Genomic DNA, 113,445 nt, shown 5'->3' with positions numbered 1-113,445 from the left:
CTTCGCGCCAAGCGTCGCGTTGTTGCTGATCTTGCTCAGCCTGTTCGGGTGGATGGGCTTGGCCGACTACGTGCGCGCCGAGTTCCTGCGCAACCGCCAGATGGACTACGTGCGCGCCGCCCGCGCCTTGGGTGTCGGCAACCTGCAGATCATGTGGCGCCACATCCTGCCCAACAGCATGGTGCCGGTCGTTACCTTCCTGCCGTTTCGCATGAGCGCGGCCATCCTGGCGTTGACCTCGCTCGACTTTCTTGGGCTTGGCGTGCCGCCGGGCACGCCGTCGCTCGGCGAACTGCTGAGCCAGGGCAAGGCCAACATCGATGCCTGGTGGATTTCGCTTTCCACTTTCGGGGTGCTGGTCGTCACGCTGATGCTGCTGACCTTCATGGGCGACGCGCTGCGCGATGCGCTCGATCCACGAAAGGCCGACAAATGAGCGAAATGCCCCATCAGCCGCTGCTCGACGTAAAAGGCCTGCGCGTCGCCTTCGGTGGCAAGAGCGTGGTGCACGGCGTCGACTTCCGCATCGCCGCGGGCGAAAAGCTCGCACTTGTCGGCGAATCGGGCTCGGGCAAGACAGTCACGGCCCTGTCGCTGCTGCGGCTGGCGCAGAACGCCGAAGTGACCGGCTCCGCCAAGCTGTCCGACGCGCGGGGCGGCGCGAATGCGCGCGATCTGTTGTCGATTCCGGAGGGGGAGTTGCGCGGCATTCGCGGCAAGGAGATCGCGATGATCTTCCAGGAGCCGATGACGGCGCTCAATGCGCTCTACAGCGTGGGCGACCAGATTGCCGAGGTGCTCGAACTGCACGAAGGGCTTTCCGCGCGGGACGCGCAGGCGGCTACCGTCCAGCTGCTTGCCGACACCGGAATTCCCGAGCCGGAGCGCCGGGCGAGGTCGTTTCCGCACCAGCTTTCGGGCGGCCAGCGCCAGCGCGCCATGATCGCGATGGCGCTCGCCTGCAAGCCGCGCCTGCTGCTGGCGGACGAGCCGACCACCGCGCTCGACGTCACGGTGCGGGCGCAAATCCTCGAATTGCTTGCCGACCTTCAGCGCAAGCACGGCATGGCCGTGCTGTTGATCACGCACGACCTCAATCTGGTGCGCCGGTTTGCCGACCGCGTCGCCGTGATGGAAAACGGCCATATCGTCGAGCATGGCGCTGTCGGCACCGTGTTCGAAGCGCCGCAGCATGCCTACACGCGCAAGCTGATCGACAGCCATCCGGAGCGCGACGTCTCCGCGGTGACCGTGGGCGCGGATGCGAAGCCGGTGCTCGAGGCCAAGGGCCTGCGAGTGAGCTATCCGGTGTCCAGGCCGGGCATTGCGGGCTGGTTCCGCAAGGGTGAATTCATCGCGGTGGAGAACGCCGATTTCCGCATCGCGCCGGGCGAAACACTGGGCGTGGTTGGCGAATCCGGTTCGGGTAAATCCACGCTGGCGCTGGCCGCGCTCGGCCTGTTGAAGTACGGCGGCGCGCTGAAGGTGGACGGCAAGGGGTGGGCGGTCGACCAGGCGTCGGACCTGGCTCTGCGCCGGGTCATGCAGGTGGTTTTCCAGGACCCGTTTTCTTCGCTCTCGCCCCGCATGACGGTTGAGCAGATCGTAGGGGAGGGGCTGCGCGTGCACGCACCCGAACTGGGCACGGTGCAGCGGCGGGCGCGAGCTCTTGCAGCATTGGCCGACGTGGGGCTGAGCGAGGCGCAGTTTCCGTCGTTGCTCGACCGCTATCCGCACGAGTTTTCGGGCGGACAGCGCCAGCGGCTCGCAATTGCGCGCGCATTGATCGTAGATCCGCAACTGCTGGTGCTCGACGAGCCGACCAGCGCGCTCGACGTCACGATCCAGAAGCAGGTGCTGGGTTTGCTCCAGCGCCTTCAGCGCGAGCGGGGCCTGAGCTATTTGCTCATCACGCACGACGTCGAGGTGATCCGCGCCATGGCGCACCAGGTCATCGTGATGAAGGACGGTGCCATCCTCGAAGGCGGCCCGGTCGGGCGCGTGCTCGATGCACCCGAGCACCCCTATACAAAGAAACTGGTGGCTGCGGCGCTGCTGGAATAACAACGGAACTGAAGAAAAATGTCGGGAGTCGGACAAAACCGGCGCGGTGCCTGGCGCGCCGCGCTGGCCTGCATGGTCACTTTGGCTGTGGCCATGGGTCTGGGGCGATTCGCCTTCACGCCCATGCTGCCGATCATGCTGCACGAGGGAAAGCTGCAGCTCGAGGCCGGAGGCGTGCTGGCTTCACTCAATTACCTGGGTTACTTTTTGGGCGCGGTCAGTTGCGCGGCCATCGGCATCAAGGCCAAGAGCATGGTGCGCGGCGGCTTGGCCGCTACGGCCGTCTTGCTGGTCGGCATGGGCGTGCTTCACAGCTTCACCAGCTGGGGCATCCTGCGCGCGGCAGCCGGCGTGATGAGCGCCTGGGTTTTCGTCTTTGCATCTGGGTGGGGCCTCCGGCGATTGGCCGAAACCAATTCCCCGGCACTGGCTGGCGTGATCTACACGGGGCCGGGCATCGGCATCGCCATGACCGGCCTGCTCGGCGGCGCATTGGGCGGCTGGGGCTCGGAAGCAGGGTGGATCGGTCTGGGCGTGCTCGCGCTGGTGCTTGTGGCGCTGATCTGGCGGATTTTTGATGACGGCGACCTGCCCGCCGCCAGCGGTTCCACGGCGGCACCTCCTGCGGCAGCCGGGCCGGCTGCCTCGGCGTCGGCGCGCAGCGACGCGATCTGGCTGGTTGCGCTGTACGGCCTGGCCGGCTTCGGCTACATCATCACCGCCACGTTCCTGCCGGTGATCGCCCGCCAGGCCCTGCCGGGCTCGCCCTGGCCCGACTTCTTCTGGCCGCTGTTCGGGCTGGCCATCATTCCAGGCGCGCTGATCGGCGCCCGCGCGCCCATCCACTGGGACAACCGGTTGCTTCTGGCCGTGGCCTATGCGCTGCAGGCGCTGGGCGTGGTGCTGTCGGTCGCATGGCCGACGATCACGGGCTTTGCCCTTGGGAGCCTGCTGCTCGGCATGCCGTTCACGGCCATCACGCTTTTTGCCATGCGAGATGCCCGCCGCTTGCGGGGCAATGCCGCTGCCGGGCTGATCGGCTACGCGACGGCTTCCTATGGGGTGGGGCAGATCATCGGGCCGCTGTTTGCGGCGCCTTTGGCTCAGCGAACCGGCTCTTTTCAGCTGCCGCTGCTGGTGGCGGCAGCTGCGCTGGCGCTTGGCTCGGTGCTGTTTGCACTGGTCTGGTCCAGATCCCGGCGCCGGCAGGCGTTTTGAGCCGCTCCCGCCGCTTCATTTATCACAGGAATAGCATATAATTCGAGGCTCACGACCAAACGGGCGGGTACCAACCGCCCGTTTTTTTTGGCCTATGCATTTTCAATGCGTGGCATCCGTGGCGGGCGGTTGGCGCGTACAAGCATTTCGCACAGGCATTTTTACAAGGCGTTTTCAAACACGTGGCATTGCAGCAGATTGTGGAACAAACCGTAGCCGGACTTGGCTACGACCTGGTCGAGATCGAACGCTCGGCCGGGGGATTGCTGCGCGTGACGATTGATTTGCCCTGGACGGCCCCCACATCGGAAGCTGTGGCTGCCGGTATTCCCGAGCCTTTCGTGACCGTCGAAGATTGCGAAAAGGTCACGCGGCAGCTGCAATTTGCGCTCGAGGTCGATGGTGTCGATTACAAGCGGCTCGAGGTTTCCTCGCCGGGTATTGACCGTCCGCTGCGCAATGAGCAGGATTTCGAGCGTTTCGTGGGCGAGGTGATCGACATCACGCTCAAGGCGCCGATGGGTGCCGCGGCGGCGGGGCAGGTGTCTGCCACCCGCAAGAAGTTTCGCGGCACGCTCGAGCGCGCTGAAAAGGCGGAGGGGGCCGACGGAGCCCCGGGCTGGCAAATCGTCTGGAGCGATGCGCCCGAGCCCAAGCCGGGTCAAAAAGTGAGCAAGAAGCGCGCGCCTGCAAAGTTGCATGCGCTCGGCTTCGTGCTGGACGAGCTGCGCGATGCGCGGCTCGCGCCAATTGTGGATTTCAAGGGCCGCAGGGCCAAAACCCAACCGGGTTTTTCGGATATTGACGACGGAACGAATGTTCCGGACTGACCAGAGGAGTGGTGGCATGAATCGCGAAATGTTGATGTTGGTGGATGCGATCTCGCGCGAGAAGAACGTCGAGCGCGACGTGGTTTTCGGCGCAGTCGAGTCCGCACTGGCGCAGGCCACCAAGAAGCTCCATCAGGGCGACGTGGACATCCGCGTCTCGGTCGACCGCGACAGCGGCGACTATGAAACCTTCCGCCGCTGGCACGTCGTTCCGGACGAGGCCGGCCTGCAGCTGCCCGACCAGGAGATCCTCCTGTTCGAAGCCCGGGAAGAAATGCCCGACATCGAGGTCGACGAATACATCGAGGAAGCGGTTGAATCCGTGCCCATCGGCCGTATCGGCGCGATGGCGGCCAAGCAGGTCATCCTGCAGAAGATCCGCGACGCCGAGCGCGAGATGCTGCTCAACGACTTCATGTCGCGCGGCGACAAGATCTTTGTGGGCACCGTCAAGCGCCTGGACAAGGGCGACATCATCGTGGAGGCTGGCCGCGTCGAAGGGCGCCTGCGCCGCAGCGAGATGATCTCCAAGGAAAACCTGCGCAACGGCGACCGCGTGCGGGCCATGATCATGGAGGTCGACCTGACGCTGCGCGGCGCGCCGATCATCCTGTCGCGCTCGGCGCCCGAGTTCATGATCGAGCTGTTCCGCCAGGAAGTGCCCGAAATCGAACAAGGCCTGCTCGAAATCAAGAGCTGCGCCCGCGACCCGGGTTCGCGCGCCAAGATCGCCGTGCTCTCGCATGACAAGCGTGTCGACCCGATCGGCACCTGTGTCGGCGTGCGCGGCACGCGTGTCAACGCCGTCACCAACGAGCTCGCCGGCGAGCGCGTCGATATCGTGCTGTGGAGCGAAGACCCGGCCCAGTTCGTGATCGGTGCCCTGGCTCCGGCCAACGTGTCGTCGATCGTGGTCGATGAGGAAAAGCACGCCATGGACGTGGTGGTCGACGAGGAAAACCTCGCCATCGCCATCGGCCGCGGCGGCCAGAACGTGCGCCTGGCTTCCGACCTCACCGGCTGGAAGATCAACATCATGGACGCCAACGAGTCTGCGCAGAAGCAGGCCGTCGAGACCGATGCCAGCCGCAAGCTCTTCATGGAAAAGCTCGACGTCGACGAGGAAATCGCCGACATCCTGATCTCCGAAGGCTTCAACAGCCTCGAGGAAGTGGCCTATGTGCCGATCTCCGAAATGCTGGAGATCGAAGCTTTCGACGAAGACACCATCAACGAGCTGCGCACGCGCGCCAAGGATGCGCTGTTGACCATGGAAATCGCCAAGGAAGAGGGCGTCGAGACCGTCTCGCAGAATCTGCGCGACCTCGAAGGCCTCGACCCCGAGCTGATTCCCAAGCTGGCCGAGGCGGGTGTGCACACCCGCGACGACCTCGCCGACCTCGCGGTCGATGAACTCACCGAGATCACCGGCCACAGCGCCGATGACGCCAAAGCCCTCATCTTGAAAGCCCGCGAACATTGGTTCGCCGGCCAAGAGTGACGGTCATGGAGGCACGAAACCAATATGTCCAGTACCACTGTCGCCGAGTTCGCGAACGAGCTCAAGAAGACTCCCGAAACCTTGCTTGACCAGCTCAAGAGCGCAGGCGTGCCCAAAGCGGCACCCACCGATGCACTCACCGAGGCTGACAAGCAGCGCCTGCTCGGCTTTCTCAAAGCCAGCCACGGCACCGCCGAGCCCGAGCGCAAGAAGATCACGCTGACGAAAAAGTCGACCAGCGAGATCAAGCAGGCCGACGCCACCGGCCGCGCCCGCACCATCCAGGTCGAAGTGCGCAAGAAGCGCACCTTCATCCAGCGCGACGACGGCCACCCCGCCGTGCCCGAGGCGCAACCCGTGGCCGAAGCGTCCGCCGCGGCACCCGCCGCACCCCGCATCGACGAGGCCGAACTGGCCCGCCGCGAGGAAGAGGCGCGCCGCCAGGCCGAGCTGATCCGCCGCCAGGAAGAAGAGCTGGCCGAGAAGCGCCGCCTGCGCGAAGAAGCCGAAGCCCGCGAACGCGAACAGGCGGAAAAGGCCGAGCGCGCCGAACAGGCCGAGCAGGAAGCCGCCCGCATCGCCGCCGAGAAGAAGGCCGCTGCCGAAGCCGCCGCCGCGCCCGCCAAGGAAGCGGCCAAGCCTGTGGCAGCACCTGCTGCCGCCGCAGCCGCTGCCGCGGAGCAGCAAGCCGCAGACACCAAGCTGGCCGCCCAGACCGCCGCCACGCAAGCCAAGGAAGACGCGAAGGCCAAAGCCGCCGCTGAATCGAAGGCCCGTGCCGACGAGGAAGCCGCCCGCGCCAAGGACCTCGATGAGCGTCGCCGCAAGGCACTCGCCGAAGCCGAAGCCATTCGCGCGATGATGAACGCACCGGCCCGCGTGCTGGTGCCGCACAAGGCGCCCGAGAAGCCGCAGCCCGAAAAGGCCGCGGTCAAGGGCACGCTGCACAAGCCGGCCGCGCCCGCGGCTCGCCCCGGAGCGCCTGCCGCAGCCGGCGCTCCCGCAGCGCCTGGCGCCGCCGGTGCCGGCAAGGAAGTCAAGTCGGCCAAGCTCTCGTCGAGCTGGGCTGGCGATCCTGCCAAGAAGAAGGAAATCAAGACCCGCGGCGATGCCAGCGGTGGTGTCGGCCGCGGCAACTGGCGCGGAGGCCCGCGTGGCCGCCGTGGCAGCAACGACCGTGGAGGCCACGAAGAGCATGTGCAGGCCGCGCCGGTCGAGGCACGCATTCTTGAAGTGCACGTGCCCGAAACCATCACGGTGGCCGAGCTCGCGCACAAGATGGCCGTCAAGGCGCAGGAAGTCATCAAGCAGCTCATGAAGCTGGGCCAGATGGCGACCATCAACCAGTCGCTCGACCAGGACACCGCCATGATCCTGGTGGAGGAAATGGGCCACAACGCGGTCGTTGCCGCGCTGGACGACCCGGAGGCCTTCACCGACGAGGACGTGGGCGCGCAAACCGCCGAAGCCCTGCCGCGCGCACCGGTCGTGACCGTCATGGGCCACGTCGACCACGGCAAGACCTCGTTGCTGGACTACATCCGCCGTGCCAAGGTTGCCGCGGGCGAAGCCGGCGGCATTACGCAGCACATTGGTGCGTACCACGTGCAAACCGAACGCGGCATGGTGTCGTTCCTCGACACCCCGGGTCACGAGGCCTTCACGGCCATGCGTGCCCGCGGTGCGCAGGCCACCGACATCGTCATCCTGGTGGTGGCGGCCGACGACGGCGTCATGCCGCAGACCAAGGAAGCCATCAAGCACGCGAAAGCTGCTGGTGTGCCGATCGTGGTTGCCATCAACAAGATCGACAAGCCCGACGCCAGCCCGGACCGCGTGAAGCAGGAACTGGTGGCCGAGGAAGTCGTGCCTGAAGAATACGGCGGCGACGTGCCGTTCGTGCCGGTGTCCGCCAAGACGGGCCAGGGCATCGACGACCTGCTCGAACAGGTGCTGCTGCAGGCCGAAGTGCTGGAACTCAAGGCGCCGGTGGATGCCGCCGCCAAGGGCCTGGTCATCGAGGCTCAGCTCGACAAGGGCCGCGGCCCGGTCGCGACCGTGCTGGTTCAGTCCGGCACGCTCAAGACCGGCGACGTGGTGCTGGCCGGCTCGACCTATGGTCGCGTGCGCGCCATGCTCGACGAAGACGGCCGGACCATCAAGACCGCGGGTCCGTCGATTCCGGTCGAGATCCAGGGCCTGACCGAAGTGCCGCAAGCGGGCGACGAGTTCATGGTGATGAGCGACGAGCGCCGTGCGCGCGAAATCGCGACCTACCGTGCCGGCAAGTTCCGCAACACCAAGCTGGCGAAGGCTCAGGCTGCGAACCTGCAGAACATGTTCACCGACCTTTCGGCCGGCGAAGTGCAGACGCTGCGCATCATCATCAAGGCCGACGTTCAGGGCTCGCAGGAAGCACTGGCCCAGTCGCTGCTCAAGCTGGCGAACGAAGAGGTCAAGGTGCAGATCGTGTACGCCGGCGTCGGCGGCATCAGCGAAAGCGACATCAACCTCGCCATCGCCTCCAAGGCCATCGTGATCGGCTTCAACGTGCGTGCCGATGCCGGTGCGCGCAAGCTGGCCGAAGGCAATGGCGTGCAGCTGAACTACTACAGCATCATTTACGACGCTGTGGACGAGATCAAGGTTGCGATGTCGGGCATGCTGGCACCGGAGCGCCGCGAGGAAATCATCGGCTCGGCCGAGATCCGCACGGTGTTCGTGGCCTCGAAGATCGGTACGGTCGCGGGTTCGTACATCACCTCGGGTTCGGTCAACCGCAGTGCGCATTTCCGCCTGCTGCGCGACAACGTGGTGATCTACACCGGCGAGGTCGACTCGATCAAGCGCATGAAGGACGATGTTCGCGAAGTCCGCGAAGGCTTCGAGTGCGGTATCAAGCTCAAGAACTACAACGACATCAAAGAGGGCGATCAGCTCGAATTCTTCGAAATCAAGGAGATCGCTCGTACGCTGTAAGGCGCACGAGAGGCATCGATCATGTCGCGACTCACGCAACTATGGCGCCAGCAGAAGGGCCTCGTGCTCTTCATCGGCCTCATGCTCGTGTTCCGTTCGGCTGCGGCCGACTGGAACTACGTGCCGTCGTCCTCGATGAATCCCACGCTGTGGGCCGGGGATCGGGTTGTGGTCAACAAGCTGGCTTATAGCCTCCGGGTTCCGTTCACGCTGCACCAGGTGGTGCGCTGGAGCGAGCCCGCGCGCGGCGATGTCATCACCTTCGATTCTCCGGCCGACGGGGTGAACCTGATCAAGCGGGTGGTTGCGCGTGGTGGCGACACGGTGTCGATGTGGGACAACGTTCTCATCATCAATGGCACGCCGGTGAAGCGCACGCTGGTCGAGGAGTCCCGGCCCGTACCCACTGAAATGGGCGTGCTGGACGAAGAGATCTGGCGCGAGCATCGCGCGAGTTCCGACATCGAGGTCGCACGGCTGCCAGCCTTCAATCACTCCAGGAGCTTTGCACCGGTGACGGTGCCCAAGGGCTTCGTCATGGTGATGGGTGACAACCGGGACAACAGCAACGACTCGCGCTTCATCGGTTTCATCGACGAAAACCGCATCACCGGAAAAGCCGAACGCGTCGTCATGTCGCACGACCCTTCCGCTCTTTATTTGCCGCGCAGCGATCGCTGGTGGTTGCCACTGCATCTCTGACAAGCGATATCCACTGTGCCCAAAAGAAAAGCAGCAGCCCCAAACCGCGCCTTCAAGGTCGCCGACCAGATCCAGCGCGATCTGACGGAGCTGATCGCGCGCGAGTTGAAGGACCCGCGCGTGGGCATGGTCACGATCCAGGCGGTCGAGGTCACGCCCGACTATGCGCATGCGAAGGTGTTCTTCAGCGTGCTCACGGGCGACGTGGACGAAACCACCGAAGCGCTGAACCAGGCCGCGGGGTTCCTGCGCAACGGCCTGTTCAAGCGCCTGCACATCCACACCGTGCCGACGCTGCACTTCCTGTTCGACCGCACCACCGAGCGTGCGGCCGACATGAATGCGCTCATTGCGCAGGCCGTTGCTTCGCGTTCGAAAGACGACTAGCCATGAACGCGCCACGCACAAGGGTGCAGCGGCGCCCTGTGCATGGGGTGTTGTTGCTCGACAAACCGCTGGGACTCTCCAGCAACCAGGCCTTGCAAAAGGCCAAGTGGTTGCTGCGCGCCGAAAAAGCGGGCCACACCGGCACGCTCGATCCGCTGGCCACGGGGGTGCTGCCCTTGTGTTTCGGCGCGGCGACCAAGTTCAGCCAGTTGCACCTCGACGCAGACAAGACCTATGTGGCCACGGCCCGTCTTGGCGTGAAGACCGCCACCGCGGACGCCGAGGGCGAGGTCATCGCAGAGCGCCCGGTGCACGTCACGCCTGAAGACCTGGCCCGTGTGGAGGCGCAGTTCACCGGCCCCATCCGCCAGGTTCCGCCGATGCACAGCGCGCTCAAGAAAGACGGCAAGGCGCTGTACGAGTACGCGCGCGAAGGCATCGAAATCGAGCGTGCGCCACGCGACGTGGTCATTCACCGGCTGAGCATCACGCGAACGGACGAAACCGCCTTGCGGATCGTTGCCTCGGTGAGCAAGGGCACCTACATTCGCACCCTGGGCGAAGACATCGGCGAGGCGCTGAGTTGCGGCGCGCACCTGACCTCGCTGCGCCGCACGGCAACGGGCGGCTTCGGCGAGGCGCAGTGCGTCACGCTCGAGGCGCTCGAGGCCATGGGCGAGGAAGAGCGCCTGGCACAACTCCTGCCTGCCGAATCACTGGTGGACGGCCACAGCCGCGTCATGCTCGGCAACGAAGATGCGGCACGTTTTCTCTCGGGCCTGCGCCGCCGCGGCAGCTGGGCCGATGCCGGCGAAGTGGCGGTGTTCGGCATCGAACCGCCGGCCTTCCTGGGAACGGCCCACATCACGGCCAACGAATTGATTCCGGGGCGCTTGCTGAACCCCATCGAAATCCAGCAAATTCTTTTGAACGCACAACAGACCGAAGCGACACCATGAGTACCAAGCAAATCCGCAATATCGCCATCATTGCCCACGTGGACCATGGCAAGACCACGATGGTCGACCAGCTGCTGCGCCAGTCGGGCACCTTTGCCGATCACGAGAAAGTGGTCGACACCGTGATGGACAACAACGCGATCGAGAAAGAACGCGGCATCACTATCCTGGCCAAGAACTGCGCCGTGACCTGGGAAGGCACGCACATCAACATCGTCGACACCCCCGGTCACGCGGACTTCGGCGGTGAAGTGGAACGCGCGCTGTCGATGGTCGACGGCGTGGTGCTGCTGATCGATGCGCAAGAAGGCCCGATGCCCCAGACCCGCTTCGTGACCAAGAAGGCGCTGGCCCTCGGCCTCAAGCCCATCCTGGTCGTGAACAAGGTCGACAAGCCGGGCGCCAACCCCGACAAGGTGGTCAACGCCGCCTTCGACCTGTTCGACAAGCTCGGCGCGACCGACGAACAGCTCGACTTCCCCGTGGTCTACGCCTCGGGCATCAACGGCTGGTCGTCGCTGGAAGAGGGCGCTCCTGGTGAACAGTGGGGTCCCGACATGTCGGCCCTGTTCAACACCATCCTGAAGCACGTTCCGTCGCAAAAGGGTGACCCGGACGCGCCGCTGCAGCTGCAGATTTCCGCCCTCGACTTCTCGACCTTCGTCGGCCGCATCGGCGTGGGCCGCATCAGCCAGGGCACGCTCCGGCCCATGACCGACGTGCTGGTCATGGAAGGTCCGGACGGCAAGACCGTCAAGGGCCGGGTCAACCAGGTGCTGACTTTCCAAGGCCTGGACCGCGTGCAATCGACTGAAGCCGGCCCCGGCGAAATCGTGCTGATCAACGGCATCGCCGACATCGGCATCGGCGTCACCGTGACCGACAAGGACAAGCCCGCGCCGCTGCCCATGCTCAAGGTCGACGAGCCGACCCTGACCATGAACTTCTGCGTCAACACCAGCCCGCTGGCCGGACGCGAAGGCAAGTTCGTCACCAGCCGCCAGATCTGGGACCGCCTGCAGAAGGAACTGCAGCACAACGTTGCGCTGCGCGTGAACGAAACCGACGAAGAAGGCATTTTCGAAGTGATGGGGCGCGGTGAACTGCACCTGACCATCCTGTTGGAAAACATGCGCCGCGAAGGCTACGAAATGGCCGTGTCGAAGCCGCGCGTGGTGTTCCGCACCGTGAACGGCGAGAAGCACGAGCCCATCGAGCTGGTCACGGCCGACATCGAAGAGCAGCACCAGGGCGGCGTGATGCAGGCACTGGGCGAGCGCAAGGGCGAACTGGTCAACATGGAACCGGACGGCCGCGGCCGTGTGCGCCTGGAATACCGCATCCCGGCGCGCGGCCTGATCGGCTTCACGAATGAGTTCCTGAACCTGACGCGCGGCTCGGGCCTTATCAGCAACATCTTCGACAGCTACGAACCGCACAAGGGCGACATCGGCAGCCGCAAGAACGGCGTGCTGATCTCGATGGACGACGGTGAAATCTTCACCTACGCCCTGGGCAAGCTGGACGACCGCGGCCGCATGTTCGTGAAGGCCAACGATCCGGTGTACGAAGGCATGATCGTCGGCATCCACAGCCGCGACAACGACCTCGTGGTGAACGCCACGCGTACCAAGCAGCTGACCAACTTCCGCGTGAGCGGCAAGGAAGATGCGATCAAGATCACGCCCCCGATCGACCTCACGCTGGAATACGGCGTCGAGTTCATCGAGGACGACGAGCTGGTCGAAATCACGCCCAAGAGCGTTCGCCTGCGCAAGCGTTTCCTGAAGGAAAGCGACCGCAAGCGCGCCAGCCGCGAAACGGCGAGCTGATCGCCGACATCGACCGATGCTGCGCCTGACGCACGGAGGGGCCGTGTGGATGATGGTCGCCGTGACCCTGATGTGGGCCACGGCGGGCGTCGTCACGCGGCACCTCACGCAGGCGCACAGTTTCGAGATCACCTTCTGGCGCAGCCTCTTCACGCTGCTTGCGCTGCTGGTGATCTTGCCGCTTTGGCGGGGCCGGGCGGTGTTCTCTCAAATATGGCGCGGCGGTCGCGCGCTGTGGATTTCAGGCATCTGCTGGACGGTGATGTTCACCGCCTTCATGGTGGCGCTCACGCTGGCTTCCACTGCCAGCGTGCTGGTGACCATGGCGCTCGGGCCGTTGTTCACGGCGCTGGCCGCGCGCATCTTCATCGGCCACCGGCTGCCCGTTCGAACCTGGCTCGCCATTGTGGTCGCCGGGCTCGGCATTGCCTGGATGTACGGCACGCAGCTGATGCAGGGCGGGGCGGCGGGTGGATCTCTGCTCGGAACGCTGGTGGCGCTTTGCGTGCCATTGGCCGGCGCTACCAACTGGACAGTGGTTCAGCATGCGCATGCCAAGGGGCATGACATCGACCTGGTTCCCGCGGTGCTGATCGGCGCGGCGCTCAGCGCGCTGTTCACGCTGCCCTTTGCGCTGCCTTTTCAGGCGAACGCGCACGACCTCGGCCTGCTTGCCTTTCTGGGTGTGTTCCAGCTGGCGATTCCGTGCGTGCTTTCGGTGCTCTGCGCGCGGGTGCTGAAGGCGCCTGAAGTTGCGCTGCTTGCGTTGCTCGAGGTGATCTTCGGCATTGCATTGGCTTGGCTTGGTGCCGGCGAAACGCCCGCGCCCAGTGTGCTGACCGGTGGCGCGCTGGTCATAGGGGCGCTGGTGTTCAACGAACTGCTTGCATTGCGCGGACGGCGCACCGCGGCGGCAGATAGCGCGCTCCCCAGCGCGCATTGATCAAACCCAAAAGAAAAGGCCCCGACTTTCGCCGGGGCCTTTTGCATTCAGCGGATGGCCGGCCTCAGGGGCGGGCAACCTTCCAGGCGCCGTTCAGGACGCCGTCACCGGTCTTGTCGCCCGGCTTGCTGTCCTTCGTCCAGTAGTAGAGCGGAGAACCCTTGTAGGCCCACTGCCTCTTGCCGTCTTCACGCACGATGATGGTGTAGCCGCCCATGGGCTTGGCGGTTTCGGCCACAGGGAGCGGCGGCCAGTTGGCGGCGCACTGGGCGTTGCAGGCGGAGGTGCCTGCGCCGGGCGTATCGCGGGCGAAGGTGTAAAGCGTCATGCCGTTCGGTCCGACGAGCACGCCGTCGGCGGTGCGGGTGGGTGTGTCGGGTGCGCTGGCGGTCTTGTTGGACATGCCACCGCAGCCGGCGAGCAATGCCGCCGCGAGGATCGAGGCGCTGAGCAATTTCATGCAGTTTCTCCTTCAGTTGAAAAATCGCGAACACAAGCCAGTTGGATGCGCGAGCCGGCAGTTTATGCCGGCCCCAAGGCAAATCGCGGTAGGCGGGCGTCGCGAGTTCGGGAAAACATTACGCATGACAGCTTACCGGGCAACGAAACGGCCGACCCTGCGCCTTTGTCCACACCCGTGCAAAAAGGCTAGCGGCTGCGGCTTTTCATGGCGCGCTCGACCTCGCGCTTGCCTTCGCGGTCCTTGATGGTGTCGCGCTTGTCGTGCTCGGCCTTGCCCTTCGCGAGCGCAATTTCGCATTTGACCTTGCCCGCTTTCCAATGCAGGTTGAGCGGCACCAGCGCGTAGCCCTTTTGTTCGACCTTGCCCACCAGCCGGCGGATTTCTTCCTTGTGCAGCAGCAACTTCTTGGTGCGGACAGAGTCAGGGTTGACGTGGGTCGACGCGCTCTTGAGCGGGTTGATCTGCAGGCCGACAACGAACAGTTCGCCGTCGCGGATCACCACGTACCCGTCGGTCAGCTGCACCTTTCCTTCGCGCAGGGACTTGACTTCCCAGCCCTCGAGGACGATGCCGGCCTCGAAGCGTTCTTCGAAGAAATAGTTGTACGCGGCCTTCTTGTTGTCGGCAATGCGGGAGGAGGTATCTTGTTTCTTGGTGGCCATGGCTCGGAAAGATGGGGACGCATGGCTTCAATACAATCCGTCGCGCACGCTGTCCCGATTCTATGAAAACCGTCAACAAGTCCGTCCTCATCTGGTACAGCGCCGAAGAGATGTACGCGCTCGTCACCGATGTGGAGAAGTATCCGCAGTTCCTGCCCTGGTGCGACAAGGCCCGGGTCATCGAGGAAGACGAGGCCGGCATGACCGCCGAAGTCGGCTTGGCTTTTGCCGGCCTTCACCAGAGCTTCACCACCCGCAACAGCCATGTGCCGGGGCGCGAAGTGCACCTCAAGCTGGTCGACGGGCCGTTTTCCAATCTGGACGGCATCTGGAAGTTTGCACCTGTGGGCGAGCCGGGCGACCGGGCCTGCCGGGTCGAGCTGCACATGAGCTACGGCTTCAGCAACTTTGCGCTGCAGGCGCTGGTGGGGCCGGTGTTCGACACCGTGGCCTCCAGCCTTGTCGAGGCCTTTGTGAAGCGCGCCGAGCAGGTCTACGGCAAGGAAGGATGATCGAAGTCACGCTGAGCTGCTCGCCCGCGCCGCGCGAGGTGTTCGAGCAAGTGCTGCGGCTGCCGCCCGAGGCCACCGTTGACGATGCGGTGAGGGCCAGCGACCTTGCGCAACGCTTTCCGGACCAGGATTGGCGCCAGTTGATGACGCCGGGAATTTGGGGCAGGGAAGTCGCCTGGAATCAGCCGCTCAAGGACGGCGACCGCGTCGAACTGTGCCGGCCCTTGGCCGTCGATCCCAAGGCGGCGCGCCGCGAACGCTTCCAGCGCCAGGGCGCGCGGGGGACCGGCCTGTTTGCGAACCGCCGCAAGGGCGGCAAGGCCGGCTACTGAACCGGCGGACTTACTTGCAGTCGCTTTCGATGATCGACTGAAGGCGCTTCTGCTCGGCGGCACGGGCCGCGTCGTCCATGATTTCGCGTTCGCCCTTGGCATTGACCTTGGCCACGCGGATGCCGCTGTCGAACGTGGCCTTGCCTTGGCGCGCGCGTTCGCAGTTCTCGGCCTTAATCTTGGCGTTTTTCTCCGCCTCGGCGGCCTGCTTGGCCTTTTCTTCCGCCTGCGCCTTCTTGGTCTTTTCCTCGAGCTCCTTGTCGACGGCCGGAGGCTTGGGCGCTGCCGTGGCTTCACGGGCCCTGGGTGCGCCTGCCTCGTCGGAGGCGGCGCCGTCGGCAGGGGCAGAGCCGAAGCCCGTGCGGGCCGGCGGCGGCGAGCCCGCACGGCGAAGGATGTTCTTCTCGGGAATATCGGGCGGCGGTGCCTGGTCGCTGAAGACCTTCTTGCCGCTCTTGTCGATCCATTGCCACTGCGCGCTGGCCGACAGCGGCAGCAGGCAAACACATCCCAGTACGAGCCAATGCGCGATTTTCATGCGGCGAGTTTAGCTGGGCCTTACGTTTTGCAACACGGAAGGCCCACGCTTTCCACGCCGTCGAGTTGGAAATTGGCGACGTTCGACGATCTCGCGGGCCGCGCCGATATCGGCCGAAGCCCCTCAGGGGGCGGGTAAGTACCGGGCATCGTTACAATCCGTCTTTTGGAGCTTCACCCATGCGCCTTCTCGGCAAAGCGCTCACCTTCGACGACGTGTTGTTGGTGCCAGCGTTCTCCCAGGTCCTGCCCAAGGACACCTCCCTCGCCACCCGTTTCTCCCGCAACATCGCGCTCAATCTGCCGCTGGTTTCCGCCGCGATGGACACCGTGACCGAGGCACGCCTCGCGATCGCAATCGCGCAAGAAGGCGGCATCGGCATCGTGCACAAGAACTTCACCGCGGCCGAGCAGGCCGCGCAGGTTGCCAAGGTGAAGCGATACGAGTCCGGCGTGCTCCGCGACCCTGTGGTGATCACGCCCACGCACACGGTGCTGCAGGTCATGCAGCTGTCCGACGAGCTGGGCATCTCGGGCTTTCCGGTGCTCGACGGCGGCAAGGTGGTGGGCATCGTCACGGGGCGCGACCTGCGCTTCGAGAGCCGCCTGGACGTGCCGGTGAGCGAGATCATGACGCCACGCGAAAAGCTCATCACCGTACCCGACGGCACCACCCTTGCTGAAGCCAAGGCGCTGCTCAACAAGCACAAGCTCGAACGCCTGCTGGTCATCAACAGCGCGTGGGAGCTCAAGGGCCTGATCACCGTCAAGGACATCACCAAGCAGACCAGCTTCCCCAATGCAGCGCGCGACCCGAGCGGCCGCCTGCGCGTGGGCGCCGCAGTCGGCGTGGGTGCGGGCACCGAAGAACGCGTCGAGGCGCTGGTCAAGGCCGGTGTCGATGCCATCGTGGTCGACACCGCGCACGGCCACAGCGCCGGCGTGATCGACCGCGTGCGCTGGGTCAAGAAGAACTATCCGCAGGTCGACGTGATCGGCGGCAACATCGCCACCGGCGACGCAGCGCGTGCGCTGGCCGACGCCGGCGCGGACGCCGTCAAGGTCGGCATCGGCCCCGGTTCGATCTGCACCACGCGCATCGTTGCCGGCGTGGGCGTGCCGCAGATCATGGCCGTGGACAACGTGGCCACCGCGCTGCAAGGCACCGGCATTCCGCTGATCGCCGACGGCGGCATCCGCTATTCGGGCGACATCGCCAAGGCCATTGCCGCGGGCGCAAGCACCGTGATGATGGGCGGCATGTTCGCGGGCACCGAAGAAGCCCCCGGCGAAATCGTGCTGTTCCAGGGCCGCAGCTACAAGAGCTATCGCGGCATGGGTTCCATCGGCGCGATGCAGCAGGGCAGTGCCGACCGCTACTTCCAGGAATCGACCACCGGCAATCCCAATGCCGACAAGCTGGTGCCCGAAGGCATCGAAGGCCGTGTGCCCTACAAGGGCTCGATGGTTTCCATCGTGTACCAGATGTCGGGCGGCTTGCGCGCCAGCATGGGCTACTGTGGCTGCGCCACCATCGAAGAGATGAAGAACAAGGCCGAGTTCGTCGAGATCACCACGGCGGGCATTCGCGAAAGCCACGTGCACGACGTGCAGATCACCAAGGAAGCGCCGAACTACCGCGCTGAGTAAGCCTGATCTGGCCAGACCTTGAAAGTCGGGCCAGATTGGGGTTAGAATTTGGGCCAGGTTCAAACTTTCTGGCCCAAATGCAATCCATCGGCATCGCCGAAGCCAAGAACAACTTCTCCGCCCTGATCGACATGGTCGAAAAGGGCGAGGAGGTTCGCATCACGCGCCATGGCAAGGAGGTGGTGCGCATGCTGCCGGTGCGGCGCAAACCCGTCATCACCGACGAGCAGATCGAGCGCGAACTCGGCCAGATCGACGCGCTGCACGCCAGCATCAAGCCCGGCCAGTCGGTACGCGCTTTGCTCGACGAAGGGCGCCAATCGTGACAGCCTTCGTCATGGACGCTTCCGTCACCGCCGCCTGGCTGCTGCCCGACCAAGCCAGCGAGCACACCCGCAAGCTCTACGCCGCCATTCGCCGCGACGAGGTCGAGCCGCAGGCGCCCAACGCCTGGCAATGGGAGTGCGCCAACATCCTTGCCAACGGCGTTCGCAGCGGCCGCATTCCTCCTTCGGCCGTCGAAGGGCTGTGGAGCGTGCTCGATGCCATTCGCCACCGCGTGGAACTGCACGAGCTCGCGCCGGCCCAGCACAAGGCGGTGTTGGCTGTCGCCATCGACGCAGGCGTTTCGCTGTACGACGCGGGGTACCTGTGGCTCGCTAAATCGCTCAATCTTCCGCTCGCCACCTTCGACGAGCAACTCATCCAGGCTGCGCCGCAAGCGGGCGTCAGGCTGTTCGACATTTCAACGCTCTGACCGAGTCTTCTCAATGCAACACGACAAGATCCTCATTCTCGATTTCGGCTCGCAAGTCACGCAGCTCATCGCGCGCCGTGTGCGCGAAGCGCACGTGCTCAGCGAAGTGCACCCTTGCGACGTGACCGACGAATGGGTGCGCGAATACGCGGCCGACGGCCATCTGAAGGGCGTGATTCTTTCGGGCAGCCATGCGAGCGTGTACGAAGAGACCACCGACAAGGCGCCGCAGGCCGTGTTCGACCTGGGCGTGCCGGTGCTCGGCATCTGCTACGGCATGCAGACCATGGCGCATCAGCTCGGCGGCAAGGTCGAGGGCGGCCACAAGCGCGAGTTCGGTTTTGCGTCCGTGCGCGCCCATGGCCACACCGCGCTCTTGAAAGACATCGCCGACTTCACCACGCCCGAGGGCTTCGGCATGCTCAACGTGTGGATGAGCCACGGCGACAAGGTCACCGAGCTGCCGCCCGGCTTCAAGCTCATGGCCAGCACCGAGAGCTGCCCCATCGCCGGCATGGCCGACGAGGCGCGCCGCTACTACGCGCTGCAGTTCCACCCCGAAGTCACGCACACCGTGCAGGGCAAGGCGATCATCGATCGCTTCGTGCTCGGCATCTGCGAGGCGAAGCCCGACTGGGTCATGCGCGACCACATCGCCGAAGCCGTGCAGAAGATTCGCGAGCAGGTGGGCGACGAAGAGGTCATCCTCGGGCTCTCGGGTGGCGTGGATTCGAGCGTGGCTGCCGCGCTCATCCACCGCGCCATCGGCGATCAGCTCACTTGCGTATTTGTCGACCACGGCCTCTTGCGCCTGAACGAAGGCGACATGGTCATGGAGATGTTCGAAGGCAAGCTGCACGCGAAGGTCATTCGCGTCGATGCGAGCGAGCTGTTCCTCGGCAAGCTCGCCGGCGTGAGCGACCCTGAAGCCAAGCGCAAGATCATCGGCGGCGAGTTCGTTACCGTGTTCAAGCAGGAGGCTGCCAAGCTCAAGGCCGCAGGCGACGGCGGCAAGAACGGAGTTGACGGCCGACCGGCCGTCAAGGGCGCGACCTTCCTGGCGCAAGGCACCATCTACCCCGACGTCATCGAATCGGGCGGTGCCAAGAGCAAGAAGGCCGTCACCATCAAGAGCCACCACAACGTGGGCGGCCTGCCCGAGCAGCTCGGACTCAAGCTGCTCGAGCCGCTGCGCGACCTGTTCAAGGACGAAGTGCGCGAACTGGGCGTGGCACTCGGCCTGCCGCCAGAGATGGTGTACCGCCATCCGTTCCCCGGTCCGGGCCTGGGCGTGCGCATCCTCGGCGAAGTGAAGAAGGAATACGCCGACCTGCTGCGCCGCGCCGACGCGATCTTCATCGAGGAGCTGCGCAACTTCAAGGACGAGGCCACCGGCAAGACCTGGTACGACCTCACGAGCCAGGCCTTCACCGTGTTCCTGCCTGTGAAGAGCGTGGGCGTGATGGGCGACGGCCGCACCTACGACTACGTGGTCGCGCTGCGCGCGGTGCAGACCAGCGACTTCATGACCGCCGACTGGGCCGAGCTGCCGTATGCGCTGCTCAAGAAGGTGTCGGGCCGCATCATCAATGAAGTGCGCGGCATCAACCGGGTCACGTACGACGTGTCGAGCAAGCCGCCGGCAACGATCGAGTGGGAATGATTTGCCGCTTTTTGCGGACAATCGCCAACTATCGAAAAATCGACGTAAGCTGTTGATTTATAAATATTTTCTCCTCGACGTCTATCGACAACGATTGGTGGAAAGCAACTCAAGTTGACGGATCGCGCGGCGACGACACCGACACGTTGCGCGGCCTGGGCGAGCAGAGGCGCCAGGGACTTTCGGGCGTGCCTGGCCTGGTCGGCCTGACGGTGGAAAAGCAGGTGCTGATTCGCAGATCACCGTGCGTCTCGACCAGCGCAAGCTCGCACAAATGGGCCTCGCGCCCGGCGCGGCGCTACGACGTTGTGCGGCGCCTGCCCGACGGCAAGCGCAGCCCGCAAGACCTGGCGGCGACGCTGATCGATACCCGCCGGAAGGCGTCTGGTCTCGGCCATCGCGACGGTCGAGGAAGCCGAAGGGCCGAATCAGATCGGACGCGAGAACGGCCGCCGGCGCATCGTGGTGTACGCGAACACCGACGGCTCGGACATGGGCCGCGTGATCGCGGACATCCGCACGGTGATCGCAAAAATGAACCTTCCGCCGGGCACCTTCGTGAGCCTCGGAGGCCAGTTTCAAGGCGCAGGAGCAGGCGGTGAAGCTCATTGTGGGCCTGTCGCTGATTTCGCTGGCGATGATCTTCCTGGTGCTGTCCGCGCGCGACAGGTCCACTGTGCTGGCCGGCATCATCATGGCCAACATCCCGCTTGCGCTCATCGGCAGCGGGTGGGGATGTGGCTCACGGGCGTGAGCGAGTCTTTCCGTGGCGTCGATGGTGGGCTTCATCACGCTGGCGGGTATCGCCACGCGCAACGGCATCCTGAAGGTCCGGCAACTACGTCAACCTCTGCAAGTTCGAGGGCGAAAGCTTCGGCCAGTGGCTGACGCCGGTGCTGATGTTGCTCGCGGCGCTTCTGTTCGGAGTCAGCACACTCGACACCGCCCTCGACGAGCAGCGCGCGCTTGGATGGCACTCGTTCGTCCACTTACCGTAGACCAGCGGGGCCGAGCCGATGCATCAACAAGTCAGATGAGCCGTAAATTTCACGCGCATTCTTCCTACAGGTAAGGACGAGATGCACGCCTAGCCTAGCGTTTCCCCAATGGAGACCCTCATGGCCAAAAAAGCCCCCACCCCTGCAGCCGCGCTCGACGCCGCGCGCGCGGCCGCGCGCAATACCGACAGCGGACCCGCCCAACCCGCTCCGCCCGCCGCAGGCAAGGGCGACCTGCCGGCCCAAAAGGCCATCGACACGCAGGCGCTGGCGAGCGGCATGCCGTCGAACGAGAACAAGGCCTTGGAGTACGGGGAAGCCAACGCCTCCGCGACCCCGGCAGGCGTCACCGTCAGTCCGCCTTCGCGCCTGCCCACGGCCAGCACTCTCTCTGAACAGAATGTATCCGCGAAGACCGGCACCGTCGCACGCGAAGGCGTGAATGCCACCATCGACACCCTCGACCGCGTCCGCGTGGACTCCAGCGGGCAGCCCCTCACGACCAACCAGGGCGTCGCCGTTGCGGATAACCAGAACTCGCTAAAGGCCGGCGCACGGGGACCCGCGCTGCTGGAAGACTTCATCCTGCGCGAGAAGATCACCCACTTCGACCATGAACGCATCCCCGAGCGCATCGTCCATGCGCGCGGTTCGGGGGCGCACGGCTTCTTCGAGGCCTACGAGCCCTTGACGCAATACACCAGGGCCGCGCCCTTCAAGGAAGCCGGCAAGATCACGCCGGTGTTCGTGCGCTTCTCGACCGTGGCGGGCGAACGCGGCTCGAAGGACACCGCCCGCGACGTGCGCGGCTTCGCCGTCAAGTTCTACACCGACGAGGGCAACTGGGATCTGGTGGGCAACAACATGCCCGTGTTCTTCATCCAGGATGCGATGAAGTTCCCCGATCTCGTGCATGCGGTAAAGCCCGAGCCGCACCACCAGATGCCCCAGGCCGCCAGCGCGCACGACACCTTCTGGGACTTCGTCTCGCTGATGCCCGAGTCCACCCACATGCTGATGTGGCAGATGTCCGACCGCGCCATTCCGCGCAGCTACCGCATGATGCAGGGCTTCGGCGTCCACACGTTCCGCCTGGTCAATGACACGGGCGAGTCGGTGCTGGTCAAGTTCCATTGGCAGCCCAAGCTCGGCACGCACTCGCTGGTGTGGGAAGAGGCAGTGAAGATCTCCGGCGCCGATCCGGACTACCATCGCCGCGACCTCTGGGAAGCGATCGAGGCGGGCGAGTATCCTGAGTGGGAACTCGGCCTGCAGATCTTCACGGAAGCGCAGGCGGAGCAGTTCAGCTTCGACATCCTCGACGCAACGAAGATCGTTCCCGAGGAGCTGGTGCCCATCAAGATCGTGGGCCGCATGGTGCTCAACCGGAACCCCGACAACTTCTTCGCGGAAACGGAGCAGGTCGCCTTCTGCACCGCGCACATCGTGCCCGGGCTCGACTTCACAAACGATCCGCTGCTGGCCGGCCGCATCCATTCCTACGTCGACACGCAGATCAGCCGGCTCGGTGGACCGAACTTCCACGAGCTGCCGATCAATGCGCCCGTCGCGCAAGTACATAACAACCAGCGCGACGGCATGCACCGCCAGGCCATCAACCGGGGCCGCGTCGCCTACGAGCCCAACTCGCTCGCGGGCGGCTGCCCCTTCCAGGTCGGTGCTGGACAAGGCTTCGTCAGCGTCGCGCGGCGCATCGATGCCAAGGAAAGCGCAGACAAGCTGCGCATCAAGCCCGAGAAGTTCGCCGACCACTATACGCAGGCGCGCCTGTTCTTCGAGAGCCAGACCGAGGTCGAGAAGGCCCACATCGGTAACGCCTTCCGCTTCGAGCTGTCGAAGGTGACCGTGCCTGCCATCCGCGAGCGCGTGATCGCGAGCCTGCGCAACGCGGCCCCCGAGCTGGCGGCGCGACTGGCGCAAGACCTGGGCATGGACCTGCCGGCGGCACTGCCCAAGGCGCTGGAAAACCCCGCGGCACCGGAGGTCAAGATCTCCCCGGCCCTGTCGCTCATGGCACGCCCTGGCGACGGTGGCATCCGCACGCGCAAGGTCGCGATCCTCGTAGCAAACGGCGTCGAGGGCGCCTCGATCGGTGCACTCGTCTCCTCGCTCGTCGCAGCGGGTGCAGTGCCTCGCCTCATCGGCACGCGGCTGGGCACCTATGTCAGCGCGACCGGCGAGAAGTTCGCGGCAGACGCGACGATGGAGAACTCGCCTGGTTTCCTGTTCGACGCGCTGGTGCTGCCGGACGGCGCGGATGCCGTGGCGGCCTTGGACGCCGACGCCCACACCCTCGAATTCCTGCGCGACCATTACTGGCATTGCAAGACGATCCTGGCCTTCGGTGCATCGGAGGCGTTGTTAGCGGAGGCCCAGATCCCGATGACGCTGGCCGACGGCTCGCCTGATACAGGATTGATTCTCGCGGACGCCACAGATGCACCGAAGGCCATCACGGACTTCATCGCTGCCATGGGACAACATCGGCACTTTGGACGAGAGAACGACCCACCAATGGTCGAATGACGGTTGGGGTTGGGTGGCAAGCGAGCGTGACTCCATCTCGATTTCACGTACAGCAAGGGAGTTGGACTTGAACTGCGCGTCGCTTTTGACCTGAAAGTGCCTTCACGGACTCAAAACCAGTACGCCATCGTGACCTCAAACAAGCCGCAATCTGGCGGGAGTTCCCGCCTCACCGAAAGTGCTGATTCGGGCAACCGGGGCGCCGGCGAAGCTTCTCGCTTCAGCATGCTGTCGTCATCGCCTGATTCTTCATCGGAGCTTGCGGCACTGCTACCTGAGCTCAAGCTCGTGATCGGGCTCGTCACTGCCGGTGTGATCATCGCTGCGCTGTACTTCGGACGCGATATTCTGATTCCACTGGCGCTTGCATTTCTGCTGGGCTTTGTTCTCGACCCTTTGGTCATGCGTCTAAAACGCTGGGGCCTGCCGCGCGCCGCTGCGGTATTCATCGTCGTGGCATCTGCCCTGGGGGTGCTCGGGCTGGCAGGGCTGCTTCTTGGCAACCAGGTCAGCGCGCTCAGCGCGCAGCTACCAACGTATCAGAGCAACATCAAGAGCAAACTGAATGATCTGCGTGAAAGTGCCAGCAGGCCCGGCATGTTCGACGGCGCCTTGAAGACCTTCGACACGCTCAAGAACGAGGTAGACAAGGCACCCGCCAACCTTGCCGAAAGCAGCGAAAAAGCAAAGACAACTCCGCCGCCACCGCAGCGCGTGCAGCTGGAGCAGAAGTCTCCTTCGTCCTTCCAGCAAGCCATCACCTGGCTTGAAGCAAGCAGCGGTCCACTGGCCAACGCCGGCATCGTCCTGGTGTTCGTCGTGCTGATTCTGCTCGACCGGCTCGACCTGAGGGATCGGCTCTTGCGATTGTGGGGCGGCAGTCTGCATCGCTCCACCGATGCCATGGACGAGGCGGGCACGCGAATCAGTAAATACCTGACGATGCAACTCGTAATCAACCTGACCTACGGCGTCCCGATGGCGGTGGGCTTGTGGTTCATCGGCGTACCAGGGGCAATTCTGTGGGGCGCGGTGGCCGCCGTGATGCGCTTCGTGCCCTACGTCGGCCCCATGATTTCCGCCATTTTTCCAGTGGCACTCGCTTTCGCCGTGGACCCCGGCTGGAGCATGGTGCTCTGGACAGTCGGGCTGATCGTGGCACTGGAAGTCCTGAGCAACAACTTCATTGAACCTTGGCTATACGGGGCCAGCACCGGCCTCTCGGCGATGTCGCTCATGGTTTCCGCCATCTTTTGGACCGCGCTGTGGGGTCCCATCGGCCTGATCATGTCCACGCCCCTTACCGTGTGCCTGCTGGTCATCGGCCGATATCTGCCGCGGCTCAAGTTTTTGGACGTGTTGCTCGGCAGCCAACCCGCACTGGACACGCCCACCCGGATCTACCAGAGGCTACTTGCCGGTGACGTGGAAGAAGCCATTGAGCTGGCGACCGAGGTATCGGCAAATGGCGATGTTGCGAGTTTCTACGACGAGTCCGGCCTGCGCGTGCTGCGCATGGCCACGAGTGACCATGCGAGCGTGGCGACCGCGGAGCACCGCCACCGTGTCGTCATTGGCATGAATGCGCTGATCGACGACCTGTGCGAGCAGCACCCATCGCCTGCCGGATTGGGAGGGCCGAGTGTGGTGTGCATTGGAGGCAAGTGGGAGGTGGACAACTTGGCGGCCAACATGCTTGCGCACGCCTTGTCGCTCGAAGGAACACACGCAGAGCTTCGCCCGGCCGGCACCCTGAGCGCGGACTATATCGCCCGCCTGGACCTGGCCAGCGCCCACACCGTTTGCCTCTCGTTTTTCAGTCCGGAGCCGCAACTACAGGCGCGTCACTTCTGCAGGCGGCTGCGGCGAAGCTGGCCTGATGTACAGATCATCTTGACGTTGTGGAATGCGCCGCCCGAACTGCTGGCCGAGGATGCCTGCAAGAAGATGGGCGCCGATGCGGTGGTCACTTCCATCAGCGAAGCCGTGGTTCAGGTCTCCACCCTGATGGGTGTTCAGTTCAACGAAGGCTTTATGCCCGCGCCCATCCCCGAGGCAGACGCCGAACGGCTGCGTGCCTTACGCGCCAGCGGCGCATTGGATACTCGCGCACAACCGATTTTCGACACGGCAGCCAAACGCGCGGCGGACGTTTTCGACATGCCCATGGCGATGGTTTCGTTGATCGATGAAGGCAAGCAGACCGTCCGTGGCGCGCATGGCAGCTTGCCGGCAGCGGCAGAAGGGCCGAGTGAGCCCGTGCGCGGCGAAGATCTAAACATTCCGCGCTCGCTATCGATGTGCGGGCACGTGGTGGCGAACTCCCAAACGCTGGTGGTACCCGACATCGCACGAGACCTGCGCTTTGCCGGCAACCCGGCGCTTCAAGCGAAAGGCTTACGCTTCTACGCCGGCGCGCCATTGCGCGACGACGCTGGCCACGTCCTAGGCACGCTGTGTATCCTGGATGTGGAGCCCCACTCTCTCAATCAGCGAGAAGTGCGCTTGCTCGAAGCCATGGCAGATGATGTCATGAGCGTGTTGCGCGAAAGCGCCCTGCAATGGCGTGCAACCGCATCGGTACCCGCGCCAACTAGCAGCCCACCCTCGGCCACGGTGGGCCAGTTGCTGCCGTCTGGAGGCTGAGCGAATGTCGTACAGAGCGGAAAAGTCATAGAAACACCGGCGACTAACTTTGCCAAGGGGCGCTACTGCTGGCATGCGCGATCGGCTGGCGAAAGCGCAGCATCTCCTCCCTTGCATTGGCGGCGAAAGGTTCGGCGGTAGAACTTGCCTGGCAAGGCAGCCATCGCACAGCCGGCGGGCAGGCCTGCGACGTGGATGCGACCGGGGTCGAGCCGGTGCTCACGCGCGGCTTTCTTCACCGTTTTGAAGCAGGGGCGCCAGAATGCACTTGACCATGACCATCCTCTCTCCCCGTTGGATCCGCTCGCTCTGACGATGCACTTTCGACGGCCAATGGGCTCGGGATCGACATCGAATTTAGAGTGGCGCTCGAGACCGAGGTTCGCTATAGCTGAGCCGCGAGCAGGGAGGCAAGATGCTCCATGATCTTTTCTGGAAGGGGCCGTGCGCGCCAACCTTCGAGCGTGACGCGTTTCGACTGCTTCAGGTCTGCTTCAAACTGCCTCGCCTGCGCGGCGGTGAACTCTGCGTCGTAAATATTGAGGTTGGCTTCGTCGTTCAGCCGAAACGAGCGATTGTCGAAGTTCGTGGAGCCGACAGAGGTCAGCAAACCGTCTGCGGTGAACACCTTGACGTGGAACATCGTCGGCTGGTATTCATAGATTTCAGCACCTGCTTCGAGAAGAGGTCCCCAGCTCGCGCGCGAGGCGCCGCGCACGGTCTGCGAATCGATGATCGGCCCCGGCACGATGATGCGCACGCGCACGCCGCGCTTCATGGCGGCGACCAGTGCGCCGATGGTGAGATCGTCGGGCACAAAATAGGCGCTCGAGAGGTCAATGGTCTTGGCCGCTGCGGTGATCGACAGAAGGTACATCAGATGCACGCCTTCGCTGCCGCCCGACGGCGAACTGCTGAACACCTGCGCGCGCCCGTTGCCGGCGGTCGCGAGTGCGGGGAAATATGCTTCTCCGTGAAGCACATCGCCCGATGCCTTGACCCAGTTGTCCATGAAGACCGCCTGCATCTGAGCAACCACCGGCCCTTCGACTTTGAAGTGCGAGTCGCGCCAATGTTCCGCGTCCTGTGCGTCGCCTGTCCACTTGGGCGCGATACCCACTCCACCAGTGAAGCCGGTGTGGCCATCGATCACCAGCAGCTTGCGATGGGTCCGGTTGTTCATGCGTGCGATGTCGTACCAGGCGGGCTTGTGAAACTTCCGGATCTGCACCCCAGCGGCTTCCATTTCCTGAAGGAACTTCTCGTCGATCTTGCCGCTGCCGACCCAGTCGAGCAGCAGGTGCACTCTGACTCCGTCCTTCGCGCGATCAGCGAGCGCGTCGGCGAATGCCTTGCCAATGTCGCCCGACCAGTAGATATAGGTCTCGAACGTGATGGTTTGCTTAGCGCTGCGGATCGCCTCAAGCATCGGTGGAAAAATGCGGTCACCGTTGTAAAGCGCCTCGATGCGGTTGCCCTCCAGAATCGGCGGACCGAGCAGCACGCCGAGCGCGCGCTGATACTGCGCGTCGTCCAGGCTGTACTCGCGCTTGATTTGCTCATCGAGCTTCTTTTCTCCTGCGGTGAAGTTGAGCGCCAATAAGGTGGCCGCCAAGGTTAGAAGGGAAGTCCAGATGACGGTCTTCAAGCGAGAGCCGGAGCGTTTATTCATGGTTCTGGTTGAGCGCCAATGGGACCGCAGCCGAGCGACAGGCGCGACAGGGCTGCCGAGCCTGTTGCCGCAGCGCTTTGGAATCTAGTTGAATCATGGCGCACCTTCTGATGGGAGCGAATAGCTTCAACCCCAAGGGTCGCGCACCGCGTAGGAGAAGAGGAGCGGTCCAGTCGGCCGGTGCCGCGACCTGCCCGCATAGGTCTTAGAACATCCGTGCCGGCCTCTCGTTGCCTGCGCGATGCGCCGGTGATGTCTTGCCCGCGCTTGACTGCAGTCAAAATTCCGCGTCGTCACCTCTTCTGCGTTGCCGCGATGACCGCGAGCAGCGTATCCCCAAAGCCGCCCCGTGCCCGCGCATCAGTGCGCGCGCTGGTGACGACGCGTGGCGCCGCGCTCCATGCGATGCGTGCGCCCGCCATCTGAAGGGACGCTACCAACGCAACATCCTCGCTGCAGGTCATCGGCGGGAAGCCGCCAACGCTACGGTAAGCCTCGGCGGTAACGCCCAGGTTGGCGCCATGCACGTGGCGGTGACCGTCCGCGTCGGTGTAGGTGCGCGCAAAATGCGCGCAGATAAATGCGCTGTTGTCGCCGTGGGCGCTCCAGTCTCGGACCCCGACCGACCCACAGACCACGTCGGCCTGCTGCGCGAGTTGCTTCTCCAGCCAATCGGGCGAGACATGCGTGTCGGCGTCGGTGAAGGCCAGCCAGCGCGCACCGGCCTCGAGCAGCATGTCGGCGCCGGCCGCCCGCGCTGCCCCCACGTTTCGCACAGAGAGCGACAGTGTGAGCGCGCCGTGCGCTCGCGCGATCGCACCGGTCGCATCGCTGCAACTGTCGAGCACCACCACCACAACGACCGTCTCGCCACCAAGGCCCGGATGGCTGGCCGCCCGCATCGCGGCAGTCAACGTCGCGCCAATGTGTTCGCCTTCGTCGTGCGCCGGAATGACGATGCCGATCACCGGATGCCCTCGTGCGCGGCGACCGAGCGGCCGTCGCGCGACCACAGCTGGAGAAGGAAGTCGTCCTCCTCGTGCCGAAGCAGCCGTGCGAGACCCAGCGCTGACAGCGCGGCGTGCACCTCGTCCGTGGCGAGCGCGCGTTCACTGAAATCCGGCCGCCAGTCGCATGCGAGCAGCGTGCCGTTGGCATCGAGCGCATTCATGCAGCACTGCGCCAGCGCGTGCATTGAAGCCGCGTCGAGAAAATAGCCGATTTCGCTGAGCACGATGAGATCGAAGCGGCCCGTGCCCTCGGGCCAGTCGTCGGGCAGCGTGTGCTGTTCGATGCGCACGTTCGGCACGTCCGCGCAGCGCGCTCGCGCGAGCGCCACCGCCCGTGCGGACATGTCGCTCGCGAACAGCGCGTCGCAGCGCGCCGCCAGGGCGAGCGTCACTTCGCCGTTGCCGCAGCCGGGTTCATAGGCGCTGCGGTAGCGCCGCTGCGGCAGGGCGGCGAGCATAAGCTGCCGTTTGCGCTCCTCGTACCAGCGCGTGCGCAGACCATAGGGATCGTCGCTGCTAGCGTACATGCCCTCGAAGTAGCCGACGGGCGGGCGGCTCATGTCAAAAGGACCTCGTAGTCACGCGCGGCGCGTGCCACGGTCGTGGCGTGCAGGATCGGATCGGCGCCGGTGGATGCATCGGGCTGCAACTGGCTGGCAAAGGCCTGGAGTGCGGCGCGCTTGCGGCGCGCGGCGTCGGGGTCGAGCAACAGGCGGTGCGCGCGATGCCACGGCACGCGGGCATCGCCCGGAACCGCCCAGTGCCAACCCCATACCGGCACCTCCACCAGCTGCGCGCCGATGCATGTCGCCGCGAACGCACAGGCATGTCCCGTGGCCTCGTGATCGGGGTGGCCATCTCGCCGCCATGTGGTGAACACCACGTCGGACGGCCGCATCAAGTCCAGCAGTCGACCTGCCAGCAGGCCCTGCAGTTTGCGCAAGCCGCCGTCGGGCAGGCCAAGCCTCATGGGCTCGCTCTCGACACCCAGACAGCGCAACGCCGCACGGCTCTCACGTGGCCGCTCGTTGGCGAGCCGCTCCATGGGCCACTCACGCGAGTCGGGATGACTCGCTGTTCCGTCGGTGACTGCGACGACGTGCACAGGCGTTGCGCTGCGCGCGAGTTGTGCGAGCAGGCCACCGACCGATAGCACCTCGTCGTCGGGATGCGGCGCCACCACGAGAGCCCGTGCGCCGGCGGGCATGAGCAGGCTGGCGGTGACGGCAGGAAGCTGCGCAAGACCTGGCCAGCCGTTCCACTCGGCTTCGGTCGTGCCGTCGCCCCGGATGGGGCGGCGCTTCACAGTACCCATGGATCGTCCTTCGCATCGTCCACTGACTCGCCCAGCGCCGCGAGATCGCGCTCGGCATGGCTTTGCCTCAGGAACACCGGCAGGTCGGCCATCGCGCGCGCGAACCGTGCGTCGCGGCACAGCGGCCCCGCACCCACGGCTCGGCCGGCATGGTGCATGACGTCGGCGGCCGCCTGCTCGACGACCAGCCGCGCGCGCAGCGCAACGCGCCGTGCGTCGTCGCGAGGTTGTGCGTCGATCCACGCGGCCGCCTCGCGCAGCACGGCGAGTGCGCCGGCCAGGGCCACGTCCATCGCGCCCACGTGAGCCCGCCGGTGCGGATCGGCGGCTGCACCGGTGTGCGCGCGGGCCATGTTTGCGATGCCCAGCGCGCCGCCGAGCCAGCAGGCCGCAATGCCCGCCCCGCCGTGCCAGAAGCCGAGGCGCCGGACATAGTCATGCGGGCCACCAACCTGGATCGCCTCGGCGCCATCGAAGCGCACGTCGACGCTGCTGCTGGCCGCCATGCCCACGGCGAGCCAACCGTCGCCAGTCACTTCCACGCCCGGCTGATTCATCTGCACCGCAGCAAGACACGGCTCGCCGTCGCCATTCCAGCAGCTCACGATCGCGTGCGTGACTTGCGCCGCGCCGGAGCACCAGGCTTTGGTGCCGACGAGGCGTACGTGAGGGCCGTCGCGCGACATCACTACTCGTGCGTCCGGCGGTTCGGCGCACCAGGTGCCCCAGCGCGACCCGGTCAGCGCTGCAGGCCCGCCGAGCTCCGCAAGAATGGCCAGCGCGTCGGTGTGGCCCTCGAACAGCTTGGCCAGCGAAAGATCGTGCGCCGCGACTTGCGCGAGGATGCGCCAGCGTGCCAAGGTCTGACCCGCGGCCGGTAGCGCGAGCCGGTCGATGCCGGCTTCGGTCAAGTGCTCCAGCGCGAGCGCACTGTCGTGCGCCTCACACAGGTCTTCGAGAACGCCGCACACGCTCTTCCTCACAAAACAGATCTCAGTCGCGCTGGCGGGCCGCATCCCGCAGATCGCGGATCTGGTCGTGGTTGCGCTGGGCACCCTCGGCCTGTTGGGAAACCAGGCCGCGTACGTCCGCGGGCAGGTTCTGCTTGAGCGCCTTTCGGTAGCGGGCGATGGCCATGTCCTCGCCGCGTTCGCAGGATTCGAGCATCGACAGTTCGCTGTTGGCACCGAGCGTGCCCTTCACGTGTACCCAGCCGCGATGCAGCGCACCGCTCGTCGTACCGCCTTCCACGGGTTGGCCGCCATAGGCCGTGATCATCTGGATCAGCTGGCCTTCGGCTGCCTTGCATTGGATGGCTCGGTCCGAGAACAGACGCTTGACCGCGTCGGATTCGACCTCTTCGGCGCAGGCCCGAAAGCCGAATTCGCCGTCGCGGCAGTTCTCCAGAAGGTCGTTCAGGACATCGACCACTTCGTCGTTCGCGAGGGGTGCGCCGACGATTGTGGGGTCGATGGTCGTATCGAGAGGGGTGTTGACGGGTGTCATGGTGGCGTTTCCTTTGGGGTGCCCGTGGGCTGGCTGCGGGATTGCGTTGCAAGGCTCACTGTGGTCGCAGCATCGCCGGCTTCACGTCATCCACGCTGGATGCCGTTCGTAAGGAACGCGCCCATACTCCGATGTCCTCGGTCGGCAGCGTCCACCCTGCACAGCTGAAAGCGCCCTACCTGGCGCGTCAACGGTGAGACCGCGGAACGGCATCACTGGCCCAGCCGCCCAGCTCTCGCCGACCGACGCCGTGCACGACCCTGCGGTGGCGACTACCCAGGCTTGAGAAGTAAGCCTATAGCCGTCCGTGGAATCGGGCCAAGTCCAACCGCGCGAGCACGATCACAAGCCGCTGGCTGCGCAGCACCCCATGCCGGGACTGCGAGCGGCTCTGTACACGTAGCGATCGGTGACAGAGAGAGGGCACCTCTCGAAGTAGGCGGCGGCTTGCTGGCCATGGACCGCCACCGAACCCTGCTTGGGCCACCGTCCCTTTTTCCTGACCCATTTGGGGGCGTTGTCCTATAGGAGCACCGTGCCCGCGGTACGACGCTGGGTCAAATCAACCAAGGAGCGCGTCATGAATCTCATCATCTGGCTTGTCGTGGGCGGACTGATCGGCTGGGTCGCCAGCATGATCATGAAGACCAATGCCCAGCAAGGCATGATCCTCAACGTGATTGTGGGCATCGTCGGGTCGCTGCTGGGCGGCTGGCTCGTCGCACCGCTGCTCGGGGTCGCGACAGTCAATCAGAACGACTTCAGCATCCTGGGCCTGCTGGCCTCGCTCATCGGCGCCGTCATCCTGCTGGCGATCGTCAACCTGGCGCGCCGCGGTCGCGTCCGCTGAGCGCGGATCGTCATGGTCTTCATAGGCATTTGATCCATACGCTCGTGGCCTGGCGGGCGACGCGCTCGGCAGCCGTGACGGCCGATTAAGAGGCCGACTCCTGGAGTGGCACAGGCGCGAACGAAGCCCTGCCGACACAAGCTATCGACGAGGTTTTTGGCCACGACCATTTGCACCGGGATCGCGCAGCAGTGAGCATTGGCGTTGACGAGGCGCGGAAAAGGCGTCGGAACTGCTGCCGGATGTAGTTAACCCAATCTACGCCTGCCGGAAGATACCGGAGGGCGATCAGCCCTCGGCGAGCGTGGACGACTACCTGGGGCGGCTCACATAGCGTCTGACTTCTGCGCGGGCACATGTCGGTCACGCGAGGCACGTGTCGAGTCGTGCACTCCTCGGCGAGCCATGAACGCGATGCCGTCCCAGGCGTGAAAAGGCAGTTCGCTACCGACGAGGACTTCAAGCCCTGATTCATCATAGAGCCCTGCGAAGTCCACCCGATGCTCCAAACTGCGGCCGTAGCTCAGTTCGAAGACGGCCGGCGCGCCGCCGGGCCGTGATAGTCCGACGAAAGCCGTCCTTTCGCGGGCTATGTGCTATTCCAGGCACGTCCGAGGATCAGGGCGAAAAGTGCTTTTCAAACTGGCTGGAAGGGGCAGAGCCCGCGGTTGCCATTTCGATTGTCAACATGGGGCGGCGGCAGATAGTGCTTCGGCTATGGCGCGGAGATGACCTGATTGGAAATGCATCCATGACAGCGGCGCGTGAAGCAGGGATTCGAACGATCGGCTTCATCACCGAGCCACACAGTCCTAGCCAGAGCCGGGTACTTTTTTCCTCTAGTCTCAGTCCACTTTTTGAACCTCAAACCCTTCGAGTTCAATACCACGGTAAGCTTGGGCGAACGCGATCGTACGTAAGCGGGCTTCATAGAAAGCAAAAAACTACCAGAAGTTGCGACGGTAAAAGTGACGGTAAAGTGCGATGTCATCAGTGCTCGAGGTCAGCATCCATGCGGATTCTGAGCCGCAGGAAATAATTGAGTGGGTGAGGTTCACTTCTCCATAAAAAAAGCCGCTGCTCCCAGCGGCTTTTTTTGTTCCTAGTTGCGCTTCCAGGCGTTCCACCAGCGCCGGGAAGGTTGCCACGGTGCGAGCGGCCGGGTGTCCAGGTCGTAGTTCATGGGTGGTACATCGCCGCGAAGCTTTCGTACCTTCACCTCAAGGGCATGGGCGATGCCGCGTGCATGCCGGTCTCCGCGAAGCGCGCGCCTGCGCCACTCTGCCGCCTGCGCGGCCAGGGCATGCTGATCTGAGTCGTCCAGTTCCACCATGCGGGCATTGTTTATTTTTGCCGGTCGCCGGCTGTAGGCGGATGGAGTACGCGCTTGTACGAAAAGATACAAACGCCCGCCTTTTGCGACAGCGCGTTCAGGTGCCGCCGTCGCCGAGCCCGGGTGCACTCAAGCCGCAACCACGATCGGAAAACGTGCCCGCAGCCCGTCCGCCCCGCGCTCGAAAGGCACGGTAACGGCGTCCCTCGCAGCTTGGGAAAGGTTGCGCCAGAGAAAGTCGCGCGCGTTGCCAGGGTCGCCGGCCACGTAGAGCTGCGTGGTCAGCAGTTCGCGCGTGCCCAGCTTCACCTTGACGTGAATGTGCGGCGTGCGCCCGCTGTAGGGCACGGGCCGGATGGTGCGGAAGCGGTAGCTGCCGTCCTCGCCGACCGCGACGCGGCCAAAGCCCTGAAAGGCCGCGTCGGCTTTGTCGCCGTCGCCGGGGTGGTGGTAATGGCCGTTTTCATCGCATTGCCAGATCTCGACCTGCGCGCCGCGCAGCGGCTTGCCGTCCAGGTCGCTCACCGAGCCGTCGACCCACGTCGGCTGGCCGCCGCGGTAGTTCAGCATGCCGTTGCGCAGCAGGTCGTTGTCGGAATCGCTCGGCAGGCGGACGGGATAGAAGGGCCCTTCGGTTTGCGACGGCGTGGCCATCCGGGCCGCTGCGGGCTGGGCCCGGGCACCCAGCCAGAGCGCGGGAAAGGCGACCATTGCCGCGGCGACGGTGCGCCGTGGAAGGCCGTCCGCACGGCCAGTCCGCTCGGACGGTGCTCGATCCGGTGCGGATTCAACCCGGACAGATCCTGGTTCTGGCGTGGCGTGCATGGCCTGTCAGAGCCGCGGCGCACGCGCGAGTTCCGCGCCTTCGTCAACCGGCGTTCGGGCGCACCCGGCCGGCCGCGGCCACGCCCAGCGCCAGAATCACCGCGCCCATCAGCAGCAACCCCAGAAGCTGTCCGAGCGGCACTTCCGCCGAATGCGCCGCCGGGCTGAAGCTCGGCTGCGAGGCGAAGTCCTGCGGACCGAAGCGCAGGTCGTTGAACAGGTACGGGTAGTAGAAGGCACGCAACCGGGCATGAAATTCGGCGATGCGGTCCTGATACGCCAGCTGCGCCTGCAAGTCGGTATCGGCCTGCCGATGCAACGCGGCCTGCACGCCGACGCCCGGCAGCAGCCAGCCCAAGCGCGAGGTCCATCGCTGGCGTGCGAGCAGGCCGTCGCGATAAGCCGCCGCCTGCGGTGCCGCGCTCTCGTCACCGAGCTGCTGAAAGGCGTAGTACCACTTCCAGTGAAAGCCCGAGGGCAGCGGCGCGGTGTGCCGCCATTCGGGATGTGTGCGAAAGAACTTCTCCATCGTCGCCTCCGGCGGCAGATCCCACGCACCGTGCACGGCCTGGCGCTGCGCCAGCATCAACTCCACGCCCTGGTGTACAGGCACGGCACGCGCGAGCACGGCGTTGGCAAGGGTCGGCAGGATGAGGGTCAGCACGGCCCAGCAGCCCATGAGTGCCATTGCGTTGGCGGCGGAGCTTCCGCTTCGCGTTGCGACGATCAACGCCAGCCCGCTCCACACCGCGAGGTAGTCGGCCGTGACCAGCAGCACGGTGCCCACGGCTTCGATGGCAGTGCCGCTGTCCAGTGCCCCCGCCAGCACAGGCAGCACCAGGCAGCCGAAGACCAGCGCCGCGCGCAAGCCCGCGCGGCGCAGCCACAACCAGCGGCCGGCGCCGGGCATCGCCAGGAGCGTGCCCAGGCGGCCCGAGCGGCGTTCACCCGAAACCAGGTCGTAAAGCAGCGCAATGAGGAACAGCGGCGCCAGGTACACCAGCACGAAGGCAAAGTCGAATCGTCCGGCCAGCGCCAGTTCGGGGTTGAAGCTCTCGCCTTCGTGCAGCTGGGCCTGCAGCGCCAGGGCGCGCACGCGCAGCACATAAGGCGCGGCATCGCGCAGACCCAACGCGAGAAAGGCGGTGGGCGACGGCGCATCCCAGGTGCCATGGAACGTGTAGTAGGCGGCCGAACCGGCATCGCCGCCACGGATGTACTTGCGCGCCTGTGCAGCCAGTTCCTGCTGCTGCAGCCCGTTCAGTCGCGCAATGGTCTGCTGCTGGCGCGCAACTTCCCGCATGCCCGAAAGCACCGCAAGCGCCGACAGCGCCAACAGCAGCGTCAACGCGATCAGCGCGAGTTTCGAGCGCACGAGCAGGCGCAATTCATGGGTGAGCCAGTTCATCGCGTGACCTTCCCGAGACGGCGCGTGGCCACGGCCAGCAAACCTGCGAGTACCCCCAGCCAGAGCAGCAGCACTCCCGCGGCGGGCGCCGCGCGGCGCAGCGCCTCGGCGGGTGGTGCGGCTTCATAGCGAAAGTCGGCAACGCCATGCCAATGCGAATGGCTGATGCGGCTGTCGCGGCTGGAGCGGTCGCCCGCGAAGCTGAGCTTTTCGGCCTGCAGGCGGTTCAGCTCCTGCACCATGCGATAGCGATGGCGCTCGGCCTGTTCGACGAAGCGGCGGTAGTTCTGCAGGTCGGTGCCCGCCGCGGCCATCGAAAGGCGGCGCAGTGCGATCACCGGGCTGATCAGTGCAAAGGCGTCAACGCGGCGCAGCTGCGCCGCTTGCCGCTCGAAGCTCGCATTGGCGTAGCGCTCGAAGAGCGCGCTGGTCAGCCGTTCGCCTTCCACGCCGAGCAGGCCCTTGTAGTTGACGGGGAGGTCTTCCACGCGAGAAACGCCGTACTGCGCGAGCACTTTCTTCTTGAAGCCGGCGAAGTAGGGGTCATCCGGGTCGTGGCTGTCGCCCAGCGCAGCCAGGTCGCGGGCCACCGCGATGTCGGTCTCGAAGCGCGTGGACAGCGCAAGCGCCGAGGCCGCGATCTCGGGCGCCAGCCGCGGCACCAGCACCACGCTCACGGCCCAGAGCGCGAGCAATGCAACCAGGGCATCGCGTCCGCGCCCGAACCACGCAGAAACGCCGACGATGCCCGCAGCCCAGATCAGCAGCCACACGCCGTAGCCCGCCGCCATTGCGACAGCCAGGCCGGCGGGAGCGGTCGTTGCGGCGCCAATCCATAGCAATGCCAGCAATGCGGGTAGCAATGCCGCGGCCGCCACGCCGCAGAGGGCCAGCAACTTGCCCGCCACGATCTGCCACGGCCGGACCCCTTGCGCGAGCAGCACCCGCAGCGTGCCCGATTCGCGCTCGCGCGCCAGCGCCGCGTGGCCGACGAAGATGAGCAGCAACGGCGCCAGCACCTGCAGCACGAAGGCCGGGGTGAGCTGGCCGAAGCGCAGCAGCAGCGAAGACTGCCGCACGTCGCCGAAGTTGGCGCTGTTCTGCCGGTGCCCTTCGAGAAAGAGCGTGTGGCCCGTGTAGGCGTCCACCCCGGGGTCGAAAGCGGCCAGTGGGTTCAGAGGCCGGAAAACGAAGTGCCCGTAGTGCACCATGCGGTGAGGGTGCCGGTCGGGCTGGGTTTCGAATTCATGGTCGACTTGCCCCTGGTGGCGTGCGCGTTCCGCATCGGTCGTGCGGCGCTGTTCCCAGGCCGTGAAGGTGGCCACGGCAGTCAACAGCAGCAGCAACATTAGCCCGAGCACTGCGACGCGGTCGCGCCGCAGCAGGCGCCATTCCTCGCGCGCAATGTGCAATGCGGCGCTCATTGCTGCGCCTCCTGTCCGGCATAGCGTCGGTGCAATGCACGCACGTCGAAGCGCTCGGCGCCCGAGGCGGCGACTTCCTCGATCAGCCGCCCGCGTTCGATGAAGCCGATGCGGTCCGCCACGTCGGCGGCGCCGAGCAAGTCGTGCGTCACCATGAGCACGGCCACGCCTTGCGTGCGCAGCAGCCCGAGGATGCGGCTGAACTCGGTGGTGGCCTGCGGGTCGAGCCCGGAGTTGGGCTCGTCGAGCAGCAGCGCTGGCACCTTGCGCGCGAGTGCCAGCGCAATCGCCACCTTCTGGCGCATGCCTTTGGAGAACCCCGACACGCGCCGCCCGTGCGCGGTGGCGTCCAGTCCGGCGCTGGCCAACGCCTCGTCGATGGCCTGCGTGCCGGCGGGCTGGCCGGCAAGGTGGAGCAGGTAGGCCACGTTCTCGCGCGCGCTCAGATGTTCGTAGAGCGCCACGTTCTCGGGTATGTAGGCAAGCTGGCGCCGTGCGCCTGTCGGGTCCGCGACCGGGTCGGTGCCGTTCACGCGCACGCGGCCGCTGTCGGGCTTCACGAAGCCAAGGAAGAGGCTCAGCGTGGTGGTCTTGCCAGCGCCGTTGGCACCCAGCAGCGCGTAGATCTCACCGGCTTCGACTGTGAGGTCGAGCCCATGCAGGATGGTGTGCGCGCCGTAGCCGGCAACGACGCCGTGGGCCTCCAGCGCAGGGTGGGCCGCGGCGTGCGGCGTTGAAGAGTTGGTCATGGCCATGATCTGTATTTCCTCGCGTTCAGAACCGGGCCTGCAGGCCGAGCGTGATGGTGCGTGCCGTTCCCGGCGTCACCCACACGCGGCTGTAGGAGCTCGCGTAGTAGGTCTTGTCGAAAAGGTTGTCGACATCCAGCGTCAGCCGCAGCGTGGGGTTGAGCCGCCAGTAGGCGACCAGCTTGGCCGTGGTGTAGCTGGGCAGGTCGAACGCGGGCGTGCCGGGATTGGCCTCGGCCTGCGTGCGGGCCTGGCCCAGGCGCTTGCCCATGTAGGTGACGCCGCCGCCAATGCCGTAGCGCTGCCCGTTGGCAAAGGCGTCCTCATACACGGCAAGCACGCTGCCGTTGACCTTCGGCACGTTGAGCAGGCGTCCGCCAACCTCCAGGCTGTTGTCCTTCGCGATCTCCACGTCGTTGAACACCAGGCTCGCGTTGACACGCCAGTTCTTCGTCACCTGGCCCGCAAAGTCGAGTTCGAGGCCGCGGCTGCGAATTTCTCCCGCGGAGACCGAGTAGCCGGTGTTCACCGGATCGGAGGTCAGCACGTTGCGCTTGCGAATGTCGAACAGCGCGGCAGTCGCGCCGATGCGCTGGTCCGCGCTCTCCCATTTGGTGCCCAGCTCCAATGCGCGCCCGGTCTCCGGCGCGAAGCTGTTGGCCGCAAAGTCCGAGCCGACGTTCGGGCGGAACGAACGGCCCGCGTTCGCATAGAAGGTCCATTGCGGCGTCGGCAACCAGCTCAGGCCGATGCGCGGCGAAGTGGCCGAAGGGTCCTGGCTTGCCGTGGCGTTCGTCCGGCGGTTCAGCAGCGACTGGCGGTAGTTGTCCACCCGTACACCGGCTACCAGCCGCCATTCGGCGGCGAGCTTGATTGCATCCTGCACATAGAACGCGTTGCCGCGCTGATGCTCCAGCGTATCGGTGTTCGCACCCGGCGTCGGCTGGACCTGGCCATAGACCGGGTTGTAGATGTTGATGGCGTACGGCCGCGCGGCGCTCGGGTTCACCCGCAGCATCACCGAATCCATCGCGAAGCGGAAGCTCTCCGCGCCGAACAGCAGCTCGTGCTCGATGCCGCCCGTCTGCACCTTGCCCTGCAGCTCGGCCTGCAAGGCTGTGTCGTGGGAGTCGAAGTCGCGAAAGCGCCGCTGCCGCGTCAGGTTGCCGTTGGCCTGCAGCGCGTTCGCTTCGGTTGCAAAGCCGTTGATCGAGGTTTCGCGATAGGAAAGGCCCACGCGGCTTCGCCAGCTGGTGTTCCATTCATGCGAGAGAACGAACTGGTGCGTCTGGTTGTCGACGGTCACGTCGCCGTCGGCGGGCTCGCCCAGGAAACGGCTGCGCGGAACTACGCCCAGCTGGTTGTTGACAGCCACCACGCCGCGGTCCAGCGGTGTCTTGTGGCGCAGCACCTCGCCCGCATACTCCAGCACCGTGTCGCGGCCCAGCTTCCAGGTGAAGGCGGGCGCAATCACCTGGCGCTTGGCGCTCACATGGTCGCGAAAGCTGTCCCGGTCTTCCACCGCAACGTTGAGCCGGTAGGCGAGGTTCTCCCCGACGGGCCCGGTACTGTCGAACGAGCCGCGCTTCAAGCCATGGCTGCCGGCATACCCTTCGACCGAATGCGCGGCCTTCCAGAGCGGCCGCTTGGACACGATGTTGAGCGTGCCGCCCGGCTCGCTGCTGCCGTAGAGCGCGGCGGCCGTGCCCTTGAGAAATTCGATGCGCTCGACGCCCGCAAGATCTCGCGGGGCGTTGAAGCCGCGATTCGACGAGAAGCCGTTCAGCAGCGTGGCCATGCCGGTGCTCTCGTTGCCCGGCAGGCCGCGGATCGCGATGTTGTCCCAGAGACCGCCGAAGTTGTTCTGGCGCGAGACGCCGCCCACGTAGTCGAGCACGTCGTCCAGCTTGGTGGCGCCCAGGTCGTCGATGGCCTGGCGCGTGACGATGCGCACCGACTGCGGCAGCTCGCGCAGCGGCAGTTCGGTCTTGGCGCCGGCAGCTTCTTCGGAGTGGTAGGCGCCGGACTCGGTGCGGCCGATGACCTCGATGGTCGACAGCTCGGCCGTCGCCGGGGCCTCGGTCGCCGATTGGGCGAAGGCCGGTCCGGCAAAAAGGCTCCCCACTGCAAGGGCCGCGGGAAGCAGGCGGAAACCGGGAACCCGGCGCCACGCGAAAGGGGTGGAGGTGAGATTGGAAATCATGAACGGCACTCGACGAGAGACGGCCGGGCTGCGCGACGAAGGCGCGGCAAGGCAGAAATCGGGAAGAAACTGGTAAGTACGCGGCCGGGCTTATGAAGCACCGGGCAGCGGGGCGAGCAGGCAACAGTCCGCCTAGCGGCGGATCTCAGGCGAGTGCAGGGGGATCGCGCGAGGCGAAGGGCCAGCGTTCGGGATCGGGAACGAATGCGGCCGCGGGCCGCGTGGCCTGGAGCGCAGCCGGTTCGGTCCAACTGGCCAGGTAGATCGGCGGCGCAGCGAGGGCGCTGGCCTGCTGCGCGAACGCCACGCACCACGAGCACAGCGCCTGGGCTTCCGTGTCGTGGCCGTCGTCGCTGAGGCCGGCATCCAGCGAGCGCCACTCCTGCGCAATTTCCGGCCCCGCCTGCTGCAGATGCTCTGCTTCGTGCAAGGGCATGCCGACGGCCGTGTTGAAGAACACGGCGAGCAGCAGGAGTCGGAGAAGAATGCGGCGCATGATGACAGCGAAGGCCGGAATCATACTGTCGGGCACCGGCCGCCGGTTCAGCCTGCTGCGGCGTGCGGCCTCTTGAACGCGCCTCGCGCGTGTTGCGCCTTCGCCCGGATCACGCAGCCTTGCGCATGGTCGTTGATGAGGCCCATGGCCTGCATGAAGGCGTAAACGGTCGTTGGCCCGACGAACTTCCAGCCGAGCTTCTTCAGTGCCTTGGAAAGCGCGATGGAAGCCTCCGAGGTCGAAGCGCTCTGCGGTTCCGCGAGCGAGCCGGCATCGGGCTCATGGCGCCAGAAGAAGGCCGCCAGCGAGCCGTGGCTCGCGACCAGTTCTTGCGCACGGGCGGCGTTGTGGATCACCGCCTCGATCTTGCCCCGATGCCGGACGATGCCCGCGTCCTGCAGCAGGCGCTCGACGTCTTTCGCGGTGAAGCGGGCCACCTTGTCGAAGTCGAAGCCATGGAACGCCGCGCGAAAGTTTTCCCGCTTGGCAAGGATGGTGCGCCAGCTCAACCCCGACTGGAAGCCTTCCAGGCAGAGCTTCTCGAACAGGCGGCGGTCGTCCGCTACCGGAAAGCCCCACTCGGTGTCGTGGTAGGCAAGGAATTCGGGCGCGCTTGCGCACCAGCGGCAGCGCGGTTGGCCGTCTGGGCCGTTGATCAATGGTTCCAGGATCTGGTCCTCGGTGTTGTAGTGATGAAGGACGATCGTCCTGAACGGCGCGGAGAATAGGGCCGCCTTTCCGGTGCGTCAAGGACACGGCTCGCCGCACCGGTGCGGCGAGTGGCTTCGGTAAGCTATGGGCCCGACAGCAGTGCGAACCTCCGCGAGAAGACGCTCTTATTCCTTGCCATGCCCGAACAGCTTCTTCTCCCAGGTATCGACCCTCCGCCGCCGCCCCTGCGGCGCGCACGCAGCACAGCGCCCCGCAAGGAGCGCCTGCCTCGCTCGCTCTTCCTGGCGATCTTTCCGCACGCTGAAGACGCCGCTTCGATTGCCGCGCTGGGCGCGCGCCTCAAGGACAGGCATGCGCTGAAGGGAAAGCTGACCGAGGCGCATCGCCTGCATGTCACGCTGCATCACCTCGGAAGCTATCCGGCCGCAGTGCCGCGCAAGCAGGTGCAAGCCGCCATCGACGCTGCAGCGAGCGTGGCGCCTCCGTCTTTCCATGTGGTGTTCGACGAGGTCGTGCGGTTCGACAAAAGCAAGGCATTCGTCTTGTGCGGCAGCGAAAGCGGGACATCAGCGCTCGCGGCGTTCAGGCAGCGTCTTGGCGAAGCACTGGCCGATGCGGGCTTCAGGCCCGAACACGGCTTCACGCCTCACATGACCCTGGCCTACACGCCGGCGAAGGTCGAACGGCATCGGGTCGAGCCGGTCCGGTGGAAGGCCGATTCGTTCTCTCTCATCGAAAGCCACGTGGGCGAAAGCATCCATGAGGTGCTCGGTCAGTGGCCCGCGGTCCGGCCCGTCTGAAGCTCTTCGCCGCCGCGCTCTAGTCGCTGTCCGCAAAATTGTCGAACAGCAATCCGCGCAGCCACTGGTTGCCCGGATCGCGATGCACCTTCGCGTGCCAGAACAGGTTGATCGCAATCTGCGGCAGCGGCACGGGGTGAGGGCGCCACACCAGGCCGAAAGGCTCTGCGATGCTCTGCGCCAGCCGCTCCGGGACGGTGGCAATCATCTCGCTCGAGCGAAGAATGTGGCCAATGGCCACGAAGTGCGGCACCCTGAGCCGAATGCGCCTTTGTATGCCTTGCGCGGCCATCACGTCGTCGGCCTTGCCATGGCCCGTGCCGGCGGCTTGCACCAGAACATGGTCGGCCGCGCTGAAGTCCTTGAGCGACACGCTGCGCTTGCGCGCCAGCGGATGAGCACTTGAGAAGAGGCACACATAGCGCTGCAAGAACAGCCGGCGCTGAAACACGCCTGTCTTGAGCTGCGGCAGCAGCCCGATGGCAATGTCGACGTGGCCGGCCTCGAGCTCATCGCGCAGGCTGGCCGCGGCGTTGTTGCGCACCGTGCTGATCGCCACGCCCGGCGCCGCGGCAGACAGCGTTTCCATGAGCCTAGGCGTGAAGTAGATCTCGCCGATGTCGGTCATCGCCAGGGTGAAGCTGCGCGTGCTGGTTGCGGGGTCGAACACCACCTGCTGGTTCAGGGCCGAATGCAGCGCGCCCATGGCGTAGGCCACCGGTTCGGCCAGCTGCAATGCGAAAGGCGTGGGCTCCATGCCGCGTGCCGTGCGCAAGAAGAGCTCGTCGCCCAGCAGCTTGCGCAGCCGCGCCAGCGCATTGCTGATGGCCGGCTGCGAAAGGCCTAGCGATTCGGCCACCGCCGAGACGCGCTTCTCGGCCAGCATGCGGTCGAACACCAGCAGCAGGTTGAGGTCGATGTCCTTGAGTTGCATACGGACCTTTATTCATGGCGGTGATGTGGCCGATTCACCGGATTCTATTGGTCAATATGCATTCGCCGCGCATCATCCGCTCCAGAGACAAGCCGGCCTCTTGAGCCGGCGCATGGAAAAGCCCACGATGGACCTGCACATTCACCCCATTGCCCGCACGCTCGAAGTCCGCCCCGGCGCGAACCTGCTCGAAGTGCTGCGCGAGCACCACGTGCCGGTGTCTTACAGCTGCATGTCGGGGCGCTGTGGCACTTGCCGCTGCAAGGTGGTGTCGGGCCAAGTGCTCGACGCCGGGCAAGACGCGATCCGGCCCGACGGGCAGGGCGAGCGCTACGTGCTGGCCTGCCAAAGCACGCTGACCGAAAGCTGCACCATCGAGATTCCGGAGCCTGACGAGGTGGTGGTGCATCCGGCGCGCATCCTCAAGGCAACCGTGACCAGCATCGACGTGCTCACGCACGACATCCGCCGCCTGCGGCTCAAGCCGAACAAGCCGCTGGAGTTTTCACCGGGGCAGTACGCGCAGCTGCAGTTCGCGCCCGACCTGGCGCGGCCATATTCCATGGCCGGGTTGAGCCGCGATGCGGAGCTTGAATTTCATATCCGCAAAGTGCCGGGCGGGCGCGTCACCGCGCACATCTTCGAACAGCTGCGCCTGGGCGATTCGGTGCGGGTGGGCGGCCCGCTCGGCACGGCCTACCTGCGCACAAAGCACCGCGGGCCGATGCTGTGCGCGGCCGGTGGAACGGGGCTTGCACCGATTCTCTCCATTGTTCGGGGCGCAATTGAGGCCGACCTGATGCAACCGATTCACCTTTACCTCGGCGTGCGCTCCGACGCCGACGTGTACGGGCTCGCCGAGCTCACCGAACTGCAAGCGCGGCATCCGGGACTGAAGGTGCATGTGGTGGTCGTTACCGGCCCCGTGAGCGAGAACCGGCGCCAGGGCCTCATCACCGATGCCATACGCGCCGACTGGCCCGGCAGCCTCGACGGCTGGCGCGCCTACCTCTGCGGCTCGCCGCCCATGGTCGAGGCCGTGACGCAGCTGGTGCATGCGCGTGGCCTCGCACCCGAGCAGACCCATGCCGACGCCTTCTACCTGCAAGGCACCTGAAGAGAGACAGACGGAAAAGAAAAGGAGACCCGCGATGAGCACGCAAGATGTATTTCCGATCGAGCTGCGATGGGAAAGCGAAAAGACCAGCCGCATTCCCTTCATGGCCTACACCGACGAGGCGCTGCACAAGAAGGAGCTGCAGCGCTTCTTCTACGAAAAGCACTGGTGCTACGTGGGCCTGGAAGCCGAGATTCCGAATACGGGCGACTTCAAGCGCACGGCCATCGGCGAGCGCTCCGTCGTCATGTCGCGCGATGAAGCGGGTGCCATTCATGTGTTCGAGAACGTCTGCGCCCACCGCGGCATGCAGTTCTGCCGCGAGCGCCACGGCAACAAGAAGGAATTCGTCTGCCCGTACCACCAGTGGAACTACACGCTCAAGGGCGACTTGCAAGGCGTGCCGTTCCGCCGCGGCGTGAAGCAGGACGGCAAGGTCAACGGCGGCATGCCGGCAGACTTCAAGACCGAGGAACACGGCCTCACCAAGCTCAAGGTGGCCTCGCGCGGCGGCGTGGTGTTCGCATCGTTCGACCATGAGGTGGAGTCTTTCGAGGACTTTCTCGGCCCTGACATCCTTGGCTACTTCGACCGCCTGTTCGACGGCCGCAAGCTCACCATCCTTGGCTACAACCGCCAGCGCATTCCCGGCAACTGGAAGTTGATGCAGGAGAACATCAAGGACCCGTACCACCCGGGCCTCTTGCACACATGGTTCGTCACCTTCGGGCTCTGGCGTGCGGACAACAAGTCGGAGCTCAAGATGGATTCGCACGGCCGCCACGCCGCGATGATTTCCACCCGCGGCAGTGCGGGCAAGGCCGCACAGGTCACGCAGGTGTCCAGCTTCAAGGAAAGCATGCAGCTCAAGGACCCGCGCTTTCTGGACATCGTGCCCGAGCCCTGGTGGAACGGGCCCACGGCGGTGATGATGACGCTGTTTCCCAGCCTCATCCTGCAGCAGCAGGTCAACAGCGTGTCGACGCGCCACATCCAGCCCGTGGGGCACGACGCTTTCGATTTCGTCTGGACGCACTTCGGCTTTGAGGACGACACCGAGGAGATGACGCAGCGGCGCCTGCGCCAAGCCAACCTGTTCGGGCCGGCCGGCTTTGTCTCGGCCGACGACGGCGAGGTGATCGAGTTTTCGCAGGAAGGCTTCGAGCAGAAGCCGTATCACCGCACGCTCGCAGAACTGGGCGGGCGCGAGGTCGAGAACACCGACCACATGGTCACCGAGACGCTGATCCGCGGCATGTACCGCTACTGGCGCGAAGTGATGGAGGCGGTATGAACCTCGACGCCAACGCCTACCTCGAACTGTCGCGCCTCTACGCGGCCTATGCGCATGCCGTCGATTCGGGGCAGTGGGACTTGTGGCCCGCGTTCTTCATCGACGAGTGCAGCTACAGGCTGCAGCCGCGCGAGAACCATGAGCGCGGGCTGCCGCTTGCCACGCTGTCCTTCGAGAGCCGGGGCATGCTCGAAGACCGGGTCTACGGCATCAAGGAAACGCTGTTTCACGACCCGTACTACCAGCGCCACGTCGTCGGCCTGCCGTTGGTGCACAAGGTCGACACCGACGGCACGATTCACAGCGAAGCCAACTACGCGGTGTTCCGCACCAAGCTCGACCAGGCCTCGACGGTGTTCAACGTCGGCCGCTACATCGACACGGTGATCGCGACCCCTGAAGGGCTGAAGTTCGCGACACGCCTCTGCGTGTTCGACAGCGAGATGATCCCCAACTCGATCATCTATCCCATCTGAGCCCCCAAGTTTTCGAAGGCATCCACCTATGACCACAGTGACATGGATCGACGCGGCGTCGGTCGACGAGGTTCCCGCCGACGACGTCGTGGGCATCGAGGTGCAGGGCAGGGACATTGCCCTGTACGGCACCGAAGACGGCATTCACGCCACAGACAACATTTGCACCCACGGCCATGCGCGGCTGTGCGACGGCTTTCTGGAAGGCCACGAGATCGAATGTCCGTTGCACCAGGGCCGCTTCGACGTGCGCACCGGCAAGGCCATGTGCGCGCCGCTCACCGAAGACCTGCGCAGCTATCCGGTGAAGATCGAGGGCGGGCGGGTCTATCTGGCCATCGAGCAGTAAGAACAACAGCCAGATCATCTGTTGCGCATCGGTCGGCGCGATCTGTATCTGTTCCTCGGAGAGCGGATGGCGACAATGAGGCTTCATTGATCAACACCGTTTGATGGACACGATATGACCGCGCAGACCCGAGACCAGATTGCCGACCGAATTGCCGCCGAGCTGGGCCACAGCTTCGAGGGCGAGCTTGTTGCCGGCGGCAACTACATCCCTGTCGTGCGCGATGGAAACACGCTCTACACCAGCGGCCAGGTGCCGCGCGTGGGAACCACCGTTGTCGTCACCGGCCGCGTGGGAGACCAGGTGTCGCTCGACAAGGCCCGGGAGGCCGCGCAGATCTGCGCCTTGCGCTGCCTGCGCCTGCTCCGGCGCGAGCTCGGTTCTCTGGACAAGATCGACAAGCTGCTGCGCGTCGGCGTCTTCGTGCAGTGCACCGCCGATTTCACCCAGCAGAGCGAGGTGGCCGATGCGGCTTCAGAGCTGCTGCACCGCGTGTTCGGCGAAGCCGGCGTGCATGTGCGCACCGCCGTCGGCGTTTATGCGCTGCCGAAGAATGCAAGCGTCGAGCTGGAGATGACGGTAGCCGCCAAGCCCGACGCAGGCTGAGCATCTAGCGTTTCGGCAGGTTCACGATGTCCCGCGCGAGCGAGGCGATCGTGAGCGGCGCGCAGCCCTCGGCGTTGTTGCTGACCGTGACGTAGGCGCGCTGGCCTGCGCCGGTGGTGCCCGCAATCACACGCGCCAGGGCTTCGCGCGTTTCCGGATCGGGGTCGACGATCTTGTCGAATGGCCCATAGAGCTTTTCCGCATCTTCATAGCCGAAGCGGCCGTGCCGGCGATGCAGGTTCCAGCGGCACACCAGCGGCCCGGGCCACAGCGCGCGCAGCATCGGCAACTGGTCTTCGATGGGCGGCATCTTGGCGTGCAGGCCCATGCAGAAGGTCGCGCCCGTGCTGCGCAGCATGTCGGCGAACGCGGGGCACAGCAGTTGGGAGTCGCGCACTTCAACGGCAATGACGGCGTCGGGCGCTGCCGGCTGCAAGCCGGGCAGGGCCTCCAGCATGTCGCCGATGCGGGCGAGCAATGCGGGCTGGTCGGCCAGCAGTTGCGAAGGAATCGGGCTCAGCTGGAACACCAGCGCGCCGATGCGGTGGCCGAGGCCCTCGAGCGCGGGCTGCACGAATTCCTGGATGGCGATCTCGCTGTTCAGGAACACCGGGTTCACCTGCGTGCCGCGGCCGCTCTCGTCGCGCACGGTGGCGTCGGTCACCAGGCTCGGCGCCTTCACCACAAAGCGAAAGTCGTCCGGCACCATGGCCGCATAGCGCGCGTACTGGCTTGCTGTGAGCGCGCGGTAGAAGTTGCGGTCCAGGCTCACGGTGCGAAAGAGCGGGTGCTGCGCCAGCGCGGCGAGCCCGTTCTTCGAGAGCACCGATTCGGCGTATTCGCCGTCCCACACCAGGTTGGCCCAGCCCGGATAGCTCCATGAAGAGGTACCGAGCCGAAGCGCCGGCGGAAGCGCCGCGGCCAATTCGATGAGTGCGGGGTCGGCTGCCATCGCCGCCACAGTGCCGCCGCGCGGCTTTTTCTTCGGGGGCGGCTCGGCCTCGGGCTCTTGCAGCGCCGCTGGAGGCGCCTCGGGTGGGCGCGGAAGATCGGGGAAAAGGGAGTCCTGCACTTCAGCCATGTCTGGGGCCGCATTCTCGGCCAACATCGGCCGGCCTTGCCGCGGCGGGCACAATCCGCGCCATGAAACAGTGGTTGCGTAGGCAGGTTGGCTGGTGGCTGGCATGGCTGGTGTTCACGGCCGTGGGCGCGGTGTGGCTCGCGCGCGCAGAGCTTGCACAGCTGCAGCAGGTGTTCGAAGCCGACGTGCGCATTGCCCACCGCCTCATGAGCCAGCAGATGGTGCAGTACGACGCGGTGCTGGCCACGCTGGCGCTGCTTGAAACCGGCAGCGGCGCAGACCGCCCGGAGCAGCGGCTCTCGTCGGTCTATCCGTCGATCTTGCGCGTGCAGAGGCGTGCGGGGGACGAACCCTGGCCCGACGAGAAGCATGCGGGCGCCTTGGCCGCAGCAGAAGCCCAGTCGCGCAGCCAACGGCGTGCCGAGCTGGCCGCGGTCGATCTTGCGCAAGGCCGATACCAGCTCGTGATCGGCGCCACGCCCGTGAGCTATTCGCTCGAAATCGACCTGGCCGGCTCGGTGCCGTGGCGCGACTGGCCGATGAACCCCAAGCAAAGTCCGGTGCGCGTGAGCCTGCAGCGCGGCGCGCAGCAGTTTGTTCTGCAACCTGGGCATGCGGCGCAAGCGGCCGAAGGGGGCATTGGCGGCTGGCGCTTCGGCCTCACCAAGCCCCTCGCTTCGCCAAGCCAGCCTTTCGACCTTGTGGCCGAGCGCAGAGTTGGCTGGGCCGAACTGCCATGGCGCGGCATTGCAGGCTGGGCCGTGGCGGTGGCGTTGCTGCTGGCCGGCTTGTGGACCGTCCAGCGCCAGCGCATTGCGCGCCGCCGTGCCGAAGAGCTGCTGCGGCTCGGCCAGGTGGCTCGGCTCAACGCGCTGGGCGAACTCTCCGCGGGCTTGGCGCACGAGCTGAACCAGCCGCTTACGGCCGTGCTGGCCAACGCGCAGGCCGCGCGGCGGCTGCTGGACGACGATCCACCCGAGCTTGCTGCGGCACGAGACGCCATGGGCCAGGCCGTGGAGCAGGCGCGCCGCGCGGCCGGCGTGGTCGGCCGGCTGCGCCGCGTGATCGAGCGCCCTGAAGCCGGTGGCGACGTCAAGCCGCTGGTGCTGCAGGAGGTGGTGCGCAGTGCCATGCACCTGCTGGCGCCGGAGTTCGCGCAACGCGGCGTTGCCGCCCAGTTCGACGCCACGGCGCAGGCGCCAGTGCGCGTGCAGGCCGAGGCGGTGGCGCTCGAGCAGATCGTGCACAACCTGCTGATGAACGCCTTGCAGGCGCTCGACCTGGTGCCCGTGTCCGAGCGGCGTCTTGCGGTTTCGGTCGGCCGCAACGGCCAGGAGGGCGTGCTGACCGTGACCGACAACGGGCGCGGCATTTCGCCCGAAGCCATGCCGCGTCTTTTCGAGCCCTTCTTCAGCACGCGGGAAGGCGGTTTGGGCCTTGGCCTGAGCCTCAGCGAAACGCTGGCGAGCGGCATGGGCGGCAGCCTGAGCGCGGCCAATGCGACGCCGCGCGGCGCGCGCTTCACGCTGCTGCTGCCGCTGGTGGCGGCCTCGACCAAGGAGCGCACCGCATGAACAGCCCGGCCCCGCATTCACCGTTATCACCACTCATTCATCTCATCGACGATGACCAGGCGGTGCGCGACAGCCTCTCGCTCCTGATCGGCACGGTCGGCCTGCGGGTGCAGGGCTGGGCCGCTCCGCAGGCCTTCATCGACAACTTCGACCGCGCGAGCATCGGCGCCATCGTGCTCGACGTGCGCATGCCCGGCATCAGCGGGCTCACCGTGCTCGACCGGCTGGTGGCGCAGGGCGTCGACCAGCCCGTGATCATGCTCACGGGGCACGGCACCGTCGAAATGTGCCGCCGCGCCTTCAAGGCCGGCGCGGCCGAGTTTCTCGAGAAACCGGTGGACGACGAGCAATTGCTCGAAGCCCTGCAGCACGCCGTGCGCCAGCACGTGCGCTCGCGCGAACGCGCGCAGGCCGACAGTGCCGCGCGCGAGCGGGTCGCGCAGCTGTCGGAACGCGAGCGCGAGGTGCTCGCCTTCATCGTGCAGGGCCTGACCAACAAGGAGATCGCGCGCATGCTGGCACTGTCGCCCCGCACGGTCGAGTCGCACCGCGCCAACCTGTTTGCCAAGCTCGATTGCGACTCGCTCGCACAGCTGATTCGCCGCTACGCCGTGCTGGTGGCCGGGGACGCCTGAGCCCGGCCGCTCCGTAGTTCTACGGAGCGCCGGGCGTAGCCGTACGAATGGCCCCGGCGGCCGGTGTTTTCTACAGTGGCGCAGCCGTCGGCAATGCGCCGGCGCAACCACCCGCATCCACTGGAGAAATCGAAAAATGCGTTCCACCCTTTGCCTTGGCGGCCTCGCCATCCTGCTTGCCGCATCCGCCGTACAGGCCCAGACCACCGCGCCCGCGGTGCGCACTGAAAAGAACATCTCGCTCGCGCTGGCCAACCAGATCGCGGCCGAAGCCGTGGCTGCCTGCGCCGCCAATGGCTACAACGTGGCAGCCACCGTGGTCGACCGCGCCGGCACCGTGCGTGCCGTGCAGCGCGCCGACAACGCCGGTCCGCACACGCTGGCTTCGAGCGAGCGCAAGGCCTGGACCTCGGCATCGGCCAAGAACGCAACGCAGGCCATGATGGAGGGCTCGCAGAAGAACCCGGCCGGCGCCAACCTGGTCTACCTGCCGGGCGTGCTGCTGCTGGGCGGCGGCGTGCCCGTGAAGTCGGGCAACGAAGTGATCGGCGCCGTAGGCGTGGGCGGCGCGCCCGGCGGCCATCTGGACGAGCAGTGCGCCAATGCCGCGCTGGACAAGGTCAAGGGCCTGCTGGGTTGATGATGCGCTACCAGCGCACGCTCTCGGCGCGGATCGATGCCGGCGCGAATCTGCAGCTCGCCGACCGCCAGGGCAACACGCCGCTGCAGCGTGCCAAGGTCCGTGGCTACGCCGCGATGGTGAAGCTGCTGGAGGCACAGCGCGCAAGATAAGGGCGGCTCGGGGACAATCGGGCCTCTCCACGAGGAAACCGTCCCATGTACATGCCCCCGCAGTTCAACGCCAAGGATCCGGCCATTGCGCTGGAACTGATGCGTGCACACCCGTTCGCCAGCCTGATCTCCAATGACGACGAGGGGCTGCCGTTTGTCACGCACCTGCCCATCGTGGCCGAGCAGCGCGAAGGCGAAGAGCTCGTGCTGCTGGGCCACTGCGCCAAGCCCAATCCGCACTGGCGCTACCTGCAGGCGCGGCCGCAAGCGGTCGTCACATTCATGGGGCCGCATTCGTACCTGTCGCCTTCGGTCTACCCCGACCTGGCGCGGGTGCCCACCTGGAACTATCTTGCGGTGCATTGCACCGTCGAGGCGAGGCTGATCGAAGAGCCCGGCGACAAGGATGCGCTGCTCAAGAAGCTCATTGGCGACCATGAGCCCGCCTATGCGCAGCAGTGGCGCGATTTGGGCGAGGAGTTCCAGCTCAAGATGCTGGCCGGCATTGTCGGCTTCGAAATGCGCGTGACCTCGCTGCAGTGCAAGCTCAAGCTCAACCAGCACCGCCGCGAATCGCATGCCGCCATGCGCGCCGTCTACGGCGCCGGCACACCGGACGAGAAGGCCCTCGCGGTGTGGATGGAGCGCCTCGGCATGACGGGCGAAGCCCCGGTGGCACAAGGAAGCTGAGATGCGCATGTTCGGATTGCTCGGCCTGGTGCTGGCACTGGTGATCGTCGGCCTGCTTGCGAAGAAGCAGCTGGCCACCACTGCGGCCCCGGCGGTGTCGGCGATGCCCGGCGCTGCATCGCCCGCGCCAGGCGAGGCGCCCACCAATGCGCCCACCAATTCGCGCACGCAGGTGCAGCAGGTTCAGACCCAGGTCAACCAGGCGCTCGACGCCGCGGCGCAAGCGCGCAAGATGCCGGATGACAACTGAGCCTCTACAGCTTTCACAGGCCGGCGATGCGCACTGGATGGCGCTGGCGCTGGACGAGGCACGCCGGGCCGCCGGAGCCGGCGAGGTGCCCGTGGGTGCGGTGCTGGTGAAGAACGGCCGGGTCATCGCCACGGGCCGCAACACGCCGGTGGCGCAGCACGACCCGAGCGCGCATGCCGAGATCAACGCGCTGCGCGCCGCGGCGGCTGCACTCGGCAACTACCGGCTCGACGGCTGCGAGCTCTTCGTCACCCTCGAGCCGTGTGCCATGTGTGCGGGCGCCATGCTGCATGCGCGGCTCGCGCGCGTGGTGTTCGGCGCGGCCGATCCCAAGACAGGTGCCGCCGGCTCGGTGGTCGATCTTTTTGCGGAACCCCGCCTGAACCATCGCACGCAGGTGCAGGGCGGTGTACTGGCTGCGGAATGCAGCGCCGTGCTGCAGCAATTCTTCAAGGAGCGGCGCGATGCGGCGCGCGAGCAGGCCGAGCCCCTGCGCGACGACGCACTGCGCACGCCGGCCGAGCGCTTCGATGCGCTGGACGGCTACGCTTTCGAGCCGCGCTACGCCCACGGCCTGCCCAGCCTGCAAGGCTGGCGGATGCACTACATAGACGAAAGCGAAGGCGAAGGCCCGAGCGACCCGCAGACAGCCTGTTGCCTGTGCCTCCATGGCCCCGGCGAGTGGGGCTACTTCTTTCGCCATCTCGTGGGTGCGCCGGGGCTGCGCACACTGGTGCCGGACCTCGTCGGCTTCGGCAAAAGCGACAAGCCCAAGCGCGAAGCGGTGCACACGCTTCAGTGGCACTGCCAGGTGCTGAGCGAATGGCTCGACCGCATGCCGGCCGAGCCGATGGTGCTGGTGCACAGCGCCGCAGGCGCCGGACTCGCGGCGTTGCTGCAGTCTGCAAGACCCGAGCGGTTCGCGGCCGTGCTCCTTGCACCCGATGCCGGCCAGCCGTTGGGCGATGCATGGCGCGCGCCATTCCCGGACCGTGGCTACCAGGCTGCGCTGCGCGCACTCGGGCCCATGGCGTCGTCCTCGGGCCCGAACGCGCAGCAGGCCGCGTCGCTCGCCCGGACGGCTCGCAACGCAATGGGATACTCGGCGGCGTGACCAAACACATCTACATCTATTCCCCCTCCAGCGCGATTCGCGACAAGGCCGCCTTCCGCCGCGGCGTGGCAAGGCTCAAGGCCCTTGGCTATGAAGTCGAAGTCGACGAGGCCGCGCTCGCAGTGCACCAGCGCTTTGCGGGCGACGACGCGACACGGCTCGCATCGATCAGCCGCGCTGCCGCCAGCGGGGCCGACATTGCCTTGATTGCGCGCGGCGGCTATGGCCTCACGCGCATCCTCGACGCCGTTCCCTACAAGGCCGTGGCCAAGGCGATCCAGCGCGGAACCGAATTCGTGGGCCTGAGCGACTTCACGGCCCTGCAGAACGCGTTGTACGTCAAGACCGGCGCCGTCACCTGGGCCGGCCCTGCGGTGGGCGAAGACTTCGGTGCCGCGGGCGGCGCCGACGACATCATGGAAGCCTGCTTCGACGACCTGGTGAGCGGGCAGGGCGAAGGCACCGGCTGGCGCATGCCCGTGCGCGACGCCGGGCTGAAGATCAAGCCCGTGCACGAGGCCACCCTGTGGGGCGGCAACCTTTGCGTGCTCGTCAGCCTGCTTGGGACGCCATATTTTCCGCAGGTGGAAAAAGGCGTGCTCTTCATCGAGGACACCAACGAGCATCCGTACCGCATCGAGCGCATGCTCGACCAGCTGCGCATGGCCGGTGTGCTTGCCAAGCAGCGCGCCATCGTGTTCGGCCAGTTCACCGGCATGCGCAAGGTGCCGGGCTATGACCGCGGCTTCGGCTTCGATTCAGTGGTCGACCGGCTGCGCGGAGCGCTCAAGGTGCCGGTGCTCACGGGGCTGCCCTTCGGACACGTGCAGACCAAGGTGCTGCTGCCCGTCGGGGCCAAGGTGGAACTTGCCGCCGAGGGGCGGGACGTGTTCATGGTCTGGGGCCACAGGCATGCGCACGGCCACGATGCGCATCACGCGCACGACCACGTGCATTGACCGCCTGGTGCCGGCGCTGTTATTGGTGCTGCGTAAAACGCTGGTGCACGCGCGGGCCCATCGACCCCGGCAGGCCGCCCTCGAACATGCTGTTGATGGCTTTCATCTGGCGGCGGGCAGCCGCTTCGCCATCGATGGCGCTCAGCGCAACCATCACGTCCTGGCGCAAATACCAGAGCGACTCCACGTCGGCCGCAAACCGCACGCGCTGCGCAACGCGCTGTACCGAATGGCCGCCGTGCGCCTGCAGCACCGAAAGCATGGCCGAGCGGATTCTTCCCAACTGGTTTTCTCCCATCCGGGGAGACCCGAGACCGGGAATTCCGAAGAAGCGAAAAAAGCGACGAAAAGTCAGCATGAGGACTAAAAGCGTATTGCCGGAAGCAAGGACGGTTGCTACCTTAAGCCTCAGCCAGACGATTAACAAGTTCTGAAACAGTGTTTCTTGTTTGTAAACAACAAACTTTACGCTTCAGTTGAAGTGATTGTTGGCGTTTGACTACGAAGGTTGTAAGAATTAATGGTCTTGCGACCGCCAAGCGGCCGTTAATTTGGGGGGCATCTGCAACTGTTGCCATCGAGTTGTCTCAACAGCATGGATGCCAATTCCACAGTCGTTTTCGCTGACTTGACCGGGAGCTCACGGGTCTTTGAAGCCATGGGAAACGCGCGCGCCACCGAAACGGTGACGCGGCTCACCCAATGGATCGGCAGCATCTGCCAGGCGCACGGCGGCAGGGTGGTCAAGTCGCTGGGCGATGGCGTTCTTGCCATCTTCTCGCACGCCGCCGCGGCCACGCATGCCGTCATCGAGCTGCAGCGCTACCACCAGAAGCGCCTGGTGGCCTGGCCGGCGCCGCTGCGCATGGCCCTGCAGATCGGCGTGGCAAGCGGCGAGGTGCTCGAGGTGGAGGGCGATTGCTTCGGCGATGCGGTCAACCTGGCTTCGCGGCTCAGCGACCTGGCGGGACCAGGGCAGATCTGGGCCACCGACGCCGTGATTTCTCAGTTGCGCGAAGTCGGCGTGCGGCATCGCGACCTGGGCCTCATCACCATTCGGGGCCGCAGCGAAATGTCGGCCGTTCACCGTATTGACTGGCAGGAGGAGGTGACCTCGTTCCTGACCGTGCCGGCCGCGCTCATGCCCATGCGCCTGCCCGACTCCTCCTTTGGCCAGATCGAGCTCGCGTGGCTCGACGTGCGCTCCATGTTCCGCACCGAAGAGTTGCCGATCCACTTGGGCCGCGTGAACGACGCGCAGTTCGTGGTCACCGATCCCCGCGTTTCCCGGCTGCATGCGCGTATCGAATTGCGGCAGGGCAGCTGCGTGCTGACCGATCTCAGCACCTACGGCACCTGGGTGCGTTTTCACGGCAACGGCGGGCCGAGCAACGAGATCGCTTTGCGGCGCGAAGAGTGCGTGCTGCACGGCAGCGGAGAGATCGGCCTGGGCGCATCGCTGAGCGATTTCACGGCGCCGACCATCGCCTTCAAGACGGCCGGCACGGAAATGCTGCTGGCATCCCGCGCGGCCCGGCGCTGAAGTTCATCAAGGCGCCGAGAGAATCGCGGCGAGCTGGCCGAAGTCGATGGGCTTCTGAAGATGGTGGTCGAACAGGTCCTGCGCCGAGGCTCCGGCCGCGTCTTCCGCTGAAAAGCCCGAAATGGCCACCAAAAGCCGTGGGGCGCCTTCCGCGGCCCCCGAGCGCAGCCGCCGTGCCACCTCGGCACCCGGAAAATCGGGCAGGGTCAAGTCGATGAGCGCCGCATCGAAGCGCTCCGCCTTGGCCGCGTCCATGGCCTGCTGGGCCGTGTAGGTGCAGCGGGCAGTATGGTCCTGCAAGGTCAGCAGTTCCTGCAGCAGGTCTGCGGCGGCCTGGTTGTCGTCGACGATCAGCACATTCACGGTGGCACGCTTTCAATCAGCTTGGGCGAACCACGCAGTATCCCGGTCAATCGCAAGGTGTGCAGTAGGAAGGCGCCTACGCTTGCGCTTGCGCGGCAGTGCGGGCTACGGATTCCAGCGGAAGTTCGACCCGGAACAGCGCCCCTTCGCCCGGCGTGCTCTCCACCCCGATGCGGCCGTTGTGCAGGCACACGATCTTGCGCGTGATGTAGAGGCCCAGACCCAGGCCCGACGCATGCTTGCGGCTGTCGTCCGTGCGTTCGAACTGCTCGAAGATGCGTTCCTGGTCTTCAGGCGCAATGCCGATGCCCTGGTCGCGCACCGTGATGTGCGCGGTGCCGCCAACCTGGCCGAGCACCATTTCGACCGGCTTGCCGCGGCCGTAGCGCAGCGCGTTGGTCAGCAGATTGGTCAGCACCTGTTCGATGCGGAACTCGTCCCACACGCCCCGCAGTTCGCGCGGCGCTTCCAGCGCAACCACCGAGCCCGCAGCCTCCGCTTGCTGGCGCAGGCCCTCCACCACGGTCCGCGCAAGGGCCGCCAAGTCCACCGGCTTGGGTTGTATCGAGAGCGCATCGCGCCGCATGCGCGTCACGTCGAGCATGTCGTCGATCAGCCTCACCATGTTGCGTATCTGCCGCTGGTCGCGTTCGATCATCGCGGGCAGCCGGTCCGCGGCAAAGGAGTCCAGGTTGCCCTTGGCCACGTGCAGCTGCCGCAGCTGGGTTTCGAGGTAAAGGGTGTTGAGCGGCGTGCGCAGCTCGTGCGAAACCATCGACATGAAGTCGTCGCGCATCTGCACCGCGCGTTCGAGCTCGCGCTGCGTATGCCGCAGTTGCTGCACCAGTTCATCCTGCTTGTGGTTGGCGGCCGCGAGCTTTTCCATCTCGTGGCCGAGCGCCTTGCGATGGCGGTGCAAGTCGACGAACACGTTGACCTTGCTCGTGACCGCATGCGGATCGAGCGGCTTGTGCAGGAAGTCGACCGCGCCGCTTTCGTAGCCCTGGAAGGCGTAGTTGAGTTCGCGGCCCGCCGCGCTCACGAAGATGATGGGAATGTGCCGCGTGCGCTCGGTGCCGCGCATGAGCTCGGCCAGTTCGAAGCCGTTCATGCCAGGCATCTGCACATCGAGGATCGCAAGCGCAAACTCGTGGTCGAGCAGCAGCGCAAGGGCCTCCTCGGCCGAAGTCGCGCGAAACACCGCGCGCCCGGGGCCGCGAATCAGGGCCTCGAGCGCAAGAAGATTTTCCGGCAGGTCATCGACGATCAGCAGCTTGCTTTCGACGTCAATGGGCATGGGCGGACTCCAGTTGCAAGAGCAATGCGCGAAGCTCGCGCAGGGGCAGCACGTGGTCGGGGAAATGCAAGGCAATGGCCGCTTGGGGCATGATGGGAATCTGGGCTTCGTGGGGGTCCTGAACGGCGGTAATGCCGCCGGCCTGGTGAATGCGCTGGAGGCCCTCGGCGCCGTCTTCGTTCGCGCCGGTCAGCAGCATGCCGACGAGCGCGGGGCCGTAGGCATCGGCGGCGGAGGCCATCAGCACGTCGATCGAGGGGCGCGAAAAATGCACCGGCGGCTCGCAGCTGAGTGAAAAGCGCCGGTCACGCTCGATCGACAGGTGATAGCCCGGCGGTGCGAAATACACATTACCGGCCGCGAGCGGCATCTTGTCCGCCGCCTCGTGCACGGGCAGGTGCAGGCGATCGGCAAAGATCTGCGCCAGGTGGCTTTCGTGGTTTTCGGGCACGTGCAGCACGATCACGACAGGCAGCTTCCACGATGCCGGAAGCCCATTCAGCAGCGTGAACAGCGCCTCGATGCCGCCGGCGGATGCGCCGAGCACCACGGCCTCGACGCGCCGGTCCGGGGTTGGGGGTGCTGTCAGCTTCATGTGGCCTTGCGGTAGATGCGCTCCGGCTTCGAATGCGCATCGAAACGCTGCGAATAACTCGAAAAGTCGATGCTCTCCTTGGAGCCCAGCCCCAGAAAGCCGCGGTGGCAGAGCGACTCATGAAAGAGACCCAGTGCGCGGTCTTGCAGCTCGCGGTTGAAATAGATGAGCACGTTGCGGCAAGACACCAGCTGCGTCTCGGCAAACACGCTGTCGGTGGCCAGGCTGTGATCGGCAAAGATGACGTCGGCGCACAGTGATGGGTCGAAGCGGGCAGCCTCGTAGGCGGCCGTGTAGTAGTCGGAGAAAGAACTCCGCCCGCCCGCGCGCTGGTAGTTGGCCGTGTACCCGCGAACCGCCTCGATCGGAAAGATGCCCTGCCGCGCCTTTTCGAGCGAAGCCGGGTTGATGTCGGTCGCATAGATCTGCGTACGCGAGAGCAGGCCTTCTTCCCGCAGCAGAATGGCGAGCGAAAACACTTCTTCGCCCGTGCTGCAGCCCGCCACCCACACCTTCACCGAGGGGTAGGTGTGCAGGATGGGCACCACATGCTGGCGCAGCGCCAGAAAATAGGCCGGGTCGCGGAACATCTCGCTCACGGGAATCGTCAGGTACTGCAGCAGCCGGCCGAACAGGGCCGGGTCGCGCAGCACCTTCTCTTGCAGCGCCGAAATGTTCGGAAGCCCGAGCTGCGCCAGTGCGTGCAGCACGCGGCGCTTCTGCGACGCCACGGTGTAGTTGCGGAAGTCGTAGCTGTACTTGAGGTAGATGGCCTCCATCAGCAGCCGCAGCTCGATCTCCGTGTTGCTCAACGGGGAGGGCGGGGAAGACGGCGGCGGCAAAGGCGGGACGGTGGAGGTCACAGCCGCTCCATTTTCGGCAACCACACGCGCAAGAGCGAGAACAGGCGCTCCAAATCCACAGGCTTGGCCAGGTAGTCGCTGGCGCCGGCGGCCAGGCACTGCTCGCGGTCGTCCTTCATGGCCTTGGCGGTAATTGCAATCACGGGCAGCTTGTCGAAACGCGGGTCGGCGCGCAGGCGGCGCGTGGCTTCCAGGCCGTCCATCTCCGGCATCATCACGTCCATCAGCACCAGGTCGATCTCGCGCACCTGGGCAAGCTTCTCGAGCGCCTCGCGGCCGTTGCGGCCGATCTCGACCGCCGCGCCGCGCTGCTCCAGCGCGCTCGTCAGCGCGAAGATGTTGCGCACGTCGTCGTCCACCAGCAGGATGGTGCGGCCCTCGAAGATGCGGTCGCGCCCGCGGGCGGCCTTGAGCATGCCCTGGCGCTCGCTGGAGAGCTCGGCCTCCACCTTGTGCAGGAACAGCGTGACCTCGTCGAGCAGCCGCTCCGGCGAACGGGCGCCCTTGATGATGATCGAGCGCGAATAGCGCTGCAGCTCGGCTTCTTCGTCGCGCGTGAGGTTGCGGCCGGTGTAGACGATCACCGGCGGGAACGAAACGATTTCTTCCGCCGCCATCTGCTTGAGCAACTCGCTGCCCTGCATGTCGGGCAGGTGCAGGTCGGTGATCATGCAGTCGAACACGCGCTTGCGCAGAAGCTCGAGCGCCTCTCCGCCGGAGCCCACGGCAATGATCTCGATGTCTTCGTCGCCGATGAGCCGGATCACGCTCTCGCGCTGCAGTGCGTCGTCTTCGACCAGCAGCACGGTCTTGACCTTCTGAGTGAGCTTCTCCTCCAGCCGGGCGAACACCTGCATCAGTTCGGCGCGGGTGGCCGGCTTCTGTGCGTAGCCGATGGCGCCCATGTGCAGCGCCGCGGCCTGCGCGTTGTCGGCGGCCGACACCACATGAATCGGAATGTGGCGCGTCTTCGGCAAATCCTTCAGGCGCTGCAGCAGGTCCAGCCCGGTGCTGTCGGGCAGGCGCATGTCGAGCAGGATCGCGTCAGGCAAGAATTGCTGGGCCAGCTCGAAGCCGTCCGCGGCACCATGCGCCACCAGGCAGCGGTAGCCGAGCTCGTGCGCCAGGTCGTAGAGGATGTGCGCGAACTGCGGCTCATCCTCGATGACGAGCACCCGGCGCACCTGGTCGCGCGGCAGCTCCCGGTCGTCGGCAAAAAGCGGCGGCGGCACGGCGCCCCCGGGTGCCGGTGGCGCAGGCGGCGCATGCCCGGTGAAAGAGGCGGGAAAGGTCGAAGAGGGGGCCAGCGCCGCTGCCGGTGTGGCGGGAACCGGGGCTGGAGCCGGCGCTTCCAGCCCTTGCGGCGCCACGGCCGGCAACTGCAGCGTGAAGGTGCTGCCCCGGCCGGGCTGGCTTTGCACCGCGAGCGTGCCGCCCAGCAGCCGCGTGAGGTCGCGCGAAATCGAAAGGCCCAGGCCCGTGCCGCCATAGCGGCGGCTGGTGGTGCCGTCGGCCTGGTGAAAGGCCTCGAAAATCAGCGCTTGCTGGTCGGGTGCGATGCCGATGCCCGAATCGGAAACCGCGAAGACCGCACCGCCGTCCGGCGCGGCGGAAACCACCAGCGCCACCTCGCCACTGTCGGTGAACTTGATCGCATTGGAGAGCAGGTTCTTCAGGATCTGCTCGACGCGGTGCCGGTCGGTCACCAGCAGGGGCGGCGTGCCCGGGCGCATCTCCAGCCTAAAGGCCAGCCGCTTTTCGGCGGCCAGCGGCTTGAAGGTGCTCTCCAGGCTCTGCGCGAGTTTGTCGAGCGCCACGTTCTCGACCACGATCTCCAGCTTGCCCGCCTCGACCTTCGAGATGTCGAGAATGTCGTTGATGAGCGTGAGCAGGTCGTTGCCCGACGAATAGATCGATTCGGCGAACTTCACCTGCTCGGGGCTCAGGTTGCCCTGCGGGTTGTCGCCAAGCAGCTTGGCCAGGATGAGCGCGCTGTTGAGCGGGGTGCGCAGCTCGTGCGACATGTTCGCCAGAAACTCCGACTTGTAGCGGCTTGCCCGCTGCAACTCGTCGGCCCGGTCTTCCAGGTCGCGCTGCACGCGGCGCAAGGCGGCGTTGCGCTGGTCCAGCGCTTCGGTGCGCTCCGAAAGCTGGCTGTTGGTCTGCTCCAGTTCGGCCTGCTGGTTCTCCAGCATGGCCTGCGAAGCGCGCAGCGCGCGCGACTGTTCCTCGAGTTCTTCATTGGCGGTGCGCAGCTCTTCCTGCTGCACCTGCAGCTCTTCGTTGAGCTGCTGCGTTTCGGCCAGCGCGTCCTGCAGCTGTTCGCGGTAGCGGGCCGCGGCCAGTGAATCGCCGATGTCTTCGCCCACCAGGTCGAGCAGTTCGTTGGCGCGCGAATCGGGCGCGGCCGGAAGGCCGAGCTCGACCACGCCGTTGACGATGCCGTTGTTCGACACCGGCATCAGCAGCACGGCCGAAGGCGCCATTTCGCCAAGGCCCGAATTGACCTTCAGGTAGTCGGCCTGGATCGGTTCGACGAGCATGCGGCGCCTTTCCGCCGCAGCCTGGCCGAGCAGGCTCTGGGTGGGCGAAAACACTTGCGGCGAAGCCTCCGCCTCCATGGAGAAGCCGTAGCTCGCCGCGCGGCGCAGCGTGCCGTCCCGCTCGCGAACATACAGCGCGCCCACCGCGCTGCCCAGGTGCCGCGAGCAGAAGGCCAGGACCTTGCGGCCAAGGTCGTTGGCGCTCAGTTCGCCCACCAGATCGCCGACCAGTTCGGTTTGCGCACTGCGCAGCCACGCCTGCTGCGCCAGCCGCTCGGCATGCGCGGCTTGTTCCTGCAGCACCACGTCGTAGCTGTTCGAAAGCCGCACCAGCTGCCGCCGGCCGAAGTACGCCACCAGACCGGTGAACAGCAGCGTGAACAGCAGGAACGTGCCCACCACCAGCCAACTGGTGCGGTTGGCCTGCTCGCTGCGCTGGAAACGCAAGCCCTGTTCGGTCTCGATGAAGCCGGCGAACTCCGCCCGCATTGCGTCGCTCAGCTGCTTGCCACGGCCTTGCCGCACCGCCTGCTGGTAGTCGGAGCCGCCCTTGCGCACGGCAATGAGGCCGCGGGCGTATTCATTCCAGTCCTGCTGGAGCGAGGCAATGCGCTCGAGCCGCTCCAGCTGCTGCCGGTTGTCCGAAACCATCTTGCTGAGCGCGTTGATTTCGCCCTTGAACCGGGGTAGGGCGCTTTGGTACGGCTCCAGAAAGCTCTCGTCTCCGGTAATGAGAAAGCCGCGCAGGCCGGTTTCCATGTCGATGCTGCGCCGCTGCAGCTCGCTGGCGCTGCGTGTAACGCGGTCGGAGTGCTCGACCGCACCGATGGTCGACAGCAAGAAGACGATCAGGCCGACGAACACCAGGGCCCCGATCAGGCCACCCAGCAGCGGCAGTTTCAGATTGCGGCTCAGCAGGCGGTCGAAATCATCGGGGTCGATCGCGGTGGGAGTTTTCATTCGGGCAAGATTTGTAAGCAAAACTTTTTTAGTTTTGCCCAAGTCCGAGGTCCTTTGTGTCAGAGAAGGCCCCGAGACGCTCCTGTGCGGCAATGCGGTGCGCCAGCTGGGGCTCGCCGTTATACTGTTGTTTCATACAGTGCCAAGCCAAGTGACCGCGAATCCTTCGATCAAGCTGCAGAACGGGGTGATCGATCCGCCCGGCGAGCGCACGGTGTCCGTCAAGGCGCTGTGTGCCTTCGCAGCCAAGGAGGGCGACCTCGACCTGCGTTTTGTGCCCGCGCCCAGCGCGCCCGAGGGCATGGCCGGCCATGCGCTGGTGCAGGGCCGGCGTGGCGACGGCTACCAGAGCGAGGTGGCGCTGGTCTCGCACTGGGGCGCACTCAAGGTGCGCGGCCGTGCCGACGGGCATGACCCGCGCGAACGCCGCGTCGAAGAAATCAAGACCTTCCGCGGCGACTTCGACGCCATCCGCGGCAACCACCGGGCGCTGCATTGGGCGCAGGCACGCACCTACGGCTGGATGCTGTGCGAAATGCACGGCTACGAGCGCATGACCGTCGCGCTGGTGTACCTCGACCTCGCCACCGGCGACGAAACCGTGCTCGAAGAGCAGCACGAACGGGCCGCGCTGCAGGCGCACTTCGAGCGCCTGTGCGCGTGCTACAGCGCGTGGGCGGAGGCCGAAGCGGTGCACCATGCCGCGCTCGATGGCGCGCTCGGCCGGCTCGAATTTCCGCACGGCACGTTCCGCGCGGGCCAGCGCGAACTGGCCGAGGCGGTGTACCGCGCCGGCGTGAACGAGCGCTGCCTCATGGCGCAGGCGCCCACGGGCATCGGCAAGACGCTGGCCACCCTCTTTCCGCTGCTCAAGGCCCGGGCCGCGCAAAAGATCGACAAGATCTTCTTTCTCACCGCCAAGACCTCCGGCCGCGCCGTGGCGCTGGACGCGCTGCGCTTGCTCGGCAAAGACTGCGCACAGGTGCGCGTGCTCGAACTCACCGCGCGCGAGAAGGTGTGCGAATACCCCGACCGGGCCTGCAACGGCGACTCATGCCCGCTCGCCAAGGGCTTCTACGACCGCCTGCCCGCCGCGCGGGAAGAGGCCGCGCGCACCGCCCGGCTCGATCGGCAGGCGCTGCGGCACATTGCGCTGGCGCACACGGTGTGCCCCTATTTCCTTGCGCAGGAAATGGCGCACTGGTGCGACGTGATCGTGGGCGACTACAACTACTACTTCGACGGCAGCGCCTTTCTCTTTGCCACCATGAAAGACGCCGAGTGGCGCGCGGCCGTGCTGGTCGACGAGGCGCACAACCTGCTGGAGCGCGCACGCGGCATGTACACCGCCCAGCTCGAGGGGCCCGCGCTCGAAGAAGCCCACCGCGCGGCGCCCGCCGCAGTGCGCGGCCCGCTGGCCCGGCTCTACCGCGAGTGGGACACCGTGCAGCAATCGCAGACCGAGCCGTATGACGTTGTCGACGAGGTGCCCGAGCGCTTTGCGCGCGCCCTGCAGGCGGCCAACATGGCCATGGGCGAGTATTTCGCCGCCACGCCCGAGGCCCTGCAGGGCCCGCTGCAGCGCTTCTTCTTCGACGCGCTGCAGTTCGCCCGGCTGGCCGAATCGTTCGGCGACCATTCGGTTTTCGAGCGGACGCTGGGGCCCGCGCAAGACCTGCAGCAGCGCAGCCTGGCCATCCGCAACCTGGTGCCGGCGCCATTCCTCGAACCGCGATTTGCCGATGCCGCGTCGGTCACCTGCTTCTCCGGCACCTTGTCGCCTTTCGAGTTCTACCGCGACGCGCTCGGGCTCCCGGCGGACACGGCCTTGCTCGACGTGGCGTCGCCTTTCTGCAGCCGGCAGCTGCGCGTGGAAGTGGCCATGAACGTGTCGACCCGGTTCCGCGACCGTGCCGGATCGCTCCGCAGCGTGGCCGAAATCATTGGTGCGCAGTTCGAGCGCCTGCCGGGCAACTACCTCGCGTTCTTCAGCAGCTTCGACTACCTTGAAAAAGCCTGCGCGGCTTTCCTGGCCAAGCACCCCGGCGTGCCGGTGTGGGCGCAGACCCGCGGCATGGCCGAGGCCGAGCGGCGCGACTTTGTGGCTCGCTTCGAAGAAGGCGGGCAGGGCATCGGCTTTGCCGTGCTCGGCGGCGCGTTCGGCGAAGGCATCGACCTGCCCGGAAGCCGGCTCATCGGCGCCTTTGTCGCGAGCCTGGGCCTGCCGCAATACAACGCCCTGAACGAGATCACGCGCGAGCGCATGCAGGCGCGCTTCGGCAAAGGGTACGAGTACACCTATCTCTACCCAGGCCTGCAAAAAGTGGTGCAGGCCGCCGGGCGCGTCATTCGGACCGAACAGGACCGAGGCGTGCTGCATCTGCTGGACGACCGGTTTGCACGCGCCGAAATCCGGCAGCTGCTGCCGCCGTGGTGGGAACTGCAGCTGGGCGGCCCGGCGCGTTCCAGAAACGAACGAGGAGGCTTCGATGCGGTCCGCCAGACGCATTCAGCTGGCTGATGAGCCCGACCTGTTCGGCGAGGTGCCGGCGGCCGCGATCGAAGGCCTGCGGTACGAGCACGAATTTCTCACGCGCGCCGAGGAACAGGAGCTGCTGCGCATCGTGCAGGGCTTCGAGCTCCGGGAGATGCGCTACAAGGAATACACCGCGCGCCGCCGCGGCATCAGCTTTGGCGGCAGCTACGACTTTGCCAACCATCGCTTGAAGCCCGGCGCCGCGATGCCGGAGGTTTTCCACCCGCTGAGGGCCAGGGTGGCCGAATGGACGGGCATGGCGCCGGAGGATTTCGCCCACATGCTGGTGGCCGAATACCGACCTGGGACACCGCTCGGCTGGCACCGCGACGTGCCCGACTTCGAAGATATCGTCGGTGTTTCGCTGCTCGGCGACGCCGTGATGCAGCTGCGGCCCTATCCACCGGCCAGTGCCACGGCGCCCGCCAGCCTCGAACTGCTGATGGAGCCGCGCTCCATCTACCTGCTGCGCGGCGAAGCGCGCTGGGCATGGCAGCACGTCATTGCGCCGACGCAGACGCTGCGCTATTCGATCACCATGCGCACACGGCGGCGCACATGACATCTCGCGAGGCCAGGGCTTAGGCGGGGGCTGCCGTTCGAGTCCGTCGTGGGGCGCGCACCGGCCGGGGCGCGGGGGCTGCACGCTTGGCAGTTTTAGTGGCCGCCGTTTTCTTCATCACATCCGAGGCGACTCGCAGGTCCTTGAGCCAGGCTTCCCACGCGGCCTCCCTTTGCTCAGGGTCGCCGCGCAGCAGGGCAGAGGGGTGCAGCGTCACCAGCACGCGGTGGCCGGCGGCATTCTCCTGCCACTGGCCGCGCTCCTTCATCACGGCCACGGGCCGGCCCAGCAAAGAGCGCGCGGCCGTGCCGCCCAGGGCAATGAAGGCGCGCGGCTGCACGAGTTCCATTTCGCTTTCGAGCCAGTGCCTGCAGGCTTCGGCCTCGCGCTGGCCCGGCGTCTTGTGGATGCGGCGCTTGCCGCGAAGCTCGTATTTGAAATGCTTCACCGCATTGGTCACGTAGAGCTTCTCGCGCGACCAGCCGAGCTCGGCCACGGCGCGGTCGAACAGCTTGCCGGCGGGGCCGACGAAGGGGCGGCCCACCAGGGCTTCCTTGTCGCCGGGCTGCTCGCCCACCACCATCAGCACAGCCCCGACCGGGCCTTCGCCAAAGACCGACTGCGTTGCAGGCTCGCCCAGCGGGCACTCGCGGCAGGCATCGGTGGCGATGCTCAGCGCCTTCAGGGCGGCAGTGGCCTCGTTGCGGTGAGACACGGTCAGAACGGCCTATGGTGGGAATCGACCCACGACGGGCGTCGTCCAAGCCGTGCGCCCGCGGCGTCAGCGGGCCAATGCCATGGTCGTGACGCCGCCCGACCAATGGGAGCAGGCGTTTCGTTCGATGGGATTCTCGGAGGCCGGCGCAAGGTCTTATGCCGCCATGACGCGCCTCACCCTCGATAACAAGGAAGAGCCGGAAAGGTCCGAACGCGGGGCGACTTCACTGCGCGAATACATCTCGGCACTGGTGAAGAAGAGCTGAAAACCTCAGGCTGCCAAGCCCGCTTCTCCTGATTTTTAAAATCAGCCATCAGCCTGTCCGATAGCAAGAAAACACACCCGTGCACCAGCGGACTCTCGATATTCCGCAACTATCTTTATCGTCCGCAAGACAACTTGCGTCCCGCCCTTCACGAGTCCTACGCACGCGGAGCCGCCGTGTTGCGCGAGCTTGATTCGAACCGTCAGCCTACGCCGGTCAACGCCGCGGAAACCGGCCGCATCTTGCATCGGAGCCGGCGGTTTGCCGCGGCCAATCTGCCTCGATACGATCCCGCGCCTTGCCTCTAAAGGATTGCGCGGATGCCGCCAACGATTGCTCCTCACCCAACGCCCGCGCCGCCAAAAAACGCCGCTTGGCACCAGCGCAGCCGGCGCCATGTGTGGCATCCGTGCACGCAGAGCATTCGCCTGGAGGCGGTGCCGCCGCTGCCGATCGCGCGCGGCGAGGGCGTCTGGCTTTACGACCACGACGGCCGCCGCTACCTCGACGCGACGAGTTCGTGGTGGGTCAATCTCTTCGGCCATGCGCACCCGGCCATCAACGCCGCGCTGAAAGACCAGCTCGACACGCTTTCGCATGTGATGCTCGCAGGCTGCACGCATGCGCCCGCAGTGGAACTGGCCGAGCGGCTCGCCGCGCTGACCGGCCATGCGCTCGGCCATTGCTTCTACGCCTCCGACGGTGCATCGGCGGTGGAGATCGCGTTGAAGATGAGCTTTCATGCGTGGCGCAACGCGGGCCTCGGCGGCAAGCGCAACTTTGTCGCGCTGCGCAACGGCTACCACGGTGAGACGCTGGGCGCGCTGCATGTGACCGATGTGCCTGTGTTTCGCGACGCGTATGCACCGCTGCTCGCGAATGCGCACCTCGTTGCATCGCCTGACGCGCGCGCCGCCCTGCCTGGCGAAGACGCCGCCGCCGTGGCACGGCGCGCGGCCGCCGAACTCGAAGCGCTGCTGGCCGAAAGCCATGCGTCGATTGCGGCCGTGATCGTCGAGCCGCTGGTGCAATGCGCCACCGGCATGGCCATGCACGACCCCGAATACCTGCGTCTGGTGCGCGCGCTGTGCGACCGCTACGGCGTGCACCTCATTGCCGACGAGATCGCAGTGGGTTGCGGGCGCACCGGCAGCTTCTTCGCATGCGAGCAGGCCGGCATCTGGCCCGACTTTCTTTGCCTCTCCAAGGGCATCAGCGGCGGCTACCTGCCGCTGGCGCTGGTGATGACGCGCGATGCAATCTACGAAGGCTTTGTCGATGACGACGTGGCGCGCAGCTTTCTGCATTCCCACTCGTACACCGGCAACGCTCTGGCCTGCCGCGCTGCCATTGCGACACTCGACCTGTTCGAGCAAGAAGATGCGCTGCGCCGCAACCGCGCGCGCGCCGAACGGCTCGTCGGCCGGTTGCGTGAAGGGCTGCATGGCATGCCGGTCGATCACCTGCGCCAGCGCGGAATGATCACGGCCTTCGACGTGCGCGAGCCCGGTGCCCGGTTTGCCGAACGCTTTCACCTGGCCGCGCGGGCGAACGGGTTGCTGATGCGGCCGATCGGCGCCACGGTGTACCTGATGCCGCCGTATGCAATTGGCGACGGCGATATCGACCTGCTGGTCGACGCCACGCTGGCCACGCTGAGGGCGGTTGACGTTTCGGGCCGCGCGAAACAGGGAGGCCGCGATGTCGCGCTTGCTTGAACGGCTGGAGGGCGAGATCGCGGCGCTCGATGCGCAGTCGCTGCGCCGCCAGCGGCAGATCGCCGAAACCGCCTGCGCGCCCGAGCAGACGCTGACGCTCTCCGGCGCACAAGCGCCACGCGCCATGCTCTGCTTCAGCAGCAACGACTACCTCGGCCTTGCCGCGCACCCGGCGCTGGCGGCCGCATTGGCCGAAGGCGCGGCACGCTATGGCACGGGCAGCGGCGGGTCGCACCTGGTGCTTGGCCATTCGCGCGCGCATGCGGAGCTGGAAGAGCGGCTGGGCGACTGGATGGCGCCGTTCATTCCCGAGGCGCGCAGCCTGTTCTTCTGCACGGGCTACATGGCCAACCTTGCGGTGCTGTCCGCGCTTGGCGGTGCCGAAGCGGTGATTTTTTCGGAGTCGCTCAACCATGCCTCGCTGATCGACGGTGCGCGGCTGGCCAAGGCGCGGGTCGAGCGCTATCCGCATTGCGACCTGGCCGCGCTGGATGCGCAGCTCGGCGCCTGCGATGCGCCCGTCAAGCTCATCGTGAGCGATGCGGTCTTCAGCATGGACGGCAACATTGCGCCGGTGGCCGGGCTGCTCGCGCTGGCGGAGCGCCACGATGCCTGGCTGGTGCTGGACGATGCGCACGGCTTCGGCGTGCTGGGTGCCACGGGGCGCGGCGTGCTGCAGGCGGAAGGCCTGCGCTCGGAGCGGCTGGTGCTTGTGGGCACGCTCGGCAAGGCGGCGGGGGTTTCGGGCGCGTTCGTGGCGGCGCACCCAACCGTGATCGACTACCTGGTGCAGCGGGCGCGGCCGTACATCTTCACCACGGCCGCGCCGCCGGCCATTGCGCATGCGCTGCTTGCAAGCCTCAGGCTGATCGAAGGCGAAGAGGGCGATGCGCGACGGGCCCGCCTCAAGGCGCGCATCGCCCAGTTGCGCCGGGACGTGGGGGCCATCTTGCCGCCGGACGGCAGCGCTTGGCTGCCGGAATCGCCCACCGCGATCCAGCCGCTGATCGTCGGCAGCAACGCGCGCGCGATGGAAACGATGGCGCAGCTCGATGCGCGCGGACTGCGCGTGGGCGCCATTCGCCCGCCGACCGTGCCCACCGGCACCGCGCGCCTGCGCATCACGCTCTCGGCCAGCCACAACGAGTCCGATGTGGCCCGGCTGGTCGATGCATTGGGCAATGCATTGGCGCAGCAGCCCGAGGTGCACCAATGACGCCCCGGCGCTGGTTCGTTACCGGCACCGACACGGGCGTTGGCAAGACGCTGGTCAGCAGCGCGATGCTGAGTCTGCTGGCCGCCTCGGGCCTGCGCGCGGTCGGCATGAAGCCGGTGGCGGCGGGCCTGGACCTGGTCGATGGTGCGTGGCGCAACGACGATGTCGAGCAGTTGCATGCCTCAGGCAATGTCGATGCGCCGCTGGCGCTGCGCTGCCCCTACCTGCTGCGCGCGCCGATGTCGCCGCACCTGGCGGCGCGGGAGGAGGGCGTGCGCATCGAGTTGCCGCAGGTGCTCTCGGCCTTTGCAGCCTTGTCGCAGCGTGCCGACGCGGTGGTGGTCGAGGGGGTTGGCGGGTTCTGCGTGCCGTTCTGCCATGACCTAGACAGCGCCGACCTGGCCGTGGCGCTCGGCCTGCCGGTGGTGCTGGTGGTCGGGTTACGCCTGGGATGCCTGAATCACGCGCTGCTTACGGCCGAAGCCATCCGGGCGCGCGGCCTCATGCTGGCAGGCTGGGTCGCGAGCATCGTCGAACCGGAAATGCTTGCGCCCGAGGCCAACCTGCAGACCTTGCGCGGCCGGCTCGGGGCGCCATTGCTCGGCGTGGTGCCGCGCCTGGCGGAGGCGTCCGCGGCCAATGCCGCGCGGCATCTCGACCTGCGGGCATTGCGCGCCACCGGGGCTCATCCGGCGCGGCGGGCTGCCGCGCTCGCCTGAGCTGGCCAGGCGCTCAGCCGCGCTGGCCTGATTCCGCCAGGCGCTTGGCCCGCGCGCCGCCCTGGCGTTCGAGCATCCAGCCCGGGTACTCGGACGGCAGCGCGCTCACCTTGTCGAGCGTCGCAAGCTCATCGGCGCTGAGCCGTATGGCCGTTGCGGCAATGTTGTCGTCCAGCTGCTCGACGCGCTTGGCGCCGACGATCACGCTGGTTACCACCTGCTGGTGCAGCAGCCATGCCAGCGCGATCTGTGCCACCGACACCTTGCGCGCCTCGGCCAGTTCGCGCATCGCGTCGATGCAGTCGTAGGCCCGCTCCACATTCACCGGCGGAAAGTCGAAGGTGGTGCGTCGGCTGCCTTTTTCGGCTTCGGTATTGCGCCCGTACTTGCCGCTGAGCAGGCCGCCCGCCAGGGGGCTCCAGACCATCAGGCCGACGTTTTCGCTGCGCAGCATGGGCGCGAGTTCGCGCTCCAGATCGCGGCCCGCTATGGTGTAGTAGGCCTGCAGCGACTCGAAGCGGGCGAGGCCCTGGCGTTCGGCAATGCCCAGCGCCTTCATGATCTGCCAGGCGGCCCAGTTCGAAACGCCCACATAGCGCACGTGGCCTTGCTGCACCAGGTTGTCCAGCGCGCGCACCGTTTCCTCGATGGGCGTGACCGGGTCGAAGCCGTGGATCTGGTACAGGTCGATATGGTCGAGCTGCAGGCGCTTCAGGCTGGCTTTCACGCCGTCCATGATGTGATAGCGCGAGGCGCCGGCCGCATTGGGGCTCTTGCCGGCTTCGCCGAAAACCTTGGTGGCGACCACGACGTTCTCGCGCGGCACCTTGAGGTTCTTCAGCGCCTGGCCGGTCATGGTTTCCGAGAGGCCTTCGGAATACACGTCGGCGGTGTCGATGAAGTTGATGCCGGCGTCCAGCGCCCGGCCGACCAGGCTTTCCGCCTCGGCCTGCTGGAGGTTGCCTATGTGGCCCCAGATGCCGCTGGCGCCGCCGAAGGTCATGGTGCCGAGGCACAGCTCGGAAACGAACAGGCCGGTGCGGCCGAACTTGCGATATTGCATGGAGAGGTCCTTTGCGTTGGAGAGGCGTCGGCAAAAAGTATCCGCCCGCGGCCCCCGGGGCGACGAGCGCGTTTCTGCAAAGTCTTTGCCTATTTCTCCAGACCTATGCCCGGGGCCGTGCAGATTCATGGGTGCGGCGCTAAGCTTTGAACCACCCGATCCTCCACGCTGCCCGCAGACGCGGCGCAGACTTTGTTGATCCAACCCGCGACAAGGCCCGAACATGTCCGACGAAACACCCGAAACCACTGCCGCCATCGCCCAGCCGATGCCCCTGGAGCCCGAACTCGACGAAGCCAGGAAGGAACTGGTGGCGCTCATCAACCGCATCACCGGCGGGCGCGATGGCACGGTGGAAACACCGGTGGCCGGGCTGCAGGTGTTCTGCATCAGCAAGCCCGACGGTCCCAAGCATGCCTTTGCAACCCCGGCGCTCGGGCTGATTGCCCAGGGCTCCAAGCGGATCATCGTGGGAGACGACATCTATGTGTACGACCCGATGCACTACCTGGTGACCTCGGTCGACCTGCCCGTATGCGGCCAGGTGCGCCTGACGAGCGACAACGGACCCTATCTCGGCCTGCGGCTGGAGCTGGCAATGGACGACATCGGCGAGCTCATCGGCGACGAGAAGCTGCCCGCCAAGGCCAACGCGCCCGCCTCGCGCGGCATGTACGTCAACCGCATTGCCATGCCGGTGCTGGAGCCGGTGCTTCGGCTGCTGCGGCTGGTCGAATCACCCGAGGACGTGCCGATCATGGCGCCGATCATCAAGCGCGAGATCATGTACCGCCTGCTGGTGAACGGCGAGGGCGCGCGGCTGCGGCAGATTGCATTGCAAGACAGCCACACCCAGCGCATTGCCAAGGCCATCAGCGCGCTGCGCGTCAACTATGCGCAGTCGCTCCGGATTGAAGACATGGCGCGCGCGGTGCACATGAGCGTGTCGTCGTTCCACCATCATTTCAAGGCCGTCACGGCCATGAGCCCGCTGCAATACCAGAAGCAGCTGCGCCTGCAGGAGGCGCGCCGCCAGATGCTGATGGCCGGCGCCGACGTGGCGAGCGCCGCGCACAGCGTGGGCTACGAAAGCCCGTCGCAATTCGCCCGCGAGTACGGCCGCATGTTCGGCGCGCCGCCGCTGCGCGACAAGCGGCGCTGGCTCAACGACGCGGAGAACGATGCGCAGCTGGGCGGCGCGACCATGGCGGCAGCCTGACCGGGAATTGCGGGCTAAGCGTCAAAGCTTGGGCGGTGCAACGGCTTGATACGCGTCAACAGTGGTCAGCTGGTTCACGATGGTGCCGATGCCTTCGGCGCGGCGTACGGCACGCTCCACGGCGGTCTTTAGGCCTTCGCTGGCAAGCCTGCCTTGCAAGGTGACCACGCCGCCTTCCACGCACACATCGACATCGCATCCCACCACCGCCGGGTCCCAGTTCAGCTGGGCGAAGACCTCGTGCCTGAGTTCAAGATCGGGGTTCATTCCTAACCTTTCGAAAAAGAGATTGTTCGAACAGGGCCGTTCTTTTCTTCTTTTTCGTCACGCTCGGCTCACAGGATGCCGCGAACGAGCCGGAGGTGCAAATGCAACCCCTGCGCCGGCCGGGTGGACGGCGTGGCTGCGCGCCTATGGCGTGAAGGTGACGCGCTTCGCGATGAGCACGCCGTTTTCGACGGCGTCGCCGACCACGGTCACGCGGCGGCCGTTGGCCAACTCAGTGGTGGTTCCGCCGATGAACTCGACTCCGGCGCGGCCGGCGTCCACCCGGCGGCCCTGAACCCTGAAGTCCGAGGCAGATTGGTAACCGCCTATCGCACCGATCAACGTGAAGTCGACCGGTCCGCCCACGCCCGGGATGTTGCGGATGCGAAGCTTCTTCACCACCAGCAAGCCGTTGGTCATGAAGCCGTCGAGTTCCACCTTGACGCCGTTGCCGATCGACGACGCCAGGCCGCCGGTGATAAGTGCGTTGGACGCATTGACCGCCGTGCCGAGAACCTTGAAATCGCCGAGCCCGTTGTAGTTGGCGACGATGCCCGCGAGCTGCACCGCCGCGGTGTTCTGGGTTGGTATGGCATACCAGCCCTGCACCTTCGTCGCGTTGAAGGTGCCCGCAAACGGTGCCGTGATACCGCGCACGCGGACGATGGCGCCCTCGGCGAGGGTGGATTCATCGATGCCGCCGGAGAACAGCGCGCCGCTGTACCTGACCGTGATCTGTCCGAGCATGAAGCTCTTGCCAAGGCGGTCGAGATTCTGCACGAATCCGGTGACCAGCGGTTCGGCCGAGGCCGGCTTCAGCTCGACGCGGGTGGCACGCAAGGTGCCTGGCGTAGAGGGCAGGCCCCACACCTGAACCTGGCTTGCGGCAACAAGGTCCGACAGGCTGTTTCCGCCGCTCCACACGGTGGCGTTGTCGGTGGTGACGGTGGCGCCCATCACCACGAAGCTGCCGCCTGCAAGGTCGATGGAAGAAACCGCACCCCGCAATTCCGCCGCCGAAACCACCTGCTGCGCCGTGGCCGCGGTGAATTGGCTGTCGATCTTGCCGGCAATGCGCACGCTCATGCCGATCTGCAGTTCATTGGTGTCTTCGAGGTCGAAGTTGGCGGGATTGATTCCGTCCGAAGCCTCCGGGTAAGTCTTGTAGCGCACGCCGTTCAGGATGATGCTGCCAATGCCGCCCACGGAGCCTACGCCCGTCGCGTCGGCAGTGCTCACGCCGGTGCCGCCCGAGCCCACGCCCGAACCGTCGTCGGTGCCGTTGCCAGCCGTGCTCGTGCCGTCGCTGCCGCCGCCGGTACCCGTGCCTCCGGTGCCTGTACCGCCCGTGCCCGTACCGTCGGATCCGCCCGCGGTGCCGGTGCCGCCACTACCGCCGGTGCCCGCGGGGGAGCCATCGCCGCTTCCCCCGCCCACGGCCGCGCTGCCGCCAAGTCCCACACCGCCGGCGGAAGTTCCACCGCCACCCCCACCGCCGCACGAAAGCAGCAGGGCCGTTGCTCCGGCAAGGAGGATGCCGCGCATCCAACGGTGGAGGTACTTCATGGCGTTTTCTCTTCCCGCTTGGGGGCGACGACCGGCGCAAGCGGCGCAGCGTCGTCTTCATAATAAGTGTAGATGCCGACCCGGATGCGCCCTTTGGCGCCTTTTGGGGCCCGGTCGACGGCGCGCGTCATCTCGCCCGCCAGTTCATGGTGCAGGGCGGACCAGCGTTCGCGCACCAGCTGATGGATGCTCTCGCAATCTTCCATCCCCAAGCCGCGCGCATACACCGCCCGCTCGAGCATGCGCGGCTGCTCGCCAAGGGTATTGGACACCGCGGCCAGCAGGTGGTCGCGGCCGTTGTCGCCCAGAAACGCCAGCATCGCCTGCAGGTCGTCCACCGGCACGAAGCCGTCGACCTTGAGCTCGGCACAGCCATTCTGTTCGGCCGCCATGTTCAGGCGCACCAGTTCGTCCAGGATGGCGCGATGGTGCACATTGCCGCGGCTGCCGAGCCGTGCCACGGTTTCGAAGGAGGGGGTGTCCTCGGCATCGGCGGTGATCGGGAGCCGCTGGTAGGCCTGGTTTTCCGACACCATTTGCAGCCACAGCGTGAAGGTCTTCGCCGCGGCCGAGATTTCCGTGCGAGGCAGGGCGTCCACCGGAGTGCGAACCTTGGAGGTCACGGCCTTGCGGTTCAGCCCCGTCGTGACCGACAGCTGGCTGATATTGGGCTTTGCCACGCCCTGCTTGTGCCAGGAGCGCGTGGCTTCCTCCAGCAGCAGGTCGCGCAGCAACACTTCCAGGTGCGGATGCTTCACCCCCATGGCCAGGGCGAGCCGCACCACCGGCCGCAGGATGCGGCCGCATGCGGCAAGTGCCCAGTCCAACTGGTGTTCCATGAAATGAGACGTTTTTACTGATTCAATCGCGGTCAAGGACGTGAACTGGCGAGCCCTGGGCAAGTGTTAGTGCACTATCGTCCGCATCGCCGAGGATCGCACAAAAAAGAACTCATTCATGCACCACAGGTACCCACACTGGTTCGGGTGATCGATGAACGCCCGGTGGCGCTGATTTTCACCACCCGCTCCTGGTTACCCACAGGGCTGGCGCGGCAGATCGTGACGTCCGCCGCGGTGCCGCCGACACCGGTGCCGTCGAAGCTGAGGGCGCTGAGCCCGCCGCCGTCGCGTATCTGGTAGCCGCTGGCCGCGGCCGGCTGCTTCTGGATCACCTGCCCGCCGCTGCTGATGACGATCCAGCCGGCTTCCCATTGGCCGTTGGTGGCGCAGGCCGTGCCGTTGGCCGAGGCGCACAGCGTCACGGCCGCGTTGCGCTTGATGGCTTCGCTGCGCGCCAGCTGGCTGCCGGCCACCAGATCGGTCGCGTAGGAAGTCAGCCGGCTCGAAAGCCGAATGTTGTCGAACGAGGGGACGGCCACCGACACCAGCACCACCAGCACCACGATGGTGACCATCAGCTCCACCAGCGTGAAGCCGCGTGTTCGCATGCCGGCGGTCGTCTGCACCTTGCCCACCCTTTACTTCTGGATGAACCAGTAGACGCGGCCCTTGGGCTGCGTGAAGGCGGTTTTGACCGCGGCACCCTTGGGGCTCAGGAACGAGTCGGGGTTGGCGCCGATCACCACGTCGCGGAAGCTGCCGTTCACCATCACGCGGCCGACCACGGGCGAGGGCGCAAGGCCGCCGCCGACCACGTTCTGGAACCGCGCGCCCTGCGCGCCGGCGTTCAGGTAGGCCAGGTTGTAGACATTGGCCGTGCCAAGGTCGGCACGGCACGACTGGCGCACGGTCGGATCGGTGGGCGTGTGGGTATTGAAGGTGGTGTTGCCATAGGCGGTCACCGACGAGGTCACCACCTGTTCACCGGGCGCGAGCACCAGGTACCAGCCCTTCTTGGCCGCCAGGGCGGTGGGCGAAGGCTCATCGGTGCCCGTGATGGCCAGCAGCGAGCCGTGGCACAGCAGAGAGTTGCCGTCGCAGTTGCTCGATTCGTTGGTGAGCCAGGTTGCGTCAGCGGGCTTGTCCACCATCATGTAGAAGCGGTTGGAGACGCTGAGCGCAGCGGTGTAGGAGCGCAACGGCTTTTCGCGGTCGCCCGATCCCAGCAGCAGCACGTTCATGCCGTTGTCTTCGACCACGTCGGGGCCGAACATGAACTTGCGGTTGGGCGTGCAGGTGGTGCTCGCGACGTCGCAGCCGAGCGAGGCGATCTTGGTCATCGTCCAACTGCCCGGCGCGGCAGCACCGATGGCAATGCGGTAGACGTTGCCGCCCAGGTCGGCGGCGTAGGCGATCTTGGCCAGGCCCGCGCTGTCGTTCACGACGGTGACTTCGCCAGCGACCGCGCGCTCGGTGGTGAAGGTCTGCAGGACGGTGCCGGTGCTCGCGTCGAGCACGTAGATCTTCTTGCCCTTGGAGGCCGCGCCGCAGGCCAGGGCCGGATCGGTGGTGTCGACGTCTTCGCACTTGTCGTAGCCGCCGCCGAACATCACCATGGGCGTGCTGCCCGAACCATAGCCGGCCGACTTGACGATCTTCGGCGCCGACCAGGTCTGGCCGATGCCTGTCATGTCGTTTGCACCGGTGTCGCAGCCGACGTCGTTGTCCTGGTTCGGGCAACCCCTGCGCCACTTGAGAATGGGCGAGGCGGGGTTCGACACATCGAAGGCATAGACCAGGCGGCCGCCGCGGCGCATGCTGGCGTAGAGCCAGGCTTCGTTGCCCTGGCGATAGGCCGCCATGGCGCCATCCATGCCGTAGGGCTTGGGGGCGGTGGCGCCCACGCTGACCGGCACGCCGGGAAAGTTGATCCGCTTGGTGTTGTCGTACAGCCGCTTGATGCTTCCGTAGAACTCCGGCGGCACGAAGGACCACATCTCGCTGCCGGGCGCCGCGGAGCCGATGGCGGCGGTCTGGTTGCCGTTGACCGCGCGCAGCATGCCGTCGTTGGCACCGTAGAACACCACCACCTGCGGCTCGCTGTCGCTGCCGTAGTTGATGGCCACCGGGCGCGAATGCACCACGTCGCCGTGCACCGAGGGGCGCATGGCCGTGGTGGAAGTGAGCGGTGTGCCGTCGGCAGCACGCCGTTCGTCGCCCTTGTTGTCCAGGCCGCGCAGCCATTCGATCAGCGCGGTGCGCTCGGCGTCGGTTGGCACGCCAAGCGCCTCTTTGGTGATGCCGGCCGTGTTGCCGGTGGCAAAGCTCGTCAGGATCGAGCAGTCGTCCGCCGCGCAGGTCTTCACGTTGCGGTCGGCCGTGAGCACCTGCCGCAGCATGTAGCCTTGTGCGCCTTTCTCCACCACGTTGCCATCGGGGCTTTCGGCGGCCTCCTTGCCAAGGCAATCGCCTGCGGGACGGAAGCTCCAATAGGCATCGGTGGTGCTTGGCGCGGGCGTCCAGAAGCTTCGCGCGCAGGGCGCGATGAAACCGGTCTGGTTGTTGATGGCGTTGGTTCCGGCTGCGTCCTGCAGGATGAGCTGGTTGTTGGTGTCCAGGCCGAGCTTGTACTGCTTGAGATTTCCGTTCCAGCGCGGATAGGCGGAATCGTCGGGGCGGAACATGCCCACGAACACCTGGTTCAGGTAGGTGCCCTGCGTGTTCACGCTCACGGGCAGGCTCACCGACGAGAACACGCTGTTGACCGACTGGATCTTGCTGAAGATGTCGTCCAGCGATTCCTTGAGCGCGAGGCCAAGGTCGACCTTGGCGCTGAGGTCGTAGTACTCGCCTTTGCTCTGGTCTGCCATGCTCTTTAGCAGCGCGCTCCAGCCCGGCCCCTGGCCGCCGGTGGCCTTGGCGGCTTCGACGGTGTAGACCTTCACGCCCATGCTGGTTTGCAGGAACTTGGCCCATTCGTCTGCCACGTTGTCCTGTGAGCCGCTCGGGCTCAGCGGAATCATGGTGGTGGTGCCTCCGGCCGCACGCAGTGCATTGGTGGAGGTGGTGGTGTCGCTGTTGTTGTCTTGCGCGGCGCCGTTGCTGATGTAGATGACGTAGGTGCCGATGCAGTTGGTGGTGTTCGGTCCGGTGTAGGTGCTGCTGTTGATGGCCGCCAGCGGATTGCCCGGCAGCGAATAGATCGCCTTCGACGCCGCGGTACCGAAGACATTGCCGGTGTAGTCGGCCTTCGCCTTGTTGTTGCCGCCCATGGGCGCGCCGCTCGAGAGATAGCGGTAGACCTCGGCCATCATCTTGCCGGCCTTGCCGCCATTGGACTTGTCATCGAGCTTGTCGAGGCTGCGGATCAGCGCGCCGTACTTGCGCCTGTTGTCTTCGTCCAGCAAGCGAACGCCGGCACGCAGGTAGGCGCCGTCGATGTTCGAGTTGCCGCCGCCGGTTTCGCTGAACATCATCACGCCGACTTTGAATTTGCCGGTGGGCAGGCTTTCGAAGGCGCTGGCCAGCGCATTGATCTCGGCGGTGAAGGGCTGGTTCCAATTGGCCGTGTTGTCCAGCACGAACAGCACGTTCGGCGCATCCGTCACGGTCTGGTTGTAGCCGACGAAAAGATCGATGTCTTCCGCCTGTGCCGCGGAAAAGCCGAACATCAGCAGCGCGGCGGCCCAGAGCGGCCGGAAGAAGTTCTTTTTCATGAGGTCGATCCGTTCATCGTCGTGATCATTCGCAGGACAGGGCTGGCTACGAGCACAGCGCTTCGAATTGCTCTTTGGTCAGCAGCGCTCGCACGCCCTGGCGTACGGCAGTGACCGTGCCGCTGGCGGCATGGGTCACGCTGGTGCTGATGTCCCACACCGTGTTGTATTGGTCGGGCAGGGCATTGAGCCCGGAGCCGCTGGTGGAAGAATTTCCGCCGATACCGCCCGGGCCCGCAGTGCCCCCGCCGGTGTCGGTCGACTTGGTCGCTCGCACGCAGGTGGGGGGAGCGATCTCCACGATGTAGTCGTCGGTGCCGTCGTTGTTGATGTCCACCCGGCTCTGGGTGCCCAGGGGCACGGCCAGCGAGGGCGAGCCGTCCACGCCCGGCAGCAGCAGGGAAGAAGCCACTATCTCGATGGCGCGATTGGCCGCGGCCACTGCCTCATTGCGGTTCTGCATGTTGCCCACCGACTTGAGGTTGGTGTTGCTGAGCGTGAACCCGGCCGTGACGGCAAGGGTGATCAGCACCAGCATGATCAGCCCGACGATCAATGCCGCGCCGCCTTGCCTGTGCATGGGGAATGTGGATGGCATCTTCACGGCGTTTCCCTGCGGCCGGTCACGTTGGTCATGCGGATCGCGGTGGTGAACGCATGCCGCTTGTAGCGGTCGTTGAAGGGGCCGAGCGTTGCGCTGCCGAGGTTGTAGGTACGCGTATCGGTATGGCCCGGAGACACCTCGATGCTGCGCGCCACCACGTAGAGCTTGACGGCCACCACGTTGATCAGCTGGTCGGTGGTGCAGGGCGAAGCGGTGCTGCAGTGAACGAAATTTCCGTCGGGGCTTCCGTCGCCGCGGTTGGTGGGGGTGGACCTGACGGCCGCGTCCGCCCATGAAATGGCCTGGGTGTAGTTCACGGCCGCGCCGGTCTTGCTCAACGTGTCCAGGCCCAGTTCCACGCGGAAGCCCTCGACGCCTTCGATGAGAGGCACAGGCGGCTGCTGCGCCAGCCCCGTCGCCGAGAGATCGAAGCGCGAACGCGCCAGAGTCGGGATGCCGTCGCCGACTGTTTCGGCGTAGTCGCGCACATAGTAGATGTCGGAGATGAACCTGCGCTTGGGCGATGGGGTCGTGCAGTTCTTGCTCATCATGGTGGCAAAGCCGGCCGTGGTGAGGTCGAAATCCGATGGCTTCTGCGTGCCGCAGAAGGACGACTGGAAGTACAGCTTGCCGAAGGTGTCTGCTTCGCAATTCGGCATGCCGGCGATGCAGGTTTCGGCGTGGCGCACCACCAGCACGTCGGTGTCGGCCTTCTTGTTCGTCAACAGGCCGGCGCAACTGGCCGGCACGGCGTCGTACGCCTGCACGGGCATGTCGAGCAGGCTGCGCTTGTAGTCCTCAGTCCAGTTCGCCGCCGAATAGGGCAGGCACGGATCGGGCGCATTGCCGGTCGGCACCTTCGCTGGCACGCCCGAAACCGTGAGGTCGTCGAACTCGGGCATGTAGTTTTCCCAGAAGCCCGCGTGCGTGATTTCGTTCTCGAGCACAAAGACGCTGAGGCGGCCGCCCTCGATCTGGCGGTTGACCTTGACCATTTCGCGCTGGGTGTTGTTCACATTGAGGAACAGCGCAATCACCGCCGCCAGCACGATCAGCATGATCGTGATGGACACCATCAGTTCGATCAGCGTCAGGCCCCGCTGGCCGTGCAGGGCACGGGCAAGTTGGCGGGTCTTGCCTGCCGGGCGCGCGCGCATCATGAAAGCGTCCCGATGCGCACCAGCGTCGTCACGGTCCGGCGGCACCTGTCGGCGGTGCACTGCGGGCTTGGTGTTGATGCGGTGGGGGCCACGTCGTAGGCGTCCTTGCCGCAGGCCACGCCTTCCGGAGGTGCGGCAATGGGCACCAGGCCCTGCCAGGCGACGGTGATCAGGTATTCGTTGTTGCCCAGGTCCTCCACGCAGCCGCGCCCGCCGATCATGGCGCCGAGCTTGGTGGTGCCCGAGGTTTCTGCCGCGCCCTGCAGCGCGTTGCACCATTCCATGGCGTCGATCTGCTGGCGCGAGCCCGTGCCGGTGGGGCAGTTGGTCCCGGTGCCCAGCGGCGAGGCAGTGACGTAGCTGGAGGCCATGCGGCGATTGATTGCAATGCGGCTGGCCATGTCATTGAGCAGGATCAGCGCCTGCGAGCGCTGGTAAGACTCCATTTCGGACGACTGGAGACGCGCCTGCAGGCCGACGAGCCCGAACAGGCCGAAGGCGAGGATCAGCAGGGTGACCAGCACCTCGATCAGCGTGGCGCCGCGTTGTGCGCGGGCGCGTTCGGCGGTCGGGCGCGGCTTCACCATTTGTCGGCCGGCGTTTTCGCGCCTTGGTTATCGAGGGTGAGGTCGCCGTCGGACGCCTGGGCGCCTGTCGAATCGAAAGTCAGGACAAAGCCGGGAGGAGTGCCTGCCGCGGACAGGGTGATCGTGTAGTCGTAATTGGCGGCAACGTCCGCGGGCAGCGAGTAGCCGCTGGCCGTCAGCGTCGTCTTGTCTGCGTAGCTGCGGTTTGCCAGCAGGAACTGCTGCTGCCGGTTGGCAATCTCCATCATCTGCGCCTGAGCGGCGGAGCGCTTGGCGCGGATCACGTATCGCTGATAGCTCGGGATCGCAATGGAGGCGAGGATCGCGATGATCACCACCGTGATCATTACCTCGATCAATGTGAAGCCATTGCGCCGGCGCGAAAACGAGAGCTTTTTCATTCATCTGGCCAGGGTAATGATGTGTCAGATTGTATTTAAATGTGAATTTATCACATTCCAACGCCAAATTGTGCGCCTTTGAAAAGGCGCCCGAGGCGGGGATGCTTCCGACTGATGGACGCTGGCCTCGTCCTACGCGCGGGCGCCCGGGAGTTCCCAGAATCGATTCATTGCCACTTTGCTCTCGAGCGAACAGGAGTCGAACGAAATGAACAGCGAACCCGGAAACCTCGGCTCGGGCGACGGAACCCGGCCCACCACGAGCGGCGGGGTAGACAACATCGGCGCGGGAGAAAAGTTCACGAGCAGTTCTTCGACTGCCGGAGAACAGGACTCGGCACCGGCCCCCGCCGAGCGCATGGCCAGCAAGCGCAAGAACGTGGAGGCATCGCGCCACGACGGTTCCGCGGCCTACGGGCTGCGGGAAGACCTCCGCTCGGAAACCAACAAGGAGCCGAGCAAGCCCTAGCGGCTTGCATGGCCGAGGAGCTCTCATGACGACATCGGAAAAAGCTTTCCCCTTTCCCACATCCAAGAACCACGGCAAACCCGCGGTCGAGCCGGCAAAGCCGGTTGAGCAGGCGCCCAGCGAAGAGGCCCTGGACAGCGGCGTCGAGGAGTCCTTTCCCGCCAGTGACCCGGTATCGGTCACCGTGACCAAGGTCAAGCTGCCGAAGGCACAGCAGGACAAGGACAAGGAAAAAGCGGAAGAGACCGGGGGCAAGCAGACCTAGGCAGACGGAACCAGGCCCCGAACGAAAGCGGCGGACCGCCGGGCAAGCTTCTTGCACGCCTGTGCATGCCGCCCGGGGCAATCCCCATGGCAGGACCCGGCCTCGGGCGGTAGATTGCGCTGTTGCCCCAGCGGCAGAGACAGCTCTCACTACTTTTGGCCCCCGAGGAGTGTTCGTGGACGCATGGTCGAGCCAGCAGCTTTCCACCCTGTATGGGCGCGAGATCTTCCGATCGCGCGAGGCGGACGAAACCCACGCACTGGTGACCCATGAGCTGAAGACGCACCGGAGCACCTGGGGCCGCGGCAATGTCGATGCGGTCTTCTGCCGGGCAGAACTCAGCGCACTGTCGCTCTGCATCCTGCGTTACGGCTGCGATGTCGACATCGAGCCCGACACGCTGGGCAATTTCGTGCTGGTCCAGATGCCGCTGCGCGGCCACGCTGAAGTACATACCGGCGGCCAGACCGTGCAGATCCATCCCGGCCAGGGCGCCGTGGTGTCCGCGCACAAACCCGTGCGGCTGCGCTGGCATGCGGACTGCGAGCAGCTGATGCTCAAGATTGACCTTGCCCGTCTGCAGGACGTGGCACGCCGAACGTTTGCCGCAAGGCCCGCGGGCGGTGCAGGGGCCGCGGCAGAAATCGGCGAAATCGACTTCGAGCTGCCGCTCCGGCTCGACGATGCCGCGGGCACCCAGTGGTGCCGCATGGTGGCCGGCCTCGCATCGCTGCTCCCCGCGGACGGCCACGAGCCGTATGACCCGCGCTGGCTGGCCCACTACGAGGACAACCTCATGCTCTATCTGCTGTGCCACCGGCCCAATTCGGTGCGGCGGCAGCACGACGCGCTGCGGCTCGGCTCGGAGGCGGCCAGCATGCGGCAGCTGCGGCTTGCCGAAGAATTCATGCGCAGCCGGCTCGACGCGCCGCTTTCGCTGGAGGACGTGGCGGAGGCCGCCGGCGTGTCGCGGCGCGCGCTCGGCCTGCTGTTCAGGCGCTACCGCGATCTTTCACCCATGGAAGTGCTGCGCAACATGCGGCTCGATGCCGCGCATGCCCAGTTGGCGCGGCACGACGGCGCAAGCGTGACCGAGGTCGCCTTCAGCTGCGGCTTCTCGCACCTGAGCCGTTTCGCCGCCTGCTACCGCGAGCGCTTCGGGCGACTCCCGCGCGAAACTTCGCGAGAGCCGGCGCGTCACTAGCCCGCCGGCGTCAGGCCGGCTTCATCGCGCACTTGGCGGACGAGCTGTCCTGGTAGTTCTGCAGCACCGTGCCGATCACCTTGTTGGCAATGCGCCCGCTCGCGTCCTTGCCGATCACGCGCAGGTAGTAGTTCTGAATGGGAAAGTTGTTGGCGCCGTAGCTGAAGTCGCCCCGCACCGACTTGTACCTGGCGGCTTTGATTGCCTTCAGCAGCGCCGGCCGGTCGGCCACCTTGCCGCCCACGTCCCGCACCGCCGCGTCCATGGCCATGAGCACGTCATACGCCTGGCCCGCATAGAACGACGGGTTGCGCCCGTTGTTCTGCTCGCGGAAATCGGCCACGAAGCGCTTGTTGGCCGGGTTGTCGAGGTCGTATGACCAATGCGCGGTGTTGAAGAGCCCGAGCATCGGCTCGCCCACGGCGGGAATCATGTCTTCGTCGGCCGAGAAGGCGGTCGAGATCAGCGCCACGTCTTTCGACAGGCCCGCGCCGACAAACTGCTTGATGAAGCTCACGCCCATGGCGCCCGGCAGAAAGAAATAGAGCGCATCGGGCCTGGCCGCGCGGATCTGCGCGATTTCGGCGGAGTAGTCGAGCTGGCCGAGCTTGGTGTAGAGCTCGTCGCTCGCCGTGCCCTTGAAGTTGCGCTTGAAGCCGGTGATCGCATCCTTGCCGCCGGGGTAGCTCGGCGCGATGAGCGCAACCTTCTTGAAGCCTTTGTCCGAAGCGAACTTGCCTGCCGCTTCGTGGTACGCGTCGTTCTGGTAAGACGCGCCGAAGAAATACGGATTGCACTTGGCCCCCGAGTAGTCGCTCGGGCCGGTGTTGCTCGAGAGATAGGGCACCTTGGCCGCGAAGAGCGGTGCCCCCACGGCCAGCGCGACCGTCGAGCCGATGGGGCCGGTGAACAGGTCGATCTTGTCGCGCAGCAGCATGCGCTCGACCACCTGCCGGGCCAGGTCGGGGCTGCCGCCCGTGTCCGCCTCGAAAAATTCCACCGGCACGCCGCCGAGCTTGCCACCCAACTGCTTCATTGCCACCGCGAAGCCGGCCTTGGCCTCGGCGCCGCCCACCGCAAACGGGCCGGAGAGGTCCATTGCCAGGCCGACCTTGACGGTTTGCGCCTGGGCCCGTGCTTGCGATGCGAACGCGCCCGTGACGGCGAGCGCCAGCAAAGCAACGGCGGTTGTGATTCTTGCCTGCGACATGAAGGGATCTCCTCAGAGGGGTGATTCGGATGGCGTGGGTTGCAACAAAGGTATGTATGCGCGGGGGCCGAGTCTCCACGGCGCGCGAACGGCGGGCTATCCACTTTTCGCGCGGCCTGCGCCTGCAAGAAATGGACAGACAGCGCGCGGGCCGCTCCACAGAATTGCCCGCCGAACCCCACCACTTCGGAGACTCGCCCCATGAGCCAATACATCGACATCGCAGCCGCCGACGGCCCGACCTTTCGTGGCTACCTTGCATTGCCGCCTTCGGGGCAAGGCCCCGGCATCGTGCTGTGCCAGGAGATCTTCGGCATCAACGACTACGTGCGCGAGGTGGCCGACCTCTATGCCGAAGAGGGCTACGTGGTGCTCGCGCCCGACCTGTTCTGGCGCATGGAGCCCAATGTCGAGCTGGGCTATTCGCCCGAAGACTGGCAGCGCGCCTTCGGCTTCTTCCAGAAGTTCGATGTGGCCGCCGGCGTCTCGGACATCACGGCCAGCGTGAAGGCGCTGCGCGCGCACCCGGCATGCACCGGCAAGGTCGGCGCGCTCGGCTTTTGCCTCGGCGGAAAGCTCGCGTACCTTGCGGCCGCGCATTCGGGCGTGGATGCGGCGGTGGGCTACTACGGCGTCGGCATCGAGGCGGACCTGGACGTGCTGCCCAAGATCGAATGCCCCATTGCGCTGCACTTCGCGGAGCTCGACAAGTTCTGCCCGCCCGAAGCGCGTAACCAGGTGCTCGAGGCCTTTGCAGGCAAGCCCGGCGCGCAGATGTATGTGTACCCCGGCGTGGACCACGCATTCGCACGCACCGGCGGCGAGCATTTCGACAAGCCTTCCACGCTGATGGCCCACCAGCGCTCCATGGCGCTGTTCAAGGACGCCATCGGGCCCGTCTACGACCTGTCTGCGCTCTGGGACAAGCACTGCGAATACGAGTTCGCGACGCGCGACGTGGTCGCCACCATGGGCACGATGGTGAGCGAGCCTTATGTGAACCACATACCCACCATGACAGGCGGGGTAGGGGCCAGGGAGCTCTCGCGCTTCTACAAGCATCACTTCATTCCGACGACTCCGCCGGATACGCGGCTTACGCCCATCTCGCGCACAGTGGGCGCCACGCAGATCGTCGACGAGATGCTCTTCTGCTTCACCCACACGGTGGAAATCGACTGGATGCTGCCGGGCATCGCGCCCACCGGCAAGCCGGTGGAAATTCCGCTCGTCGCCATCGTGAAGTTTCGCGGCGACAAGCTCTATCACGAGCATATCTATTGGGACCAGGCCAGCGTGCTGGTTCAAATTGGCCTGCTCGATGCGAAGGGACTCCCGGTGGCCGGCGTGGAGACGGCGCGCAAGCTGGTGGACGAGCATCTGCCATCGAACACGCTGATGCCGCGCTGGCAAAAGTCGACCAGCCTGACCATCGCCGATCCGGCCCTGCCGCTGGGATGATGGCGGGCGACTCGGAGATGCTCGAACTGGTGGTGGAAGCGGTGAGGCCGCTCACGTCCGCCATCAAGGCCTTTGTGCTGCGGAGCGCACACGGCGGTGCCTTGCCGCCGTACACGCCCGGCGCCCATCTGGGCGTGCAAGTCGTCCAGCCCAACGGGCGCGTCGGCCAGCGCGCCTACTCCCTGGTGGCACCGCATGCGGAGGGCTGCAGCTACGAAGTTGCGGTACTGCATGAGCCCCGAGGCTCGGGCGGCTCCGCCTGGATGCACGGGCTGAAGCCCGGCGCCGTGGTGACGGCGCAGCCGCCGCGCAACGATTTCGCGCTGCGTACAGGCAGCGTGCCGCCGCTCCTGATTGCCGGCGGCATCGGCATCACGCCGCTGCTGTGCATGGCGCGGGCGCTGGCCGCCGAAGGGCGCGCATTCGATTTTTTCTATGCCACGCGAAGCGTGGGGGACGCCGCCTATCTGGAAGAGGCGCGCGCATTGGGCGCCACCATCGTTCACGACGGCGGCGACCCGGCCCGCGGCCTCGACCTTCGCGCTGCGCTTTCCGCTCCGCAACCCGGGCGCCACCTTCAAGTGTGCGGACCCAAGGGCATGGTGCAGGCCGCGGTCAATTTGGCCCGAGACCTCGGCTGGCCCGACGACCACGTGCACTGCGAACTCTTTGCCGGTGCGCTGGAGCAAGAGGGCGATGTGCCTTTCGAAGTGCGCACGCTGCGCTCGGGCAAGACGCTGACCGTGTCCGCCCACCAGAGCCTGCTCGACGTGCTCATTGCCGCCGGGGTCGACCCGCTGTACGACTGCCGTCAGGGCGACTGCGGCGTGTGCGCCGTTGCAGTGGAAGAGGGCGTTCCCGACCACCGCGACCACAACCTGAGCGCCCGCGAAAAAGCCGAAGGCCGGACCATCTGCATTTGCGTGTCGCGCGCGAAGACGTCGCACCTGGTGCTCGACATCTGACCACCACATTTCAGGAGACCCATTCCCATGACCATCGACCTGCAGGCGCTCGTGCAGCCTGACCGCGTGCACAAGCGCGTGTACACCGATCCCGCCATCTTCGAACTAGAGATGGACCGCGTCTTCGGCCAGGCCTGGCTCTACGTCGGCCACGAGAGCCAGGTGCCCAACGTCGGCGACTACTTCACCACCCGGCTCGGGCGCGAGCCCGTGGTGATGGTGCGCCACACCGATGGTGCGGTGAACGTGCTCTACAACCGCTGCCCGCACAAGGGCGCCAAGATCGTTCCGGACGGCACCGGCAGCGCCGGCAAGTTCTTGCGCTGCCTCTATCACGGCTGGACTTTCAAGTGCGACGGCAGCCTGCTCTCGGTGCCGCTGCGCAGCGGCTACGAAGATACCGCCCTCGACCTGAAGGCGCAGCAGCATTCGGTGCGCAAGGTGGCGCGCGTGGCCAGTCACCGCGGCTTCGTGTTCGCGAGCCTGGCTGAAGACGGCCCCGAGCTCAGCGAGTTTCTAGGCGGCGTGGCGACTTCGCTCGACAACTTCTGCGACCGCGCGCCCGACGGCGAAGTGGAAGTGGCCGGCGGCGTGCAGCGCGTGATTCAGCGCAACAACTGGAAGATATTCTTCGAGAACCTGCACGACACGATTCATGCGGTGGCCACGCACGAATCGTCATGGCGTGCGGCCAAGGAAGAATTCGAATCGATGCCTGCCGGCACGCCCAAGCCCTTCGAGGTGGTGATCGTCGACGGCAACGGCGAGCCGCTGGAGTTCTGGGAAAAGCTCGAACTCAAGGGTTACGACCACGGCCACGGCTTCATGGAAGGCATCTTCGTGCCGCCCACCGATCCGGTGAGCCTGGCCTACGTGGCGGCGCTCGAAGCCAAGCAGGGCGCGGCGCGTACCGACCAGATCCTGCGCGTGAACCGGCACAACACCATCGTGTACCCGAGCTGCTCGCCGCATACCTCGTTCCAGCAGATCCGGGTGATCCGCCCGCTCTCGGTCGATCGCACGCTGGTCGAAATATTCAGCTTCCGCCTGAAGGGCGCGCCGGAGGCCACATTCCAGCGCACGCTCAAGTACACCAACATCGTCAATTCACCGTCGTCGAACGTGATGCCCGACGACCTGGAGGCCTACAACCGCGTGCAGGAAGGCCTGGCTTCCGACGGCGGCGACTGGGTCAGCATGCACCGCGGAATGGGGCGCGACCAGCCCCTGCCGGGCGGCCGGTCTTCCAACGGCAACAGCGAAATGCCGGCGCGCAACATGTTCGGCGCCTGGGCCTCGTACATGGGCGTGCGGACCGGAGGCGCCGAATGAACTTCAACGACTGGCAAGAGCAGCAGGACATCACTCAGTTCCTGTTTCACGAGGCGCGCCTGCTCGACGAGCACCGGTGGGACGAATGGCTGCGGCTGTTCACGCCCGATGGGCTGTACTGGGTGCCGCTGGTCCACGGCCAGACCGATCACCTCAATCACGCCTCGCTGTTTTGCGAAGACGCATTGCTGCGCTCGATGCGTGCGCGGCGGCTCGAGCAGGCCCGTGCCTATTCGCAGCAACCGCCGACTCGCACCGTGCACGTGCTGGGCAACATCTCGCTCGAGTCGCGCACTGAAGCCGGCTGCGTGGTGCGCTCGACCTTCCACCTGCTCGAGTGGCGCAAGACCGAACAGCGCGCCTTCGGCGGCAGCGTGCTGCACACCCTGCGCCGCGAAGGCGACGAGTGGCGCATGGAGATGAAGCGCGTAGAGCTCGTCAATTGCGACGCGCCGCACGAAGCCTTGCAGGTGTTCATGTGACCCAAGCCGCACTGCTGGCCATGCACTACCAGAACGACGTGCTGCACGTGGACGGCAAGGTGCGGGTGGGCGTGGCCGCCGACGACCCCGCGCGGCCACGCCTGATCGCTTCTGCCGCGCGGCTGATTGCCGGCGCACGTGCGAACGGCGTGCCGGTCATCTTCGTCCGCATCGCCTTCGCGCCCGGGTATGCGGACTGCCTGCACAACAGCATGCTGTTCCGCCGCGTTGCCGAAACCGGCGCCGTGCTCGACGGGCAATGGGGAGCGGAGTTCTACGCCGAACTGGCGCCGCTGCCCGGTGAAGCGGTCGTCACCCACAAGCGCAACAATCCGTTCTGCGCCAGCGGGCTCGAAGAGGCGGTGCGCAGCACCAGTGCCACCCGGCTGTACATGGCGGGCATTGCGACGAACCACGTGGTCGAGCACGGTGCGCGCCACGCCAGTGACCTGGGTTACGACGTGGCAGTGGTGGCCGATGCATGCAGCACCGCGCAGCCGCACCTGCACGCGGCCAGCCTGGAAACACTGGGCATGCTCGCGGACGTGATGCTCGTCGATGAAGCGATTGCACGCATGAAGAACCACGAAGGGCTGAAGGACATGAAAGACGCGAAAGGTAAGCCATGAAGCTGCAAGGCAAGGTTGCCATCGTCACCGGCGCGGCCGCCATGCTCGGCAGCGCCATCGTTCGTGCCTTTGCGCAAGCCGGCGCGCAGGTGCTGGCTGTAGATATCGATGCCGTGCGCGGCGAGGCACTGCAGGCTGAATTGGGTAGCGGCTGCCGCTTCGTGGCTTGCGACATCGCATCGGACGCAGCGCTCGACGCGCTGCTGGCGGACGTGCTCGCCACCGAAGGCCGTATCGACTTTCTCATCAACAACGCGGTGGTCTATGGCGACACCGGCATGGCCGCCACGCGCGGCGAGTGGCTGCGCGCGCTGGACGTCAACCTCGTGTCTGGCGCGGTGCTGGTGCAAAAAACCGCGGATGCGCTGGCCGCGCAGCGCGGCGCCATCGTCAACATGGGCAGCGTGGGCGGCAAGTTCGGCACAGCGAACCGGGCGCTCTATCCCGCGGCCAAGGCCGCCATCCTGCAGCTCACGCGCAACCAGGCCGCCACCTTGGCGCCGCGCGGCGTGCGCGTGAACTCGGTGTCGCCCGGGTGGACCTGGTCTGATGCATTGAGCCGCATGGCAGGTGGCGACCGCGCGCATGCCGACCGCATGGCGGCACCATTGCATCCGCTGGGCCGGGCGGGGGACCCGGACGACGTGGCGCAAGTGGTGCTCTTTTTGTGCTCGGATGCCGCGCGCTTTGTGACCGGTGCAGACATTCCCGTCGATGGTGGCTTCTCGATGCTCGGGCCGGACCAGGGACGGTCGGCCCGCGACTGGTTCGGTGCCTGAGCTTTCTATACGCAAAATTTTTTTGCCGATCGAGAGGAGCGCTGTAACCCCGGCTTCCGAAGTGGCGAACTAGCCAATAACCGCGCATTCCGGCGCGGTTGCAACTGTTCAACCATTTTCGGAGCTCATCCATGATCAACCGTCCCCTCGCCATTACCGCCCTTGCACTGGGCGCCCTTGCCGCCGGTTCCGCCATTGCGCAAGACAAACCCATGGCCGACAAAATGGCCACGATGGAGAAGTGCTACGGCGTTTCGATGGCAGGCAAGAACGACTGCGCCGCCGGCCCCGGCACCACCTGCGCCGGCACCTCGAAGATGGATTACCAGGGCAACGCCTGGAAGAACGTGCCGGCCGGCACCTGCGCCACGATCAAGACGCCCAAGGGCATGGGTTCGCTGGCTCCCATCAAGTCCTGACCGGCGCGCGCCGCCATGCCAGAAACCCTCACGGCCGGCGTTGGGCTCAAGCCGGAGCACTACGTGCCTGCGCTCGACGCACGCGGCGAGGGCCTGTGGTTCGAGGTGCACCCCGAGAACTACATGGTGGCGGGCGGCCCGCGGCTCGGGTGGCTGGAAGCGATTCGCTCCCGCCATCCGGTGTCGCTGCATGGCGTCTCGCTTTCGTTGGCGGGCGATGCGGAGCCCGACGCCGCGCATCTTCAGCGGCTGGCAGCGCTGGTCCGGCGCATTCAGCCGGCGCTGGTTTCCGAACATCTGGCGTGGTCCGCATGGAACGGCCAGTACTTTCCCGATCTGCTGCCGTTTCCGCGCAGCACCGCGGCGCTGCACCGCATCGCGGCCAATGTGGCGCGCACCCAGGACGCGCTGGGCACCGCCATCGCCATCGAGAACCCGTCCCACTACCTGCGCATCGACGGGCACGAGTGGGACGAGATCGATTTTCTTCGCGAGCTGGCGCAGCGCACCGGTTGCAAGCTGCTGCTCGACATCAACAACGTGTACGTGTCCGCCCGCAACCTGGTTTTTTCAGCTACTGACTGGATCGACCGTTTTCCGCATGCGCTGGTCAGCGAAGTCCATCTTGCGGGCCATGCTGCCGACCCGAACCTGGGCGATTCGCTGCTGATCGATTCGCACGACGCGCCCATTGCGCCGGAAGTCTGGCAGCTGTATCGCCGCTTTGTCGAACGCGCCGGTGCCCGGCCCACGCTGATCGAACGCGACGGCAATGTGCCGGCCTTCGAAGAGCTGATGGCCGAGCGCGAGCAGGCCGCCGCCGAGCTCGAGCACGCGGCGGCGCAGGAGGCCACCGCATGACCAGGCCGCACGGCCGGTTCCAGCAGGCGTTTGCAAAGGCGCTGTTCTCGTCCACCGAAGCCCTGGACCCCGCGATGCGGGAGCTTGCAACGCAACCCGCTTTCGCCGTGTACCGCAACACGGTGATGAAGGCCTGCATCGATGCACTCGAGGCCAACTTTCCGGCCGTGGCGCGACTGGTGGGCAGCGAGTGGTTTCGCGCCGCCGCCGCGCTCTACGTGAGTGCCGAAGCGCCGCGCGATGGCCGCCTTCTGCACTACGGCAGCGGCTTTGCCGAATTTCTGCGCGGCTTTGAGCCTGCCGCCGAACTGATCTACCTGCCCGGCGTGGCGCGACTCGACACACTGTGGCTTGAAGCCCATGCCGCACAGGACGCGTCCGCCGCCGATGCTGCATGGGTGGCTCGCCGCACGCCGGAACAACTGGCGGCCCTCTCGCTCCGACCCCATCCGGCCGCGCGATGGGCGTGGTTCGACGACCAGCCGGTGTTCAGCATCTGGGAGCGCAACCGCGCGCAGGGCGAAGTCACCGATGAACTGGCCTGGCAAGGCGAGGGCGCCTTGCTGACGCGGCCGTACGACACCGTGACGTGGCAAGGACTCACGCAGGCCAGCTGCGTCTTTCTCGACGCCTGCGCAGGCGGAGCAACCCTCCAGCAGGCGGCGGAGCGCGCACTGGCCGTCGATGTGAAAGCAGACCTTGCCGCCATCTTTGCCGGGCTGCTGAGCGCCGGCGCATTCACTGCCCCGTCTTCATCGCCCGCATCCAACGAAAGAACACCATGAGCACGAATCTCCAGGCGTCGGACTCGATTGCAACCGGCAGCACTCGCGGCCTGCGCGCCCACTGGAACGCCGCGGCCGAAAGGCTCACGCGCGTCGTGACGCACGATGCGCTCGCGCTGGCCACGCGCGTGTCTGTTGCGGCCATCTTCTTCTACTCGGGCCGCACCAAGGTCGAAGGTTTTCTTGCACTGACCGACAGCGCCTACGAACTGTTCCGCACCGAATACAAGCTGCCGCTCGTTCCGCCCGAGCTCGCGGCGCATCTGGCGGCCTATTCGGAACATCTGTTCCCCTTGCTGCTGGTGCTGGGCCTGTTCACGCGTTTCTCGGCGCTGGCGTTGCTGGGCATGACGCTGGTGATCCAGCTCTTTGTCTACCCCGACGCATGGCCCACGCATCTCTCATGGGCCGCGCTCATGCTGTATCTGGTGGGCCGCGGCGCCGGCCGTCTTTCGCTGGACCACGCGCTGGGCATTCGCTGAGCGGCCTTGCGTCGGCGTCGGTTCCGCGGCAAGGCCCGCCGCCGCGCCCGCTTATTCCTTGATGAAGTTCAGCAGGTCGTTGTTGAGCCGGTCCTTGTGCGTGTCGGCAAGGCCGTGCGGTGCGCCTGCATAGACGATCAGCCTGGCGTTCTTGATCAGCTTGGCGGAAGGGCGGCCCGACGCATCGATCGGCACGATCTGGTCGTCGTCGCCGTGCACCACCAACGTGGGCACGTCGAAGCGCTTCAGGTCTTCGGTGAAGTCCGTGGCCGAGAAGGCGGCAATCGAGTCATAGGTGTTCTTGTGGCCGGCCTGCATGCCTTGCGCCCAGAACGACTGGATGGAGCCTTGCGACACCTTGGCGCCGGGCCGGTTGAAGCCGAAGAACGGACCCAAGGCAATGTCGAGATACAGCTGCGAGCGGTTCTCCAGCTCGCCCTTGCGAATGCCGTCGAACACCTCGATGGGGAGCCCGCCCGGGTTCTTCTCGGTCTTCAGCATGAGCGGCGGAACCGCGCTCACCAGCGCCGCCTTCTTGACGCGGCTGGTGCCATGGCGGCCGATGTAGCGCGCCACCTCGCCGCCGCCGGTGGAGAAGCCCACCAGCGTCACGTCCTTCACGCCGAGCGTGTTGATCACGGTCGCCAGGTCGTCGGCGTAGTGGTCCATGTCGTTGCCTTCCCACGGCTGGCTCGAGCGGCCGTGGCCGCGGCGGTCATGCGCAATCACGCGGTAGCCCTTCGAAGCGAGGAAGATCATTTGCGATTCCCAGCTGTCCGAGCTCAGGGGCCAGCCGTGGCTGAAGGCAACGACCGGGCCGTTCCTCGGGCCCCAGTCCTTGTAGTAGATCTGCACGCCGTCCTTGGTGGTGATGTAGCTCGCGCTTTTTGCAAGCGCAGCGGCCGGCTGGCGAACGGCCGACTTGTCGGCGGCGAACACGGCATTGGCGGCGACAGCGAGAGCGGCCATGGCGAAGATGCGGGTAACGGCGTTCATGTTTCTTTCCTTTGATTCGGGTTGAGGTTTCAGGTCGGAATCGACAGAACGAACTTTACGTGTGTGGTAAAACGATTGGTGATAAAAAGTCCCGATAACTTGACTTAGGGTATTTCATGCCTGATCGGCTCGAAGCGCTGCTGACGCACTTTTCCGTGAGCGCGCGGGTGTTTCATACCGGCGCGCTGTGCGGAATCAACGACCTGGACGGGGAGGGCGCCACCGGCCAGTTGCACCTGGTGCGCCGCGGAGAGGTGGGCGTCAGCCACGGCGGCGCCGAGGTGCTGCGCATCGAGCGGCCCAGCCTTCTGATGTACCCGCGGCCCATGGCGCACAGGTTCATTACCGACGCCGCGCGCGGCGCGGACTTTGCCTGCGCGCACCTGCAGTTCGAAGGCGGCGCCGCAAACCCGATCCTGGCCGCGTTGCCCGCATTCGTGTGCCTGCCGCTCGAAGAAATCGACGGCACCGAGGGCGTGCTGGAACTGCTGTTCGAAGAAGCCTTCGAGCAGCGCTGCGGCAAGCAGGTGCTGCTGAACCGCCTGTTCGACGTGGTGCTCATCCAGGTGCTCAGGTACCTGATGGAAAAGGGTCAGACCCGCTCGGGCCTGCTCGCGGGGTTGTCGCACCCGCGCCTGCGCAATGCCGTGGTGGCCATGCACGAAAAACCCGCGCTCGAATGGACGCTGGACGCACTCGCCGCCGAAGCCGGCATGTCGCGCAGCGTGTTTGCCATCCAGTTCCGTGTCACCGTGGGATGTACGCCCGGGGTGTACCTGCAGCGCTGGCGCGTCGGCCTTGCGCAGCAGGCGTTGCGCCAGGGGCGTCCGCTCAAGCTCATTGCGCAAGAGGTCGGCTACGGGAGCGAAGCCGCGTTGTCGCGGGCTTTCAAGGCGCAAAGCGGCCTGTCGCCGCGGGAGTGAAAGCAGGCTGCATGAGGACGCGAGGCCTGCGCTGGCCCAGGCCAAAGGCTCGGCAGAACGCGACGGCCGCGCGCGGGCCAGAACCGATCATCGGAGAGCCGTGATACCGGTGTGAATTGGCCGAACTTGACCGGCGTCGTGATAGCGCAACACACGTCAGATTCCGTTCAGGATTTGAGTAAATAGGTTCTAGAAACGAGTTTGTACGAATTGTTGCCAAGCTGTACCCTCCATTAACAACTGTGTGGGAACAGACGATGAGTTCGAGGCAATGTCGCGGGCAAGCCGCACCAGCGAATCCACCCGACCAAAGCGGGCAGTTCTCGCATCTGCCCCCCCGGCGGCAACAGGCCCCAGGGTTTTCCTCTCCGCCTTCGTGATCGCGCCGCCAGTGGCCTTCTCCCTGGCCGCAGCGAATGCGCGTGCAGCGAGGCCGCGGTCCCCGAGCTCGCCTGCGCGTGCACAGGCGCGCAGCGCGTCTTTTCCAATTCATTCCTGAAAGAAAAAAACTCCAATGAACCACGTGTTCTGCACTATCTGGTCCAAGACGCTGGGTGCGTGGGTGGTCGCCTCGGAACTGGCGACGCAGCATGGCAAGAGCAGCGGAGTCGACAAGCGGTCTCGTTCGAAGGATGCGGCTGACCGCTTCACTGCTGCAGACATGCAAAGCCCCTGGGCCTTGCGGCTGGTCGCGGTGGCGGCGCTGCTTGCGTTGTACGCCCCGGCAAAGGCGGCGGACCGGTATTGGGACCCGAACACTTCCGGCGTCGGCCTGGGCGGCGGCGGTACTTGGAATACCAGTTCGTCGATCTGGAACACCACCGGCAACGACGTGGCGGGTCCGTGGAGCACCTGGAACAACGTCGCGCTGGATACCGCGATCTTCGGCGGCACCGCCAGTACGGTGTCGCTGGGGGCACCGATTACCGCAAACAGGCTCAGCTTCACCGTCCACAACTATGTGATCACGGGCAGCACGCTGACGCTGGCGGGCGCCACGCCCACCATCGACGGCGGCGGTAACGCCACCATCAGTTCGGTCGTCGCCGGTACGGCGGGCCTGATCAAAGCCGGCGGTGGAACTCTCACACTCACGGGCACGAACACCTTTTCGGGCGGCATTGCGCTCAACGCGGGCGGCTTGTCCGTAAGCGGGGACGCGGCGTTGGGCAACGCCGCTAATGGCCTCGCGATGGCGAACGGCACGTCGTTTGCGAGCACCACCGCCTTGAGCGCCAATCGCGTCGTCACATTGGCTGCCGGGACGGTCAGCCTGGGCGGAGCCGGTGTGGGATCGGCGCGTTTCACTGGCACCGGCAACGTGAGCGCAGCCAGCGGCGTCACGATGAGCAATGCGTCCAGCGATTACTCGGGTCGGACGAGCTTCGGCGGCGGCGGCACGTACGGCTTTACCTCCGTCGCGGATCTCGGCGTGGCAAGCGCGCTCGGCGCGCCGACAACGGCCGCGGATGGCCTGATATTCATCGGCGCTGGCGGCGGACTGGGCGGGTCGTTGCTCTACAGCGGAGACGGCGACAGTTCCAATCGTGACTGGGCGTTTGCCAATACGTCGAGCGGCGGGAACACGCTAAGCAACCGAGGGACGGGCACCTTGACGCTGACCGGCAATATCGCCGGAACTGGCGCCTGGACGTTGGGCATGACCTTTCAGGCGCTGACGGCCGACATGGAACTGCTGGGGACGATCAGCAGCACGACCAACCGAACATTCGCCTTCTCCGGCGGCGCGGGCCGGACCATCACGCTTGGGGGTGCCAATACCTATGCAGGCGCTTCCAACATCAATGGCGTGACGGTGAAAGCCGGCACCCTGGCCAACACGGGTAGCAACAGTTCGTTCGGCACCGGCGCGGCCGGCGGTATCAATCTCATCAACGGCGTGCTGAGCTACACCGGCGCAGCGGCCAGCGCAGACCGCAATCTGGGGATCGACGGCGCCAGTACCTTCGCCAACGACGGCACGGGTGCACTCGCGCTCACTGGCGCGACGAGCTTCAACCCGGGCGGGGTCGACGCGCTGACGTTAGGCGGTAGCTATGTCGGCACGAACACGCTTTCCGGCATCATTTCCGGCACCGGCAGCATCGCGATGAACGGCGCCGGCACCTGGGTGCTTGGCGGAGGGAACACCTATAGCGGCACTACCACCGTGCAGAACGGCACCCTGACCGCCGGCAGCGCCCAGGCGTTCGGCGCCTCGACGGGTTTGATCGTCAACGGCGGCACGCTGAACCTCAACGGTTTTGTCGTTACCGCAGCGACGCTGTCCGGCACTGGCGGCAGCGTTGACTTGGGCAGCGGCAACCTTGTTCTGAACGCGGCATCGGGCAGCACCAGCTATGGCGGCAGCATCGGCGGTAGCGGCGGCCTGACTAAACTCGGCAGCAGCACCCTGACGCTGACCGGTGCCAACACCTATACCGGTGCAACCAGCACCGGCGGTGGCACGCTGGCACTTAACTTCGCCGGCGCGGGCGGGCCGACCAGCAACATCATTTCGGGCGCCTCGACACTGAATATGAGCGGCGGCACGCTGGCGGTGACGGGCGCCGCGGGTGAGGCCAACACGCAGGCCTTCAACGGCTTGAACGTGACCGCCGGCAGCAACAGGATCGGCACGACGCCGGGCGCGGGCGGCACCGTCACGGTCAACCTCGGGGGCATCACCCGCAGCGGCGGCCTGATCGATTTCGGCACATCCGCCAGTGGCATCATCACCACCGCCAACGCCGACGGCACGCTCGGTGGTTGGGCGACCGTCAACGGCAGCGACTACGCCAAGGTGCAGGGCGGCAGCATCGTCGCCTTCACCGCCGCCGATTACACGAACAAGGACGATGCAGGCGCCTGGCTGAACAACGAGTTCATCAGCGACGCTGGCGGCGCGGTCAATACGCCTTACTTCGGTACGGTAGCTGGCAGCAAGCAGCTGGGCGGCCTGCAATACACCGCGGCGGCCAACTCCACCGTGAACGTGAGCGCCGGCGAGACCCTGGGCATCGACGGCACCATCATCGTCGCGGCTTCGGTGAACAACACCACCAAGACCATCCAAGGCAGCAACCTGACCGGTCTGGCCGGCGGCGGCACGCTGGGCGTGCTTCAGAACGGTGGTGCGACCAGCAATTTCACCATCGCCTCCACAATCATCGACAACGGCGGCGCCGTCGGTTTCAGCAAGGGCGGCACAGGGCTGGTCACCTTGGCAGGCGCCAACACGTACACCGGCGCCACGACGGTCAGCGGCGGCATGCTGTCCATCAACTCGGTGGCCAATGGCGGCGCGGCGAGCGCCATCGGCGCCTCGTCAGCGGCCTCATCCAACCTGGTGTTGGAGAACGGCACGCTGCAGTACACCGGTGCCACCGCCACCACAGACCGGGGCTTCACCCTGCTCAATGGCGGCCCGTCGCGGACCGTCGAGGTGACCAATGGCGCCACCAACCTGGCCTTCAATGGAGTGGTCACCAGCCCGGACGACGCGGGCTTCACCAAGACCGGCGCGGGCACGCTGACGCTGGGGAACGCCGGCAACAACTATGTCGGCGTCACGACGGTGAGCGCCGGCACCGTGTCGGTCGGCACGATCGCCAACGGAGGTCTTGCCAGCGGCATCGGTGCCGCCGGCAGCGAGCCCGCCAACCTGGTCGTCAGTGCCGGGGCCAATCTGGAATACACGGGCGCAACGGCGGACACCGATCGCGGCTTTACCCTGGGCGCGGGCGCGGCCGGCGGCGGCGTCGACGTGGACGGCGCCCCCACCATGCTGACTATGAGCGGTGTGGCTACCGGAGCCGGTGCGCTGCGCAAGGAAGGGGCGGGCACCTTGGTGCTCTCCGGCACCAACACCTATACGGGCGGCACCATCGTCAACGCCGGCGTGCTCCGCGCGGGTTCCACCACCGCCTTCGGCAGCACGACGGGCCTGATGACGGTGAACGGCGGCGGAACGCTGCAACTCGACACGTTCAACACCACAGTGGGCGCGCTCGCCGGCGCAGGGCTTGTGGACATCGGAACGGCGACGCTGACGATGGGCGGTGCCAACGGCACGTTCACGGGGGCGATCAGCGGCGCAGGCGGGCTGACGCGCACCGGCGCCGGCACGCAGACCTTCACGGGCTGCAACAACAGCTATTCCGGCGGCACCACGATCAATGGCGGCGCGATCAGCACCAACTGCCTGGCCAACGGCGGTTTGGCCAGCGGCATCGGTGCCTCGCCCGCTGCTTCGTCCAACCTGATGCTGGCCAATAGCGGCGTCCTTCAATACACCGGCCCCAGCACCACGATCGACCGCGGGATCACGCTGGGCGGCAGCTGGGGCTATCTCGACGTGACCGCTGGTACCACGCTGGGTTTCACCGGCGCCGTCGTAGGCGGAGGCGGGCTCGTGAAGCGCAATCAGGGCACGGTGGTCCTCTCCGGAACGAATACCTATACCGGCAGCACTTGGGTCGAGGGAGGTACTTTGCGGGCCGGCTCGACAAACGCCTTCGGGCCGGGCGGCGTCAGAATGACAAACGGTGCCGGGTCAACACTGGACCTCGCCGGATTCAACAACTCGACGCAGTTCCTAGAGTTCGGCGTTGGTGACACCGTCACGCTCGGCACAGGCACGTTGACGATCTATGACGGCCTCGGCGCCAGCTTCGCCGGCACGATCAGCGGCGCCGGCAATGTGGTCAAGGCGGGTACAGGCACCCAGACCTTCACCGGCTGCAGCAGCTACGCGGGTACGACGACGGTCAGCGGTGGCACGCTCAATGTGAGTTGTCTCGCGAACGGCGGCAGCGACAGCGCAATCGGCAGCTCGAGCGCTGCCGCGAGTAACCTGGTCTTGAATGGCGGCACGCTTGGGTACATTGGCGCGGCCACGAGCACCGATCGCCTGTTCACGCTTGGCGCCACCGGCGCGCTCGGCGCTTCGGGCACCGGTCCGGTCAGCTACACGAACACCGGCGCCATCGCATTTCTCAATCCGAACACCGCCAACCTGTTGGGGCTGAGTGGCACGAACACCGGCAATAACAGCCTCGCCGCGCAGATCACCAACAACGGCACCGGCACCACCTCGCTGACCAAGAGCGGCACCGGCACCTGGATCCTCAACAACCCGAACAGCACCTATACCGGCACCACCACCATCAGTGGCGGCGTGCTCGGCGTAGACAAGCTCAGCAATGGCGGCGTCGCCAGCAGCATCGGCCAGTCGTCCAGTGCGGCGAACAACCTGGTGATCGGCAGCGGCTCGACGCTGCGCTATACCGGCGCGGGTGACACGACCGACCGGCTGTTCACACTCTCCACCGGCGCCAGCGTCATCGAATCTTCAGGCACCGGCGCCGTCGTGTTCAGCAACACCGGTTCGGCCGCCTACACCGGCAGCGGAGCCCGCACCCTGGCGCTTGGCGGAACGAACACCGGCGCCAACACGATGGGCGGCACCATCGTCGACGGCCCGGGCGGCACGACGACGCTGGCCAAGAACGGACCGGGCAACTGGGTCCTGACGGGCAACAACACGTTCACCGGCAACACCGTCATCAACGACGGCAACCTGACGATCGGCAATGGCGGCACCACCGGCAACGCGGGCGCAGGCAATGTGTTCGTCGTCAATTCGACCTCGACCCTGTCGCTGAATCGTAGCGACACCTTCAACTTCAACGGCACGATCAGCGGCGCGGGCAATCTGGCGCAGATCGGCACCGGTACCACCGTGCTCACGGCCGCGGGCAACGCGGTCGGCGGCATCACCTCGGTCAGCGCCGGCACGCTGCAGGTCAACGGCGCCCTGGCCACGGCCGGTATCTCGATGACCGGCACTTCCGCGCTGACGGTGAACGGCACGGTGCAGGCAGCCGGAGGCACGGCCGCGGCGATCACCGGTGACGCCGGTGCCAGCACCCTCAACGTCAACGCCGGCGGCACCTTGCGCGCCAGCGGCGACCTGGGCGCCGGCACGGACACCGCCACACTGGCCGGCACCCTGAACACCGGCGCCGGCACCCTCAACCTGGGCGCCGGCAACGACACGCTCGCGCTCAACGATGGCGGCACGATCGCCGGCATCGCCAACGGCGGCACCGGCACCGAAAGCGGGGCTGGCGACACGCTGCAGGTGAACAACACCGCCAGTCGCACGCTGGATGGCACCAGTACCGCCGGTTTCGAAACGCTGATCAAGCAGGGCGCCGGCACGCTCACGCTCACCGGCGCGCAAGCCTATGCCGCGGGCACCACGGTCCAGGCGGGCACGCTGCTGGTCAATGGCAACCAGGCCGGTGCGGGTGGACCCACCACCGTACAGAGCGGGGCCGCGCTGGGCGGCACGGGCACGGTGGCCGGCGATGTGACCGTCGCCAGCGGCGCTGTGCTGAGTCCGGGGAATACCGGCGCCGTGGGCACATTGGCCGTCAACGGCAATCTGACCCTGGGCACCGGCGCTGCGCTCAACTACCAGTTCGGGCAAGCCAACGTGGTGGGCGGCCCGCTCAACGATCTCACCACGGTGGCGGGCAACCTGACGCTGGACGGACTGCTCAACGTCAACCCGACGTCGGGCGGCAGCTTCACGCCGGGCGTGTACCGCGTCATCAGCTACACCGGCGCACTGACCGACAACGGCCTGACCATCGGCAGTGCGCCGGCAGGCAGCTACGCCGTACAGACTTCGGTCGCCAACCAGGTGAACCTGCTCAACAGCACCGGCGTCTCCCTCAACTTCTGGGACGGCCCCGGCAACCAGAACGACGGCACGATCCAGGGTGGCAACGGCCTGTGGCAGAACGCCGCCGGCGGCGACAACTGGACCGACCAGACGGGCGCGATCAACGCGACCTATGCCGATGGTGCATTCGCCATCTTCGGCGGCACCGCGGGCACCGTCACGGTCGACAACAGCCTGGGTGCGGTCCGCGCGTCGGGCATGCAGTTCACCGTGGATGGCTACACCATCAACGGCGGCCCCCTCACGCTGACCGGCACGCCTTCGATCATTCGCGTGGGGGACGGCACCAGTGCGGGCGCCGGCATGACCGCCACCATCAATGCGGCGCTGGTCGGCGCCGGTGGCTTGCAGAAAGCCGACCTCGGCACGCTCGTGCTCGGCGGCACGAACACCTACACCGGCGGCACCACCGTCAACGGCGGCGTGCTGCAAGTGGCCAGCGATGCGAACCTGGGCGACGCAAGCGGTGGGCTGACGCTCGATGGCGGCGCATTGCGCAACACGGCGGGATTCACGTCCGCACGGAACGTCACGCTCGGCACCAACGGCGGCACATTCGATACGCAGGCGAGCCTCACGCTCTCCGGCACGATCGGCGGCACGGGTTCGCTGACCAAGACCGGCGCCGACACGCTGACGCTCACCGGCAGCAACACGTACACCGGCGGCACGGCCGTCAACGGCGGCACGGTGGCGGTATCCGCCGATGCCAACCTCGGCAATGCCAGCGGCGCGCTCTCGCTCGATGGCGGCGCGCTGCAGAGCACGGCCGCCTTCACGTCTGCACGGGCCGTCACGCTCAATGCGGGCGGCGGCACCTTCCAGACCACCGCCGACCTCACGCTGACCGGTGCGATCGGCGGCGCCGGCGCGCTGACCAAGACCGATGCCGGCACCCTGGTGCTCACCGGGAACAACACCTATGCCGGCGGCACCACGATCTCGGCGGGCACGCTGCAACTGGGCAATGGCGGCGCCACGGGCTCCATCGCGGGCAACGCCGTCAACAACGGTGCGCTGGTCTTCAACCGGTCGGACACCTACAGCTTCGGCGGCACGGTCTCCGGCAGCGGCGGCGTCACTCAGCAAGGCACCGGCATCACGGTGCTGACCGGCAACAACAGCTATGGCGGCAGCACCGCGGTCAATGCCGGCACGCTGATCGTCAACGGCAACCAGGCGGCGGCTGCCGGGGCCACGTCGGTGGCAGCCGGCGCCACGCTCGGCGGGGCCGGCACGATCGGCGGCAACGTGTCGGTGGCCGATGGCGCCACGCTCAGCCCGGGCAACCTCGGCAGCGTGCCGGGCACGCTGGCCATCAACGGAAACCTGACGCTGGGCAATGCCTCCGCGCTGGCCTACAACTTCGGCCAGGCCAACGTGATCGGCGGCGCCTACAACGACCTGACCAGGGTGGCGGGCGACCTCACGCTGGGCGGGACCCTGAATGTCACGACCACGCCGGGCGCGACCTTCGATCCCGGCATCTACCGCGTCATCAGCTACGGCGGCACGCTGACCAACAACGGCCTGGTCGCCGGCACCATGCCTTCGCCGAGTTTCTATGTGCAGACCTCGGTGAACAACCAGGTGAACCTGGTGAACACCGCCGGGTTGCCGGTGGACTTCTGGGACGGCCCCGGCAACCAGAACGACGGTGTCCTTCAGGGTGGCACCGGCGTATGGCAGGGCGCCAGCGGCAACGCCAACTGGACGTTGGGCGACGGCAGCGTGAATGCGCCGTTCCCGGACGGCAGCTTTGCGGTCTTCGCTGCTGCGCCGGGAACGGTCACCGTCGACAACAGCCTCGGCGCGGTCCGCAGCAGCGGCATGCAGTTTGCCGTGGACGGCTACACGATCCAGGGCGGTCCGATCGCGCTCACCGGTGCGACGAACATCCTGCGCGTGGGCGATGGCACCGGCGACGGCGCAGCCATGGGCGCGACGATCGCGTCCGCATTGACCGGCACGGGCGCTGTGCAGAAAACGGACCTCGGCACCCTGGTGCTGACCGGCGCCAACACCTACGGCGGCGGCACGAGCATCACGGCAGGCACGCTGCAACTGGGCGATGGCGGAACCAGCGGTTCGATCATTGGCGACGTGGCCAACGATGGCGCGCTGGTCTTCAACCGCTCGGACAATGCAACGTTCACCGGCACCATTTCCGGCAGCGGCAGCCTCACGCAGGCCGGCGCCGGCACCACCGTGCTCACCGGCGCCAACACCTACCTCGGCGCCACGAACGTGCGGGCCGGCACGTTGCTGGTCAACGGCGATCAGTCCGGCGCGACCGGGCTCACCACCGTCCAGGGTGGTGCCATCCTGGGTGGCCGAGGCACCGTCGGCGGCGACGTGACCCTCGCGGGCGGCGCCACGCTGAGCCCGGGTGATGCCAGTGCCCCCGGCACGCTGACCGTCAATGGCAGCCTGTCGCTGGACAGCGGCGCCGCGCTCAACTATCGGTTCGGCGAGGCCGGCACCGCGGGAGGGGCACTGAACGATCTCACCGTGGTGCGCGGCAACCTTGCGCTTGACGGCACGCTCAACGTCAGCATCGCGCCGGGCGGCAGCTCCGGGCCGGGCGTGTATCGCGTGTTCAGCTACGACGGCGCCCTGACCGACAACGGCCTCTCGCTGGGCACGGTTCCGCCGGGCGACCTGTTCGTGCAGACCTCGATCGCGCAACAGGTGAACCTGGTGAACACCACCGGGCTCACGCTGAACTTCTGGGATGGCCCGAACGCCCCGGGCAACGGCGTGATCAACGGCGGCGACGGCACATGGCGCCTGGCCGACAACGACAGGTGGACCGAAGCCAGCGGCGCGGTGAATGCGCCGTACTCCAACGGTGCATTCGCCATCCTGGCCGGCACGCCGGGCACGGTGACCATCGACAACGGCAACGGCCAGATCGAGGCGTCGGGCCTGCAGTTCGCTGCCGACGGCTATCGCCTCGCGGGCGGTGCGCTGGCGCTGACGGGCGGCACGCCGACCATTCGCGTGGGCGATGGCACCGCTGCCGGCGCCGGCATGACGGCCACCATCGACGCGGCGCTTGCCGGCACAGGTGCATTGACCAAAGCCGATCTGGGCACGCTGGTGCTGAATGGCAACAACACCTTCACCGGCAGCACGACGGTGGAAGCCGGCACGCTCGCCGTCAATGGCAGCCTCGGCGGCAGCAGCGTCAACGTGCTCGCGGCAGGCCGGCTGAAGGGCTCGGGCACGGTCGGCAGCACGACCATCTCGGGCACTGTCGCGCCGGGCAACTCGATCGGCACGCTGACGGTCAACGGCAACTTCACGCAAGCCGCGGGCTCGACCTACGAGGTCGAAGTCGACCCGGCCTCCACGGCCTCCGACCGCATCCACGCCAGCGGCTCCGCCAGCATCGCCGGCGGAGCGAAGCTCACCGTCTCGCGCATCAGCAGCGCCGACTATGTGGTGGGCAACCGCTACACGGTCGTGACGGCCGACGGCGGCGTCACCGGCACCTACAGCCTGGGCGGGGACACCCGCACGGCGTTCGTTCAGCTGCGCGACACCTATGACGCCAACAACGTCTACCTGAATGCCGAGAAGGTGCGCAGCTTCACCGAAGCAGCCGGCACGTCTAACCAGGCGGCCGTGGCCGCGGCGCTGGACAGCCTGCCGCAGAGCAATGCGCTTGCCAACGCGGTGGCCTTCCTGCCCAACGACTTCGCGGCGCGCGACGCGCTGAACCAGTTGTCGGTGGACCTGCACGCCTCCAGCAAGACCGCGATGCTGGAAGACAGCCGCTTCGTGCGCGAGGCGGCCATCGACCGGCTGCGCACGGCCAGTTGCGCACCGGGCAGCGCGGCGCCGCAACCGGCACAGCAGCAGCCGGCACCGGTGCAGCCGGGCAGCCAGCAAGACGGCTGCACGCCGGCGGACAGCCAGGCAGGCACCGCCTGGGGCCAGGTCTTCGGCTCGTGGGGCCACATCGATGGCGACGGCAATGCGGCCAGGCTCAAGCGCGACATCGGCGGCTTCGTGGTCGGCGCCGACAAGGCCGTCGGCGCCGGCTGGCGCGTGGGGGCCTTCGGCGGCTACAGCCGCACCAGCGCCGACACCGACGCGCGCAACAGCAGCGCCAAGACCGACAGCTACCACCTGGGCCTGTACGGCGGCACGCAATGGGGTGCCACCGCGCTGCGCCTGGGCGCCAGCCAGAGCTGGAGCAAGCTGGAGACCAGCCGCTCGGTCGGCTTCGAAGGCTTTGCGGACAGCGTCTCGGCCAAGTACGACAGCACCACCACGCAGATCTTCGGCGAAGCGGGCCACCGCATCGACGCGGCCGGCGTGGCACTGGAGCCCTTCGCGCGCCTGGCCCATGTGCGCGTGAAGAGCGACGCCTTCCTGGAGCGCGGCGGGCTGGCCGCGCTGTACGGCCAGGGCGGCAGCGTCGATGCGACGTTCTCGACGCTGGGCGTGCGCGCCAGCACCCAGCTGGGCAGCACCACGCGGCTGCGCGGCATGCTCGGCTGGCGCCATGCCTTCGGCGACACGGCGCCCACCAGCACGCATGCGTTCGCGGGCAGCATCCCGTTCACGCTCGCGGGTGTGCCGCTGGCCAGGAACGTGGCGGTGGTGGAGGCGGGTGTGGACATGCAGCTGCGGCCGAACCTGACGCTGGGCGCTTCCTACTCGGGGCAGTTCGGCGGCGGGCTGAAGGACCACGGGTTCAAGGCGAGCCTGAACTGGGCGTTCTGAAAGCAGACACGCAAGCTGCTCGGCCGCGCCTCGCGGCCGGCACTTGCGCTCCCCGGCGATGTTCTATGTGTTGCGCCTCAGAACTGCGCTTGCGCGTCGCCCGTCCGGTCATGTACCCAGCGCATCGCCTGCTGCTCTGCATGCCGGGTTGCCTCGGCCTCTGTCCCATACACGATCTCTTCCGTGTCGTTCGGCAGTTGTGTCTCTTCCTCGTCCGCAGGCGTGCGGACGACAACAACGATGGGTTGATAGCCGCCGCGCACGGGCTCCGCGCGAAGCTCGAAGCGGAATCCGCGGTATTCAAGAGAGTGCCCGTCGGAAATGGGTGTGCTGTCGTCTGTCATGGTTGTTGACCCGGAGTTCCGGAAATCGTGCGCCAGTTTGGGAGCGGCGGCCTGCAGGCGCGCGGAGGAACTGTTTGAAGGACGGTGCGCCGCGCGATCTCGTTTGCCAGGCAGAGGTCTTTGCTCCAGATAGCGCTCCCACAGATACAGCGCCGGCAGGGCAAACAAGTGCATTGCCGCTGCGAAGATGCCAGCGCAGAAGAGGGCGATTGCCACCAAAGGGCTTGCCGCAACTCCCAGGATCGTTCTTAACATGATGGCCTAAAAAATGAAAAAAGTCAGCGGCCCGCTAGCCCTTCGGGCAAATCTAACCACGCGCGATGGGAGGGCCGTACGGCTGGACTGACGGTTTGCGTAGGATGCTTGCCAGCCGGGTCTTGCCAACCGATTTGCAAGGGCATACTTTGCCGTCTGCGAAACTATCGAGCTCCAAAGGACAAGACATGACCGACCAACTGCAGCATCGCAATAACGTCCATGTGGCCGGCAGCGGCCCCGCCACGCTGTTTTTCGCGCATGGTTTCGGTTGCGACCAGAACATGTGGCGCCTTCTGGAGCCCGAGTACCGCAAGAAGTACCGAACAGTGCTTTTCGACCTCGTCGGCAGTGGGGGCTCCGATCTCAAGGCATTCGATCCCGGCAAGTACGCGTCCCTGGACGGCCATGCGGCGGATGTGATCGAAATCGTGAAGGCCTATGGCGAAGGCCCTGCCATCTTCGTGGGGCATTCGGTCAGCGCAATGATCGGCGTGCTGGCTGACCTTGCCAGTCCCGGCCTCATTGCGGCGCACGTGATGGTCGGGCCTTCGCCGTGCTACATCAATGATGGCGACTATGTGGGGGGATTCGAGCGCGCCGACATCGACTCGTTGCTGCACACCCTCGAGAGCAACTATCTCGGATGGTCCAGCACGATGGCGCCGGCCATCATGGGTGCGCCGGAGCAACCCGAACTCGGCGTCGAGCTGACCAACAGTTTCTGCCGCACCGACCCGGAGATCGCGAAGCATTTCGCGCGCGTCACCTTCCTGTCCGACCACCGAGACGCCATTGCCGAACTGCGAACGCCTTCGCTGATCCTCCAGTGCGACGACGACCTGATTGCTCCCGTGGCCGTCGGCGAATACATGCACAAGGTCATGCCCGACAGCGTTCTGACGATCATCGACAACGTCGGGCATTGTCCGCATTTGAGCCAGCCGAGCGCCAGCAACGACGCGATCGCATCGTTTCTTTCGCAGCGCGGTTACTAGGCCTGCTCATGACAGCGCTTCGGCCTGCCGATGAGGCGCTGCTCGACGGTGTTCCCTGCGGGCTGGTCGAGACGGACGCAAAGGGCGTCTTCTTGCGCGTCAACAAGCCGTTCTGCGTCTGGCTGGGCTATGACAAGGCAGATCTGGTGGGCAAGAAGCGACTGCAGGATCTGTTGACCATGGGCGCGCGCATCTTTCACCAAACCCATTGGGCGCCCTTGCTGGAAATGCAAGGCTCGATCTCGGAGTTGAAGCTCGACATCCGGCATCGGAATGGAAGCACCTTGCCTATGGTTCTCAATGTCGTTCGCCATGGGCACGGGCCGGATCACACCCAGGAAGTGGCCCTGTTTGTGGCACGAGACCGCGACAAGTACGAACAGGAGCTGCTCCTGTCTCGGAAAAAGCTCGAGGCACATATTGCGGAAGTGGAGCGCCTTCAGGCCGAAACGAAAGATCGGGCGCTTTTCGCGGAGCAGATGATCGGCATCGTGAGCCACGATCTGCGCAATCCGCTGTCGGCCGTTCACACCGGTATCCAGGTTCTCTTCAAGCATGCACCCACCGACAACCAGGCACGGGTGTTGTCGCGAATGGCGCAGTCGGTGGACCGCGCGAATCGCCTGGTGTCGGACTTGCTGGACTTCACCGTGGCGCGTGTGGGCAAAGGCATCGCGATCAACCCCCAGCCGGTCGACCTCCACGAAGTGGTCGCCCAGAGCGTGGCCGAACTCGCTTTGTCTTTCCCCAACCGGACGTTGCGACATGAAACCGAAGGGCGTGGAGCGTGTCGTGTCGATCCGGATCGGATGGCGCAACTCGTCGGCAATCTGGTGGCAAACGCCGTGACCTATGGTGACCCGGACAGGGAAGTCACCATCAAGACGTCAGTGAGTCCCGAGCGCGCCGAAGTCTCGGTCCACAACTGGGGCCCTGCCATTCCGAGCGAACTCATTTCGGCCCTGTTCCAACCGATGGTCCGCGGATCGGCTGTCAGCACCGGCAGAAGCGTGGGTCTCGGGCTGTTCATCATCATGGGAATCGCGAAGGCGCATGGCGGTCAGGTAACGGTGGAGTCGAGCAACGCCGAGGGGACAACCTTCATCGCCACCTTGCCCGCCCTTGGAGAATCGACGCTTATCCCCGCTGGCTGAGCAGGCCAAGCAGCACGACCACCGCAATGCCCAGCAGCAGGGTTGTGCACTTCCAGAAGATCACCGGGTTCTTCTCGACCAGCGGTGTGCCGCGGCTGTTCAAAAAGTCGGGATGGGGCTGCCGCAGGTCTTGCACAAACTCCGACAGCACTTCGTAGCGCTTGAGCGGGTTGGGGTTGAGCGCCTTTTGCAGCACTTCGTCTATCCAAGCCGGAATGGCTCGCTGCGCGTCCAGCGCTGACCTGTACTGCAGATTGCGCTGGTCTGCCCGTGTGCGGATACGTGCAGCCTCCGCGCCGTAGGGCAGCCGCCCGGTCAGCATCTGGTAGACGATGACGGCCAGCGAGAACAGGTCCGACCTCGCCGATCCGCCTTCGCCCACAAAGTATTCTGGCGCCGTGTACTGCACCGTGCCCAGTATCTGGTCGGGCGCGGCCAGCGTGCTGTCGTTGAGGCCGGCCACCCAGGCGGAGCCGAAGTCGATGATGCGCACCGTGCCCGTGCGGTCGATCATGATGTTCTCGGGCCGCAAGTCCTGGTGCAGCATTTCCAGGCGGTGAAAGGCCTGCAGGCCTTTTGCCAGTTGCTCGACGATACCGCGCACCGATTCAAGGCTCGGCCGCGGGTTGTCGACCATCCATTGCGCCAGCGTCTGGCCCTCGACGAACTCCATTGCAACGTAGAGATAGTTGCGCTTGCGAGGGGTGGCGTGCGGCTTGAGCACATGCGCGCTGTCGATGCGCCGCGCGACCCATTCTTCGAGCAGAAAACGGTCCAGGTGCGCTTCGTCGTTCTGCAGGTCGACGGAAGGGGTCTTGAGCACCACGCGCTGCCCCGTGTCGTCGTCGGTCGCCAGGTAGATGTGGCTGCGATGGCTGTGGTGCAGGTCGCGCACGATCGTGTAGCCGTCGAAGCGCATGCGCGCCTCCAGCATCGGCGGCAGTTGCAGCGCCGCGCGTTGTGCGTGCAGTTCGTTGATGTCGCCATCGGGCAGCGCGTCGATTTTGACGATCTGCACGGTCAGGTTGTCCGGGCTGCCTCGGCGGTAGGCTTCTTCGGCAATGTTGCGGGCCGCGGCATCCAGGTCGCGGGGGTTCGCATCCAGTGCCGCCTTGATGGCCGCGGTGTCGATGTGCTCGTGAACGCCGTCTGAAGTCAGCAGGAAGACATCGCCTTGCTCGACGGGAACGGCGCGGTAGTCGATCTCCACATGCGGCCCCACGCCCAGCGCACGGCCAAGATAGCTTTGTCCGCCGCCTACCGACACGCGGTGGTCTTCGGTCAGTTGCTCGAGCGCCTCTGCGTGCCAGCGGTAGACGCGCGTGTCTCCCACATGAAAGACGTGCGCGGTGGTCGACCTGACGACCAGGGCGCTGAAGGTGCAGACGTAGCCGCGGTCCTTGTCGAAGCGGCCGCCGCCGTTCTGCGTTTGCGCATGCAGCCACGCGTTGGTGGCCGTGAGCACGCGCTGTGCCGAGCGGCTCACGCTCCATGCGTCCGAGGTGCAGTAGTAGTCGGTCAGAAAGCTCCTGACCGCCGACTCGCTGGCCACGTGGCTGACGTCGCTGCTGCTGATGCCGTCGGCGATGGCAATCGCCACGCCCTTCGCATTGCGAACCGACCCCTCCGGCAGGGCGGCGCCGTGGAAATCCTGGTTGGTTTCCTTGCGTCCCTTGTCGGAGTGCTGGCCGATCGAAACCGCGAGTGCGGAGCGCATCGTCACGCGGCGGCGGGTGGGTGGACAGGGCCGCTTAGCGGGGGACGCGCTTGGGCGCTGTTTTCACATGCGTGGCGTACAGCGTCAGCCCGGTGAACGAGAGGCCGCCGATGAGGTTGCCCAGCACGGTCGGGATTTCGTTCCAGATGATGTAGTCCATGATCGAGAAGTTGCCGCCCATGAGCAGTGCCGACGGGAACAGGAACATGTTGACGACCGAGTGTTCGAACACCATGAAGAAGAACACCATGATCGGCATCCACATGGCAAGCACCTTGCCGGTCACCGAGGTCGAGATCATTGCGCCGACCACGCCGGTCGACACCATCCAGTTGCACAGCATGCCGCGCACGAAGAGCGTCAGCATGCCCGCGGCGCCGTGGTCGGAGTAGCCCACCGTGCGCGCCTCGCCGATGGTGGCGATCACCTGGCCGACCTTGTCGGGCGGGCTCGTGAAGCCGAATGTGAAGACGATCGCCATCAGCACGGCCACGAGGAAGGCGCCCAGGAAGTTGCCGACGAAGACCAGGCCCCAGTTGCGCAGCACGCCGCCGATGGTGACGCCCGGGCGCTTGTCGATGAGCGCGAGCGGCGTCAGCACGAACACGCCGGTCAGCAGGTCGAAGCCGAGCAGGTAGAGCATGCAAAAGCCGACCGGAAACAGGATGGCACCGATGATCGAGTAGCCCGTCTGCACGTTGATGGTGACCGCGAACACAGCCGCCAGCGCAAGGATCGCGCCCGCCATGAAAGAGCGGATGAGCGTGTCCCGCGTGGACATGAAGATCTTGGATTCACCGGCATCCACCATCTTGGTGACGAATTCGGAAGGCTGCAAATAGGCCATGGCGTTGCTTTGGTTTGAAGAAAAAAAGCCGAAAGAAAAATGGAAAGGAGAGGCGAGGGGAGGCCGGGGCCTCAGGCCGCCTTCTCCAGCGCAAGATGCGCGGAAGACGCCGCGGCGGCCAGTCCTTGAAGGACATCGCCGACCACGATGATCGAAGGGCTGCACAAGCCGTTGGCGGCAATGGTCTGCTCCAGCGTCGCGAGTGTTCCCACTGCATGCCGCTGGGTCGGCAGGCTGGCGCTCTGCACCACCACGATGGGCGTGCAAGCCGGCAGGCCGCTCAGCAGTTCGTTCTGGATGCGGCCCGCGCCCGACACGCCCATGTAGATGACCAGCGTCAACCGCGCGGCATGCGCGGTGGCGGCCAGCGCTTGCCAGTCGGTGCCCGGTGAACCGGGCTTTGCATGGCCCGTGACGAAAACGACGCCCTGTGCATGGTCGCGGTGCGTCAGAGGCACGCCGAGCGAGGTCAGTCCGGCCAGGCCCGAGGTGATGCCGTTCACCACCTCGACGCGGATGCCCGCCTGCGCCAGGTGCTCGACCTCTTCGCCGCCGCGGCCGAAGATGAAGGGGTCGCCGCCCTTGAGCCGCACCACATGCTCGCCTTCGCGCACGGCCATGATCATCAGCCGTTCGATGAAGCTCTGCGGCGTGCTCTTGCAGCCGCCGCGCTTGCCGACGTGGATCACGCGCGCACCGGACTGCGCCATGGCGACGATCTCGTCGCTCACCAGGTCGTCGACAAGCAGCACGGTGGCCGACTGGATGGCCTTGAGCGCCTTGATCGTGAGCAGTTCGGGGTCGCCCGGGCCGGCGCCGACGAGCGTGCAGCGGCCATGCGGAGGCGGCATGCCCGGGTTGCGGTCGTCGCTGCGCGACGAAGACGTGAGAGTGAGGCCCATGTTGTTCGTCATGTAGTTCGTTATGTCAGGCAGCCGAGTCTTCGGTCTGAAGGCAGGCGCGGTTGGCCGGCCCCGCGACCGGGCGCTCGAGCTCCACCGCATGCGTGGCAAGCTCATTCGAATCCAGATGCACCACGCCCTCGGCGACCTTCACCGCGAACTTGGGCGTGCATCCTTCATCAGGCGACCTGGCACAGCCGTCGTCCAGGCCGATGGCCCAGTTGTGCAGCGGGCAGGCCACGCTGCTGCCGAACACGATGCCCTGGCTCAATGGGCCGCCCTTGTGCGGGCAGCGGTCGAGCAGCGCGAACACCTGGTCCTCGGCATTGCGGAACACCGCCACATCCACGCCCACCGGGCGCGCCACGCGGCGGGCGCCCAGCACCGGGATGTCCTCGACGCGGCAGATGACTTTCCATTCGTTGTTGTCGTTCATGGCTTGCTCCTTCGTTCACGCTGCCTGGGTGGCCTTGTCCATTGCTTCGTCCACCACCGCCACGGGCGTGAACTGCCGCACATCCACCTGCGCCTGGCTCGACTCGAACCAGGGATCGGGCTCCCCGTCCAGCGCGAACTGCAGCCGCTCCCACAGCGCCTTGCGGCCTTCGGTGTCTTCGAGGATCTTCTTCTTCACATAGTCCAGCCCCACCCGCCCGATGTAGTGCACCGTGCGCTCCAGGTACCAGCCTTCCTCTCGGTACAGCTGCAAGAACGCCCCCGAGTACTCCATCACCTCCTCGGCCGTCTTCACCTTCACCAGGAACTGCGCCACCTCCGTCTTGATGCCGCCGTTGCCGCCCACATACAGCTCCCAGCCCGAATCCACCCCGATCACC

Annotated in this window: 102 protein-coding genes and 2 pseudogenes (1 of these 104 only partly in view); 60 read left to right on the top strand and 44 right to left on the bottom strand. The window is 66.0% G+C overall.

Going from position 1 to position 113,445, the window contains the following annotated elements; genetic code table 11:
- The 11 genes from EJI00_RS02605 to EJI00_RS02555 all read left to right on the top strand — a co-directional run.
- Positions 1 to 436 carry the 3' end of an ABC transporter permease gene (locus EJI00_RS02605; RefSeq protein ID WP_126745903.1) on the top strand. It extends 644 nt beyond the left edge of the window, so 436 of the gene's 1,080 nt are visible here — the last part of the coding sequence; its start codon lies beyond the left edge, outside the window; its stop codon occupies positions 434 to 436.
- Complete coding sequence (locus EJI00_RS02600) at positions 433 to 2,064, top strand: ABC transporter ATP-binding protein (RefSeq protein ID WP_126745902.1); 1,632 nt, start codon at positions 433 to 435, stop codon at positions 2,062 to 2,064. Before EJI00_RS02605 ends, EJI00_RS02600 begins: the two co-directional genes overlap by 4 nt.
- An 18-nt stretch (positions 2,065 to 2,082) precedes the next feature.
- Positions 2,083 to 3,282: a YbfB/YjiJ family MFS transporter gene (locus EJI00_RS02595; protein ID WP_126745901.1), complete on the top strand. Its 1,200-nt coding sequence runs from the start codon at positions 2,083 to 2,085 to the stop codon at positions 3,280 to 3,282.
- 182 nt (positions 3,283 to 3,464) lie between these two features.
- Positions 3,465 to 4,112 (top strand): ribosome maturation factor RimP, encoded by a 648-nt coding sequence (rimP, locus tag EJI00_RS02590; protein WP_126745900.1) that lies wholly within the window; start codon positions 3,465 to 3,467, stop codon positions 4,110 to 4,112.
- Positions 4,113 to 4,128: 16 nt separating this feature from the next.
- Positions 4,129 to 5,613, top strand: coding sequence for a transcription termination factor NusA (gene nusA / locus EJI00_RS02585; protein ID WP_126745899.1), 1,485 nt, complete (start codon positions 4,129 to 4,131; stop codon positions 5,611 to 5,613).
- A 24-nt stretch (positions 5,614 to 5,637) separates the two neighbouring features.
- Positions 5,638 to 8,592: a translation initiation factor IF-2 gene (gene infB / locus EJI00_RS02580; protein ID WP_126745898.1), complete on the top strand. Its 2,955-nt coding sequence runs from the start codon at positions 5,638 to 5,640 to the stop codon at positions 8,590 to 8,592.
- A gap of 21 nt (positions 8,593 to 8,613) precedes the next feature.
- Positions 8,614 to 9,294, top strand: coding sequence for a signal peptidase I (lepB, locus tag EJI00_RS02575; RefSeq protein WP_126745897.1), 681 nt, complete (start codon positions 8,614 to 8,616; stop codon positions 9,292 to 9,294).
- 15 nt (positions 9,295 to 9,309) lie between these two features.
- Positions 9,310 to 9,681, top strand: coding sequence for a 30S ribosome-binding factor RbfA (rbfA, locus tag EJI00_RS02570; RefSeq protein ID WP_126745896.1), 372 nt, complete (start codon positions 9,310 to 9,312; stop codon positions 9,679 to 9,681).
- A gap of 2 nt (positions 9,682 to 9,683) precedes the next feature.
- Positions 9,684 to 10,640 carry a tRNA pseudouridine(55) synthase TruB gene (truB, locus tag EJI00_RS02565; RefSeq protein WP_126745895.1) on the top strand — a complete coding sequence of 319 codons (957 nt, stop codon included), beginning with the start codon at positions 9,684 to 9,686 and terminating at the stop codon, positions 10,638 to 10,640.
- A complete protein-coding gene (gene typA, locus EJI00_RS02560) occupies positions 10,637 to 12,472 on the top strand; it encodes a translational GTPase TypA (protein WP_126745894.1) in 1,836 nt (611 codons plus the stop codon). Before truB ends, typA begins: the two co-directional genes overlap by 4 nt.
- 16 nt (positions 12,473 to 12,488) lie before the next feature.
- On the top strand, positions 12,489 to 13,415 hold the full coding sequence (locus EJI00_RS02555; RefSeq protein WP_185868042.1) for a DMT family transporter: 927 nt from the start codon (positions 12,489 to 12,491) through the stop codon (positions 13,413 to 13,415).
- A gap of 64 nt (positions 13,416 to 13,479) precedes the next feature.
- On the opposite strand, the gene EJI00_RS02550 is transcribed toward EJI00_RS02555, so the two are convergent.
- Positions 13,480 to 13,875: an ATP-binding protein gene (locus EJI00_RS02550; RefSeq protein ID WP_126745893.1), complete on the bottom strand. Its 396-nt coding sequence runs from the start codon at positions 13,873 to 13,875 to the stop codon at positions 13,480 to 13,482.
- 188 nt (positions 13,876 to 14,063) lie between these two features.
- Positions 14,064 to 14,540, bottom strand: a complete 477-nt coding sequence (smpB, locus tag EJI00_RS02545) for an SsrA-binding protein SmpB (RefSeq protein WP_126745892.1) — start codon at positions 14,538 to 14,540, stop codon at positions 14,064 to 14,066.
- 62 nt (positions 14,541 to 14,602) lie between these two features.
- On the opposite strand from smpB, the gene EJI00_RS02540 reads away from it, so the two are divergent.
- Positions 14,603 to 15,052, top strand: coding sequence for a type II toxin-antitoxin system RatA family toxin (locus EJI00_RS02540; RefSeq protein WP_126745891.1), 450 nt, complete (start codon positions 14,603 to 14,605; stop codon positions 15,050 to 15,052).
- Positions 15,049 to 15,384 (top strand): RnfH family protein, encoded by a 336-nt coding sequence (locus EJI00_RS02535; RefSeq protein WP_126745890.1) that lies wholly within the window; start codon positions 15,049 to 15,051, stop codon positions 15,382 to 15,384. Before EJI00_RS02540 ends, EJI00_RS02535 begins: the two co-directional genes overlap by 4 nt.
- 10 nt (positions 15,385 to 15,394) lie before the next feature.
- On the opposite strand, the gene EJI00_RS02530 is transcribed toward EJI00_RS02535, so the two are convergent.
- On the bottom strand, positions 15,395 to 15,922 hold the full coding sequence (locus EJI00_RS02530; RefSeq protein WP_126745889.1) for a DUF4124 domain-containing protein: 528 nt from the start codon (positions 15,920 to 15,922) through the stop codon (positions 15,395 to 15,397).
- Between the two features lie 179 nt (positions 15,923 to 16,101).
- On the opposite strand from EJI00_RS02530, the gene guaB reads away from it, so the two are divergent.
- The 7 genes and pseudogenes from guaB to EJI00_RS02495 all read left to right on the top strand — a co-directional run bounded on the left by guaB (position 16,102) and on the right by EJI00_RS02495 (position 26,182).
- Positions 16,102 to 17,571, top strand: a complete 1,470-nt coding sequence (gene guaB / locus EJI00_RS02525) for an IMP dehydrogenase (RefSeq protein ID WP_126745888.1) — start codon at positions 16,102 to 16,104, stop codon at positions 17,569 to 17,571.
- 77 nt (positions 17,572 to 17,648) lie between these two features.
- On the top strand, positions 17,649 to 17,897 hold the full coding sequence (locus EJI00_RS02520) for a type II toxin-antitoxin system Phd/YefM family antitoxin (protein ID WP_126745887.1): 249 nt from the start codon (positions 17,649 to 17,651) through the stop codon (positions 17,895 to 17,897).
- Positions 17,898 to 17,908: 11 nt separating this feature from the next.
- Complete coding sequence (locus tag EJI00_RS02515) at positions 17,909 to 18,328, top strand: type II toxin-antitoxin system VapC family toxin (RefSeq protein WP_126746073.1); 420 nt, start codon at positions 17,909 to 17,911, stop codon at positions 18,326 to 18,328.
- Between the two features lie 13 nt (positions 18,329 to 18,341).
- A complete protein-coding gene (gene guaA, locus EJI00_RS02510) occupies positions 18,342 to 19,991 on the top strand; it encodes a glutamine-hydrolyzing GMP synthase (protein ID WP_126745886.1) in 1,650 nt (549 codons plus the stop codon).
- Positions 19,992 to 20,119: 128 nt separating this feature from the next.
- Positions 20,120 to 20,944, top strand: a pseudogene (locus tag EJI00_RS02505) (efflux RND transporter permease subunit); the annotation flags it as partial.
- A gap of 165 nt (positions 20,945 to 21,109) precedes the next feature.
- A complete protein-coding gene (locus EJI00_RS02500) occupies positions 21,110 to 23,536 on the top strand; it encodes a catalase (protein ID WP_126745885.1) in 2,427 nt (808 codons plus the stop codon).
- 129 nt (positions 23,537 to 23,665) lie between these two features.
- Positions 23,666 to 26,182 (top strand): AI-2E family transporter, encoded by a 2,517-nt coding sequence (locus EJI00_RS02495; RefSeq protein WP_260590430.1) that lies wholly within the window; start codon positions 23,666 to 23,668, stop codon positions 26,180 to 26,182.
- 385 nt (positions 26,183 to 26,567) lie between these two features.
- On the opposite strand, the gene EJI00_RS02485 is transcribed toward EJI00_RS02495, so the two are convergent.
- The 6 genes from EJI00_RS02485 to EJI00_RS02460 form a co-directional block, all read right to left on the bottom strand.
- Complete coding sequence (locus EJI00_RS02485) at positions 26,568 to 27,854, bottom strand: phosphatidylserine/phosphatidylglycerophosphate/cardiolipin synthase family protein (protein WP_185868040.1); 1,287 nt, start codon at positions 27,852 to 27,854, stop codon at positions 26,568 to 26,570.
- A 293-nt stretch (positions 27,855 to 28,147) separates the two neighbouring features.
- A complete protein-coding gene (locus tag EJI00_RS02480; protein ID WP_126745882.1) occupies positions 28,148 to 28,822 on the bottom strand; it encodes a glycosyltransferase in 675 nt (224 codons plus the stop codon).
- On the bottom strand, positions 28,819 to 29,424 hold the full coding sequence (locus tag EJI00_RS02475; RefSeq protein WP_260590429.1) for a nodulation S family protein: 606 nt from the start codon (positions 29,422 to 29,424) through the stop codon (positions 28,819 to 28,821). Before EJI00_RS02475 ends, EJI00_RS02480 begins: the two co-directional genes overlap by 4 nt.
- Positions 29,421 to 30,179 (bottom strand): PIG-L deacetylase family protein, encoded by a 759-nt coding sequence (locus tag EJI00_RS02470; protein ID WP_126745881.1) that lies wholly within the window; start codon positions 30,177 to 30,179, stop codon positions 29,421 to 29,423. Before EJI00_RS02470 ends, EJI00_RS02475 begins: the two co-directional genes overlap by 4 nt.
- Positions 30,167 to 31,150, bottom strand: coding sequence for an acyl-CoA dehydrogenase family protein (locus EJI00_RS02465; RefSeq protein WP_260590428.1), 984 nt, complete (start codon positions 31,148 to 31,150; stop codon positions 30,167 to 30,169). Before EJI00_RS02465 ends, EJI00_RS02470 begins: the two co-directional genes overlap by 13 nt.
- Positions 31,151 to 31,172: 22 nt before the next feature.
- Positions 31,173 to 31,685: a ferritin-like domain-containing protein gene (locus EJI00_RS02460; protein WP_126745879.1), complete on the bottom strand. Its 513-nt coding sequence runs from the start codon at positions 31,683 to 31,685 to the stop codon at positions 31,173 to 31,175.
- A 580-nt stretch (positions 31,686 to 32,265) separates the two neighbouring features.
- Between EJI00_RS02460 and EJI00_RS02455 the strand changes: the two genes are divergently transcribed.
- Positions 32,266 to 32,535 carry a GlsB/YeaQ/YmgE family stress response membrane protein gene (locus EJI00_RS02455; protein WP_126745878.1) on the top strand — a complete coding sequence of 90 codons (270 nt, stop codon included), beginning with the start codon at positions 32,266 to 32,268 and terminating at the stop codon, positions 32,533 to 32,535.
- Positions 32,536 to 33,479: 944 nt separating this feature from the next.
- On the opposite strand, the gene EJI00_RS02450 is transcribed toward EJI00_RS02455, so the two are convergent.
- The 8 genes from EJI00_RS02450 to EJI00_RS02415 all read right to left on the bottom strand — a co-directional run bounded on the left by EJI00_RS02450 (position 33,480) and on the right by EJI00_RS02415 (position 41,641).
- Positions 33,480 to 33,683 carry a hypothetical protein gene (locus tag EJI00_RS02450; protein ID WP_126745877.1) on the bottom strand — a complete coding sequence of 68 codons (204 nt, stop codon included), beginning with the start codon at positions 33,681 to 33,683 and terminating at the stop codon, positions 33,480 to 33,482.
- A gap of 314 nt (positions 33,684 to 33,997) precedes the next feature.
- Entirely contained in the window at positions 33,998 to 34,579 is a 582-nt protein-coding gene (locus tag EJI00_RS02445; RefSeq protein WP_126745876.1) for a protocatechuate 3,4-dioxygenase, read from the bottom strand.
- 157 nt (positions 34,580 to 34,736) lie between these two features.
- On the bottom strand, positions 34,737 to 36,101 hold the full coding sequence (locus tag EJI00_RS02440; protein ID WP_126745875.1) for an ABC transporter permease: 1,365 nt from the start codon (positions 36,099 to 36,101) through the stop codon (positions 34,737 to 34,739).
- The gene (locus tag EJI00_RS02435; RefSeq protein WP_126745874.1) at positions 36,098 to 37,525 is read right to left on the bottom strand and encodes an ABC transporter permease; all 1,428 of its coding nucleotides are present in this window, start codon (positions 37,523 to 37,525) and stop codon (positions 36,098 to 36,100) included. The genes EJI00_RS02440 and EJI00_RS02435 overlap by 4 nt, the downstream gene beginning before the upstream one ends.
- On the bottom strand, positions 37,522 to 38,280 hold the full coding sequence (locus EJI00_RS02430; RefSeq protein WP_126745873.1) for an ABC transporter ATP-binding protein: 759 nt from the start codon (positions 38,278 to 38,280) through the stop codon (positions 37,522 to 37,524). Before EJI00_RS02430 ends, EJI00_RS02435 begins: the two co-directional genes overlap by 4 nt.
- A 19-nt stretch (positions 38,281 to 38,299) precedes the next feature.
- Positions 38,300 to 40,477: a TonB-dependent siderophore receptor gene (locus tag EJI00_RS02425; protein WP_126745872.1), complete on the bottom strand. Its 2,178-nt coding sequence runs from the start codon at positions 40,475 to 40,477 to the stop codon at positions 38,300 to 38,302.
- A 145-nt stretch (positions 40,478 to 40,622) separates the two neighbouring features.
- The gene (locus tag EJI00_RS02420; protein WP_221885020.1) at positions 40,623 to 40,997 is read right to left on the bottom strand and encodes a DUF2946 family protein; all 375 of its coding nucleotides are present in this window, start codon (positions 40,995 to 40,997) and stop codon (positions 40,623 to 40,625) included.
- Between the two features lie 23 nt (positions 40,998 to 41,020).
- Complete coding sequence (locus EJI00_RS02415; protein ID WP_126745870.1) at positions 41,021 to 41,641, bottom strand: DNA-3-methyladenine glycosylase I; 621 nt, start codon at positions 41,639 to 41,641, stop codon at positions 41,021 to 41,023.
- 180 nt (positions 41,642 to 41,821) lie between these two features.
- Between EJI00_RS02415 and EJI00_RS02410 the strand changes: the two genes are divergently transcribed.
- Positions 41,822 to 42,445: a 2'-5' RNA ligase family protein gene (locus tag EJI00_RS02410; protein WP_126745869.1), complete on the top strand. Its 624-nt coding sequence runs from the start codon at positions 41,822 to 41,824 to the stop codon at positions 42,443 to 42,445.
- Positions 42,446 to 42,464: 19 nt separating this feature from the next.
- Here EJI00_RS02410 and EJI00_RS02405 read toward each other — a convergent pair whose 3' ends face one another.
- Entirely contained in the window at positions 42,465 to 43,379 is a 915-nt protein-coding gene (locus EJI00_RS02405) for a LysR family transcriptional regulator (protein ID WP_126745868.1), read from the bottom strand.
- 127 nt (positions 43,380 to 43,506) lie between these two features.
- On the opposite strand from EJI00_RS02405, the gene EJI00_RS02400 reads away from it, so the two are divergent.
- The 5 genes from EJI00_RS02400 to EJI00_RS02380 all read left to right on the top strand — a co-directional run bounded on the left by EJI00_RS02400 (position 43,507) and on the right by EJI00_RS02380 (position 47,221).
- Complete coding sequence (locus EJI00_RS02400) at positions 43,507 to 44,496, top strand: 2Fe-2S iron-sulfur cluster-binding protein (protein WP_126746070.1); 990 nt, start codon at positions 43,507 to 43,509, stop codon at positions 44,494 to 44,496.
- Between the two features lie 34 nt (positions 44,497 to 44,530).
- The gene (locus EJI00_RS02395; protein ID WP_126745867.1) at positions 44,531 to 45,790 is read left to right on the top strand and encodes an aromatic ring-hydroxylating dioxygenase subunit alpha; all 1,260 of its coding nucleotides are present in this window, start codon (positions 44,531 to 44,533) and stop codon (positions 45,788 to 45,790) included.
- On the top strand, positions 45,787 to 46,266 hold the full coding sequence (locus EJI00_RS02390) for an aromatic-ring-hydroxylating dioxygenase subunit beta (protein ID WP_126745866.1): 480 nt from the start codon (positions 45,787 to 45,789) through the stop codon (positions 46,264 to 46,266). Before EJI00_RS02395 ends, EJI00_RS02390 begins: the two co-directional genes overlap by 4 nt.
- A 28-nt stretch (positions 46,267 to 46,294) precedes the next feature.
- Positions 46,295 to 46,615: a non-heme iron oxygenase ferredoxin subunit gene (locus tag EJI00_RS02385; RefSeq protein ID WP_126745865.1), complete on the top strand. Its 321-nt coding sequence runs from the start codon at positions 46,295 to 46,297 to the stop codon at positions 46,613 to 46,615.
- A 114-nt stretch (positions 46,616 to 46,729) separates the two neighbouring features.
- Positions 46,730 to 47,221, top strand: a complete 492-nt coding sequence (locus EJI00_RS02380; RefSeq protein ID WP_126745864.1) for a RidA family protein — start codon at positions 46,730 to 46,732, stop codon at positions 47,219 to 47,221.
- A 4-nt stretch (positions 47,222 to 47,225) separates the two neighbouring features.
- On the opposite strand, the gene EJI00_RS02375 is transcribed toward EJI00_RS02380, so the two are convergent.
- Positions 47,226 to 48,302 carry a DUF72 domain-containing protein gene (locus EJI00_RS02375; RefSeq protein ID WP_126745863.1) on the bottom strand — a complete coding sequence of 359 codons (1,077 nt, stop codon included), beginning with the start codon at positions 48,300 to 48,302 and terminating at the stop codon, positions 47,226 to 47,228.
- A 62-nt stretch (positions 48,303 to 48,364) separates the two neighbouring features.
- Between EJI00_RS02375 and EJI00_RS02370 the strand changes: the two genes are divergently transcribed.
- The 8 genes from EJI00_RS02370 to EJI00_RS02335 all read left to right on the top strand — a co-directional run bounded on the left by EJI00_RS02370 (position 48,365) and on the right by EJI00_RS02335 (position 54,316).
- Entirely contained in the window at positions 48,365 to 49,876 is a 1,512-nt protein-coding gene (locus EJI00_RS02370) for a sensor histidine kinase (protein ID WP_126745862.1), read from the top strand.
- Entirely contained in the window at positions 49,873 to 50,511 is a 639-nt protein-coding gene (locus EJI00_RS02365; protein WP_126745861.1) for a response regulator transcription factor, read from the top strand. Before EJI00_RS02370 ends, EJI00_RS02365 begins: the two co-directional genes overlap by 4 nt.
- 136 nt (positions 50,512 to 50,647) lie before the next feature.
- Positions 50,648 to 51,151, top strand: coding sequence for a GlcG/HbpS family heme-binding protein (locus EJI00_RS02360; RefSeq protein ID WP_126745860.1), 504 nt, complete (start codon positions 50,648 to 50,650; stop codon positions 51,149 to 51,151).
- Positions 51,151 to 51,303, top strand: coding sequence for a hypothetical protein (locus tag EJI00_RS02355; protein ID WP_409514001.1), 153 nt, complete (start codon positions 51,151 to 51,153; stop codon positions 51,301 to 51,303). The genes EJI00_RS02360 and EJI00_RS02355 overlap by 1 nt, the downstream gene beginning before the upstream one ends.
- 45 nt (positions 51,304 to 51,348) lie before the next feature.
- Positions 51,349 to 51,993 (top strand): FMN-binding negative transcriptional regulator, encoded by a 645-nt coding sequence (locus tag EJI00_RS02350; protein WP_126745859.1) that lies wholly within the window; start codon positions 51,349 to 51,351, stop codon positions 51,991 to 51,993.
- A 1-nt stretch (position 51,994) separates the two neighbouring features.
- Positions 51,995 to 52,243 (top strand): hypothetical protein, encoded by a 249-nt coding sequence (locus EJI00_RS02345; RefSeq protein WP_126745858.1) that lies wholly within the window; start codon positions 51,995 to 51,997, stop codon positions 52,241 to 52,243.
- Positions 52,233 to 53,357 carry a tRNA adenosine(34) deaminase TadA gene (gene tadA / locus EJI00_RS02340; RefSeq protein ID WP_126745857.1) on the top strand — a complete coding sequence of 375 codons (1,125 nt, stop codon included), beginning with the start codon at positions 52,233 to 52,235 and terminating at the stop codon, positions 53,355 to 53,357. Before EJI00_RS02345 ends, tadA begins: the two co-directional genes overlap by 11 nt.
- Entirely contained in the window at positions 53,354 to 54,316 is a 963-nt protein-coding gene (locus EJI00_RS02335) for an LD-carboxypeptidase (RefSeq protein WP_126745856.1), read from the top strand. The genes tadA and EJI00_RS02335 overlap by 4 nt, the downstream gene beginning before the upstream one ends.
- A 19-nt stretch (positions 54,317 to 54,335) precedes the next feature.
- Here EJI00_RS02335 and EJI00_RS02330 read toward each other — a convergent pair whose 3' ends face one another.
- Positions 54,336 to 54,599 carry a hypothetical protein gene (locus EJI00_RS02330; protein WP_260590427.1) on the bottom strand — a complete coding sequence of 88 codons (264 nt, stop codon included), beginning with the start codon at positions 54,597 to 54,599 and terminating at the stop codon, positions 54,336 to 54,338.
- Positions 54,600 to 54,911: 312 nt separating this feature from the next.
- On the opposite strand from EJI00_RS02330, the gene EJI00_RS02325 reads away from it, so the two are divergent.
- Positions 54,912 to 55,859, top strand: a complete 948-nt coding sequence (locus EJI00_RS02325; RefSeq protein WP_126745855.1) for an adenylate/guanylate cyclase domain-containing protein — start codon at positions 54,912 to 54,914, stop codon at positions 55,857 to 55,859.
- 6 nt (positions 55,860 to 55,865) lie between these two features.
- On the opposite strand, the gene EJI00_RS02320 is transcribed toward EJI00_RS02325, so the two are convergent.
- From EJI00_RS02320 to EJI00_RS02300, 5 genes are all read right to left on the bottom strand, one after another.
- Entirely contained in the window at positions 55,866 to 56,222 is a 357-nt protein-coding gene (locus EJI00_RS02320; protein ID WP_126745854.1) for a response regulator, read from the bottom strand.
- A 76-nt stretch (positions 56,223 to 56,298) separates the two neighbouring features.
- Positions 56,299 to 57,519, bottom strand: coding sequence for a hybrid sensor histidine kinase/response regulator (locus EJI00_RS02315; protein ID WP_126745853.1), 1,221 nt, complete (start codon positions 57,517 to 57,519; stop codon positions 56,299 to 56,301).
- Positions 57,509 to 58,114 (bottom strand): chemotaxis protein CheB, encoded by a 606-nt coding sequence (locus tag EJI00_RS02310; RefSeq protein WP_126745852.1) that lies wholly within the window; start codon positions 58,112 to 58,114, stop codon positions 57,509 to 57,511. The genes EJI00_RS02315 and EJI00_RS02310 overlap by 11 nt, the downstream gene beginning before the upstream one ends.
- On the bottom strand, positions 58,111 to 58,926 hold the full coding sequence (locus tag EJI00_RS02305) for a CheR family methyltransferase (protein WP_260590426.1): 816 nt from the start codon (positions 58,924 to 58,926) through the stop codon (positions 58,111 to 58,113). Before EJI00_RS02305 ends, EJI00_RS02310 begins: the two co-directional genes overlap by 4 nt.
- Before the next feature lie 47 nt (positions 58,927 to 58,973).
- Positions 58,974 to 62,480, bottom strand: coding sequence for a response regulator (locus EJI00_RS02300; RefSeq protein WP_126745851.1), 3,507 nt, complete (start codon positions 62,478 to 62,480; stop codon positions 58,974 to 58,976).
- A gap of 214 nt (positions 62,481 to 62,694) precedes the next feature.
- Between EJI00_RS02300 and EJI00_RS02295 the strand changes: the two genes are divergently transcribed.
- Both EJI00_RS02295 and EJI00_RS02290 read left to right on the top strand, forming a co-directional pair.
- A complete protein-coding gene (locus tag EJI00_RS02295) occupies positions 62,695 to 65,001 on the top strand; it encodes a helicase C-terminal domain-containing protein (RefSeq protein ID WP_185868053.1) in 2,307 nt (768 codons plus the stop codon).
- The gene (locus EJI00_RS02290; protein WP_126745850.1) at positions 64,970 to 65,578 is read left to right on the top strand and encodes an alpha-ketoglutarate-dependent dioxygenase AlkB; all 609 of its coding nucleotides are present in this window, start codon (positions 64,970 to 64,972) and stop codon (positions 65,576 to 65,578) included. Before EJI00_RS02295 ends, EJI00_RS02290 begins: the two co-directional genes overlap by 32 nt.
- A 19-nt stretch (positions 65,579 to 65,597) precedes the next feature.
- Here the strand turns inward: EJI00_RS02290 and EJI00_RS02285 are convergent, their stop codons facing one another.
- On the bottom strand, positions 65,598 to 66,293 hold the full coding sequence (locus EJI00_RS02285; RefSeq protein WP_126745849.1) for a UdgX family uracil-DNA binding protein: 696 nt from the start codon (positions 66,291 to 66,293) through the stop codon (positions 65,598 to 65,600).
- An 82-nt stretch (positions 66,294 to 66,375) separates the two neighbouring features.
- Here EJI00_RS02285 and EJI00_RS02280 point away from each other — a divergent pair, with 82 nt between their 5' ends.
- From EJI00_RS02280 to bioD, 4 genes are all read left to right on the top strand, one after another.
- Complete coding sequence (locus tag EJI00_RS02280) at positions 66,376 to 66,561, top strand: hypothetical protein (RefSeq protein WP_185868039.1); 186 nt, start codon at positions 66,376 to 66,378, stop codon at positions 66,559 to 66,561.
- Between the two features lie 320 nt (positions 66,562 to 66,881).
- Positions 66,882 to 68,279 (top strand): adenosylmethionine--8-amino-7-oxononanoate transaminase, encoded by a 1,398-nt coding sequence (gene bioA, locus EJI00_RS02275; protein WP_126745848.1) that lies wholly within the window; start codon positions 66,882 to 66,884, stop codon positions 68,277 to 68,279.
- Positions 68,263 to 69,495: an 8-amino-7-oxononanoate synthase gene (gene bioF / locus EJI00_RS02270; RefSeq protein WP_126745847.1), complete on the top strand. Its 1,233-nt coding sequence runs from the start codon at positions 68,263 to 68,265 to the stop codon at positions 69,493 to 69,495. Before bioA ends, bioF begins: the two co-directional genes overlap by 17 nt.
- Complete coding sequence (gene bioD / locus EJI00_RS02265; protein WP_126745846.1) at positions 69,492 to 70,214, top strand: dethiobiotin synthase; 723 nt, start codon at positions 69,492 to 69,494, stop codon at positions 70,212 to 70,214. The genes bioF and bioD overlap by 4 nt, the downstream gene beginning before the upstream one ends.
- A 13-nt stretch (positions 70,215 to 70,227) precedes the next feature.
- Here the strand turns inward: bioD and EJI00_RS02260 are convergent, their stop codons facing one another.
- The gene (locus EJI00_RS02260; RefSeq protein ID WP_126745845.1) at positions 70,228 to 71,277 is read right to left on the bottom strand and encodes an aldo/keto reductase; all 1,050 of its coding nucleotides are present in this window, start codon (positions 71,275 to 71,277) and stop codon (positions 70,228 to 70,230) included.
- A gap of 223 nt (positions 71,278 to 71,500) precedes the next feature.
- Between EJI00_RS02260 and EJI00_RS02255 the strand changes: the two genes are divergently transcribed.
- A complete protein-coding gene (locus tag EJI00_RS02255) occupies positions 71,501 to 72,496 on the top strand; it encodes an AraC family transcriptional regulator (RefSeq protein ID WP_126745844.1) in 996 nt (331 codons plus the stop codon).
- A gap of 21 nt (positions 72,497 to 72,517) precedes the next feature.
- Here the strand turns inward: EJI00_RS02255 and EJI00_RS02250 are convergent, their stop codons facing one another.
- From EJI00_RS02250 to EJI00_RS02210, 9 genes are all read right to left on the bottom strand, one after another.
- Positions 72,518 to 72,763 (bottom strand): BON domain-containing protein, encoded by a 246-nt coding sequence (locus EJI00_RS02250; RefSeq protein WP_126745843.1) that lies wholly within the window; start codon positions 72,761 to 72,763, stop codon positions 72,518 to 72,520.
- 144 nt (positions 72,764 to 72,907) lie between these two features.
- Complete coding sequence (locus tag EJI00_RS02245) at positions 72,908 to 74,329, bottom strand: DUF5666 domain-containing protein (RefSeq protein ID WP_126745842.1); 1,422 nt, start codon at positions 74,327 to 74,329, stop codon at positions 72,908 to 72,910.
- Positions 74,326 to 75,168, bottom strand: coding sequence for a DUF6502 family protein (locus EJI00_RS02240; RefSeq protein ID WP_126745841.1), 843 nt, complete (start codon positions 75,166 to 75,168; stop codon positions 74,326 to 74,328). Before EJI00_RS02240 ends, EJI00_RS02245 begins: the two co-directional genes overlap by 4 nt.
- Before the next feature lie 116 nt (positions 75,169 to 75,284).
- Complete coding sequence (locus EJI00_RS02235) at positions 75,285 to 75,797, bottom strand: GspH/FimT family pseudopilin (protein WP_260590425.1); 513 nt, start codon at positions 75,795 to 75,797, stop codon at positions 75,285 to 75,287.
- A 12-nt stretch (positions 75,798 to 75,809) separates the two neighbouring features.
- Positions 75,810 to 78,887: a pilus assembly protein gene (locus EJI00_RS02230; protein ID WP_126745840.1), complete on the bottom strand. Its 3,078-nt coding sequence runs from the start codon at positions 78,885 to 78,887 to the stop codon at positions 75,810 to 75,812.
- Between the two features lie 46 nt (positions 78,888 to 78,933).
- The gene (locus tag EJI00_RS02225; protein WP_260590424.1) at positions 78,934 to 79,485 is read right to left on the bottom strand and encodes a hypothetical protein; all 552 of its coding nucleotides are present in this window, start codon (positions 79,483 to 79,485) and stop codon (positions 78,934 to 78,936) included.
- A gap of 2 nt (positions 79,486 to 79,487) precedes the next feature.
- Positions 79,488 to 80,651, bottom strand: a complete 1,164-nt coding sequence (locus tag EJI00_RS02220; RefSeq protein WP_126745839.1) for a PilW family protein — start codon at positions 80,649 to 80,651, stop codon at positions 79,488 to 79,490.
- Positions 80,648 to 81,238 carry a prepilin-type N-terminal cleavage/methylation domain-containing protein gene (locus tag EJI00_RS02215; protein ID WP_126745838.1) on the bottom strand — a complete coding sequence of 197 codons (591 nt, stop codon included), beginning with the start codon at positions 81,236 to 81,238 and terminating at the stop codon, positions 80,648 to 80,650. The genes EJI00_RS02220 and EJI00_RS02215 overlap by 4 nt, the downstream gene beginning before the upstream one ends.
- Entirely contained in the window at positions 81,232 to 81,639 is a 408-nt protein-coding gene (locus tag EJI00_RS02210) for a type IV pilin protein (protein WP_126745837.1), read from the bottom strand. The genes EJI00_RS02215 and EJI00_RS02210 overlap by 7 nt, the downstream gene beginning before the upstream one ends.
- Before the next feature lie 208 nt (positions 81,640 to 81,847).
- Here EJI00_RS02210 and EJI00_RS02205 point away from each other — a divergent pair, with 208 nt between their 5' ends.
- The 3 genes from EJI00_RS02205 to EJI00_RS02195 all read left to right on the top strand — a co-directional run bounded on the left by EJI00_RS02205 (position 81,848) and on the right by EJI00_RS02195 (position 83,577).
- A complete protein-coding gene (locus EJI00_RS02205; protein WP_126745836.1) occupies positions 81,848 to 82,108 on the top strand; it encodes a hypothetical protein in 261 nt (86 codons plus the stop codon).
- 25 nt (positions 82,109 to 82,133) lie between these two features.
- Positions 82,134 to 82,373 carry a hypothetical protein gene (locus EJI00_RS02200; protein ID WP_126745835.1) on the top strand — a complete coding sequence of 80 codons (240 nt, stop codon included), beginning with the start codon at positions 82,134 to 82,136 and terminating at the stop codon, positions 82,371 to 82,373.
- A 175-nt stretch (positions 82,374 to 82,548) separates the two neighbouring features.
- On the top strand, positions 82,549 to 83,577 hold the full coding sequence (locus EJI00_RS02195) for an AraC family transcriptional regulator (RefSeq protein WP_126745834.1): 1,029 nt from the start codon (positions 82,549 to 82,551) through the stop codon (positions 83,575 to 83,577).
- 10 nt (positions 83,578 to 83,587) lie between these two features.
- Here the strand turns inward: EJI00_RS02195 and EJI00_RS02190 are convergent, their stop codons facing one another.
- Positions 83,588 to 84,787: an ABC transporter substrate-binding protein gene (locus tag EJI00_RS02190; protein ID WP_185868038.1), complete on the bottom strand. Its 1,200-nt coding sequence runs from the start codon at positions 84,785 to 84,787 to the stop codon at positions 83,588 to 83,590.
- Positions 84,788 to 84,988: 201 nt separating this feature from the next.
- Between EJI00_RS02190 and EJI00_RS02185 the strand changes: the two genes are divergently transcribed.
- The 10 genes from EJI00_RS02185 (at position 84,989) to EJI00_RS02140 (ending at position 92,982) form a co-directional block, all read left to right on the top strand.
- A complete protein-coding gene (locus EJI00_RS02185; protein ID WP_126745833.1) occupies positions 84,989 to 86,248 on the top strand; it encodes a dienelactone hydrolase family protein in 1,260 nt (419 codons plus the stop codon).
- Positions 86,248 to 87,213, top strand: a complete 966-nt coding sequence (locus EJI00_RS02180; RefSeq protein WP_126746063.1) for a PDR/VanB family oxidoreductase — start codon at positions 86,248 to 86,250, stop codon at positions 87,211 to 87,213. Before EJI00_RS02185 ends, EJI00_RS02180 begins: the two co-directional genes overlap by 1 nt.
- Positions 87,214 to 87,240: 27 nt before the next feature.
- A complete protein-coding gene (locus EJI00_RS02175) occupies positions 87,241 to 88,545 on the top strand; it encodes an aromatic ring-hydroxylating dioxygenase subunit alpha (protein ID WP_126745832.1) in 1,305 nt (434 codons plus the stop codon).
- Positions 88,542 to 89,027 carry an aromatic-ring-hydroxylating dioxygenase subunit beta gene (locus tag EJI00_RS02170; protein ID WP_126745831.1) on the top strand — a complete coding sequence of 162 codons (486 nt, stop codon included), beginning with the start codon at positions 88,542 to 88,544 and terminating at the stop codon, positions 89,025 to 89,027. Before EJI00_RS02175 ends, EJI00_RS02170 begins: the two co-directional genes overlap by 4 nt.
- Before the next feature lie 20 nt (positions 89,028 to 89,047).
- Positions 89,048 to 89,656, top strand: coding sequence for a cysteine hydrolase family protein (locus tag EJI00_RS02165; RefSeq protein ID WP_126746062.1), 609 nt, complete (start codon positions 89,048 to 89,050; stop codon positions 89,654 to 89,656).
- Positions 89,653 to 90,435 carry an SDR family oxidoreductase gene (locus tag EJI00_RS02160; RefSeq protein WP_126745830.1) on the top strand — a complete coding sequence of 261 codons (783 nt, stop codon included), beginning with the start codon at positions 89,653 to 89,655 and terminating at the stop codon, positions 90,433 to 90,435. The genes EJI00_RS02165 and EJI00_RS02160 overlap by 4 nt, the downstream gene beginning before the upstream one ends.
- A 131-nt stretch (positions 90,436 to 90,566) precedes the next feature.
- Entirely contained in the window at positions 90,567 to 90,854 is a 288-nt protein-coding gene (locus EJI00_RS02155) for a DUF2282 domain-containing protein (protein WP_126745829.1), read from the top strand.
- A 15-nt stretch (positions 90,855 to 90,869) separates the two neighbouring features.
- Positions 90,870 to 91,715 carry a DUF692 domain-containing protein gene (locus EJI00_RS02150; protein WP_126745828.1) on the top strand — a complete coding sequence of 282 codons (846 nt, stop codon included), beginning with the start codon at positions 90,870 to 90,872 and terminating at the stop codon, positions 91,713 to 91,715.
- A complete protein-coding gene (locus tag EJI00_RS02145; RefSeq protein WP_126745827.1) occupies positions 91,712 to 92,500 on the top strand; it encodes a DNA-binding domain-containing protein in 789 nt (262 codons plus the stop codon). Before EJI00_RS02150 ends, EJI00_RS02145 begins: the two co-directional genes overlap by 4 nt.
- Entirely contained in the window at positions 92,497 to 92,982 is a 486-nt protein-coding gene (locus EJI00_RS02140; RefSeq protein WP_126745826.1) for a DoxX family protein, read from the top strand. Before EJI00_RS02145 ends, EJI00_RS02140 begins: the two co-directional genes overlap by 4 nt.
- 51 nt (positions 92,983 to 93,033) lie before the next feature.
- Here the strand turns inward: EJI00_RS02140 and EJI00_RS02135 are convergent, their stop codons facing one another.
- Complete coding sequence (locus EJI00_RS02135; RefSeq protein ID WP_126745825.1) at positions 93,034 to 93,978, bottom strand: alpha/beta fold hydrolase; 945 nt, start codon at positions 93,976 to 93,978, stop codon at positions 93,034 to 93,036.
- Positions 93,979 to 94,094: 116 nt separating this feature from the next.
- On the opposite strand from EJI00_RS02135, the gene EJI00_RS02130 reads away from it, so the two are divergent.
- Positions 94,095 to 94,901, top strand: coding sequence for an AraC family transcriptional regulator (locus EJI00_RS02130; RefSeq protein ID WP_126745824.1), 807 nt, complete (start codon positions 94,095 to 94,097; stop codon positions 94,899 to 94,901).
- A 514-nt stretch (positions 94,902 to 95,415) separates the two neighbouring features.
- Entirely contained in the window at positions 95,416 to 106,392 is a 10,977-nt protein-coding gene (locus tag EJI00_RS02125) for an autotransporter-associated beta strand repeat-containing protein (protein WP_126745823.1), read from the top strand.
- Between the two features lie 77 nt (positions 106,393 to 106,469).
- On the opposite strand, the gene EJI00_RS02120 is transcribed toward EJI00_RS02125, so the two are convergent.
- Entirely contained in the window at positions 106,470 to 106,991 is a 522-nt protein-coding gene (locus tag EJI00_RS02120; RefSeq protein ID WP_126745822.1) for a hypothetical protein, read from the bottom strand.
- Between the two features lie 188 nt (positions 106,992 to 107,179).
- Between EJI00_RS02120 and EJI00_RS02115 the strand changes: the two genes are divergently transcribed.
- On the top strand, positions 107,180 to 107,989 hold the full coding sequence (locus EJI00_RS02115) for an alpha/beta fold hydrolase (protein WP_126745821.1): 810 nt from the start codon (positions 107,180 to 107,182) through the stop codon (positions 107,987 to 107,989).
- Between the two features lie 8 nt (positions 107,990 to 107,997).
- Complete coding sequence (locus tag EJI00_RS02110) at positions 107,998 to 109,143, top strand: PAS domain-containing sensor histidine kinase (RefSeq protein ID WP_126745820.1); 1,146 nt, start codon at positions 107,998 to 108,000, stop codon at positions 109,141 to 109,143.
- On the opposite strand, the gene EJI00_RS02105 is transcribed toward EJI00_RS02110, so the two are convergent.
- The 5 genes and pseudogenes from EJI00_RS02105 to EJI00_RS02085 form a co-directional block, all read right to left on the bottom strand.
- On the bottom strand, positions 109,127 to 110,860 hold the full coding sequence (locus EJI00_RS02105; RefSeq protein WP_185868051.1) for a bifunctional protein-serine/threonine kinase/phosphatase: 1,734 nt from the start codon (positions 110,858 to 110,860) through the stop codon (positions 109,127 to 109,129). The genes EJI00_RS02110 and EJI00_RS02105 overlap by 17 nt on opposite strands.
- A gap of 34 nt (positions 110,861 to 110,894) precedes the next feature.
- A complete protein-coding gene (locus EJI00_RS02100; RefSeq protein WP_126745818.1) occupies positions 110,895 to 111,707 on the bottom strand; it encodes a formate/nitrite transporter family protein in 813 nt (270 codons plus the stop codon).
- Positions 111,708 to 111,778: 71 nt separating this feature from the next.
- On the bottom strand, positions 111,779 to 112,609 hold the full coding sequence (gene cobA / locus EJI00_RS02095; protein WP_126746061.1) for a uroporphyrinogen-III C-methyltransferase: 831 nt from the start codon (positions 112,607 to 112,609) through the stop codon (positions 111,779 to 111,781).
- Positions 112,610 to 112,634: 25 nt separating this feature from the next.
- Complete coding sequence (gene nirD, locus EJI00_RS02090; RefSeq protein ID WP_126745817.1) at positions 112,635 to 113,045, bottom strand: nitrite reductase small subunit NirD; 411 nt, start codon at positions 113,043 to 113,045, stop codon at positions 112,635 to 112,637.
- 15 nt (positions 113,046 to 113,060) lie between these two features.
- Positions 113,061 to 113,445 (bottom strand): annotated as a pseudogene (locus EJI00_RS02085) (nitrite reductase large subunit); the annotation flags it as partial.

The organism is Variovorax sp. DXTD-1 (assembly GCF_003984625.1).
GTDB lineage: Bacteria > Pseudomonadota > Gammaproteobacteria > Burkholderiales > Burkholderiaceae_C > Variovorax.
This window is presented reverse-complemented; position numbering and strand designations above follow the sequence as displayed.

Excerpts from the sequence above, each read along its gene's own strand:
- EJI00_RS02135 (WP_126745825.1), bottom strand. The coding sequence starts at position 93,978 with ATGAACGCCGTTACCCGCATCTTCGCCATGGCCGCTCTCGCTGTCGCC.
- EJI00_RS02100 (WP_126745818.1), bottom strand. The coding sequence starts at position 111,707 with ATGGCCTATTTGCAGCCTTCCGAATTCGTCACCAAGATGGTGGATGCC.
- EJI00_RS02200 (WP_126745835.1), top strand. The coding sequence starts at position 82,134 with ATGACGACATCGGAAAAAGCTTTCCCCTTTCCCACATCCAAGAACCAC.
- EJI00_RS02315 (WP_126745853.1), bottom strand. The coding sequence starts at position 57,519 with ATGCCCATTGACGTCGAAAGCAAGCTGCTGATCGTCGATGACCTGCCG.
- EJI00_RS02385 (WP_126745865.1), top strand. The coding sequence starts at position 46,295 with ATGACCACAGTGACATGGATCGACGCGGCGTCGGTCGACGAGGTTCCC.
- EJI00_RS02145 (WP_126745827.1), top strand. The coding sequence starts at position 91,712 with ATGACCAGGCCGCACGGCCGGTTCCAGCAGGCGTTTGCAAAGGCGCTG.
- tadA (WP_126745857.1), top strand. The coding sequence starts at position 52,233 with ATGACAACTGAGCCTCTACAGCTTTCACAGGCCGGCGATGCGCACTGG.
- infB (WP_126745898.1), top strand. The coding sequence starts at position 5,638 with ATGTCCAGTACCACTGTCGCCGAGTTCGCGAACGAGCTCAAGAAGACT.
- EJI00_RS02595 (WP_126745901.1), top strand. The coding sequence starts at position 2,083 with ATGTCGGGAGTCGGACAAAACCGGCGCGGTGCCTGGCGCGCCGCGCTG.
- EJI00_RS02175 (WP_126745832.1), top strand. The coding sequence starts at position 87,241 with ATGACCATCGACCTGCAGGCGCTCGTGCAGCCTGACCGCGTGCACAAG.
- EJI00_RS02230 (WP_126745840.1), bottom strand. The coding sequence starts at position 78,887 with ATGAAAAAGAACTTCTTCCGGCCGCTCTGGGCCGCCGCGCTGCTGATG.
- EJI00_RS02360 (WP_126745860.1), top strand. The coding sequence starts at position 50,648 with ATGCGTTCCACCCTTTGCCTTGGCGGCCTCGCCATCCTGCTTGCCGCA.
- EJI00_RS02555 (WP_185868042.1), top strand. The coding sequence starts at position 12,489 with ATGCTGCGCCTGACGCACGGAGGGGCCGTGTGGATGATGGTCGCCGTG.
- EJI00_RS02150 (WP_126745828.1), top strand. The coding sequence starts at position 90,870 with ATGCCAGAAACCCTCACGGCCGGCGTTGGGCTCAAGCCGGAGCACTAC.
- EJI00_RS02365 (WP_126745861.1), top strand. The coding sequence starts at position 49,873 with ATGAACAGCCCGGCCCCGCATTCACCGTTATCACCACTCATTCATCTC.
- EJI00_RS02155 (WP_126745829.1), top strand. The coding sequence starts at position 90,567 with ATGATCAACCGTCCCCTCGCCATTACCGCCCTTGCACTGGGCGCCCTT.
- EJI00_RS02420 (WP_221885020.1), bottom strand. The coding sequence starts at position 40,997 with ATGATTCCGGCCTTCGCTGTCATCATGCGCCGCATTCTTCTCCGACTC.
- nusA (WP_126745899.1), top strand. The coding sequence starts at position 4,129 with ATGAATCGCGAAATGTTGATGTTGGTGGATGCGATCTCGCGCGAGAAG.
- EJI00_RS02520 (WP_126745887.1), top strand. The coding sequence starts at position 17,649 with ATGCAATCCATCGGCATCGCCGAAGCCAAGAACAACTTCTCCGCCCTG.
- EJI00_RS02445 (WP_126745876.1), bottom strand. The coding sequence starts at position 34,579 with ATGGTCGCCTTTCCCGCGCTCTGGCTGGGTGCCCGGGCCCAGCCCGCA.
- EJI00_RS02255 (WP_126745844.1), top strand. The coding sequence starts at position 71,501 with ATGTCCGACGAAACACCCGAAACCACTGCCGCCATCGCCCAGCCGATG.
- EJI00_RS02210 (WP_126745837.1), bottom strand. The coding sequence starts at position 81,639 with ATGAAAAAGCTCTCGTTTTCGCGCCGGCGCAATGGCTTCACATTGATC.
- EJI00_RS02400 (WP_126746070.1), top strand. The coding sequence starts at position 43,507 with ATGGACCTGCACATTCACCCCATTGCCCGCACGCTCGAAGTCCGCCCC.
- EJI00_RS02325 (WP_126745855.1), top strand. The coding sequence starts at position 54,912 with ATGGATGCCAATTCCACAGTCGTTTTCGCTGACTTGACCGGGAGCTCA.
- EJI00_RS02460 (WP_126745879.1), bottom strand. The coding sequence starts at position 31,685 with ATGACACCCGTCAACACCCCTCTCGATACGACCATCGACCCCACAATC.
- EJI00_RS02430 (WP_126745873.1), bottom strand. The coding sequence starts at position 38,280 with ATGGCCATGACCAACTCTTCAACGCCGCACGCCGCGGCCCACCCTGCG.
- guaB (WP_126745888.1), top strand. The coding sequence starts at position 16,102 with ATGCGCCTTCTCGGCAAAGCGCTCACCTTCGACGACGTGTTGTTGGTG.
- EJI00_RS02180 (WP_126746063.1), top strand. The coding sequence starts at position 86,248 with ATGGCGGGCGACTCGGAGATGCTCGAACTGGTGGTGGAAGCGGTGAGG.
- EJI00_RS02110 (WP_126745820.1), top strand. The coding sequence starts at position 107,998 with ATGACAGCGCTTCGGCCTGCCGATGAGGCGCTGCTCGACGGTGTTCCC.
- EJI00_RS02160 (WP_126745830.1), top strand. The coding sequence starts at position 89,653 with ATGAAGCTGCAAGGCAAGGTTGCCATCGTCACCGGCGCGGCCGCCATG.
- EJI00_RS02345 (WP_126745858.1), top strand. The coding sequence starts at position 51,995 with ATGCGCATGTTCGGATTGCTCGGCCTGGTGCTGGCACTGGTGATCGTC.
- EJI00_RS02405 (WP_126745868.1), bottom strand. The coding sequence starts at position 43,379 with ATGCAACTCAAGGACATCGACCTCAACCTGCTGCTGGTGTTCGACCGC.
- cobA (WP_126746061.1), bottom strand. The coding sequence starts at position 112,609 with ATGGGCCTCACTCTCACGTCTTCGTCGCGCAGCGACGACCGCAACCCG.
- EJI00_RS02455 (WP_126745878.1), top strand. The coding sequence starts at position 32,266 with ATGAATCTCATCATCTGGCTTGTCGTGGGCGGACTGATCGGCTGGGTC.
- EJI00_RS02375 (WP_126745863.1), bottom strand. The coding sequence starts at position 48,302 with ATGGCTGAAGTGCAGGACTCCCTTTTCCCCGATCTTCCGCGCCCACCC.
- EJI00_RS02190 (WP_185868038.1), bottom strand. The coding sequence starts at position 84,787 with ATGTCGCAGGCAAGAATCACAACCGCCGTTGCTTTGCTGGCGCTCGCC.
- EJI00_RS02550 (WP_126745893.1), bottom strand. The coding sequence starts at position 13,875 with ATGAAATTGCTCAGCGCCTCGATCCTCGCGGCGGCATTGCTCGCCGGC.
- EJI00_RS02105 (WP_185868051.1), bottom strand. The coding sequence starts at position 110,860 with ATGCGCTCCGCACTCGCGGTTTCGATCGGCCAGCACTCCGACAAGGGA.
- bioD (WP_126745846.1), top strand. The coding sequence starts at position 69,492 with ATGACGCCCCGGCGCTGGTTCGTTACCGGCACCGACACGGGCGTTGGC.
- EJI00_RS02380 (WP_126745864.1), top strand. The coding sequence starts at position 46,730 with ATGACCGCGCAGACCCGAGACCAGATTGCCGACCGAATTGCCGCCGAG.
- guaA (WP_126745886.1), top strand. The coding sequence starts at position 18,342 with ATGCAACACGACAAGATCCTCATTCTCGATTTCGGCTCGCAAGTCACG.
- EJI00_RS02250 (WP_126745843.1), bottom strand. The coding sequence starts at position 72,763 with ATGAACCCCGATCTTGAACTCAGGCACGAGGTCTTCGCCCAGCTGAAC.
- EJI00_RS02475 (WP_260590429.1), bottom strand. The coding sequence starts at position 29,424 with ATGAGCCGCCCGCCCGTCGGCTACTTCGAGGGCATGTACGCTAGCAGC.
- EJI00_RS02260 (WP_126745845.1), bottom strand. The coding sequence starts at position 71,277 with ATGCAATATCGCAAGTTCGGCCGCACCGGCCTGTTCGTTTCCGAGCTG.
- EJI00_RS02220 (WP_126745839.1), bottom strand. The coding sequence starts at position 80,651 with ATGATGCGCGCGCGCCCGGCAGGCAAGACCCGCCAACTTGCCCGTGCC.
- EJI00_RS02130 (WP_126745824.1), top strand. The coding sequence starts at position 94,095 with ATGCCTGATCGGCTCGAAGCGCTGCTGACGCACTTTTCCGTGAGCGCG.
- EJI00_RS02395 (WP_126745867.1), top strand. The coding sequence starts at position 44,531 with ATGAGCACGCAAGATGTATTTCCGATCGAGCTGCGATGGGAAAGCGAA.
- EJI00_RS02165 (WP_126746062.1), top strand. The coding sequence starts at position 89,048 with ATGCACTACCAGAACGACGTGCTGCACGTGGACGGCAAGGTGCGGGTG.
- EJI00_RS02390 (WP_126745866.1), top strand. The coding sequence starts at position 45,787 with ATGAACCTCGACGCCAACGCCTACCTCGAACTGTCGCGCCTCTACGCG.
- EJI00_RS02535 (WP_126745890.1), top strand. The coding sequence starts at position 15,049 with ATGATCGAAGTCACGCTGAGCTGCTCGCCCGCGCCGCGCGAGGTGTTC.
- EJI00_RS02410 (WP_126745869.1), top strand. The coding sequence starts at position 41,822 with ATGCCCGAACAGCTTCTTCTCCCAGGTATCGACCCTCCGCCGCCGCCC.
- EJI00_RS02280 (WP_185868039.1), top strand. The coding sequence starts at position 66,376 with ATGGTCGTGACGCCGCCCGACCAATGGGAGCAGGCGTTTCGTTCGATG.
- EJI00_RS02515 (WP_126746073.1), top strand. The coding sequence starts at position 17,909 with ATGGACGCTTCCGTCACCGCCGCCTGGCTGCTGCCCGACCAAGCCAGC.
- EJI00_RS02120 (WP_126745822.1), bottom strand. The coding sequence starts at position 106,991 with ATGTTAAGAACGATCCTGGGAGTTGCGGCAAGCCCTTTGGTGGCAATC.
- bioF (WP_126745847.1), top strand. The coding sequence starts at position 68,263 with ATGTCGCGCTTGCTTGAACGGCTGGAGGGCGAGATCGCGGCGCTCGAT.
- EJI00_RS02370 (WP_126745862.1), top strand. The coding sequence starts at position 48,365 with ATGAAACAGTGGTTGCGTAGGCAGGTTGGCTGGTGGCTGGCATGGCTG.
- EJI00_RS02185 (WP_126745833.1), top strand. The coding sequence starts at position 84,989 with ATGAGCCAATACATCGACATCGCAGCCGCCGACGGCCCGACCTTTCGT.
- EJI00_RS02240 (WP_126745841.1), bottom strand. The coding sequence starts at position 75,168 with ATGGAACACCAGTTGGACTGGGCACTTGCCGCATGCGGCCGCATCCTG.
- EJI00_RS02170 (WP_126745831.1), top strand. The coding sequence starts at position 88,542 with ATGAACTTCAACGACTGGCAAGAGCAGCAGGACATCACTCAGTTCCTG.
- EJI00_RS02310 (WP_126745852.1), bottom strand. The coding sequence starts at position 58,114 with ATGAAGCTGACAGCACCCCCAACCCCGGACCGGCGCGTCGAGGCCGTG.
- EJI00_RS02600 (WP_126745902.1), top strand. The coding sequence starts at position 433 with ATGAGCGAAATGCCCCATCAGCCGCTGCTCGACGTAAAAGGCCTGCGC.
- EJI00_RS02500 (WP_126745885.1), top strand. The coding sequence starts at position 21,110 with ATGGCCAAAAAAGCCCCCACCCCTGCAGCCGCGCTCGACGCCGCGCGC.
- EJI00_RS02225 (WP_260590424.1), bottom strand. The coding sequence starts at position 79,485 with ATGCCATCCACATTCCCCATGCACAGGCAAGGCGGCGCGGCATTGATC.
- EJI00_RS02125 (WP_126745823.1), top strand. The coding sequence starts at position 95,416 with ATGAACCACGTGTTCTGCACTATCTGGTCCAAGACGCTGGGTGCGTGG.
- EJI00_RS02115 (WP_126745821.1), top strand. The coding sequence starts at position 107,180 with ATGACCGACCAACTGCAGCATCGCAATAACGTCCATGTGGCCGGCAGC.
- EJI00_RS02440 (WP_126745875.1), bottom strand. The coding sequence starts at position 36,101 with ATGAACTGGCTCACCCATGAATTGCGCCTGCTCGTGCGCTCGAAACTC.
- typA (WP_126745894.1), top strand. The coding sequence starts at position 10,637 with ATGAGTACCAAGCAAATCCGCAATATCGCCATCATTGCCCACGTGGAC.
- EJI00_RS02470 (WP_126745881.1), bottom strand. The coding sequence starts at position 30,179 with ATGGGTACTGTGAAGCGCCGCCCCATCCGGGGCGACGGCACGACCGAA.
- EJI00_RS02425 (WP_126745872.1), bottom strand. The coding sequence starts at position 40,477 with ATGATTTCCAATCTCACCTCCACCCCTTTCGCGTGGCGCCGGGTTCCC.
- truB (WP_126745895.1), top strand. The coding sequence starts at position 9,684 with ATGAACGCGCCACGCACAAGGGTGCAGCGGCGCCCTGTGCATGGGGTG.
- EJI00_RS02205 (WP_126745836.1), top strand. The coding sequence starts at position 81,848 with ATGAACAGCGAACCCGGAAACCTCGGCTCGGGCGACGGAACCCGGCCC.
- EJI00_RS02290 (WP_126745850.1), top strand. The coding sequence starts at position 64,970 with ATGCGGTCCGCCAGACGCATTCAGCTGGCTGATGAGCCCGACCTGTTC.
- lepB (WP_126745897.1), top strand. The coding sequence starts at position 8,614 with ATGTCGCGACTCACGCAACTATGGCGCCAGCAGAAGGGCCTCGTGCTC.
- EJI00_RS02530 (WP_126745889.1), bottom strand. The coding sequence starts at position 15,922 with ATGAAAATCGCGCATTGGCTCGTACTGGGATGTGTTTGCCTGCTGCCG.
- EJI00_RS02300 (WP_126745851.1), bottom strand. The coding sequence starts at position 62,480 with ATGAAAACTCCCACCGCGATCGACCCCGATGATTTCGACCGCCTGCTG.
- EJI00_RS02350 (WP_126745859.1), top strand. The coding sequence starts at position 51,349 with ATGTACATGCCCCCGCAGTTCAACGCCAAGGATCCGGCCATTGCGCTG.
- EJI00_RS02245 (WP_126745842.1), bottom strand. The coding sequence starts at position 74,329 with ATGAAGTACCTCCACCGTTGGATGCGCGGCATCCTCCTTGCCGGAGCA.
- EJI00_RS02355 (WP_409514001.1), top strand. The coding sequence starts at position 51,151 with ATGATGCGCTACCAGCGCACGCTCTCGGCGCGGATCGATGCCGGCGCG.
- nirD (WP_126745817.1), bottom strand. The coding sequence starts at position 113,045 with ATGAACGACAACAACGAATGGAAAGTCATCTGCCGCGTCGAGGACATC.
- smpB (WP_126745892.1), bottom strand. The coding sequence starts at position 14,540 with ATGGCCACCAAGAAACAAGATACCTCCTCCCGCATTGCCGACAACAAG.
- EJI00_RS02485 (WP_185868040.1), bottom strand. The coding sequence starts at position 27,854 with ATGAATAAACGCTCCGGCTCTCGCTTGAAGACCGTCATCTGGACTTCC.
- EJI00_RS02435 (WP_126745874.1), bottom strand. The coding sequence starts at position 37,525 with ATGAGCGCCGCATTGCACATTGCGCGCGAGGAATGGCGCCTGCTGCGG.
- EJI00_RS02215 (WP_126745838.1), bottom strand. The coding sequence starts at position 81,238 with ATGGTGAAGCCGCGCCCGACCGCCGAACGCGCCCGCGCACAACGCGGC.
- EJI00_RS02540 (WP_126745891.1), top strand. The coding sequence starts at position 14,603 with ATGAAAACCGTCAACAAGTCCGTCCTCATCTGGTACAGCGCCGAAGAG.
- EJI00_RS02140 (WP_126745826.1), top strand. The coding sequence starts at position 92,497 with ATGAGCACGAATCTCCAGGCGTCGGACTCGATTGCAACCGGCAGCACT.
- bioA (WP_126745848.1), top strand. The coding sequence starts at position 66,882 with ATGCCGCCAACGATTGCTCCTCACCCAACGCCCGCGCCGCCAAAAAAC.